Origin of the sequence: Mesorhizobium caraganae (assembly GCF_016836705.1) — a bacterium.
Taxonomy (GTDB): domain Bacteria; phylum Pseudomonadota; class Alphaproteobacteria; order Rhizobiales; family Rhizobiaceae; genus Mesorhizobium; species Mesorhizobium caraganae.
The window spans coordinates 1-115,343 of sequence record NZ_JAFCGY010000017.1; the positions used below are offsets into that span (position 1 = coordinate 1).

104 protein-coding genes and 3 pseudogenes (1 of these 107 running past the window's edge) are annotated in these 115,343 nt (G+C 60.9%); 57 read left to right on the top strand and 50 right to left on the bottom strand.

Annotation, left to right across the window (positions count from 1 at the left end):
* From JQK88_RS36995 to JQK88_RS23720, 3 genes are all read left to right on the top strand, one after another.
* Positions 1–1,406, top strand: a 1,406-nt coding sequence (locus JQK88_RS36995) for a VCBS domain-containing protein (RefSeq protein ID WP_203279602.1), incomplete at its 5' end; no start/stop codon positions are given.
* A gap of 194 nt (positions 1,407–1,600) precedes the next feature.
* Positions 1,601–3,274 carry a type I secretion system permease/ATPase gene (locus JQK88_RS23715; protein WP_312037319.1) on the top strand — a complete coding sequence of 558 codons (1,674 nt, stop codon included), beginning with the start codon at positions 1,601–1,603 and terminating at the stop codon, positions 3,272–3,274.
* 19 nt (positions 3,275–3,293) lie between these two features.
* On the top strand, positions 3,294–4,631 hold the full coding sequence (locus JQK88_RS23720; RefSeq protein ID WP_192247735.1) for an HlyD family type I secretion periplasmic adaptor subunit: 1,338 nt from the start codon (positions 3,294–3,296) through the stop codon (positions 4,629–4,631).
* A gap of 408 nt (positions 4,632–5,039) precedes the next feature.
* Here the strand turns inward: JQK88_RS23720 and JQK88_RS23725 are convergent, their stop codons facing one another.
* Positions 5,040–5,810 (bottom strand): TIGR01458 family HAD-type hydrolase, encoded by a 771-nt coding sequence (locus JQK88_RS23725; protein WP_203279603.1) that lies wholly within the window; start codon positions 5,808–5,810, stop codon positions 5,040–5,042.
* A gap of 1,494 nt (positions 5,811–7,304) precedes the next feature.
* Between JQK88_RS23725 and JQK88_RS23730 the strand changes: the two genes are divergently transcribed.
* The 10 genes and pseudogenes from JQK88_RS23730 to JQK88_RS23780 all read left to right on the top strand — a co-directional run bounded on the left by JQK88_RS23730 (position 7,305) and on the right by JQK88_RS23780 (position 16,641).
* A complete protein-coding gene (locus JQK88_RS23730) occupies positions 7,305–8,054 on the top strand; it encodes a phosphodiesterase (protein ID WP_246750006.1) in 750 nt (249 codons plus the stop codon).
* A 540-nt stretch (positions 8,055–8,594) separates the two neighbouring features.
* On the top strand, positions 8,595–9,269 hold the full coding sequence (locus tag JQK88_RS23735) for a protein-L-isoaspartate(D-aspartate) O-methyltransferase (RefSeq protein WP_203279604.1): 675 nt from the start codon (positions 8,595–8,597) through the stop codon (positions 9,267–9,269).
* A 386-nt stretch (positions 9,270–9,655) separates the two neighbouring features.
* Positions 9,656–10,093: a hypothetical protein gene (locus tag JQK88_RS23740; protein WP_192247724.1), complete on the top strand. Its 438-nt coding sequence runs from the start codon at positions 9,656–9,658 to the stop codon at positions 10,091–10,093.
* Between the two features lie 339 nt (positions 10,094–10,432).
* On the top strand, positions 10,433–10,747 hold the full coding sequence (locus JQK88_RS23745) for a co-chaperone GroES (RefSeq protein ID WP_203279605.1): 315 nt from the start codon (positions 10,433–10,435) through the stop codon (positions 10,745–10,747).
* Between the two features lie 60 nt (positions 10,748–10,807).
* Positions 10,808–12,460, top strand: a complete 1,653-nt coding sequence (gene groL / locus JQK88_RS23750; RefSeq protein WP_192247718.1) for a chaperonin GroEL — start codon at positions 10,808–10,810, stop codon at positions 12,458–12,460.
* Positions 12,461–12,498: 38 nt separating this feature from the next.
* Positions 12,499–12,573, top strand: a pseudogene (locus JQK88_RS23755) (NADH-quinone oxidoreductase subunit D-related protein); the annotation flags it as partial.
* 585 nt (positions 12,574–13,158) lie between these two features.
* Positions 13,159–13,353 (top strand): antibiotic biosynthesis monooxygenase, encoded by a 195-nt coding sequence (locus JQK88_RS37520; protein WP_192247769.1) that lies wholly within the window; start codon positions 13,159–13,161, stop codon positions 13,351–13,353.
* A 66-nt stretch (positions 13,354–13,419) separates the two neighbouring features.
* Entirely contained in the window at positions 13,420–14,340 is a 921-nt protein-coding gene (locus JQK88_RS23770; RefSeq protein ID WP_203279606.1) for a complex I NDUFA9 subunit family protein, read from the top strand.
* 63 nt (positions 14,341–14,403) lie between these two features.
* Entirely contained in the window at positions 14,404–14,721 is a 318-nt protein-coding gene (locus JQK88_RS23775) for a hypothetical protein (protein WP_203279607.1), read from the top strand.
* An 831-nt stretch (positions 14,722–15,552) separates the two neighbouring features.
* Positions 15,553–16,641, top strand: coding sequence for an NAD(P)H-dependent flavin oxidoreductase (locus tag JQK88_RS23780; protein WP_203279660.1), 1,089 nt, complete (start codon positions 15,553–15,555; stop codon positions 16,639–16,641).
* 578 nt (positions 16,642–17,219) lie between these two features.
* Here the strand turns inward: JQK88_RS23780 and JQK88_RS23785 are convergent.
* Positions 17,220–18,689 (bottom strand): FAD-binding oxidoreductase, encoded by a 1,470-nt coding sequence (locus JQK88_RS23785; RefSeq protein ID WP_203279608.1) that lies wholly within the window; start codon positions 18,687–18,689, stop codon positions 17,220–17,222.
* A gap of 123 nt (positions 18,690–18,812) precedes the next feature.
* Between JQK88_RS23785 and JQK88_RS23790 the strand changes: the two genes are divergently transcribed.
* Positions 18,813–19,511: a winged helix-turn-helix transcriptional regulator gene (locus JQK88_RS23790; protein ID WP_192247706.1), complete on the top strand. Its 699-nt coding sequence runs from the start codon at positions 18,813–18,815 to the stop codon at positions 19,509–19,511.
* 934 nt (positions 19,512–20,445) lie between these two features.
* Positions 20,446–21,660 (top strand): NAD-dependent formate dehydrogenase, encoded by a 1,215-nt coding sequence (locus JQK88_RS23795; RefSeq protein WP_203279609.1) that lies wholly within the window; start codon positions 20,446–20,448, stop codon positions 21,658–21,660.
* Between the two features lie 724 nt (positions 21,661–22,384).
* Here JQK88_RS23795 and JQK88_RS23800 read toward each other — a convergent pair.
* From JQK88_RS23800 to JQK88_RS23815, 4 genes are all read right to left on the bottom strand, one after another.
* Complete coding sequence (locus JQK88_RS23800) at positions 22,385–22,891, bottom strand: GNAT family N-acetyltransferase (RefSeq protein ID WP_203279610.1); 507 nt, start codon at positions 22,889–22,891, stop codon at positions 22,385–22,387.
* A gap of 241 nt (positions 22,892–23,132) precedes the next feature.
* Entirely contained in the window at positions 23,133–23,645 is a 513-nt protein-coding gene (locus JQK88_RS37815) for a sulfotransferase family protein (RefSeq protein WP_446669882.1), read from the bottom strand.
* A 462-nt stretch (positions 23,646–24,107) separates the two neighbouring features.
* The gene (locus JQK88_RS23810) at positions 24,108–24,293 is read right to left on the bottom strand and encodes a hypothetical protein (RefSeq protein WP_203279611.1); all 186 of its coding nucleotides are present in this window, start codon (positions 24,291–24,293) and stop codon (positions 24,108–24,110) included.
* Between the two features lie 792 nt (positions 24,294–25,085).
* Positions 25,086–25,496, bottom strand: coding sequence for a hypothetical protein (locus tag JQK88_RS23815; RefSeq protein ID WP_192247697.1), 411 nt, complete (start codon positions 25,494–25,496; stop codon positions 25,086–25,088).
* A gap of 90 nt (positions 25,497–25,586) precedes the next feature.
* On the opposite strand from JQK88_RS23815, the gene JQK88_RS36400 reads away from it, so the two are divergent.
* A complete protein-coding gene (locus JQK88_RS36400; RefSeq protein ID WP_246749997.1) occupies positions 25,587–25,940 on the top strand; it encodes an aminotransferase class V-fold PLP-dependent enzyme in 354 nt (117 codons plus the stop codon).
* Positions 25,941–26,613: 673 nt separating this feature from the next.
* On the opposite strand, the gene JQK88_RS23825 is transcribed toward JQK88_RS36400, so the two are convergent.
* The gene (locus JQK88_RS23825) at positions 26,614–27,225 is read right to left on the bottom strand and encodes a TetR/AcrR family transcriptional regulator (RefSeq protein WP_192247695.1); all 612 of its coding nucleotides are present in this window, start codon (positions 27,223–27,225) and stop codon (positions 26,614–26,616) included.
* Positions 27,226–27,439: 214 nt separating this feature from the next.
* On the opposite strand from JQK88_RS23825, the gene JQK88_RS37525 reads away from it, so the two are divergent.
* From JQK88_RS37525 to JQK88_RS23855, 6 genes are all read left to right on the top strand, one after another.
* Entirely contained in the window at positions 27,440–28,102 is a 663-nt protein-coding gene (locus JQK88_RS37525) for an alpha/beta hydrolase (protein WP_376740449.1), read from the top strand.
* Entirely contained in the window at positions 28,096–28,317 is a 222-nt protein-coding gene (locus JQK88_RS23835) for an alpha/beta hydrolase family protein (RefSeq protein WP_210388377.1), read from the top strand. Before JQK88_RS37525 ends, JQK88_RS23835 begins: the two co-directional genes overlap by 7 nt.
* 36 nt (positions 28,318–28,353) lie before the next feature.
* On the top strand, positions 28,354–28,788 hold the full coding sequence (locus JQK88_RS23840; protein WP_192247692.1) for a YybH family protein: 435 nt from the start codon (positions 28,354–28,356) through the stop codon (positions 28,786–28,788).
* Positions 28,789–28,823: 35 nt separating this feature from the next.
* Positions 28,824–29,612 (top strand): enoyl-CoA hydratase/isomerase family protein, encoded by a 789-nt coding sequence (locus JQK88_RS23845; RefSeq protein WP_192247690.1) that lies wholly within the window; start codon positions 28,824–28,826, stop codon positions 29,610–29,612.
* Between the two features lie 81 nt (positions 29,613–29,693).
* Positions 29,694–30,227: a hypothetical protein gene (locus JQK88_RS23850; RefSeq protein ID WP_192247688.1), complete on the top strand. Its 534-nt coding sequence runs from the start codon at positions 29,694–29,696 to the stop codon at positions 30,225–30,227.
* A 6-nt stretch (positions 30,228–30,233) separates the two neighbouring features.
* Positions 30,234–31,010, top strand: a complete 777-nt coding sequence (locus JQK88_RS23855) for an alpha/beta fold hydrolase (RefSeq protein WP_192247686.1) — start codon at positions 30,234–30,236, stop codon at positions 31,008–31,010.
* 438 nt (positions 31,011–31,448) lie between these two features.
* Here the strand turns inward: JQK88_RS23855 and JQK88_RS23860 are convergent, their stop codons facing one another.
* Positions 31,449–31,748: a putative quinol monooxygenase gene (locus JQK88_RS23860; protein WP_192247685.1), complete on the bottom strand. Its 300-nt coding sequence runs from the start codon at positions 31,746–31,748 to the stop codon at positions 31,449–31,451.
* Between the two features lie 31 nt (positions 31,749–31,779).
* Positions 31,780–32,856, bottom strand: coding sequence for a class I SAM-dependent methyltransferase (locus JQK88_RS23865; protein ID WP_192247682.1), 1,077 nt, complete (start codon positions 32,854–32,856; stop codon positions 31,780–31,782).
* A 172-nt stretch (positions 32,857–33,028) separates the two neighbouring features.
* On the opposite strand from JQK88_RS23865, the gene JQK88_RS23870 reads away from it, so the two are divergent.
* Positions 33,029–33,934 (top strand): LysR family transcriptional regulator, encoded by a 906-nt coding sequence (locus tag JQK88_RS23870; RefSeq protein WP_203279614.1) that lies wholly within the window; start codon positions 33,029–33,031, stop codon positions 33,932–33,934.
* Positions 33,935–34,069: 135 nt separating this feature from the next.
* Positions 34,070–34,369: a hypothetical protein gene (locus tag JQK88_RS23875; RefSeq protein ID WP_192247678.1), complete on the top strand. Its 300-nt coding sequence runs from the start codon at positions 34,070–34,072 to the stop codon at positions 34,367–34,369.
* Between the two features lie 85 nt (positions 34,370–34,454).
* Here the strand turns inward: JQK88_RS23875 and JQK88_RS23880 are convergent, their stop codons facing one another.
* From JQK88_RS23880 to JQK88_RS23905, 6 genes are all read right to left on the bottom strand, one after another.
* Entirely contained in the window at positions 34,455–34,775 is a 321-nt protein-coding gene (locus JQK88_RS23880) for a DoxX family protein (RefSeq protein WP_203279615.1), read from the bottom strand.
* A 322-nt stretch (positions 34,776–35,097) separates the two neighbouring features.
* On the bottom strand, positions 35,098–35,574 hold the full coding sequence (locus JQK88_RS23885) for a DoxX family protein (RefSeq protein WP_203279616.1): 477 nt from the start codon (positions 35,572–35,574) through the stop codon (positions 35,098–35,100).
* Positions 35,575–35,585: 11 nt separating this feature from the next.
* Positions 35,586–36,371 (bottom strand): HvfC/BufC N-terminal domain-containing protein, encoded by a 786-nt coding sequence (locus tag JQK88_RS23890; protein WP_192247669.1) that lies wholly within the window; start codon positions 36,369–36,371, stop codon positions 35,586–35,588.
* Entirely contained in the window at positions 36,358–37,386 is a 1,029-nt protein-coding gene (gene bufB / locus JQK88_RS23895; protein ID WP_192247666.1) for an MNIO family bufferin maturase, read from the bottom strand. The genes JQK88_RS23890 and bufB overlap by 14 nt, the downstream gene beginning before the upstream one ends.
* Positions 37,387–37,431: 45 nt before the next feature.
* The gene (locus tag JQK88_RS23900) at positions 37,432–37,701 is read right to left on the bottom strand and encodes a BufA1 family periplasmic bufferin-type metallophore (protein ID WP_192247663.1); all 270 of its coding nucleotides are present in this window, start codon (positions 37,699–37,701) and stop codon (positions 37,432–37,434) included.
* A gap of 231 nt (positions 37,702–37,932) precedes the next feature.
* Positions 37,933–38,781 carry a patatin-like phospholipase family protein gene (locus JQK88_RS23905; protein ID WP_246501430.1) on the bottom strand — a complete coding sequence of 283 codons (849 nt, stop codon included), beginning with the start codon at positions 38,779–38,781 and terminating at the stop codon, positions 37,933–37,935.
* A gap of 438 nt (positions 38,782–39,219) precedes the next feature.
* On the opposite strand from JQK88_RS23905, the gene JQK88_RS23910 reads away from it, so the two are divergent.
* From JQK88_RS23910 to JQK88_RS23925, 4 genes are all read left to right on the top strand, one after another.
* Positions 39,220–40,134: a LysR family transcriptional regulator gene (locus JQK88_RS23910; protein WP_095775296.1), complete on the top strand. Its 915-nt coding sequence runs from the start codon at positions 39,220–39,222 to the stop codon at positions 40,132–40,134.
* 194 nt (positions 40,135–40,328) lie between these two features.
* Entirely contained in the window at positions 40,329–40,811 is a 483-nt protein-coding gene (locus JQK88_RS23915) for a cupin domain-containing protein (protein WP_203279617.1), read from the top strand.
* A 92-nt stretch (positions 40,812–40,903) separates the two neighbouring features.
* On the top strand, positions 40,904–42,106 hold the full coding sequence (locus JQK88_RS23920; RefSeq protein WP_203279618.1) for an MFS transporter: 1,203 nt from the start codon (positions 40,904–40,906) through the stop codon (positions 42,104–42,106).
* A gap of 42 nt (positions 42,107–42,148) precedes the next feature.
* Positions 42,149–42,613, top strand: a complete 465-nt coding sequence (locus tag JQK88_RS23925; RefSeq protein WP_203279619.1) for a DUF302 domain-containing protein — start codon at positions 42,149–42,151, stop codon at positions 42,611–42,613.
* A 63-nt stretch (positions 42,614–42,676) separates the two neighbouring features.
* Here the strand turns inward: JQK88_RS23925 and JQK88_RS23930 are convergent, their stop codons facing one another.
* Complete coding sequence (locus JQK88_RS23930; RefSeq protein WP_246749999.1) at positions 42,677–43,732, bottom strand: LysR family transcriptional regulator; 1,056 nt, start codon at positions 43,730–43,732, stop codon at positions 42,677–42,679.
* 133 nt (positions 43,733–43,865) lie between these two features.
* Here JQK88_RS23930 and JQK88_RS23935 point away from each other — a divergent pair, with 133 nt between their 5' ends.
* The 4 genes and pseudogenes from JQK88_RS23935 to JQK88_RS23950 all read left to right on the top strand — a co-directional run bounded on the left by JQK88_RS23935 (position 43,866) and on the right by JQK88_RS23950 (position 48,257).
* On the top strand, positions 43,866–44,648 hold the full coding sequence (locus JQK88_RS23935; RefSeq protein ID WP_281434895.1) for a 3-hydroxybutyrate dehydrogenase: 783 nt from the start codon (positions 43,866–43,868) through the stop codon (positions 44,646–44,648).
* A 26-nt stretch (positions 44,649–44,674) separates the two neighbouring features.
* Entirely contained in the window at positions 44,675–45,832 is a 1,158-nt protein-coding gene (locus JQK88_RS23940; protein WP_203279621.1) for a patatin-like phospholipase family protein, read from the top strand.
* Positions 45,833–45,895: 63 nt separating this feature from the next.
* Positions 45,896–47,268, top strand: a pseudogene (locus JQK88_RS23945) (NAD(P)/FAD-dependent oxidoreductase).
* A gap of 284 nt (positions 47,269–47,552) precedes the next feature.
* The gene (locus tag JQK88_RS23950; protein ID WP_192247644.1) at positions 47,553–48,257 is read left to right on the top strand and encodes a peroxiredoxin-like family protein; all 705 of its coding nucleotides are present in this window, start codon (positions 47,553–47,555) and stop codon (positions 48,255–48,257) included.
* Here JQK88_RS23950 and JQK88_RS23955 read toward each other — a convergent pair.
* The 5 genes from JQK88_RS23955 to JQK88_RS23975 form a co-directional block, all read right to left on the bottom strand.
* Positions 48,241–49,146: a LysR family transcriptional regulator gene (locus JQK88_RS23955; RefSeq protein WP_192247642.1), complete on the bottom strand. Its 906-nt coding sequence runs from the start codon at positions 49,144–49,146 to the stop codon at positions 48,241–48,243. The genes JQK88_RS23950 and JQK88_RS23955 overlap by 17 nt on opposite strands.
* Before the next feature lie 121 nt (positions 49,147–49,267).
* Entirely contained in the window at positions 49,268–49,414 is a 147-nt protein-coding gene (locus tag JQK88_RS23960) for a hypothetical protein (RefSeq protein ID WP_192247640.1), read from the bottom strand.
* A gap of 51 nt (positions 49,415–49,465) precedes the next feature.
* The gene (locus tag JQK88_RS23965) at positions 49,466–50,290 is read right to left on the bottom strand and encodes an alpha/beta hydrolase (protein WP_312037320.1); all 825 of its coding nucleotides are present in this window, start codon (positions 50,288–50,290) and stop codon (positions 49,466–49,468) included.
* 41 nt (positions 50,291–50,331) lie between these two features.
* Entirely contained in the window at positions 50,332–51,780 is a 1,449-nt protein-coding gene (locus tag JQK88_RS23970) for an NAD-dependent succinate-semialdehyde dehydrogenase (RefSeq protein WP_246750011.1), read from the bottom strand.
* Between the two features lie 58 nt (positions 51,781–51,838).
* Positions 51,839–53,068 carry an iron-containing alcohol dehydrogenase gene (locus JQK88_RS23975; protein ID WP_203279624.1) on the bottom strand — a complete coding sequence of 410 codons (1,230 nt, stop codon included), beginning with the start codon at positions 53,066–53,068 and terminating at the stop codon, positions 51,839–51,841.
* 172 nt (positions 53,069–53,240) lie between these two features.
* Between JQK88_RS23975 and JQK88_RS23980 the strand changes: the two genes are divergently transcribed.
* Together JQK88_RS23980 and JQK88_RS23985 are read left to right on the top strand one after the other, a co-directional pair.
* Positions 53,241–53,939, top strand: coding sequence for a GntR family transcriptional regulator (locus JQK88_RS23980; RefSeq protein WP_192247634.1), 699 nt, complete (start codon positions 53,241–53,243; stop codon positions 53,937–53,939).
* A gap of 163 nt (positions 53,940–54,102) precedes the next feature.
* A complete protein-coding gene (locus JQK88_RS23985) occupies positions 54,103–54,696 on the top strand; it encodes a DJ-1/PfpI family protein (protein WP_192247632.1) in 594 nt (197 codons plus the stop codon).
* Positions 54,697–54,764: 68 nt separating this feature from the next.
* On the opposite strand, the gene JQK88_RS23990 is transcribed toward JQK88_RS23985, so the two are convergent.
* On the bottom strand, positions 54,765–55,655 hold the full coding sequence (locus tag JQK88_RS23990) for a GntR family transcriptional regulator (RefSeq protein WP_192247630.1): 891 nt from the start codon (positions 55,653–55,655) through the stop codon (positions 54,765–54,767).
* Positions 55,656–55,923: 268 nt separating this feature from the next.
* Between JQK88_RS23990 and JQK88_RS23995 the strand changes: the two genes are divergently transcribed.
* From JQK88_RS23995 to JQK88_RS24010, 4 genes are all read left to right on the top strand, one after another.
* On the top strand, positions 55,924–56,874 hold the full coding sequence (locus JQK88_RS23995) for an ABC transporter permease (RefSeq protein WP_192247750.1): 951 nt from the start codon (positions 55,924–55,926) through the stop codon (positions 56,872–56,874).
* A 17-nt stretch (positions 56,875–56,891) separates the two neighbouring features.
* The gene (locus JQK88_RS24000; RefSeq protein ID WP_203279662.1) at positions 56,892–57,656 is read left to right on the top strand and encodes an ATP-binding cassette domain-containing protein; all 765 of its coding nucleotides are present in this window, start codon (positions 56,892–56,894) and stop codon (positions 57,654–57,656) included.
* Positions 57,657–57,798: 142 nt separating this feature from the next.
* A complete protein-coding gene (locus tag JQK88_RS24005) occupies positions 57,799–58,665 on the top strand; it encodes a sugar ABC transporter substrate-binding protein (protein WP_376740450.1) in 867 nt (288 codons plus the stop codon).
* Positions 58,666–58,772: 107 nt separating this feature from the next.
* Positions 58,773–59,795, top strand: coding sequence for a zinc-binding alcohol dehydrogenase family protein (locus JQK88_RS24010; protein WP_203279663.1), 1,023 nt, complete (start codon positions 58,773–58,775; stop codon positions 59,793–59,795).
* A 430-nt stretch (positions 59,796–60,225) separates the two neighbouring features.
* Here the strand turns inward: JQK88_RS24010 and JQK88_RS24015 are convergent, their stop codons facing one another.
* From JQK88_RS24015 to JQK88_RS24035, 5 genes are all read right to left on the bottom strand, one after another.
* A complete protein-coding gene (locus JQK88_RS24015) occupies positions 60,226–61,959 on the bottom strand; it encodes an SEL1-like repeat protein (RefSeq protein ID WP_203279626.1) in 1,734 nt (577 codons plus the stop codon).
* 28 nt (positions 61,960–61,987) lie between these two features.
* The gene (locus tag JQK88_RS24020; RefSeq protein ID WP_203279627.1) at positions 61,988–63,394 is read right to left on the bottom strand and encodes an HlyD family type I secretion periplasmic adaptor subunit; all 1,407 of its coding nucleotides are present in this window, start codon (positions 63,392–63,394) and stop codon (positions 61,988–61,990) included.
* A 28-nt stretch (positions 63,395–63,422) separates the two neighbouring features.
* Entirely contained in the window at positions 63,423–65,726 is a 2,304-nt protein-coding gene (locus tag JQK88_RS24025; protein ID WP_203279628.1) for a peptidase domain-containing ABC transporter, read from the bottom strand.
* Between the two features lie 357 nt (positions 65,727–66,083).
* Entirely contained in the window at positions 66,084–68,456 is a 2,373-nt protein-coding gene (locus JQK88_RS24030; protein ID WP_203279629.1) for a DUF4347 domain-containing protein, read from the bottom strand.
* Between the two features lie 92 nt (positions 68,457–68,548).
* Positions 68,549–68,863: a hypothetical protein gene (locus tag JQK88_RS24035; protein ID WP_162712396.1), complete on the bottom strand. Its 315-nt coding sequence runs from the start codon at positions 68,861–68,863 to the stop codon at positions 68,549–68,551.
* A 1,131-nt stretch (positions 68,864–69,994) separates the two neighbouring features.
* Here JQK88_RS24035 and JQK88_RS24040 point away from each other — a divergent pair.
* Genes JQK88_RS24040 through JQK88_RS24050 form a run of 3 tightly spaced genes read left to right on the top strand, consistent with a single transcriptional unit; the run spans position 69,995 to position 77,144 of the window.
* Positions 69,995–73,780 (top strand): glycosyltransferase, encoded by a 3,786-nt coding sequence (locus JQK88_RS24040; protein ID WP_203279630.1) that lies wholly within the window; start codon positions 69,995–69,997, stop codon positions 73,778–73,780.
* The gene (locus tag JQK88_RS24045) at positions 73,777–74,859 is read left to right on the top strand and encodes a tetratricopeptide repeat-containing glycosyltransferase (protein WP_203279631.1); all 1,083 of its coding nucleotides are present in this window, start codon (positions 73,777–73,779) and stop codon (positions 74,857–74,859) included. The genes JQK88_RS24040 and JQK88_RS24045 overlap by 4 nt, the downstream gene beginning before the upstream one ends.
* Positions 74,856–77,144 (top strand): glycosyltransferase family 25 protein, encoded by a 2,289-nt coding sequence (locus tag JQK88_RS24050; RefSeq protein ID WP_203279632.1) that lies wholly within the window; start codon positions 74,856–74,858, stop codon positions 77,142–77,144. The genes JQK88_RS24045 and JQK88_RS24050 overlap by 4 nt, the downstream gene beginning before the upstream one ends.
* Positions 77,145–77,190: 46 nt before the next feature.
* On the opposite strand, the gene JQK88_RS37220 is transcribed toward JQK88_RS24050, so the two are convergent.
* Positions 77,191–78,378, bottom strand: coding sequence for an FkbM family methyltransferase (locus tag JQK88_RS37220; protein ID WP_203279633.1), 1,188 nt, complete (start codon positions 78,376–78,378; stop codon positions 77,191–77,193).
* 157 nt (positions 78,379–78,535) lie between these two features.
* Between JQK88_RS37220 and JQK88_RS24060 the strand changes: the two genes are divergently transcribed.
* A complete protein-coding gene (locus JQK88_RS24060) occupies positions 78,536–79,375 on the top strand; it encodes a hypothetical protein (protein WP_203279634.1) in 840 nt (279 codons plus the stop codon).
* Between the two features lie 109 nt (positions 79,376–79,484).
* Here JQK88_RS24060 and JQK88_RS24065 read toward each other — a convergent pair whose 3' ends face one another.
* The 7 genes from JQK88_RS24065 to JQK88_RS36410 all read right to left on the bottom strand — a co-directional run bounded on the left by JQK88_RS24065 (position 79,485) and on the right by JQK88_RS36410 (position 86,877).
* Positions 79,485–80,465, bottom strand: a complete 981-nt coding sequence (locus JQK88_RS24065) for a 2-dehydropantoate 2-reductase (RefSeq protein WP_192250684.1) — start codon at positions 80,463–80,465, stop codon at positions 79,485–79,487.
* 2 nt (positions 80,466–80,467) lie between these two features.
* Positions 80,468–81,994 carry an acyl--CoA ligase gene (locus JQK88_RS24070; protein ID WP_203279635.1) on the bottom strand — a complete coding sequence of 509 codons (1,527 nt, stop codon included), beginning with the start codon at positions 81,992–81,994 and terminating at the stop codon, positions 80,468–80,470.
* 78 nt (positions 81,995–82,072) lie between these two features.
* On the bottom strand, positions 82,073–83,659 hold the full coding sequence (gene ggt / locus JQK88_RS24075) for a gamma-glutamyltransferase (protein WP_203279636.1): 1,587 nt from the start codon (positions 83,657–83,659) through the stop codon (positions 82,073–82,075).
* Between the two features lie 130 nt (positions 83,660–83,789).
* Positions 83,790–84,482 carry an ABC transporter permease gene (locus JQK88_RS24080; RefSeq protein ID WP_203279637.1) on the bottom strand — a complete coding sequence of 231 codons (693 nt, stop codon included), beginning with the start codon at positions 84,480–84,482 and terminating at the stop codon, positions 83,790–83,792.
* On the bottom strand, positions 84,479–85,192 hold the full coding sequence (locus JQK88_RS24085; protein WP_203279664.1) for an ABC transporter permease: 714 nt from the start codon (positions 85,190–85,192) through the stop codon (positions 84,479–84,481). The genes JQK88_RS24080 and JQK88_RS24085 overlap by 4 nt, the downstream gene beginning before the upstream one ends.
* Positions 85,193–85,263: 71 nt before the next feature.
* The gene (locus JQK88_RS24090; RefSeq protein WP_203279638.1) at positions 85,264–86,115 is read right to left on the bottom strand and encodes a transporter substrate-binding domain-containing protein; all 852 of its coding nucleotides are present in this window, start codon (positions 86,113–86,115) and stop codon (positions 85,264–85,266) included.
* Between the two features lie 90 nt (positions 86,116–86,205).
* On the bottom strand, positions 86,206–86,877 hold the full coding sequence (locus JQK88_RS36410; RefSeq protein WP_203279639.1) for a GntR family transcriptional regulator: 672 nt from the start codon (positions 86,875–86,877) through the stop codon (positions 86,206–86,208).
* 138 nt (positions 86,878–87,015) lie between these two features.
* Between JQK88_RS36410 and JQK88_RS24100 the strand changes: the two genes are divergently transcribed.
* The 5 genes from JQK88_RS24100 to JQK88_RS24115 all read left to right on the top strand — a co-directional run bounded on the left by JQK88_RS24100 (position 87,016) and on the right by JQK88_RS24115 (position 92,906).
* On the top strand, positions 87,016–88,029 hold the full coding sequence (locus JQK88_RS24100; RefSeq protein WP_192250705.1) for a LysR family transcriptional regulator: 1,014 nt from the start codon (positions 87,016–87,018) through the stop codon (positions 88,027–88,029).
* A gap of 175 nt (positions 88,030–88,204) precedes the next feature.
* The gene (locus JQK88_RS24105) at positions 88,205–90,580 is read left to right on the top strand and encodes an aminotransferase class III-fold pyridoxal phosphate-dependent enzyme (protein WP_203279640.1); all 2,376 of its coding nucleotides are present in this window, start codon (positions 88,205–88,207) and stop codon (positions 90,578–90,580) included.
* A 143-nt stretch (positions 90,581–90,723) separates the two neighbouring features.
* Positions 90,724–91,821 (top strand): polyamine ABC transporter substrate-binding protein, encoded by a 1,098-nt coding sequence (locus tag JQK88_RS24110; RefSeq protein WP_203279641.1) that lies wholly within the window; start codon positions 90,724–90,726, stop codon positions 91,819–91,821.
* Between the two features lie 216 nt (positions 91,822–92,037).
* Positions 92,038–92,205 (top strand): hypothetical protein, encoded by a 168-nt coding sequence (locus tag JQK88_RS36420; protein ID WP_246750001.1) that lies wholly within the window; start codon positions 92,038–92,040, stop codon positions 92,203–92,205.
* Between the two features lie 20 nt (positions 92,206–92,225).
* The gene (locus JQK88_RS24115; protein ID WP_246750002.1) at positions 92,226–92,906 is read left to right on the top strand and encodes an acetylxylan esterase; all 681 of its coding nucleotides are present in this window, start codon (positions 92,226–92,228) and stop codon (positions 92,904–92,906) included.
* A gap of 123 nt (positions 92,907–93,029) precedes the next feature.
* Here the strand turns inward: JQK88_RS24115 and JQK88_RS36425 are convergent.
* From JQK88_RS36425 to JQK88_RS24140, 6 genes and pseudogenes are all read right to left on the bottom strand, one after another.
* Positions 93,030–93,156 (bottom strand): annotated as a pseudogene (locus JQK88_RS36425) (NADP oxidoreductase coenzyme); the annotation flags it as partial.
* Positions 93,157–93,328: 172 nt separating this feature from the next.
* Positions 93,329–93,961 carry a class I SAM-dependent methyltransferase gene (locus JQK88_RS24120; RefSeq protein WP_203279642.1) on the bottom strand — a complete coding sequence of 211 codons (633 nt, stop codon included), beginning with the start codon at positions 93,959–93,961 and terminating at the stop codon, positions 93,329–93,331.
* Positions 93,962–94,066: 105 nt separating this feature from the next.
* Positions 94,067–94,480 carry a nuclear transport factor 2 family protein gene (locus JQK88_RS24125; RefSeq protein WP_203279643.1) on the bottom strand — a complete coding sequence of 138 codons (414 nt, stop codon included), beginning with the start codon at positions 94,478–94,480 and terminating at the stop codon, positions 94,067–94,069.
* An 84-nt stretch (positions 94,481–94,564) separates the two neighbouring features.
* The gene (locus JQK88_RS24130; protein ID WP_203279644.1) at positions 94,565–95,164 is read right to left on the bottom strand and encodes an NADPH-dependent F420 reductase; all 600 of its coding nucleotides are present in this window, start codon (positions 95,162–95,164) and stop codon (positions 94,565–94,567) included.
* A 92-nt stretch (positions 95,165–95,256) separates the two neighbouring features.
* Positions 95,257–96,009 (bottom strand): SDR family NAD(P)-dependent oxidoreductase, encoded by a 753-nt coding sequence (locus JQK88_RS24135; RefSeq protein WP_203279645.1) that lies wholly within the window; start codon positions 96,007–96,009, stop codon positions 95,257–95,259.
* A gap of 66 nt (positions 96,010–96,075) precedes the next feature.
* Positions 96,076–96,810 carry an SDR family NAD(P)-dependent oxidoreductase gene (locus JQK88_RS24140; protein WP_203279646.1) on the bottom strand — a complete coding sequence of 245 codons (735 nt, stop codon included), beginning with the start codon at positions 96,808–96,810 and terminating at the stop codon, positions 96,076–96,078.
* A gap of 228 nt (positions 96,811–97,038) precedes the next feature.
* On the opposite strand from JQK88_RS24140, the gene JQK88_RS24145 reads away from it, so the two are divergent.
* Entirely contained in the window at positions 97,039–97,935 is an 897-nt protein-coding gene (locus tag JQK88_RS24145; protein ID WP_203279647.1) for a LysR family transcriptional regulator, read from the top strand.
* A 140-nt stretch (positions 97,936–98,075) separates the two neighbouring features.
* Here the strand turns inward: JQK88_RS24145 and JQK88_RS24150 are convergent, their stop codons facing one another.
* From JQK88_RS24150 to JQK88_RS24165, 4 genes are read right to left on the bottom strand one after another with little or no spacing between them, the layout of a single operon-like run.
* Positions 98,076–98,249 carry a hypothetical protein gene (locus JQK88_RS24150; RefSeq protein WP_167434275.1) on the bottom strand — a complete coding sequence of 58 codons (174 nt, stop codon included), beginning with the start codon at positions 98,247–98,249 and terminating at the stop codon, positions 98,076–98,078.
* 33 nt (positions 98,250–98,282) lie between these two features.
* Entirely contained in the window at positions 98,283–99,407 is a 1,125-nt protein-coding gene (locus tag JQK88_RS24155; protein WP_203279648.1) for a WD40 repeat domain-containing protein, read from the bottom strand.
* Positions 99,408–99,420: 13 nt separating this feature from the next.
* Positions 99,421–99,744 (bottom strand): hypothetical protein, encoded by a 324-nt coding sequence (locus tag JQK88_RS24160; protein WP_203279649.1) that lies wholly within the window; start codon positions 99,742–99,744, stop codon positions 99,421–99,423.
* Positions 99,741–100,214, bottom strand: a complete 474-nt coding sequence (locus JQK88_RS24165; RefSeq protein ID WP_203279650.1) for a hypothetical protein — start codon at positions 100,212–100,214, stop codon at positions 99,741–99,743. The genes JQK88_RS24160 and JQK88_RS24165 overlap by 4 nt, the downstream gene beginning before the upstream one ends.
* 556 nt (positions 100,215–100,770) lie before the next feature.
* On the opposite strand from JQK88_RS24165, the gene JQK88_RS24170 reads away from it, so the two are divergent.
* From JQK88_RS24170 to JQK88_RS24205, 8 genes are all read left to right on the top strand, one after another.
* Complete coding sequence (locus JQK88_RS24170; RefSeq protein ID WP_203279651.1) at positions 100,771–102,444, top strand: aromatic/alkene/methane monooxygenase hydroxylase/oxygenase subunit alpha; 1,674 nt, start codon at positions 100,771–100,773, stop codon at positions 102,442–102,444.
* A gap of 52 nt (positions 102,445–102,496) precedes the next feature.
* Complete coding sequence (locus JQK88_RS24175) at positions 102,497–103,558, top strand: NADH:ubiquinone reductase (Na(+)-transporting) subunit F (RefSeq protein ID WP_203279652.1); 1,062 nt, start codon at positions 102,497–102,499, stop codon at positions 103,556–103,558.
* 47 nt (positions 103,559–103,605) lie between these two features.
* Positions 103,606–104,664: an aromatic/alkene monooxygenase hydroxylase subunit beta gene (locus JQK88_RS24180; RefSeq protein ID WP_203279653.1), complete on the top strand. Its 1,059-nt coding sequence runs from the start codon at positions 103,606–103,608 to the stop codon at positions 104,662–104,664.
* 17 nt (positions 104,665–104,681) lie between these two features.
* Positions 104,682–105,053, top strand: coding sequence for an MmoB/DmpM family protein (locus JQK88_RS24185; RefSeq protein WP_192259854.1), 372 nt, complete (start codon positions 104,682–104,684; stop codon positions 105,051–105,053).
* 71 nt (positions 105,054–105,124) lie between these two features.
* Entirely contained in the window at positions 105,125–106,147 is a 1,023-nt protein-coding gene (locus JQK88_RS24190) for an amidohydrolase family protein (protein ID WP_192259852.1), read from the top strand.
* 5 nt (positions 106,148–106,152) lie between these two features.
* Complete coding sequence (locus JQK88_RS24195) at positions 106,153–106,950, top strand: iron-sulfur cluster assembly protein (RefSeq protein ID WP_203279654.1); 798 nt, start codon at positions 106,153–106,155, stop codon at positions 106,948–106,950.
* A gap of 77 nt (positions 106,951–107,027) precedes the next feature.
* A complete protein-coding gene (locus JQK88_RS24200; RefSeq protein ID WP_192259841.1) occupies positions 107,028–108,659 on the top strand; it encodes a molecular chaperone GroEL in 1,632 nt (543 codons plus the stop codon).
* A gap of 38 nt (positions 108,660–108,697) precedes the next feature.
* A complete protein-coding gene (locus tag JQK88_RS24205) occupies positions 108,698–109,741 on the top strand; it encodes an NAD(P)-dependent alcohol dehydrogenase (protein WP_112566229.1) in 1,044 nt (347 codons plus the stop codon).
* 109 nt (positions 109,742–109,850) lie between these two features.
* Here JQK88_RS24205 and JQK88_RS24210 read toward each other — a convergent pair whose 3' ends face one another.
* Both JQK88_RS24210 and JQK88_RS24215 read right to left on the bottom strand, forming a co-directional pair.
* Positions 109,851–111,929, bottom strand: coding sequence for a sigma-54-dependent Fis family transcriptional regulator (locus tag JQK88_RS24210; protein ID WP_203279655.1), 2,079 nt, complete (start codon positions 111,927–111,929; stop codon positions 109,851–109,853).
* An 85-nt stretch (positions 111,930–112,014) separates the two neighbouring features.
* Positions 112,015–112,488, bottom strand: coding sequence for a hypothetical protein (locus JQK88_RS24215; protein ID WP_203279656.1), 474 nt, complete (start codon positions 112,486–112,488; stop codon positions 112,015–112,017).
* Positions 112,489–112,655: 167 nt separating this feature from the next.
* On the opposite strand from JQK88_RS24215, the gene JQK88_RS24220 reads away from it, so the two are divergent.
* The gene (locus tag JQK88_RS24220) at positions 112,656–112,829 is read left to right on the top strand and encodes a hypothetical protein (RefSeq protein ID WP_203279657.1); all 174 of its coding nucleotides are present in this window, start codon (positions 112,656–112,658) and stop codon (positions 112,827–112,829) included.
* A 14-nt stretch (positions 112,830–112,843) separates the two neighbouring features.
* Here JQK88_RS24220 and JQK88_RS24225 read toward each other — a convergent pair whose 3' ends face one another.
* The 3 genes from JQK88_RS24225 to JQK88_RS24235 form a co-directional block, all read right to left on the bottom strand.
* Positions 112,844–113,596: a GGDEF domain-containing protein gene (locus tag JQK88_RS24225; protein ID WP_203279658.1), complete on the bottom strand. Its 753-nt coding sequence runs from the start codon at positions 113,594–113,596 to the stop codon at positions 112,844–112,846.
* Positions 113,597–113,758: 162 nt separating this feature from the next.
* Positions 113,759–114,463: a thermonuclease family protein gene (locus JQK88_RS24230; RefSeq protein ID WP_203279665.1), complete on the bottom strand. Its 705-nt coding sequence runs from the start codon at positions 114,461–114,463 to the stop codon at positions 113,759–113,761.
* Positions 114,464–114,495: 32 nt separating this feature from the next.
* A protein-coding gene (locus JQK88_RS24235; RefSeq protein WP_192250735.1) for a type 1 periplasmic-binding domain-containing protein crosses the window boundary here: on the bottom strand, positions 114,496–115,343 show its 3' portion. The gene runs 352 nt beyond the window's last position; the window shows 848 of its 1,200 coding nt (coding positions 353–1,200); its start codon lies beyond the right edge, outside the window; the stop codon is at positions 114,496–114,498.

Genomic DNA, 115,343 nt, shown 5'->3' on the forward strand with positions numbered 1-115,343 from the left:
TCGCCAACGGCACGCCAGGCGACGCCTCAGCCTTCGGCGATCTCAATGCGACCGATGTCGACAATGCGGCGACCTTTAACGTGCAGGCCGCCGTCGCCAAGACCTATGGCACCTTCTCGATCGATGCCAACGGCACCTGGAGCTATACGCTCGACGACACCAACGCGGTCGTTCAGGCGCTCAACAGCACCGGAGCGAACACCACGCTGCATGAACTGGTGACGGTCACCACCGCCGACGGCACCCAGAAGGTGATCGACATCACCATCAATGGCGCCAACGACGCCGCGGTGCTGTCGTCTGCCTCGGTCAACCTCACCGAGACCAACTCGGCCACCGACATCTCGAGCTCCGGCACACTGACCATCTCCGACGTCGACAGCCCGGCAACCTTCGTTGCCCAGGCCGGGACCGTGGGCAGCTATGGCACCTTCGCCATCAATGCGGCCGGCGCCTGGACCTACACGGCATCCTCGGCGCATGACGAGTTCGTCGCAGGCCAGCACTATACCGAGAACTTCGATGTGGTCAGTGCCGATGGCACACACACCTCGGTCGCTATCGACATCCTCGGCACCGCCGACGCTCCGCCGCGGTTTGCGCCGACGGATATCCAGCTCACGCCCAGCACCACTACCGCGGATGTAAACTTCAACGCGTTCCAATTCACGGGAACGCTGAGCGCGACCGATCCGGATCCCGGCAGCTTTGTCTACAGCATCACCTCGCAATCGGACGTGGGACTGTTTTCGATCGCCGGCAGCACGTTGAGCTCAGGAGATCTCTCGCCGAGCAAGACATTCTCCGTGACCGTGCAGGCGACGCAGGTCGGCGACCCCGTCGGGCCCGCCTACCAGTACAGCGAGACGTTCCAGGTCATCACCGGCACCAACGGCAACACGGTCGATGGCAGTGGAGCCAATGGCGGCGACGACGTTCTTTACGGCAATGGCGGGGCGGACTCGATCTTCGGCCTGGCCGGCAATGACACGTTGTTCGGCCAAAGCGGCAACGACACGCTGAATGGCGGCGACGGCAACGACAGGCTCGTCGGCGGCGTCGATGCCGACACGCTTACCGGCGGGGCGGGATCCGACACGTTCTACTATGGACCAACCGTTTCGGATTCGGCGCCGGGTTCCAGCAGTTTCGACACCATCACCGACTTCGTGCACGGGGTCGACAAGATCGACCTGTCCTCGATCGATGCCAGCGGAGCCGCCGGCGATCAGGCTTTCCTGTTCGGCGGGCAGAATGCGCTCACCGTCGCCAACAGCATCACCTGGTCGGAAGTCGGCGGCAACACGATCGTCCGCGCCGACGTGACCGGCAACGCAACAGCTGACTTCCAGATCACGCTGACTGGCATCGGGCTAGGCCTGACGGCGAGCGATTTCGTGCTTTGAGACCATGAGGTGAGCCGCGTTGCGGCTCACCTCCCTTAGCGTTTCCTGATGCAGCTTACGCGTTAAGGTTTACGACAGGAATATCGACAGGCCGCATGGCCGATCGAAGGACCAGGAGTAGTATCGGTTCCGGGCGTTGGACAGGGGGGCGGTTTTCCGCTGGGTATTTGAGTCTCGACAACAAATCCAAGATCGTGAAGGACGCGCTTCGGGCGTGCCGCTACTATTTCCTGGTCGCGGCGGCGTTCAGCCTGGCGATCAATCTGCTCTACCTGGCCTCCCCACTTTACATGCTGCAGATCTACGACCGGGTGGTCACCAGCGGCAGCGAAACCACGCTGGTGATGCTGACCCTGGTGTTGCTGGCGGCGTTCCTTTCGCTGGCCGGCCTCGATCTGGTACGCGCCTCCGTGCTGACGCGTGCCAGCGCGCGGCTCGACCGGCTGCTTTCGGCAAGGATCCTCGCCGCGTCGGTCGAAACCCCATCGGCCGGCTCCTCGCCGAGCCAGCCTGTCCGCGATTTCGACACGTTCAGGCAGGTGATCACCGGCAGCGGCATCCATGCCCTGTTCGACCTGCCATGGTCACCCATCTACATTGGCATCATCTTCCTGCTGCATCCGTGGCTCGGCTTCTTCGCACTGGGCTGCTCATTGCTCCTGGTCGCCATGGCGGTGCTCAACGAGTATCTCGTGCGCTCGCCGCTGAAGCAGGCCAACGACCTGGCGACGACCAACTATAACTTTACCGAAATGAGCCTCAGAAATTCGGAAGTCGTTCGCGCCATGGGGATGATCGACGGTCTCATCCGCCGCTGGGGGCGCGACCGCAACCTGGCGCTGCGGCGCCAGGCGGAGGCAAGCGATCGCGCCGCCCTTATGTCAGGTCTAATCCGTTTCCTGCGGCTAACCATGCAGTCGCTGATCCTCGGCCTCGGCGCCTATCTGGTGATCGAGCGGCAGATCACCGGCGGCACCATGTTTGCGGCGAGCCTCTTGCTAGGCCGGGGGCTACAGCCGGTCGAACAGATCGTCGGCCTTTGGCGCAGCCTGATCCTGGCGCGGGCGGCGTTGGCAAGGGTCGAGAAGCTGGTCGACGGGGGAGCGCAGAACGAAAGATCGTTCAACCTGCCGAAGCCCACCGGTAAGATTTCGGTCGAGCAGGTCAGCTTTGCAATTGCCAGCCAGCAGAAAGTGCTTCTCCGGGACGTATCGTTCCGGTTGGACGCAGGCGAGGCGCTGGGAATCGTCGGCCCTTCCGGCGCCGGCAAGTCGACGCTGGCGCGTCATCTCGCGGGCGTCATGCAACCCAGCCGCGGCACCGTCAGGCTGGATGGCGCTGACCTGTCGCAATGGGGGCACGATGCGCTTGGCGACCACATCGGCTACCTGCCGCAGGATATCGAACTCTTCTCCGATACGGTCGCCGCCAACATCGGCCGTTTCAAGACCAATGTCGACCAGGAGGTGATAGAGGCCGCGCGGCTCGCTGGCGTGCACGAGATGATCATCCGCCTGCCGCAGGGTTACGAGACCCAGATCGGCGAAGGCGGCGCAGTGCTGTCAGGAGGATATCGGCAACGGATTGCCCTTGCCCGGGCGGTGTTCGGCACACCGAATTTGATCATTCTCGACGAGCCGAGTTCCAATCTCGACGCCGATGGCGATCGCGCGCTGAGCGACTGCGCGCTTGAGCTGAAACGCCGCGGCAGCACGGTGATCATAGTCTCGCATCGGCCCTCGACGTTGGCCAATGTCGACAAGATCCTTCTGTTGCGCGATGGCGCGGTCGAGGCATTCGGGATGAGAAACGAGATCGTGGCGCTGCTCAACCAGCGCGCGGCGCCAATGGCGGTGGCGACCCAATGAGCTGTGGCCGGAGAGATCGATGAGCGACGGCGCCCTCACTTACCGAAGCCTGCCCGGCGAGGCTGGCATCCTGGCCCCGGACACGATCCGGGTGCCGGCCTATATCGGCCTGCTGATCATAGTGGCCTTTTTCGGCATTTTCGGCGGCTGGGCAGCCTTTGCCCCGCTGAACGGCGCCGTGCTCGCCGACGCCATCGTCAAGGTGGAAGGCAATCGAAAGAGCGTACAGCATTTCGACGGCGGTACGGTGAAGGAGATCCGCGTCAAGGATGGCGACGTCGTCAGGAAGGGCGACATAATGCTGAAGCTGGACGACACAAGAATCCGGTCCGAGTTCAATCTCTATGCCCAGCAATATGCGCTCTTGCGCGCAACCGATGCCAGGATCCGGGCCGAACTGGATGGCAGCGTGGCTGTTGCCTTTCCCAAGGACATCCTCAAGGAGCATGAGGACTACCTTAGGGATGCGATGGCAAACCAGATCGCCGATCTGGAAAGCCAGCGCGCCTCGATGGCCGGCGCCAAGCAGATCCTCGGGCGCCGCATTGCCGAGCTCGAGGAACAGATAAAGGGCAAGCAGTCTCGGGTCGAATCCTACCAGGCCCAGCTGCAATCGACGATTGACGAGAAGGCCAGCCTGTCGAAGCTGCTCAAGGCCGGATTGACGACCCGCCCTCGCATCCTGGAACTGGAACGGTCCGCCTCGGATCTGCAGGGTCTGATCGACGAGAACCTCGGCGCAATTGGCGGCAGCCAACAGAGCAAAGCCGAACTCGAGAGCCAGATCGCGCAATTGACCAACGAGCGCCGAGCCAAGCTATCGGCCATGCTGATCGATACGCAATCGAACCTTGCTGACCTTGTGCCCAAGATGTTTGCCGCCCAGGCTGCCATGGATCGGGCCGAAGTGCGCGCGCCTTATGACGGCCAGGTGATGGATCTCAGCGTATTCTCGATCGGTGCGATCGTAGCGCCAGGCCAGACAATCCTCGACATCGTGCCGACCGAGAATTCGCTGATCGTCCAGGCGCAGGTTCGTGTCGAGGACATATCGAACCTGAGACCCGACATGGCCGCCGAGGTTCGTTTCACGTCCTACAAGCAGCGTTCGATACCCATAATTCATGGACGCGTCACCCGCATTTCGGCGGATCGCATCACCGACACCAAGACCGGGTTTCCCTACTACCTCGCCGACGTGGCTGTCGATCCGGTAGAATTGGCCGCAGCCCCACACATAGCGCTTTACCCAGGCATGCCGGCATCAGTCATGATCGTTACCGAGGAACGCACCGCACTCGACTACATTCTGGGTCCGCTGGTTGTGTCGTTCCACTCCGCGTTTCGCCAGAAGTAACGGAGTGGCCAATCAATTGACGATGCCCGGTTTCGACGTCAGGCCCGAGCCGGACCAGATCAATCCCGACCTGGCTTCCATGTCGACTTGGGTCAGAACCGGTTGTGAGCGAACGTCCGCTTCTGACCGAGGTCGTGTAAAAACGCGATTGCTGAATGCGTATGACGTCCGCTGTTTAGAGCGCGGCAGCGATGAGGCCGCTGGCAGGCGGGCGTGATCAGGCCGCGATTGCCTTCATCAGCGGCTTGACGTCGAAGATGTTGATCATACGCTTCATGTCGTAGGGGCGCTGATCGTGAAGTCGCAATGTCTTCTCGGCCTGGGCGGCCCAATCAGGTTCGGCTTTTTCGCAATTAGGTAGTCGGCCCTATTCGTTCGATAATCTTCCTTCTGGTTCAGCCTGCGCAATCAGTCTCGGCGCGCAATGATCCAGTCGGTTGCCGCCGCGAGATCGGCGACGGTTGCGGTCGGGCGCGGATCAAACCGTTTCTCATCGCCCTGCCGGTATTTGCCTGTCCGCACCAGCAATGCGCCCGAAAGTCCGGCGCGCAGGGCGCCAGCGATATCGGCCTCGGCGTCGTCACCGACCATGATCGCCTGTTCTGGCGGACAGTCCATGCTTGCCAGCGCCGACAGAAAAAATGCAGACGACGGCTTGCCGAGAACGGTTGCGCGTTTCAGGGAGGCAAATTCCAATGCCGCGACGAATGGCCCTGCATCGAGGCTGAGGCCGCCCTCGGCATCCCGAAACGTCCGGTTGGTGGCAAGGGCCAGCAATTCGGCCCCCGCGCTCAGCTCGCGAAACGCGTCATTCAACACCGCATAGGTGAAGGCCTCTCCGGCATCGCCGATGATGACGGCGCGCTTGTTGCTATCCGGCAGTTCGTAAAAATCCGGCTCAAGGCCGGGGTGAACCAACAGGTATGGTGCACGGCCATTCCGAAGAAGCCATTCGCGTGCGGCGTGTGCCGGCGTGAAAACATCTGCCTCGGTAACGGTGAGTCCCATTGCTTCCAGGCGTTCGAGAACCCTCTGTTTCGACGAGCGCGTGGTATTGCTCACAAAGCGTACGGCCAAACCGGCATGGCGTAAACGCGCAACGGCGTCGACCCCGCCTGGTATGGCGGTCTCGCCATCATAGATGACGCCTGCGAGGTCCAGCAGCACGCCCCTTGTCATCGGTCCAGCATGGCCAGGAGTCTGCCATGCGTCAAATCCGGAGCAAGGCTATGGTTCCAGTATAGAGCTATTCAAGCACTTTCACCGGCGTGATGTTGTTAATGGTCTGCAAGCCCGTGGGTTCATGGCGTCATACTGCCGGCGCTCGTTGGGACCGCCATTCAACCGGAATGGGGCTTCGGGTTGTTTGCTGCGGCGGCGGTTGCTGCCTATCACCCCGACGCTAACACGAAAACAATTCTCCCGTATTCTGGGACGAAAGCACCTCGTTGGTCCGCTCACATCGTTCAGGCTCGCCAGAAAGGCTCCCAGTGCGGCCATCTCCTCCAAATTGAATTCCCATTCGAATACCTGCTGCAGCATCGAAGACACCTGGGTGCGGTTGCGTGTCATGTAGATGTGCCAGGGCAGGCGAGGGGCGAAAGTTCTGATGGTGAGTTGGCGTTGGCTCGACCAAGCGCTCGGCAGCGCCACCGAAGCAATCGAGCGGATGCCGGAGCGCAAACTCCTGACCGGGCACGTCCCATCGTGGTCAGCGCCTACGAGCACGAATGGTGGCGCCGGTTCCCGGATGGTCGCGATGAATGACCGGAGCGCGAAGCTACATATTGCTACACGGCCGGATCGGCGGTTGTGGCTTATACGGAAGTGTTTGGCACCTAAGAGGAACGTCGGCGAGCGACCTTCGGATCGGCTTGACAGCAGCAGTGGATTGAGCGGCGGCAGCACGTCTGGTGAGCAGCGCCGCCGACATCTTGGCTAGCTTCGATTTTATACCCAAGGATTCCTCCCGAGAGACCTACTCCAGCAGTTCGTTTTTACCACAGCCGCCGCCGCGCTCGCATTTAAATTTGCTAATTCAGGAACGATGGCAGGGGCGAGGCGAAGGTAATCCCGCTCGAAAGGTCCGCCGCGTGACGCCGGCGTACCGCTCTGCATCATGTGGATCGCGCAAGCCCTGGCCTGCCTCGCCGATGCAGTCGAGCGGATGCCCGACGCTGCATTCCTGGCCGAGCACCAGGCAGCGCATGACGCGCCTCGATCGGCATCCGTCGACCTGGTCGCAGAACCCGGGGATGAGCCTTATGGCCAGAGACTGCGGCTTATGCGCCTGGCGGGCCAACAAAGAGTATCCCTTAGTTGTGGCCCTCGGCTGCTACAGATGTGGCCAAATGGTGAAAGCCGTGCCTCGGGGCTGTTGCCTTGGACATGTAAATCGTGAGACCGGTAATTTTGCTGGGGTAGTGTCTACAGGGATTGGCAGCAAGGTCCGATCCAACACGGTCGTTTTTCGTCATGGGACGCGACGATCGAATGGATTACCTCGATCAAGGGGCGGAATTTACCCCGGCAAAATTACCGGTCTCCCCCCGAGGATGGGCCGAACGCCTTGCCAGGAAACTCAGGCTCCGATGAGATAGCAGGGCTCCACTTGGATTTCTTTCGATGCTCGTTGCGCAGATTAGCGACTTCCATGTCCATCCCGTTGGCCAAATGGTATATGCTGGCATCGACACCAATGCCATGACGCGGCGCGCCATTGCCACGATCGCTGCCCTGGACCCTGTTCCCGATTGCGTCCTCGTTACGGGCGATCTTGCCGATGGCGGGGGCTTGGACGAGTACGCTCTCGTGGTTGATATCTTGTCCCGCCTGGAAATGCCGGTATTCGTCATTCCGGGCAATCACGACCGGCGCGAGACGATGCGCGACGGCCTCGCCGCGGCCTATCCCTATCTGCGCCAAGCTGAGGATTTTCTGCATTACGTTGTCGAGGATTTTCCAGTTCGGCTCATCGGCCTCGACACGGTGGTGCCGGGAAAGGTCGGCGGTGCTATCTGCGCCGCACGAGCGGCTTGGTTTGCCGATCGTCTCGCTGAAGGCGACGGTCGCCCGACGCTGGTCTTCATGCATCACCCGCCCTTCGTTACCGGTGTCAGCGGGATGGACGCGACGATGTGCCGAACCGACAGCGCATTCGCGGGGCTTGTCGAAAGCCATCCTGAAATTGAATGCGTGGTCGCCGGCCATCACCATCGCCCCATCACCCGTCGCTGGGCCGGCACGGTCGGCTTCGTTGTGCCCGGAGTGGCGCATCAGCTGGCGCTTGATCTTCGCCCGGGCCAGCCCATCCGATTTATCCTCGAGCCTCCGGGCTTTGCGCTCCACGCCTGGTCGCCCGAGACCGGCTTGGTCTCGCATGTCGCGCCAATCGGCGACTACGGACCGAGTCGCGATTTTTAGCTTTATTCCGGTTTGTCCGTGGAAGCTCGAGAAAAGAGCCGCTGCTGCTGGCCTCGGCGGAAGCGGAGGCCGGAACGCGCATCCAAACAGCGCCGTAGTGACGGTCCGGAGGCGGCGTAAATGCAACGGAAGCGCCGCGCCGGCTGTGTCGGCGTTCGCCCTCGCCTCGCCTGCAGCGCGAATAGCGCTGCTGGCTCGCCCAGGTTCGGTCATCGTCAATCACCAGATCACGCACGATCAGCACGGGAAGGAGCCGGTGAGCGACAGCGCAGGGTTCGGCGTCGTTTTGGCCTTCAGCCTATTGGTGCTCAACTGGCTGGCGACTATATCGATGCTGTCGCCTGGTTGGCGAGCTTCTGATGCGCACGCCGTTCCACCCCCGGTGCGAAGAACGGGAGAGCACCAAGGACGGCGACGAAATAGCAGGGCGGTACAACCCGCCCCAACCGAAGCCGCGTTCTCGACGACATGGTTACTGTGACAAGACGAACAGGGTATAAAGCTGTCTGGCAACAGACTGGTTGAGGAACGCTCACCGTCATGAAGCCGATGAACGAAGAGCACCTCGCGGTTCTACGCAGGCACATGGTCGAGGTGATTGCAATCCATGCCGACCTTGCAAGCGAAGAACTCGGCAAGGCGACGCTTGATGAGCGGGTGATGGCAGCGATGCTGCGGGTGCCGCGGCATCGCTTCGTGCCAGCCCCGTTTGCGCTTTATGCCTACGAGGACATGCCGCTGCCGATCGGCTTCGATAAAACTGTCTCGCAGCCCTTCATCGTCGCTCTCATGGCCGATCTCCTTGCTCCCCAACCGCACGAGGCAGTGCTGGAGATCGGCACCGGCCTGGGCTACCAAACTGCAATCCTCGCGGAACTCGCCTCGCAGGTTTGGAGCGTCGAAATCATCGAGGAATTCGCAAGCCATGCCGAGGCTCTCCTGGAGGGCCTCGGCTTCTCCAATGTCGGCATTCATGTCGGAGACGGGTCTCGCGGCTGGCCTGAGCACGCCCCATTCGACAAGATCCTGGTCACGGTGGCGGCTGAGGCGACGCCGCCGGCTTTGCTTGAGCAGCTCAAGCCAGCGGGGCGCATGGTTCTGCCTGTGGGATCTGAAAAAGTACAGTTGCTGACTGTCATCGACAAGGATGCGGCAGGGCAACTCAAGACTCGGAAACTCATCCCAGTTCGGTTCAGTCGGCTCGAAACGGTCTAATGAAGGGTGCGGCTGCGCGGAGCCGTCTGGAGCCACAAGGACCCCAACGACCGGGCGGAGAACTCGCATCGGCCCGGCCTTCGGCGGTTTCGAAGCTAAACTGCCACTCCCTTGATCCTTCTGCCCCGGCCAGCAATGGAGCCGGGGCACTCCAGTACAGACTCTGCCCATCGATCGGCACGGACTCCAGACCGACATCGTCGAACAGCCGCGCATTTGACCGCGTTCGCCAAACATGGCCGGATCTTTGCGAAGCCTCCACATCTGCGTGAACGAAGCCCTCCAGGCATCATCGTGATTGGACTTCACGATCCGTTGGAGTCACGCTGGCTGCAGGCATAAGAAGGATATGGGTGGACCAACTATCGTCCGAATAGGAGGCCAACATGAAGCACCAAACGATCGAGCAACTGCAGATTGTCGCCGAGATCGATCAGGCCTACCCGCGCCAGACCATGTCGCGCAGCGAACGTCTTGAACGCTGGGCGGAGCTCCTCGAACGGAACCCTGACCGGCGCCTCTCGACGCTGCCTCAGACTGAGTACCAGCCGGCTAATGCGCGCGCGATCATGCGCGGCCACGACACGCCGATTTCGATCGCTTTCGAGGATCCTGTCCTGCGCGCCGCCGGGTTGGAAAACGACAACTACGGCGAAGCGAAGCGGTTCTTCGAACTGACCGACAGGCAATTGCATGAGATCATCTGCTATTGCCATTTCGGCGCGACGGTGAACGCCGCAACGGCCGCCCGTCACATCCGTGCGGCGATTGCAGGGAGACAGCCCGGCATGTTCGCTCGGATGCTTGAGGCGTTCGTCGGATAAAGCCGGCGACGCTTCGCCGCATCATTTTTTGAGCGGCTCGCATGGAAAGCCGCCGCCGCAGCGCAGGCAAGCGCTCCCCGCGCGGGAAGGCTGCGTTGCATGAGGGATGGTGCGGTCATGATTATCCAAGGTCCTTCTCGAGAGCGGCGGCAAGGTCTGCTGGGCTGAGCTGCACCATCTGTTGCGCCGAACTCTGCAGGGCGATTGCCGGCAGGTGAATGAACGCGCCGACGTGTCGCCAGGCAAGCCTGGAAATTTGGCACTCCTATCATTCGAGTGCCAAAGGGGCTATGTTAAGTGTTGCAGTCGCTCTATATGCGGCGGCAGAAAGAACCCCCAATGAAATTCCGACCACTCCACGACCGCGTTGTCATTCGGCGCGCTGAAGGCGACACCAAATCCAAGGGCGGCATCATCATTCCCGACACCGCCAAGGAAAAGCCTCAGGAAGGCGAAGTGATCGCCGTCGGCCCGGGCTCGCGTGATGAGAGCGGCAAGCTGATCCCGCTCGATGTCAAGGCAGGCGATCTCATCCTGTTCGGCAAATGGTCCGGAACCGAGGTCGAGATCGACGGCGAGGATCTCCTGATCATGAAGGAAGCCGACATCATGGGCGTTATCGAAAAGGCCGTCGAAGCCAAGAAGGCCGCCTGACTGAAGCGCCGCGCATCTGCGCGGTGACGGTCCACTCCAAATGCGAACTGGATGAAAAAAATGTCTGCCAAGGAAATCAAATTCGCTACCGATGCCCGTGACCGTATGCTGCGCGGTGTCGAGATCCTCAACAATGCGGTGAAGGTCACGCTTGGCCCCAAGGGCCGCAACGTCATCATCGACAAGGCCTATGGCGCGCCACGCATCACCAAGGACGGGGTCGCCGTCGCCAAGGAAATCGAGCTTGCCGACAAGTTCGAGAACATGGGCGCGCAGATGGTGCGCGAAGTGGCTTCGAAGACCAACGACCTCGCCGGTGACGGCACCACCACCGCCACGGTACTGGCCGCTTCCATCCTGCGCGAAGGCGCCAAGCTGGTCGCCGCCGGCATGAACCCGATGGACTTGAAGCGCGGCATCGATCTTGCTGTGGCTGCCGTGGTGAAGGACGTTCAAGCCCGAGCCAAGAAGGTCAAGTCTTCGGCCGAGATCGCCCAGGTTGGCACCATCGCCGCCAATGGCGACGCGTCGGTCGGCGCAATGATCGCCAAGGCGATGAACAAGGTCGGCAATGACGGCGTCATCACCGTCGAGGAGGCCAAGACCGCCGAGACCGAACTCGATGTCGTCGAAGGCATGCAATTCGACCGCGGCTATCTCAGCCCCTATTTCGTCACCAATGCCGACAAGATGCGCGCGGAGCTGGAGGATCCCTACATCCTCATTCACGAGAAGAAACTCGGAAATCTGCAGGCGATGCTGCCGATCCTCGAAGCGGTGGTGCAGAGCGGCAAGCCGCTGCTGATCATCTCCGAGGACGTCGAAGGCGAAGCGCTGGCGACCCTTGTGGTCAACAAGCTGCGCGGCGGCCTGAAGGTCGCGGCCGTCAAGGCGCCGGGCTTCGGCGACCGCCGCAAGGCAATGCTGGAAGACATTGCGGTGCTCACCGCCGGCCAGATGATTTCCGAAGACCTCGGCATCAAGCTGGAGAACGTCACCATCGAGATGCTCGGCCGCGCCAAGCGCGTGCTGATCGAAAAGGACACGACCACGATCATCGACGGCGCTGGTGAAAAAGCCACCATCCAGGCGCGTGTCCAGCAGATCAAGTTGCAGATCGAGGAAACGACCTCGGATTACGACAAGGAGAAACTCCAGGAGCGGCTGGCGAAGCTGGTCGGCGGCGTTGCCGTCATTCGCGTCGGCGGCGCGACCGAGACGGAAGTCAAAGAAAAGAAGGACCGCATCGACGACGCGCTGAACGCCACGCGTGCGGCGGTGGAAGAAGGCATCGTTCCCGGAGGCGGTGTGGCGCTGCTGCGGGCCAGGTCGGCGCTTAACGGGCTGACGGGAGCCAATGCCGATGTGACGGCCGGCATTTCGATCGTGCTCAGGGCGCTCGAGGCGCCGATCCGCCAGATCGCCGAGAATTCCGGCGTCGAAGGGTCGATCGTTGTCGGCAAGCTCTCCGACAGCAAGGATCACAATCAAGGTTTCGATGCTCAGACCGAACTCTACGTCGACATGATCAAGGCCGGTATCGTCGACCCCGCCAAGGTCGTTCGCACGGCCCTGCAGGATGCCGGTTCCATCGCGGCCCTGCTGATCACCGCCGAAGCGATGATCGCGGACATTCCGCAGAAGGATGCGCCCCCTAGGGGTGGCGCAGGAGGTATGGGCGGTATGGGCGGTATGGGCGGAATGGACTACTGAGCGGCGCCTGAAACCATAGCCAGGACGAAAGGCCAGCACGCGGGCACATGCGAGCCGATATCTTGGCGATCATCGCCTCGCTCGACATCGTGTTCGGGGAGATCGATCGATAGGCGCTCGTCGCTGTCGTTTTTGCTGCTAAAAATAGTCTTGGAGACAAGAACATGACCGATACTCTTGCCGAGAAAACATGTACGCCTTGTCGCGGCGGCGTCCCGCCGCTCACGCGTGATGAAGCCCAACGCTTTCAGGCACAGGCTCCGGATTGGGAGCTGGGTGACGATGCCCACCGCATCCAGCGGAGCTTTCGATGCCGCAATTTCCGGGACGCGCTCACCCTTGTTCAGGAGATCGGTGAGCTTGCCGAAACCGAGGGCCATCACCCCGACATCAGCTTCGGCTGGGGTTATGTGACGGTTTCCCTGAGCACCAAGAAGATCAAAGGACTGCACGAGAACGATTTCATCATGGCGAGCAAGATCGATCGGGTGCTCGATCGCTCGGGCCGGCCCGTCGACCGCCAGCAGTGACACGGCAAATCCATCGCCAATCAAGTGAGGTCGTTTATGCCACACATCCGAACCGACAATCAGCGCGTCACCCAAATCACCTTCGTCGATTCTGAACCGGACAAGCAGGCCGAGGCATTGTCCGTCATGACCAAGCGAGCGCGCTTTATGGCGCGCTAGCCGGGCTTCATCTCAATCAGCCTGCATCGCAGCCTCGACGGGCGGCGCATCGTCAACTACGTCCAATGGCAGAACCGCGATCTGCTGCGATCGGCTCATCAGTCGCCGGAATTCCGCAAGGAGTGGGGTCATTTCGATCAGTTGACGGACGAGATCGATCCCAATCTGTACGAAGTAGCCCAAGTGATAGATAGTGGTCAGTAGGCGTGCCGCCACATGACCTGAACCGCCGGGTCGAGACGGCCGACATGAGCTGACAAAGTCTAAGCCATGGCTGCCATGAACCATCGCGTCGTCACCGTGTTCGGTGGAACCGGGTTTCTCGGCCGCCGCGTTGTTCGGCATCTACGCGCTGGTGAGTTTATCGTTCGGATTGCATCAAGACATTCGGAACGGGCCAAGAAGCTGTTTGGTTCTGATGATCCGCAACTTCAATCGGTCGAAGCCAATATCCGCGATGAGCGGGCGATCGCCGATGCACTTGCCGGTGCTTACGGTGTTGTAAACGCGGTCAGTCTTTATGTCGAACAAGGACAGGAGACCTTTCATTCCGTGCATGTCGAGTCGGCCCGGCGGGTTGCAGTTCAAGCACACCGAGCTGGCGTCGAACGGCTCGCTCACATTTCAGGAATCGGCTCCGATGTTGGCTCGCAGTCGCTCTACATCTGCAAGCGTGGCGAAGGCGAACTGGTGGTGCGTGCGGCGTTTGCTGACGCCACCATCATCCGCCCGGCGGTGATGTTCGGACCGGATGACGCGTTTCTCACCATTATCCTCAAACTTCTCCGCCGGCTTCCAATCTATCCGATGTTCGGTCGCGGCCTGACGAGATTGCAGCCGGCCTATGTGGGCGATGTGGCAGAGGCGACCGCAAGAGCGCTGCAGGGGACGGAGACGCATGCGATCACGTACGAGTGCGGCGGTCCTCGCGTCTACTCTTACAAGGAATTTCTCAGAGCCGTTGCGCACGAAGCCGGTCTTAAGCCCAAACTGATTCCAATCCCATTTGCCGCTTGGCACGCGCTGGCTTGGTTCGCCGAAATGCTCCCGAGCCCGCCCGTCACTCGGAATCAGGTGGAACTGATGCAGGTCGACAACGTGTCATCGCCGGAGATGCCGGGATTTGGAGAACTTGGAATTTCGCCGTACTCGGTCGAGGAAATGCTCCAGGAGATATTGTGGGATCACTGATTAAAAAGCTTCTTCGGCTAGTACGCTCCCGCCAAGGGGAACGACAAGGGCAAGGTCGGGGGCATGGTGAAGTATTCCCGCTCGAACTTCATGACGCCGATACCGCCGGCGGCCGGGATAGTAGTGGGCGATCCGGCCAGGGAACGTCTTGGCCGTCAAATCATCGAGTTGTTCCAAAGCGGCATGGATCAGCCAGACGAGTTGTTGTTGGCCCTAAACCATCACTACGACGAGTGGCTTGGTGAGGTTGGCCTGCCGTCGTCTTGTGCCGACCAAGCTGCATCGCTGATCTCTGGCGCTGCTCCCTCTCCTGCGGATCACCCGTCGATGTCGCCGCAACGCTTCCCCCAACGAAAAACCCCGCAGGGGCGGGGCTTCTAGTATTTTTCGGCGCGGGCTTGCGCTCCACTGAAAACAGTGACGGAGCAGATAGGCGACAGGGCCAGCCTCTGCCGTTACGGCGAGTCAGGATATCGTTGCATCGCCGTTCCGAGCCGCGTCGAACGCGACCGGTCAATTGATGACATTGCTGGCGGTAGAACCAGCGAGTGTGCGCGTCACGGATGCCGGAAAGCAGCGGTCGTTCAATTGCGGAATTCGGATGGACTCCGACTATCCTTGCACACCCTGCAAAGCTGCGCCGATGGCGCTTGCAAGGACGACAGGAAAACACCATGTGTAGACTGATAGCGAACAAGCTGGAAACGTCGGTTCAAGTCCGACGGCCCCGACCAAATCGGGGTTTCGTCTAGAGTAGGACACCACACTTGGTAAACGCCGCTCCCTTCCGGTCGAGCGGCGTTTTCGTATCTTCTGTAAAAAGGCAACAAACGGCCCGCATTGTGGAAAGGCTAGTCTTGTAGCGCTGGCTAGTGGTCAAAATCTGACACTTGGTACCCGATGCGGAATACCTCTTCCGTCCCCGATGCGGACGTTCACTCGCCCTTGGCCGAACTCACGCCCATGACCCAAATGCGACCTTCCGAAGCTATATTCTCTCCTCTAAAGCCGACATTGGCCGCGACCAGCACGCTCTAAATCCGTACGATGAACGTCCGGGGCGGTGATGGATAGCAGGCGTTCGCGCTGACCGAGCGCCTCTACAATCCCTGGCGCTGGCACTTGGCCATCTCAACGCATGGAAAATGGGCAACGGGTATGGTAGCCTGATCTTGAGTCCGAACCGTCATGCTGGTGGACAGGGACAGTGCCATGTGGCCGGACCGACGCATCCTTGATCTTTTCGGCGTTGAGCTGCCGATCCTGCAGGCGCCCATGGCGGGTTCGTCCGGGCCTGAACTGGCGATCGCGGTCTGCGAAGCGGGCGGGCTCGGCTCGCTGCCATGCGCCATGCTGGACGACGACAAGATTCGCGCTGACTTCGGTAGCGTCCGGCAACGCACCAGCCGGCCGCTGAACCTCAATTTCATGTGCCACGTGCAGCCGGTTGCCGATGCGGATCGCGAAGCGGCCTGGCGCCAGCGCCTCGCGCCCTATTACAGCGAGTTCGGCATCGACGCCGATGCGATTCCCTCCGGTCCAACCCCCATTACCTTCAACGAATCGGGATGCGCCATCGTCGAGGAGCTTTCACCGGAGGTGGTCAGTTTCCACTTCGGCCTGCCGGAGCCAGACCTTGTGGAGCGGGTGAAGGCCACCGGCGCGAAAGTGATCGCCTCGGCGACGACGGTCGAAGAGGCGCGCTGGCTCGAGGCGCGTGGCTGCGACGCAATCATCGCGCAAGGCGCGGAGGCCGGCGGTCATCGCGGGGTCTTTCTGGGCTCGGATGTTTTGAGCCAGCCCGGCACATTCGCGCTGGTGCCGCAGGTCGCCGATGCAGTCGCAGTGCCGGTGATCGCGGCAGGTGGCATTGCTGACGGCCGCGGCATCGCCGCCGCCTTCATGCTCGGCGCGTCGGCAGTGCAGATCGGTACCGCCTACCTGCGCTGTCCGGAATCCCTGGCCAGCGCCGTCCACAGAAGCGCGCTGGCACATGCGCGCGATGACGGGACAACACTTACCAACGTGTTCACCGGGCGTCCGGCACGGGCTATCGTCAACCGCTTCATGCGCGAAATGGGACCGGTGGGCGCCAGCGTCCCGGACTTCCCGCTCGCCACCCCCGCCGTCATGCCCCTCAAGGCCAAGGCCGAGGCATCGGGCTCAGGGGATTTTTCGCCGCTGTTGGCCGGACAGACGGCCGCGCTGGGCCAACCGTTGCCCGCGAAAGAACTGACGCAGAAATGGGCCTCGCACGCAACACAACTGGTGGGGCTGCAGGTGGCCGATCCAATCGGCTGACCGGGCACTCTAGTTTGGAGTTCAGACTGAATGAGCTCCGGGGGCGCAGTTGGTCAGTCGTGCGCTGGCTCGCGGCTGTTAGTCTAGTAGCTCCTGGCGCACTCGTCAGCGCTTGCAACCTCCACACACCTGATGGAAACACTTACCGTCATGTATGCGTTGCCTCTCAATTTGAATCGCCTCGGCGGCGATTTCATGAGGCGGATGGGAGCGTCAAGCTCGATGCCCATCCGGCCTCAATTTCTCTGTTAGCCAACAGCAAGGCGAAAGAGGCTCACATGATCATTACCGAAATTGCCCGGCGGTTTCCCCCGGCAAGCGAGCGCCCGACTTCGTGCTGCCTGAAGTGATTGGGAGCGGGTGGTGGGTCTTTCGCGCCGGATTGCAGAGCCGCTCAGCATATCCAGAGCGGCATTAAAGGACCGGGTCGGGTGGAAAGCGGAAGGTCGGTCCGAACGCGCCGGCGTTCGCTTTCGCCGATACCGGTCATTCACGGCCGCGCAGCCCTAGCGCCCGGTTATGCACTCGCCCAGGCGCCTCCGGCAGCGTCGCACCCATCCAACACCATCCCAAATTTATCAAATATCGCCCGCGCCGTCGGAACCGCTCACACCGGCACTCAGCCCCGGGCGAATGTTTTGGTTATGGTGGAAGACGTTGTCGGGGTCGTACGAGGACTTCACGTCAGCCAGCCGGTCAAAGACGGAGTCGCCGTACGCCTCGCGGACCCGGCCCGGGTCTTCGTCGCCGCCGAGGAAATTGACGTAGACGCCTTCGCGGAAGGGGCCAAGGGCGGCGAGGAACCCCCTCGTCCAAGCTGTCTCTCGGTCGCCGAAGTCCTCGCCGGGCCGCCACGCAGCGTGGACGATGATCGCGTGCGACGCTTGCCGGTTCCCGAACGCCGTCGCGCCCTCGGCCACTCGGCTCACCGCCCCCTTCAGATGGAACATTGCCACATACGACCGCGGCGACGAGCAGGAGAACGCGTGCCCGGCAATCATGTCGATGAGGTTGTCACGGAGCGCGGGTAGGTGGGTGGCCTTCCAGTAGTAGTTCCAACCGTGGAGGACGGTCGAGTCGAGCGCGCTCTGGAATACCACGTATGGCTTGGGCCCGGCCAGATCGAGGAGGGGAGTCCGAAATGCGCGGAGCGGGCGGAGCGACTTCTCACCGTCCTCGATCGGCCCGGCGTAGCACGCGCCCACCATCACCACCGGGCGCCAGTGCAGTTCCTTGGGGATGACCGATAGAGGCGGCACGGTGCAGAATTTTACGATCGTGCCGAGCTCGTCGGGAGCGTCGCGGATGAAGTCGCGGTAGAAACGGAGGACCTCCCCGGCGTCGCTCGCGTCCCAGAGGATGGGTCCAGCCAGAACGGTGGGGCCGACGGGATGGAGGCGGAACTCGAACGAGGTGACCACCCCGAAGTTGCCGCCGCCGCCGCGCAACGCCCAGAACAGGTCGGGGTGCTCGTCCTCGGACGCCCGCAGCCGCTCGCCGTCGGCCTTCACGACGTCGGCAGCGAGGAGGTTGTCGACCGCGAGGCCATGCTTGCGCATCAGCCAGCCGATGCCACCGCCGAGGGTGAGCCCGGCGACTCCGGTATGGCTCACGATTCCGCCGGTGGTGGCCAGGCCGTGCGCCTGTGTTTCGCGGTCGACGTCGCCCCACAGCGCGCCACCCTGCACCCACGCCCTGCGGCCGGCGGGATCGACCCGCACGCCCCGCATCGCCGAGAGGTCGATGACGATCCCGTCGTCGCAAACGGCGGTGCCCGCCACGCCGTGGCCTCCGCCCCGTATGGCGATTTCCAGATCGTGGTCGCGAGCGAAACGCACGGCCGCGACTACGTCGGCGGTCCCGATGCATCGGGCGATCAGATGCGGGCGCCGGTCAATGGCGCCGTTCCAGATTGCACGGGTGACATCGTAGTCGGCGTGGCTGGCATTGATCAGCCGGCCTCGGAACCCGTCGATTTCCACGACGGTTGGCTGCATGCTCCCGTGGTCGGCTTCTGCGTACGTTGTTGTCGTCATAGGTGTCGTCATCGTGTCCTCCTCTCGTCGAGAGAGGCCACATCGGACCACGGCGGGCCGCTGCCGTATAGTCAACAATCTGGACTCCACAATCGGAGGCGGATGCGCAACACTGCTGTTGTGAGGACGTCTGTCATGAGGACATACGGCCAGTATTGCCCCATCGCTCGTGGCGCCGAGATCTTCGCCGAGCGCTGGACACCGCTGATCATCCGCAACCTGCACCTTGGCTGCGGAAACTTCGGCGAGATCCTCGAGGGCGCGCCCGGACTCTCCCGTACGCTGCTCTCAGAGCGGCTCAAGCAGCTCGAACGGCTCGGTGTCGTCGAGTCGGCACCCAAGCCGGACGGGCGCGGGCGCCACTACGAGCTCACTTCGGCGGGCCACGAGCTCTTCACGGTCTGCCAGTCGCTCGGCGAGTGGGGTGCGCATTGGCTCGAGATCGCCCCCCAGCACCTAGACCCCTTTGTGGCCCTGTGGTCCATGAGCAACGCGCTTCGCCGGGACCGGCTCCCGGATCGACGTGTTGTCATCCGCTTCGACTTCACCGGCCGCCCACACCGGGAGCGCTATTGGCTACTCATCGAGCTCGGAGACACCGAGATCTGCAAGACTTACCCTGGCTTCGACGAGGACCTCTACATCACGGCGGAAGCCGAAGCTTTCGTCAAATGGCACGCCGGCCAGCTCAGTTGGTCCCAAGCCACCCGCGAGGACCGCATCCAGCTCGACGGCGACCTGTCGCTCGCAAGAGCCTTCCCGACCTGGAACGCCCGCAGCATGTTCGCCCACATCATGCCGGTCTCCCGCACCGCCACGCGTCATGCAGGTTGACATTCCGGATGCGGCATCCCGATGCGGCACCGCACCGCCGGCGTGTGACGTGAACAACTCCCATATCTCACATGCTATCCGGAATGGAAAACCGCCGGATTGCCGATCGAATCACTCGCCTGAAATTCACATAGTTCGACGCACTGATGCCGGGAGCGGGCGTATTACCAAGGTCCAAGACATCCAGTGTTTTGCCATTGGCTCGACGATTGCGAATGACAGCATCGGGTTCCATTCAAGCCGCTGCGTGAAGGGCAGCTTTTGAGAAGCACCATGAATGTCGCGAAATGGCGCAACTTGCCGGTTCCTATCGACGACAGGGAACGGCGGAGTTCCACCCTGAGCGGGCTTACGACCCCGGTACCAAGCGTCAGATTTTGACCACTAGTGCGTCCGCAACTCGAACTTGATCAGGACTTGCATAAGCTGCCTGTCTGTCTCGTCACTTTCGCCATTTCCAGGTGACATCGGTGAGCGTTGCAAACTGGCTTAGCAATACCGTCTGAGCGGCAAGCGATGCGAGATTCCTCTGCTTGATAAGCGCTGACTAACAGGTTGTTTGCAATCTTTGAGGGGATGCAGAAGCCCTTGAGGCCTGCGAAGTCGGAGCCTGCCAGTGATCATGATGCACGGTGCCCAACCTCGGCAATTCTGAAGTGTCCGCATCAAGCATTTGTTGTCCGCAGACCGTGGCGCGCCGTCTGAAATAAAGGACTCGAACGCTGCACCAGTGCCGCCCGCAGCACTTGAAACCATGCCCGGGTCTTCCATGTAATACGCAATAGCGCACAACTTTCCGAATGAGGAGGCGCCGGCAGATGAGTCTGCTCCCCACCAGCAATTCAACAGAGCATCTCCGTGCCGACCATCGTTGGCCGGCAGCTTTAACAACAGGGCGTTTTCCTCTTCGTTGTCAGACGAAGGGAGATACACAATGGCAAAGGTCGTTTGCGTCCTCTATGACGATCCGGTCGACGGTTATCCGACAAAATATGCGCGGGACGGCCTACCAAAGCTCGATCGCTATCCCGGCGGCCAGACACTTCCCACGCCGAAGGCCATCGACTTTGAACCGGGGATCCTGCTCGGCAGCGTGTCCGGCGAACTGGGTCTCCGGAAATTTCTCGAAAGCGCGGGCCACAGCCTGGTGGTGACCTCAGACAAAGACGGCCCCGCCAGCATTTTTGAACGCGAACTCGTTGACGCCGAAATCGTGATCTCGCAGCCGTTCTGGCCGGCATATCTGACCGAAGAACGAATAGCCAAGGCAAGCAGACTGAAGCTTGCGATCACCGCCGGCATCGGATCCGACCATGTCGATCTTCAGGCCGCCATGGACCGCGGCATCACGGTCGCCGAGGTGACTTACTGCAATTCGATCAGCGTGTCCGAGCATGTGGTCATGATGATCCTGGGGCTCGTGCGCAACTACATCCCGTCCTACCAGTGGGTCGTGAAAGGCGGCTGGAATATCGCCGACTGCGTCGCACGCGCCTACGATGTCGAGGGAATGCAGATCGGAACCGTCGGTGCCGGCCGGATCGGCAGCGCGGTGTTGCGCCGGCTGAAGCCGTTCGACGTCAAGTTGCACTATACCGATCGCCACCGCCTGCCTGAGGCGGTCGAGAAAGAACTTGGCGTCACCTTCCACCAGGACCCCGCATCCATGGTCGGCGTCTGCGACGTGGTGACGATCAATGCGCCTCTACATCCGGAGACGGAAAACCTCTTTGACGAGACGATGATCGCCAGGATGAAACGCGGCGCCTATCTGGTGAACACGGCGCGCGGCAAGATCTGCAATCGTGACGCCATCGCCCGCGCGCTGGAGAGTGGCCAACTCGCTGGCTATGCCGGCGACGTCTGGTTCCCGCAGCCGGCTCCCAAGGATCATCCGTGGCGATCGATGCCGCATCACGGCATGACGCCGCACATTTCAGGATCGTCGCTCTCCGCCCAGGCGCGCTATGCCGCGGGCACCCGCGAAATTCTCGAATGCTGGTTCGAAGGCCGGCCGATCCGTGAGGAATATCTGATCGTCGATGGCGGCAAGCTCGCCGGCGCTGGCGCGCATTCCTACAGCGCCGGCGACGCCACCCGCGGTTCGGAAGAGGCTGCACGCTTCAAGGCCAGGAGTGATCCGAGCTAGATCGATTTCCGCTACGCTCGACTCGGACGGGAAGAAGACAAGGGTGACGTGGGGGGCAGATCAACATGGGTCCTGCTGCCAAGGTTGATGAAAAGACCAAGGCCGAACTCAAGAAAAATTGGGCGATGATGCTGGCCGGTTCGACAAAGTCCGCTAAAGAAGATTGATGTGTCCGTGCCTCTGATTAGCGTTAACACGCTAGGGCGGAGCGGTTGGACAGGACTCACCCCAACCGGAACAAGTCAGCTTCCGCGCATGCATTCTCAAATTTCGTTGGCTGACAAGTCTTCCCGATGTGTCGCGATCTGCCATCTATTCCCCCACGCATCCTGCATCATCGCTCGTCGGTCGCCATAAGGCGTGTCCTTAGGTTCCTCAATCGACTCTCCGCCGCACCGATTGCACGCCGGTATGTTTCGTCAGTGTCTTCTATATACACATAGAGGAAAGCCGGCACTGCTTCGCGTTCGCCATCGCCGCTGACCATCACGATAGGGTCGCGAATCTTCATCTCTGCCGGCGCCCCAGTCCGGTACTCGCCGGTCGCGTCAGTTGCATGAGGGGCGAGGGGTTAGCCATGCTGCGCCTCGTAGGCTCTGCACGTTACCGGCGGATCGGCCCGGTTGGCGCTGCAGTCGTTCCTCGAGGGATCCTAAGCTTTCTGCCGCAAGTCGAACAAGACCGCGTGCTCGGGCTATAGGGCCAAGTTCGGTCCTCAGGGCGCTTACCCACGAAGGAACAGATGAATCTCCTGACCGGGATGTTCGGTGGACGGGTAGGGAGACCCGTTGGCCGTGAAACCGCGAGCCGGCAAGATTCGCCGCATGGCGGCATTATTGCTGTGTGTTGTAGCGAACACGGCTGATCCGCTTGCGAATGACAGCGCCGCGTCGACGAGACGCCAGCCCAATTTATGACGGCGATGGCTTTCTGCGACGACCACATACCCTAGTTCGACTGGGTAGGCGGCGGCGTCCGCATTTGATTTCGACTTGGCAAAGACGGCGGTTCGATAGTCCGGCTCTGGATTTTTAATCGCCGCAGTTCCGACCAGCTTCTTACCGTCATAGAGCATGACTAGGCCCCGCGCACCCTTGATGCGTTCAAGCAGTCCATAGTGGGAAACTTCGCCCTCCAACTCGACAAAGGCATCGAGTTCTTTGTCGGAATATCCATGCGGGGGCCTGGCGGTCAACGAACTGAGATGTTGCATTGCTTGAGCATAGGTCACTCAGATTGAGGTCGCAAATTCATCGACACGGGCGGGCCGAGAGCGAGGCAATTTTCAGGCGTGAATTGCGCGCCGGCGCTCGCGGTCTCGCTCGGCGAGGCTCTCCGCGCCGCCGGGCTGCCCTAGTAACGGTGCAATTTACGATGCTTGCACAACCGGACAGCAGCGAACGTCTCCATGTGGGCGCATCACGGTCACCGGTCCTTTGATCCGAAGGTCTGCTTCCATCCATTGCAGATGGTCAGACTAGTTCTGTGCAAGAGCCGACTGAAAGTCTTTGGTGTTGTTGCGATTGGGATAGGACTGGTCCGGTACTGGCACGCCAAGATGCAGGCAGAGCGGCTCCCACCCGTCGCCCAGATTGTGGATCAGCAGCTGACCCCGGCGGCGCTGTCGCAATGACCGCCCTTACATTGGCTTCGTAGACAGCTATGGCATTGGCGCGATCGTGCGGCCGGCCGCCGAAGACCTGCCTGGAGATCAAGGCAAGACACAACGCCTCCTGATCCGTGCTGTGGCTGATGCCTGCCAGGATCGTTTTCTCGAAGCTTTTCCACCAGCTTTCCGGCGATCGGTACGTCAGGATGACCCGCGCGTCCGGATAGAATTCAATCAGGTCACGCCAATAGTACGCCGAGGGCCAATCGATGCAGGACGCGTAGCCCGCAAACAGCTGGCTCCAGTCCGATGTCGCGCCCTGCGCCAGTGCACGCCAAAGCCGCTTCTGGTCTTCATTGGCCATGACTTCGGACATGTGGTGACAGGGGCCGAAGCCAAGGATCCTTCGGAATTGATCCGCAGGACGGCTGGCCCTAGATGTTCCACTCTCAGATGATCTGCGACCTAGCGACCGTCGTCGACATCGGTGAGTCGTGATCGCGAGCGTAAGCACATATTGAGGCCGACCGCTGGCTCTCCGCCCCAATGCCGCATCGTGGAGGTGGTGCGTCGCTACCGCGTAGGGTGGTCGTGGCATGAGTGCCGATGTCCGCTTGGGTCAAAGTCGACATTCAGCCGGCAGGCAAATCAAGCTAACAGAGTAGCCGAGAATTTCGTCAGTTCAGATCGCCACCGTGCACTGGTGGCTCTGAATCAGGTGCTTCTGCAAACGGTGAAGGAAGTCCCCAGGCCGCCCCTTGGATCTTGTAGGGCTCTACAGGGCCGGTGAAGCCGCCCTACGGTTGGGTAGCGACTGCGCGAGACCGAATGGCCATCGCTAGCTCTCCGCATGGCTAAAGACCACAGCGCCGTTGTCGTTACGAACTTCAACGGCGACGATTCCATCGTCACCATTTCGGGTCTGGAACATCGAGATTGCATGGTCTTTCGCAGTCTTCTCGGCGTCGAACGTCTCCTTGTCGACGATGCCCTGTCTTCCGTACCAGATGACAGTGAAGGCCATTTTTGGTCGTTCCTTTGCGCCAAGCATACAGGAATTCAGGGCGGTAGGGGATGAAAGCACGGTGCCACATTCAAGCATTGGCGCTCCACAGGGCCGGATCTGGACTCCAAACGGTAAGAGGTCGCATTCTGCCCTGGGGGAAAGAGGGGCGTGGACAAGCACCCCTTCGACAATCGCTCTGGACAGTGGCGCAAGGGTACCGCCGGCAAACGCCGTCGTCGTTCTGGCAACCCGTCGTGGTTGGGTGTCCATCTTTGCGGGCGGCGCATTCTTGGCCGGCTTGCTGACCCTTGAAATCGGCCCACCTCTCGTAGGCTGCAACATCAAGTGGAATATCAGCTACAACACAGGCGAGCGCATCTACCATGTTCCCCGGACAGGAATACTACTGGCAGACACGTAAAAGCCTTTGGAAGGGGGAGCGGTGGTTTTGCTCTGAAGCGGCCGCCCGCAAAGCTGGCTGGCGGAAATCGAGACTGTAGTGGCATAATTGGCCGGGCTTAACAGTCCGGCCTTTTTATTGAGCCTATGAGCCCAGTACGAAGACGCCCTGTGGCGCGCTCGCCCAGTGTTACGACGCTGAGCTGAAGATCCACATGCAACGCCAGTTGCGAAGCGTCTCTTCGCTCAGCTGTCCGCGGTAGTGAGCGATGACGTCTTAAAGAGTGAGGTAGTTCGAGTCAGACACGGGGCGCTATTGCGTTGATGGAGTTCTTGATCGGCGCCCGCCCTTGGCTACCAAGCGCAACGAACGCCGGCGGAAGAAAGAGGCGGCTTAAGGAAGTGACTTGGCTAGATCAACCGATGCCGCTCCTTAGATTCGTTTGCCCGTCGCCTCGTGCCATTGGTGTCAGTGGTTTTAGCTCGATGCGCCGCGTCGCTTTGAGCCCGATCTGTGTTCTTCTTCCTTCCTCCGCCAGCACCGCCTTCATTCTCCCATCGCTCGATCGCCCTCCGTTCGAGCGCCTTACGCGTCTTAAGCACGTCGAACTCAATGCCGACGCCAGCCGATAGAGCTTCGCTTGCGATGGCGTCGGCAAGATCGGCGTCGGAGATTTCCAGTTCAGGAAAGATCTGTCTTATTGCTGCTAGGGCTTCCGAGAGAGCAAATGATTTCGGGTCTCTTTGGACCTCGTTGAGGAAGGCGCTAATTGCGGCGCGCACTTCAGGCTGAATTCGGTGGGTCGGGTCCGCGCTATTCATGGCGATTCTCCCTGGCAATCGTCTTAACGGTGCATACACGTTGAGGGTTCCCTCACGCGCGCGGGCAGCAGTATCCGCGGGTATGAGTGGTTGGCCGCATTCACCGTGGCATTTATTCGCCTAGTTCTCCGGCCATTCGCGCAGGACGAGCTGATGTCGATGTGGAAGATTGGGCGCGATGTCGGCAATATGTACCATTGGAACGGCCGGCTTCTGCCGGTCGAGGATCTGTGCGCCCTGGCACGCGAACATGACATCATCCCCGTGGTCGACGGAGCGCAGACCTTCGCCCAGATGCCGCTCAGCTTCCGAAAGCTCGACTGCGACATCTTCGTGACGAGCTTGCATAAATGGCTCGGCGCGCCGGTGGGCAACGGCATGTTGGGAAGGAAGAAAAAGGAATTGACCTGCGGGCTGTCGCGCGTGTTCTGTAAATTGGGTTGATCAGCGTCCATCCGCACAGTTTCGAAAGGAGCCAACGATGCCCACCGCTGAAAGTGACATCCAGGCCGGAATCATAGCACTCCGGCGAAAGCGTAGTTCTCAGTTTCATCAACGCTGGGGCGCAAGTTTCACTAGACAAATCAAATACTTGTATGTTTTGATCCCAGCGGATCCACGTCGTTCTTTTCACGCGGAAGCAGTCCGCGAAGGGGCATATGGGTCGCTGAATTCGACTGTTTGGCCGTCGCGGAACTATACGGAACCATACGGAAAGATTTCTGATTTGGGCCCACGAAAAAGTCAATGAAATCAACGTGCCTGGCACATCCTCCGGGCCTGCCAAAACCAATGATTTTGCAATGAAAAAGTGCCCTTGTTGGAGCGATGACGGTACTTTTCGAGACTGCTTGGGCGCGTGGCCCAACGTCCCAATGTGAAAGAAATTGCCCGATTGGTCCTGATAGTTGGTGAAACCTCAAAATATTTTTTGCGGCGATTTTCCCTTTAAAATCAAAAGCGTAACTTTCTGACGGTCATACGCGATCTTATTCTAGCGACAATGGTCGATAGTTCTTGTCTTGCTTTGTCGTCTCTAAACAGTTCGACTTGCGCTGACCGCGACGATCACCGTAGCGGCTTTCGAAGCTCGATAATTAGACTAGGACCATAAGGTTTATACAAGTATCTTCCCGAATACGACTTCTTTAAAATCCAACAGAGGGCCGTCGCTCTTTTCGGCGCGCATCCGCAATAGAGTTCCCTCCCAACTATTTAATATAAAGTGCGCCAGTGACGCTGCGGTAAATCGACGGTCAATCGCCCCTTGGTCCTGCGCTTCCGATATGCAATTCTCAATTACGCCGGTCCAGGCCCCGAAATGCTTGGCCAAGCGCTCGCGTATCAGCGAGCTGTGATCTGCGGCCTCGGCGCTGAAATTACCCATCAAGCAGCCACGGGAATAGTTCGACGCCCTGAAACTCTCGATCCTGTCGTCAAAAAAGGCCTCCAACCGGGCGAGTGGCGCGATCTTCGGATTACATAGGAACTCGCGCAGCTTGATCTGGCCGCGCTCAGAATATCCATCGATCACCTCGGCCCCAAACGCCTCCTTACTGGCAAAGTAGGTGTAGAACGACCCTTTGGGCGTGCCGGCTCCCTCGACGATGCTCTGTATGCCAGTAGCGGCATATCCTTCGGCGTGAATCATCCGGATGCCCGCCGCGACGAGATTGTGCCGGGTGTCAGGCTTCGGCTTCGGGCCTCGTCGGGCTGGATGAGACTTCATGAAAAACCCTCTTGACTAATTGAAGACGACCGGTCATCTGGTATTTATCGCCGTTCAAACGACGCATGTCAACAGGGACGTTCATGCCGTCCGTCAAGGCATGCGGCGAGGTTGAGAAGCGAGTATTGCGCCGATGACGAAAGCGCCGTTAGGAGACCGGACGTGGTTCGCAAAATTGACGTGACGGTGCCTGCGGAAGGTGGAATCGACCTCGGTGCTTGGCTGTTCGTGCCAGAAGGCGCTGGCGCTCGGGCGGCCATTACGATGGCCCACGGCTTGGCCGGGAACCAGGGAGCACGGCATTGAACGGTTCGCCCAAGCCTTTGCCGCGGCAGGGTTTGTCGTTCTGGTCCATGACCATCGCAATTTCGGGACGAGTGGGGGAGATCTTCGAGGGGATATCGATCCGTGGCGGCAAGTCGCGGACTGGCGTCGCGCAATCTCCTATCTCGAGGCGCGACAGGAAGTTGATCCAACTCGCATCGGCTTGTGGGGCACGAGCTACGCTGGCGGACACGCTCTTGTGTTGGGTGCCACAGATCGACGTCTGCGCTGCATCGTTGCGCAAGTTCCGACGATCAGCGGCTATGAGCAGGGATTGCGACGAATCTCGCCCGACGCTCTGCCAACATTGGAGTGTGCCTTCAACGAGGATGAGAGAGTACAGTTGCGAGGAGAGGCGCCTCGCCGGCAGGCCGTTGTGAGCGCCGACCTTCGGTACCGGCCGCTTACCGGTCTCAGGACGCCATTGATTTTTATCTTCAGTCTCTTCCCGCAGGCCTTTGGGAAAACGAAGTCACTCTTCGCTCGACGCGGGCAGCGCGCATCTACGAGCCCGGCAATTGGATTGCCCGCGTTTCGCCGACGCCGTTGCTGATGATTGTCGCGCGCGACGACCGCATGACTGCGACCGATCTGGCGCTTGCTGCTTATGAGCGCGCGCAGGAACCCAAACGCCTCGCCTTGATCGCGGGTGGCCATTTCGACCCTTATCTGGACCAGTTTTCGCTCGCCGAAGGCGCTGCAACAGAGTGGTTTTGCGAGCATCTCGGTGACCCGCTTCTACGCTCCAGCGTCGTTCACCGGTCGTAGCAATTCACGTCAATCCAAAATGAGGCGAGTGAGATCATGATCAATGTCCAGCATTCCACCGCGGTCAACGCGGCAGACGTCGAGGAAATTCGTGCTCTGTTCTTGCGCCAAGCCGCTGGCGAAACCGCGCATGATATTGACGTGATCGACGCTGTGCTTGCGCGCGCACTGCCGGGACAGCCGGATCCCGTGAACTTCGTAGCCCGCGCCTATCGCTTCTGGGGGCGCGAGGCGGTCATCGATCACTTCCGTACTGTCTTCACCGGGACCTGGCGCTTCGAGCCAGACGAGGAAGCGATCCGGGTCATGCCCCTCGGCTCTGACGTGGCGCATATCTACGCGCCGACGCGCATCACCGCAGGTCCGGCTGACCAGGAAGCGGCGACCTACACCTTTCTGGTCAACGAATTCGCGATCCGCACCCCCGAAGGCTGGCGCATCTCGGCCATCGTTCCCGTCCCGGCGCAGTGATCGGCATCACCGACAGCAAGCATGAGGCACTCGCCATGACCCATCTGACCTGCACAATCGACCATCGTGTCGCAATCATCACACTCGACAACGCTCCGCAGAACCGCATCGGAGACCAGATGGTCGAAGAGCTCGCTGCCGCCATGGCGCGTATTGCAGGCAGCGAGGCCAGGGCTGTATTGCTGTGCGCCGCCGGGCCCGACTTCAGCTTTGGCGGCGACATCTTGCCCTGGACGGAGCGCAGCCGCTCGGAGCTCCGGGCGACCTTCGAGCGCTACATGGAGGTGTTCAACCACTTCGAGCGTCTGCCGTTGCCCGTCGTGGCGGCTGTGCAGGGACTCTGCTTCGGAGGCGGGCTTGAGCTCGCCTTGCGCGCCGACATGATATTCGCGTCGAGCTCGGCCCGGTTCGGCCATCCTGAGCAGACGCTGGGCATCGTGACTTTGCTCGGCGGTATCTACCGCGTTGCCGAACGGGCGGGTCGTGCGCGCGCATCGGAATGGGCACTGACGTCCGAGCAGGTCTCGGCCGCAGCAATGGAGCACGCCGGTGTCGTCAACAAGGTCTTCCCGGACGCCGACCTGCTCGCGGAGTCGCGCGCCTTCGTGGAAAAACTCGCGACGGGTCCAACCCGCGCCTACGCCGCGCACAAGGTGTTGCTGCGCGCCTGGGCGAATGGCGGGGTCACGGCGGCCGACGAAATCATGCTCGACATAGCAATGCCGGTTTTCGACTCGCGGGACGCGACGGGTGGCATCGCCTCGGCCGTGGATGCGATCAAAGCTGGGAGGCCGCGGCCAACCTTTCCTTTCGAAGGTGCGTAGAGCCGCCTGCAGTAGGCGACGATCGGCGTGGGGATGCTCCCATCAGCGAAATGAACGTGAGATACATAAGGGATTACTGAAATGCGCAGGACGCTCTTTGCCGCCGCTATCGGCCTAATAGCCCTCTCCAATGAATCTGTCTCCGCCGCACCGGCCGACCATAAAGATCCTCTGGACCCGTCGACCCTGACGATCATCAGGTCGCAGTTCACCAAGGTCATGGAGCTGGCTAATCAGCATGATGTCAACGCTCTGCACGAGATGTTCTGGCAATCGCCGTCAGCCCTTATTGTCGCAAAGAGCGCGAATCCGTCATCAGAAGGGAACTGGGCAGGCTTTTGGGGCAACGAGGCAATCGATCAAAAACTCCGCGCCATCGCTGCATCCGGGCCGGTCGTGCTTCAGCCGGACTTTTCAAGACTCAAAGTTGTTGGCCTCACGCATGACGTCGCGGAATCATATGCGCCGATAACCATTACCGTTTCATATGCGGGTCAGGACGGCACGCCGAAGCCATTTCTGATGATCATGAACTGGATAATGGTCGCGAAAGACTGGAAGATCGCCTCCGAAGTTATCCTGCCGGTTCCACCGGCGCCTGCCGTGAAGGAGTGACCGGCGATGATGAACAGACGAACCTTTTCTGCCACCCTGGCTGCCGGCGCAGCCGCTTCGCTGGTTGCCACCCGCGGCATGGCCGCAATCCCCGTCTCGACGAACGCACGCAACGTCGTCCTCGTGCATGGGCTATTCGCCGACGGCTCATGCTGGTCTGAGGTGATCGCGCGCTTGCAAGCGGCAGGGCTTAACGCCACTTCCGTGCAAAATCCCCTGACGACGCTACCCGAAGCAGTCGCGTCAGCGCAGCGCGTGCTGGATCGGCAGGACGGCCCGACCGTGCTTGTTGGGCATTCCTTCTCCGGAATGATCGTCACGGAAGCCGGCGTTCATCCGAACGTCTCGGCTCTTGTCTATGTGGCGGCGCGGGCGCCGGATGCGGGTGAGGACTACACGGCCTTGGCGAAGACGTTTCCGACGCCCCCGGCCTCCGCCGGAATCGTCTTCGACGGTGATGAGGGGCGTCTCAGCGAAACGGCGTTCCTGCGTGACTTCGCGGGCGATCTGCCGGAAGCGAAGGCCAAGGTCCTCTATGCTGTCCAGCAGCCGTTCCAAAAGGCCCTGCTGACGGGAAAGACCATGCACGCGGCCTGGCGGTCGAAGCCGAGTTTCTATGCCGTTTCGACGGAAGATCGGACGATCAATCCCGATCTCGAACGCTTCATGGCCAAGCGCATGGGCGCCAAGACCATCGAAGTGAAAGCAAGCCACCTTTCACTGATCTCTCATCCGGGCGAGATCGCCCAGCTCATTCTGGAAGCCGCAGGACAACCCGGATAACCGGGCGGTACGAGAGACATCTCCGACCCAGGCGATGATCGCGGGGGGGGGGCCCTGCCAGTTCGGTGATCTCACAGTGACGTTAATTGCCGAGGGCTTCGATCGCGCTATTGAGCGCGCCATCAGCCAGGCAGTCGGCTGAAGCGAGGCTAGGGCGACACCGAGGCAGTTCTAGGCGTCGCATAGCGTGCTGTGCTATGGAGGTCTTGACGGTACTTTCTTGGTTCGCAGCGAGACCATCCAAGTCGCCGAGATTGGGTCTGGAGAGGCGATCGACCTCGATAGATACCGAAACCGCACCTATAGCGTAGAACGGCGTGCGTAAAGGCGAGTATTCTTTGCGCTGCATGTCGGTCATTCCGGCCGACTTGACCACCAACCTTTTTTGACTCGCCGCCCCGGTCGAGCAGTGTGCACACAAAGCCGCAGCTGGGCCCTTCAGGTCCCGATGTCGGCGACGACCATTCCCGAGACGGGATCGGTCACGCCGAGGTCGCCGCCGAGATCCTCCAGCATGTCGCGCATGGTGTCCAACAGACCGATCATCTGCGGCCGCGCCGAGGCGAGACTGTCCATGTCGTTCCATTCACCGACAATGCAGAAGGTTCGGTCACCGGTCTGGATGAGCGCGGCTTTACGGAAGCCGTTGACGTCGAGGCTCGCCTTCTGGTGGGCTTCGATGAAGGCCTGTTCCTTGCCGGGTTTGGTGCGGAACCGGACGACGTTGTATGCAGCCATGTCTTCCTCCAAGATAGCGATTTAGCCGGGCTTATGGGCGCGCTTCGAGCACCATGTTGAACGGCGTCTCGGTGGCGCGGCGGAATCGCTTGAACCCACCGCCCGTCACCACCTTGCGCAGCCTTGCCTCGCCCGCCTGAGCGCCGAGGCCGAGCCCAACCTCCTGCGACAGCGAGGCAGGCGTGCAGATGAAGGTCGAGGCGGCGTAGTAGATGCGGCCGACCGGATTGAGGTTCGCTGAAAGCTTGTCATGGGCGAAGGGTTCGACGATCATCCAAGTGCCGTCCGGCTTCAGCGCCTTGTGCACATGCCTGGCAGCACCTTCAGGATCGCCCATGTCGTGCAGGCAGTCGAAGAAGGCGACGAGATCGTAGGTGCCTGGAAAGTCCTTGGCCGCCGCCACTTCGAAGCGCGTGTTGCCGGCGACGCCGGCCTCCTTGGCGGCGGCGCGCGCCCGTTCGATCGACGGGGCATGATAGTCGAAGCCGGTGAAGCGCGAATTCGGAAATGCCTTGGCCATGAGCACGGTCGATGCGCCGTGACCGCAGCCGACGTCGGCGACGTCCATGCCGCGCTCCAGCTTCTCGGACACACCATCGAGCGCCGGCAGCCAGGAGCCGATCAGATTGGCGTTGTAGCCGGGCCGGAAGAACCGTTCCGTGCCGCGAAACAGGCAGGCGCTGTGATCATGCCAGCCCAGGCCCTTGCCGGAGCGAAAGGCCTGCCGCACCTTTTCTTCGTCAAGCCATAGCGTCGAGACGACCTCGAAGGCGCCGGCCATGAAGGCGGGGCTGTCCTCGTCGACGAAGACCTGTTCCTGCTCGGGGCTGAGGTAGAAGCTGTCGCCGGCCTCGTCATATTCGACATAGCCGGCGGCCGCCTGTGCCGAAAGCCATTCGCGGACCAGCCGCTCCTGCGTGCCGGTTCTTGCGGCAAGCTGCCCGGCGGTCATCTTGCCGCCCTCGCTCATTGCCGCGAACAGCCCGAGCCTGTCGCCCAGCAACACCGCCGCCCCAGTGGTGATGGCACCGAGATCGCCGACCATCTTTCCAAGCAGCGCCTCCAGCTTTTCCTGGTCGGGCTGTGTCTCCTTGTTGCGCTCCAACATCGGCTCTCTCCTCCGGCTCGGTCCCAAACACTCGGCATGGCGGAACACCCGATTCGGCCACTGAGATGGTCTCGCCATGGACAGGGGAGAAAGTTTACCTAAGGATAGAACCCGCCGATAATGCCGAGTTCTGATTGCGGCGATGCATGCCGGGCATCAGCGGGGATGTGTCATGGAAATGCACGAAATTCGTTATTTTCTGGCCGCCTGCCAGACGCTCAACTTTCGTCAGGCGGCGGACCTCGTGCATATCACTCAGCCTGCGCTCACCCGCGCCATACAGAAGCTGGAAGCTGAACTCGGTGGCCTGCTCTTCCATCGTGACAAGAGCCATGTCCAGCTAAGCGATTTCGGCCGGCTGATGCGAAGCCACCTCGATGAGATAGCGCAGCGTTCGGAGCATGCCAAACGCACTGCCAGAAGCTTCCTGTCGCTTGAGACCGCGCCGGTGACGCTGGGCGTGATGTGCACCATCGGCCCGCTGCGCTTTATCGGCTTCCTCAACGCCTTTCGCGAACGCTTCCCGGGCATCGAGGTCACCGTGATAGAGGGTGCCGCCGACTACCTCACCGACCTGCTGCTCAAAGGCAAACTCGACATTGCGCTGCTGGCGCGGCCCGAGCCGTTCGACCACCGGCTGAAAGCCGAGCCGGTCTACATGGAACGCTTCGGGCTCGCCTTCTCGACCGGGCATCGTTTCGAGACGCGCAACACGCTGCAGCTCGCTGACGTGCGGAGCGAGCCCTATCTCGAGCGCATCAACTGCGAATACGGGAGCCATATCGACGAGCTCTGCCAAAACCTCGGCTTCGAGATAAAGAGTGCCTACCGCAGCGAACGCGAGGACTGGATCCTGGCCATGGTCGCGGCCGGCATGGGGGTGTGCTTCATCGCCGAATTTTCGGCCAGCCAGCCGGGCGTCTGCCACCGGCTGGTTGTCGATCCCGAGATCGTGCGCGAAGTATCGCTGGTCTCAGTCGCCGACCGTCTACCCTCGCCCGCCATCTCCGCCTTCGCCAAGGCGGTGATGGAGTATGACTGGCACATATCGATGACGGCGGAATCAACTGGTCTTTAGGTCCGCCGTTCCGCCTTCGGCGCCAGTCAAACGGGAACCATACGATCACATCTTCGTGTCGATGTAACTGAGGGCAATGTTCGGCGAAGCCACGAATGGGGCAACTGTGCCCCCCAAAAAATGGGAGTATTCAGAATGCATTCGTTCAAGATCTTTGTTGTCGCCAGCATCGCCGCCCTTTGCGCCTCGCTGGCATTCGCCGAGGATACGATGGGCACGATGTCCATGATGAAGGGCGGGCAAGTCACAGCAATCATGCCGGACGGGCACATGGGCACCATGATGCCAGATCCCAAAATGACCGCCGAAATGATGAAAATGGCCAAGCCGATCAAGCATTGCATGATGATGATGACCGACGCCAAGGGCAAAACCTACATGATCGATACGTCGACCAAGAAGGCCCAGGCTGAGTGCGAAAAAATGGCGATGTGAGCAGCCCTCGCGCACAATCAACGCTTCCATCCCGCCGGCACACGCGCCGGCGGGGTGCCACCTATCCTCAGCCATCGAGAGCATGTCACTGCCTTGGTTTATCTCGCCTGTTCATCGCCGAGGCGATCGCCATCGGGACACTGACGATCGGAATGAATGCACCAGCCAGCACAGCACCGCCGCCGACAAGCTCAACCAGCGTTGTCAACCATGCTAGCGCTTGAGGCTCTGGGACTCCCAGTGTCTGAAGCACGACGCCAAAGCTTCCCGGCCCTCTGCCGAGCTTGGCATAGCCATGGGCAAGGAAGCCAAAGCCCACGATCAACCTTATCGGCAACGGCGCCCATGCGCTGGCAAAAACTTGAAGGGTAGAGTGACGTTTTTGAGAGAAGTCGACTGAAGACATGCTGGCGAACTTTCTTGTGGATCCGGTGCGCGAGAGCTCAACTTCGTCCGAAGAGGCGAGACGACTTGCATTAATCCGTATTCGCCCGCGCCGAGTTCCCGTTACCGCCTTACAGCAACGTGACCGCTGTCGGAATTCTTGGCGACGCAAGACCGAAGATCGCTGTGTCAACCCTTGAGCTGCACCTAGCCCACGCGAGAGGTGTCAGTTCAGGAACGGCGGCCCGCAACGCTGTGTCCAGTGGGTTGGACAACGCTCCTTCATTCGGCAATCAAAGCACGGGTGAAGATGCACATCGGGTCAGCCTCCTCGGCTGAAATGTTCAGGTTTTGGAGGCCGAAGCGATTCGATCGGCTACACAGTCGAGTGAGAAAACCCCTGCACCACGCGTAAGCACCAGCAGCAACAACGAGGCCCACAGCAAATGCTCGGCCCAGTTCTCCGGGAAAACGAAGATCTGGATCACTGAAACAACGCCGAGCAGCATCAGTGCACCGAGGCGCGAGAACAGCCCCAGGAAAAGCAGCATCGCCCCGGTGATCTCTGCCGCTGTCGCCAGCGGCGCCGCGATCGACGGATCGATAAGCGGCAGATTGTATTCGCTGGCGAACAGCTGCAGCGTCACCGGCCAGGACGCAAGCTTCGATTGTGCAGACTGCCAGAAGACATGCGCAATCGCGACTCGAGCCGCGAGTTGGACCAGCGAAAACGGGATCCGCTCCGGCAACTTGATCACTCGTCGGCAAAGACCAACAAGGCCGGCAGGGCGAGGCGTGGAATATTCTGGTATCGCAGTCATGATCGTCTCCTTCAGTTTGAGAGAGGGTGCACCGGGACGCGCACCTCGGTGACGAGCCTGTCGCGAAACAGACGCACAAGCGCTGAAACCAGGTCGAACGCCGGGTCGAGCGCCAAGGCGCGGCCAGTGGCATGCTCAAGGCCGAAGCCGTGCTTCAGCGAATGCCAGAAGGCGAAGCTCGCGCGGTCGAGCAGAAAAAGCCGCACATAGTTCCCCGATCGCCACAGCGCCACCCGTTCGGGGCGCCTTGTCCAGGTGATTTTTTCATCGGCCGCCGTCTCCCGTTGATGCTCCATCCATACCGATAGGATCGACCAGTGGGAGATGATCAGTCGCAGTGAAGGCTGGAGCAGGATATCGGGCGACAGCCCAAGGTCGGTGCTGTCGTATTCTGCGAGACTGCGGGCCGGCAGCGAAGCTGTATCGAGCGCTTCGGCAATGGCCCATTCGAGCCGCGCCGTCTCGGCGACGATCGGCATGTCGGACAGGGTGTCGATGGTCTTCAGGAAGCGAGGGAAGCCCGCGCCATAACGCGCCAGGCGTGACTCCGCCGGCGGATGCCGTCGAATGAACTCGTTCGCCACAAAGCGGAAGAAACGTTCATCGACCAAGCGAGCCGTAACGGGGAAGACAGCCATCAGAACGGCAGTCAACGAACTGCGCGTATTGTTCTGGTAGATGCGCAGGCGAGCCATTGGGTCGGCCTTGCCGGCGGTCAGCATTTTTGCGTCGATCAGTGGCTCCATGGCCAGCACCGAGCGCGCCACGATAGTCTGCAGATGTTCAAGCGGCAGCATGATATCCTCCCTCGATTGTCGGCAAGGCCATGTGCATGGCCGGTTTGGCTCTGGCAGCGGCAAATGCCGCAAGCACAGGCATGCTGGTTCGGGTGTTTTCGAAAGTCGGCAGGCTGGATACCGGCAGGACCATAGTCGGGGCGGTCTGCCTTGCGGCCTGCTTGCGGCTGAACATGATCGAAGCGGAGAGCATGTCGGCCCACATAGCCTCGCCGAGCAACACGTCGAGAACTGGAACATCGGTATCCCATTCGATCAGCGTAGGGCGCGGCCCGAGATGGCTGATGGCATGGTGATAGAGCCCCCAGACAACTGGCGGCACACGAGACCCGTGGTCGTCGATCAGGACGGTGTCGCCCCCGACCTGGTTGGTCGCGTGACCGGCAAGGTGGATCTCCCCGATGGCATCGGCGGGCAAAGCGTCGATAAAGGTCTTTGCGTCGTATTGGAGATTGTGCGCCGAAACCTGAACGTTGTTGACGTCCAGAAGCAGGCCGCAGCCAGTTTGCGCCACCAGCTCGGCCAGAAATTCAGCTTCATTCATGGAGGAATCCGCAAACGCGACATAGGCGGACAGGTTCTCGATCAGCACACGTCGCTTCAACGCATCCTGGACGGTCGCTACGTTGCGCGCCACGATCGCCAGCGCCGCTTCGTCATAGCGAAGCGGCAGCAGGTCGTTGAGATAGGCGCCGTCGGCAACGCTCCAGGCAAGATGCTCCGAAACAAGATCAGGCTGGAACCGCTCGCAGACCTTGCGCAGCCTTTCCAGATGATTGCGGTCCACGCCTTGTGCGCTGCCCAGAGACAGGCCGACGCCGTGCACCGACAGCGGATATATCTGGCGCAGCCGTTCAAGCGCCTCGACGGCGGCGCCGTCGCCCATATAGTTCTCGGCATGCACCTCGAGCCAGCCGGCGGAGGGTCTGCGGGTCAGCATCTCGCTGATGTGAGGAGAGCGCAGACCGATGCCAGCGGATGCCGGGATCGTGAGGGGCTGAAATGCACGGGACATCGGTCTGCTCCCTTCCAAAGGGTGTTGGCTTGAAGTCTGGGTCGGTCAGGCTTTCGGCTTGTCGCTGCCGCCGGTGATCTTGGCGCAGCTGCCGGCCGGCACGTAGAGCCAGGAATCCGGCTGGTTGTCGGCGGTCGAGGTGCCGGCGCATGAGTGCGTCGCAGTCTGGCAGTCGTTCTGGCCGGCCTTGACGACGCCATAGCACTTCTCGAACGAGAAGCTGGGCTTGGCGGCCGGGCCGCTATAGGCTGCAGTTGCAGCAAGCGAGGTGGCTGCCGCGAGGGCCGATCCGATGAGGGTCTTGGTGTTGATCACGGTCGTTTCTCCTGGTTGCGTTTCGAGGGAAGACTGACCTGGCGGCCTGTCTGCAAGCAGTGTCGTCGAACGCGCGGTGAAACTGAAATGCTGTCTCGGCATGGATTTGATACGCCGTCACTATGTTGAGGCGGATAACGAGCAAAAGCCCTCCGGCGGGGAACCGGAGGGCTTTGGCGCCTACACGTCGTGAGCGGAGCGAAGCAGGCGCGGCCAGGCGGAGGGAGGCGCCTAGACGTATCGATTTTTGCTGTCGACGACCGAGCTTTCGTTTGAGGGTGGGTGGTCGGCGAGAAGCCAATCCTCGGCTCGCTGCCGTCCGCGGTCACGCATATCGGTCAATTCGCCCCAGTCGGTCCAAGGCCTTGTAAACAGCGCAGCACTTGTTCTGTGATGGCTGTCGAAGATGGTATGGACAGATGCCCAGTTCATGGCATTTGTGGCAAGGTGGTGAGCCGCACAAGGCGTCATGCACCCGGAGGGTTTGCCCGTGACGATCAGCCAATGCCCACCCTCGATCGGCTGCACCGGCGGTAAGGCCGAAAATTCGCCTTCGCCCCAATACGGATCGCCATCGATTTCCACGGCCGGGAACAGAAATGGAACTGTCGCCCCGGCCAGGATCGCGTCAATCGACAATTGATCGCCGGTGAAGATCGTCACGCTGTCGGTGCGGGCATTCGAAGCCAGGATGTTGAGCTTCAACCGGCAGCTATTTTTGCGCAACTCGGCAATGTCGATCGACTGTTCCAGGATCGATCTCAGCGGATTGCCCGTAGCGACTGCAGACATCGATGCGTGGCTGACGCGCCGCCAGAAATTGGTGAGCGCCGTCCTTGCGCCACGCCGGCCGCCCAGAGCCAGTCCGTAGGCAAGAACCGCTGCCTCCATGCCTCCGAAACCCGACGCCGTGATTGTGCGGAAGGAAAGGCAAGGTTCATCCAGCAAGCGATCGAGCACGCCCCAGACAAATGCGCCGTGAGCGTCGCTTGCCAGGGTAATGTCGATCAGCTGGCGGTCTTCAATCACCAGTTTTGCACCGGCAATAGAGGCCTGGTCGGTTGCGGCCTGGATTTCCATCTTTTGGGTCTCCTCCCGAACAACGCCAGTCAAGGCGTTTGATGGAGACACTGCCGCATGATCCGCCATTGGCGAAATGCCAAGGTGGCATGAACTCCATAGGCAGATTGCATTGGCTGCAATCCCTTGCGCGGCGCCATGGTTTGCCAGGCGAGAATCCCACGATCTCGCTTTGGAACTGGCGCTACCACGGTCGCCGGCAGGCCTGCACCGACCGTTCCGGGCAACACAGGGATGACGTCACGATGGCGAGCGGTCTGCTCGCCACCTCTTTTGGTGGCCAGCTGCTGCGCAAAACAAGCTGTCCGCAGCGCCAGCCATCAAGGGCATCATGACGGACCGCTATCGACTTTATAGCCGCAGTGCATTGGCGCCAAAGCGAGCCTTGCGGCAGTCTCCGAAGCGCGAGCAACCTCGTGCAATTGGGGATAAATCGGCATGGACATTCACCACATCCGCTACTTCCTGGCCGTGTGCGAGACACGAAACTTCACGCGCGCAGGCGAAAAGTGCAACGTCACTCAGCCAGCTCTGTCTCGCGCCATCCAGCAACTCGAGGAAGAGGTCGGAGGGTTGCTGTTTCGCCGCGAACGAAGCTTGACCCACCTGACCGATCTGGGTGTGCTGCTCCGCCCCCGTTTTCAGCAGATCCTCGACGAACTGACTGGAGTGCGGCAGGAGGCATCGAGGTTCCTGTGCCTGGAAAACGCCAACCTGAAAGTCGGCGTCATGTGCACGATCGGGCCCCGTCGCTTCACCGGCCTGCTGACCGATTTTAACCGGCGTCAGCAGGGGATCCAGCTGCAACTGGTTGAGGGGGTTCCGGCATCGCTCTCCCAACTTCTGGAATCCGGCGAGATCGACGTCGCGATCATGGCGTCAAGCGACAGCTTTCCGGACCGCTTCGACGTCACACCGCTTTATCGCGAGCGCTTTGTCCTCGCCTTTCCAAACGGCCATCGGCTGGCCCGCAATGACAACGTGGCCATCTCCGAACTCGATGGTGAAAATTATCTCAGACGTCTCAATTGCGAGTATCGCGATCACCTCGCCGGCCTGTGCACGGATCGGGGCGTGAAGCTCAGGATCTCCTACGCCAGCGAACGCGAGGACTGGATCCAGAATATGGTCTCCGGAGGGCTAGGCATCTGCTTCATCCCGGAATTCAGTGCGGTGATCCCGGGGTTGCAGGTCCGTCCCGTGATTGATCCTGAGGTCTGGCGGGAAGTATCCCTGGTTGTCGTTGCGGGGCGCAGGTTCTCGCCTGCGGCATCGGCTTTCGTAAACAGCGTCAAGGCGCATGGCTGGCCTGAGAGCGCAATCGTCCAGGCGATCCAGAAGACCGCTGCCTGAAGCAAAATTGAAGAATTAGGGGATCACACGGGGCGGTTGCCGCGTGTGGTCCTGATGCAGTTGCCGTGCTCTACCATAGTTTTCAGGTATCGATTTGAGAGCCAGTCAGCATTTCTCTTTTCGGATCGCTCCGGTCACTCTCCCCGTCATGCCCCGCCTCCCGCGTTTGGGCACCGACAAAGGAGAAATACAAGATGGCTATCAAGAAACTCACCCTTGCATTTGCGGCAGGTCTGCTTTCGGCAACCGCTGCATTGTCCTCTGCTCCAGCCTTCGCCGGCGACTGCCCTGCCGGCCAGGCCGCAACGACCGATATCCAGGAACATCCCAGCAAACCGGTTGGCGTCGTCGACACGGTTCTCTCGGCGATCGATTTGAGCAGCAAGGGCGAGGCCTGGAAAGGCAATATGCTGCGTCTTCGCAAGCTCGTCGTTCAGCCAGGCGGCGTCGTGCCGTGGCATGAGCACAATCTGCGCCCGGCCAACATCCTCATCGTCGAAGGCTCGATCACCGAATACAGCAGCACCTGTAAGGTGGGCATCGAGCACCCGGCTGGTGATGTGACCGCCGAGTTCGGCCAGCTCGCCCATTGGTGGAAGAACAACGGCAAGGTGCCCGCGGTGCTCTATTCCGCCGACGTCTTGCCGCCCGCGATGCCCGACGACCACATGATGTAATCTGAACGTTTCGGCGGACAGTTCCCACACTCAGCAACCGAATGCGCGTCCTCAGGTAATCGCCTGGGGACGTCCGGCCGAGGAGCCTCGTCATGACAACCAGTGAACAGACAGAAATGACGCCGCTGCACAACGTGGCCGCAGATAGTTGGCGCTTTGGCCTTGTTGCGCTGATCGCATTTCTTACGCTTGTCGATCTGTTCGCCACCCAGGCAATACTGCCGTCACTGGTGATAAAATTCGGCGTCAGCCGTGCAACCATGGGCTTCGCCGTCAACGCCAGCACGTTCGGCATGGCGGTTGCAGGTATCGCTGTTGCCCTCTTCGGGCGCGGCATTGATCGCCGCAACGGCATCTGGATCAGCTTGGCCATATTGGCGATCCCGACAACACTGCTTTCGCAGACCGACAGCATAGTCGTCTTTGCCCTCCTGCGCGTTGCGCAAGGCCTGTGCATGTCGACCGCGTTCACGCTGACGATGGCCTACCTGGCCGAACATTTCTCCGCACGGCAGACGACCAGTGCGCTCGCCGCCTATGTAACGGGCAATGTCGCCAGTAATTTCTTCGGGCGACTGATGTCGGCCGCCGTCGCCGACACATTCGGCATCTCCACCAACTTTCTGACCTTCGCGGCTCTCAATTTGTCTGGCGCAGCGCTTGTCTGGTTCACGCTACAAAAGGCTTCGGCAGCGATGCGCGTCGATACGGTCGATCAATCTGCCCGCGCATCCTGGAAAGGCCCGCTGGAGAATGCCGAACTACGTGCTTGTTTCGCGATCGGCTTCCTGATCCTTTTCGTCTTCATAGGCACCTTCACCTATGTAAATTTCCAGCTTGTCGTCCCGCCGCTGTCGCTGTCACCGATGGCACTGGGACTGATCTATTTCGTCTTCCTGCCATCGATGCTGACCACGCCACTCGCCGGACGTGTCACGGCCGGCCTTGGCCCACGGATCGGCATCGGCGCAACGCTTGCGATGGCAATCGTTGGGTTGTTGCTGTTGCTCACAACCAGCCTGCCGATCGTCCTTGCAGGGATGGCGCTGGTCGCCATGGGAACCTTCCTGGCGCAAGCGATAGCAACGGGACACGTCGGCCGGACCGCCTCGCGCGATCGCACCGCTGCGAGCGGCATCTACTTGGCCTCCTACTATGGGGGTGGGCTCGCTGGCAGCTTCGTCATCGGACAGATTTACGACCGGATCGGGTGGACGGCATGCGTGGCCGTGCTCGTCGCCTTCCTTGCCGGCGCCATCGCGGTGGCGCGCGTGCTGCAACCTCCAAAGACGTGACACCCAAGACCGAAAAATGACCATTCAACAAAGGAGACTGACATGAGCAACTACCTCAAGACCATGATTGCCGGAGCCGCCACGCTGATAGCTGGTGTCATCCCAGCCGCCGCTTCTGACGGCGTCGTCACAGTGAAGAGCGACTATTCCATCACTGAAACCGTCGCCCGCATCAAGAAGGATGTCCTCAAGAAAGGCATTAAGTTCTTCGGCGTCATCGACCAGGCAAAGCTGGGCAACAATGCCGGAAACGATGTCAGGCCGTCGCGACTGGTGATGTTCGGCAACCCGGCCCTCGGGACAACCTTCATCACATCCAATCCCGAAGCCGGTCTCGACTGGCCGGTGCGCGTGCTGGTCTATCAGACTGCGGATGGCGCGGTTTACGCCGCCTATAGCGACTTCGACTGGATCGCCAAGCGTCATGGCATCACCGACCGCGCCCCGCAGTTCAAGATGGCAACCGAGGTCATCCAGTCGGTGACCTCGACAATCAGGAAGAATTGAGCGTGGACATGTGCCGGAGATCCATCACTCTGGCATGGGAAAGAACGTGTTTGCGCGCAGAGGCTATTCAGCGGCGGACAACGCCTTTGCACGCTCGCCGAACCACTTCTTCTGCGTGGCCTCGCGCACGAGTGCGCCAACCGCCGGCGAATGCCTGCGGCCGCGCACCGTGACGAGATTGACCTCGCGCCAGAATTCCGGATCGGTGATCGGCAACGGCACCACTCCGGGATGCTTGGCGGTATGCTCGGGCATGAATCCGAAACCAAGCCCGGCGGCGATCATCGCGAGTGTCCAATCGTCGCGATCGCTCCAGTAAACGGGACTGACGGTGACGCCCTGCTCGGAAAGAATGGCGTCAGCATAACCGGCAAACTCGCAATTATTTCGGTGGATGTAGGTCTCATTGCTCATATCCGTCACCCGCACGCTGCGCTGGTTGGCCAGCCGATGGTTCAGATGAACGGCCATCACCATCTGCTCCTGAAACAGCGGCAAGGAGTGAACCTCCGCATCGGGCACATTTGACGGCAACGCGTAAATTGCTGCCTCGAGATCTCCTCCGAGCAGTCGTTTGCGCAAGCTCACTGCATCGGCATCGCAAAGATGAAGCTCCACGCCCGGATGGTGTGTGCGCACGGACGAGATGAGTTCGATGATTTCGTCCGGAGCAATCGTGCTCATTATGCCGACCCGGAGAGGCGTCTTCTTCAGGTGCACATATTGCTCGGCGATCTGCTTTGCCTGCCTGGAGTTCTCGAAAACGCCTTCGAGATAGGTCTCGACCATGCGACCGAGTTCCGTCAGGTGAGTGAAGCGCCGTTCACGGTAAAAAAGCGCGCCGCCGAACTCGTCTTCGAGCAGCTTGATCGCGCGCGACAGTGCCGGCTGCGTAACGTTGCACTGCTCGGCCGCCCTAGTGAAATTCAGTTCCTTGGCGACGGCCAAGAAATACCTGACCTGGCTGATCTCCACTGCACGCTCCCTCAACAGACGTGCATACGGCACGGCCCGTTGCCGGTTGATCTTACTAGTTGCCCCAACGTCAAACAACCCGATCCGGCGATTGATATCCCCAGCCGACCGATTGACGATCTGACCGTGGGCTATCGAATCCATGTCTCAACGGCATTTCCGCTGCCTCCAGCCGCGCGCCATACTTGGCCCAGAAGTCGAAACTGGGCGCCAAGGCCCCCCGCTCGCAGCCGTTTACAGGCCATTTCGGCCCCGGCCTCAACCGAAGGAAACAATGATGTTCAGAGGAAAGACGGCACTGATCACAGGCTCGACCAGTGGCATCGGCCAAGGCATTGCCGAAGCCTTCGCCGCGAAGGGCTGCAACATTGTGCTGAACGGCTTCGGCGATCTCGGTGAGATCGAGTTGCTGAGGGCCAAGCTTGCCGCGGACCATGGTGTGACCGTTCGCTACGACGGCGCGGACATGAGCAAGGGCAGCGCGATCACCGCCATGATGGACAAGGCAATCGCCGAGTTCGGCGCGGTAGACATCCTCGTCAACAATGCCGGCATCCAGCATGTCGCACCGATTGACGACTTTCCGATCGAAAAATTCGAGGCGGTCGTGGCGATCGATTTGATGTCGTCGTTTTACACGATCCGGCGCGCGCTGCAGGCCATGAAAGAACGCAAATGGGGTCGCATCATCAATGTTGCATCTGCCCACGCGCTCGTCGCTTCGCCGTATAAATCCGCTTATGTCGCTGCCAAGCACGGGGTCGCCGGTCTGACCAAAACGGTCGCGCTTGAAGTCGCTGAGCAAGGCATTACCGTCAATGCGGTCTGCCCAGGATACGTCCTCACCCCATTGGTCGAAAAGCAGATACCCGACACAGCCAAGGCGCGCGGGATCACGGAAGAACAGGTGATCAAGGACGTGCTCCTGGCAGCCCAGCCAACCAAACAGTTCGTGACTGTAGCTGAGGTTGCGGCGCTCTGCCTGTTCCTAGCCTCAGAGGACGCGGCTTCGATCACCGGCGCGATCGTGCCGATCGAAGGCGGCTGGACCGCCCATTGAATCCGGCAACGAGGAGCTGAACAACCATGAACAAGATCACCAGAAATCCTTCGGCGTCGGAACCTGTGCAAGCGGCCGCGAGTGTGGCCGGTGGTTCGGTCCAGCGACAGACCGTGCTGGTCCTGCAGGGCGGCGGCGCGCTGGGAGCGTATCAGGCCGGCGTCTACCAGGCGATGGTCGAAGGCGGGATCGAGCCGGACTGGGTGATTGGCACCTCGATCGGCGCAATTAACGCCGCGCTCATTGCCGGAAACGAACCACAAGACCGCCTGCCAAGACTGCGCGAATTCTGGGATGGCGTCGGTCGCAGCAGTCCGCTCGACGAGTTCTTCCGGATGATGGTTCCAAGCAACATTTTTGCCAATATGGGCACGGTGATACGTGGCATACCGGGATTCTTCGAGCCCAACCCAAGCGCCATGTTCGGGGTCAATCGCGAAGTGGGTGTGGAGAATGCATCCTACTACACCACCGATCCGCTCAAGCGGACGCTAAACAACCTTATAGACTTCGATTGCCTCAACCGCCGTTACACGCGGCTGACAGTCGGCGCTGTCAACGTCAACACCAGCGAACTCAAATACTTCGATAGCAGCCTGATGCCGTTGTCGGTGGCCCATATCATGGCGTCGGGCGCCTTGCCGCCAGCCTTCCCGGCGGTCTGCATCGACGGCGAGCCCTACTGGGATGGCGGCATCTATTCGAACACGCCCATCGAGGTCGTGCTGGACGAGCGTCCTCGGCGCGACGCGCTGATCTTTGCCGTCAACATGTGGCAACCGCGCGCCACTGAACCGAAATCGATCTGGCAGGTCATGGGCCGGCAGAAGGATCTTCAATACGCCAGCCGCGGACGTAGCCACGTCGCCCGTCAGGAGCAACTGCATCGCTTGCGCCACGTCGTGCGCGAAATGGGAAAGTTGGTCCCTGAAGAGCAGCGCGAGCATCCAATGTTCAAGGAGCTTGCGTCCTATGGCTGTCCGTCCGTCATGCATCTTGTGCGGCTGCTGTCACCGCGCCTCGACGGAGAGGACCACACCAAGGACATCGACTTTACCCGCGCAGGCATCCGCACCCGCTGGGAGGCCGGATACGAGCACGGGCAACGCGTCCTCTCGGAGAAGCCGTGGGAATGCGAAGTCGACATGCTCCAGGGCATCGTTATTCACGAATCGCAAGAGTGAGTTGTTCCGGCGGCGAGCCCGAGCAAAAGACGGAGACTACCGATGCAGATCATCACTCCTGGGATGCGGCTGGTTCCGGAAGCCGTGCTCGCCAACGACGCCGCGCTTTTCCGCACGATACCGGAGACGCCATCTCATGCCGACAGTTCACGGCATCGCGTAGTCATCGTCGGCGGAGGTGCCGGTGGGTTGGAACTAGCAACGCGCCTCGGGCGCAAGTTCGGCAAGCGGCGGCTTTCAGTTACGCTAGTCGACCGCAATCGCACACATGTCTGGAAGCCACTTCTGCACGAAGTGGCGTCCGGGGCGTTGAATCCGTCGAACGAAGCAGTGGAATACATCGCACATGCCAGCCGTCACCACTATCGCTACCGGATCGGCGAAGTCGTCGGCATCGATCGCGCCAAGCGCCAAATCTTTGTTGCGCCGAGCTTCGACGATGACGGCCGGCAAATCATCCCCCCACGTGTGTTGGGCTACGACACGCTGGTGCTGGCCGTGGCAGCGTCAGCAACGATTTCGGCACGCCTGGGGCGGCACGTCACGCCATTGCGCTCGACACGACCGGTCAGGCCTCCCGTTTCAACAAGCGCATGATCGACGCCTGCCTGCGTGCGAACGCGCAATACGAGAAGCTTTCACCAGGCCAACTCCATTGCATCATCGTTGGCGCCGGGGCGACCGGCGTTGAACTGGCCGCCGAGTTGCACAAGTCGATGCGAGAAATCGCCTCGCACAATCTCGACAACATCGATTTCGAAAGGCTGATCCGCATCACCATCGTCGAGGCAGGACCGCGCATCCTGCCGGCTTTGCCGGAACACCTTGCGCGCTCTTCCGCGCGCCGGCTTGTTGATCTCGGCATCCAGATCCGATGCGGCATAAAGGTAACCGAAGTGACTGAAGACGGTATCAGGCTTGGCGAGAAGCTGTTCGTGCCAGCTGAACTCGTCGTATGGTCCGCGGGGATAAAGGCGCCGGATTTTCTGAAGCAACTCGATGGCCTCGATACGGATCGCATCAATCGCCTGGTCGTGGATGCGACGCTACGGGCAAAGGGAGATGAAAGCGTGTTTGCGATCGGCGACTGCGCGAATTGTGTGTTGCCCGGCAGCGAAGATCCCTTGCCGCCGCGCGCCCAGACGGCCCATCAGCAGGCCGACCATATGGTCAAGGTGATTGCGGCACGCCTCGAAGGGCAGGCGGCGCCCGCGTTCCGTTACCGCGACTACGGTTCTCTCGTTTCACTGGCAGACTACGGCACCTTCGGCAGCCTGATCGGCGGACTGAAGGTCGAGGGTTTGCTTGCCCGGTTGATGTATCGCTCGCTCTACAAGATGCACCTCAACGCGGTGCACGGGACCTTCAAGACCATGCGGGATATAATCGTGGGAATCCTGTCGCACCGCACCAAACCGCGGGTCAAATTGCATTGAATCTCGGTAGGCCGGGACGGTGGAAAAATATGATGTCGCGATCCTCGGTGGCGGTGGTGCAGGGATGGCTGTGACAGTAGCCACACGCGATGCCTGGCTGCCGCTTTCAGACTTCCGTTTCGGAAGTCAGGAAATCTGATGTAACGATTCGAGCTGCAATACCGAACAGAAGATGAATCCGCATTGCTTCGATGCACGCAAGGCATCGACTCCATGCAGGAAAAGCATGGCCGTGTTCACAGGGCTTCAATGATAGGCTGTTTGGAAATTGCGAAGGTGCAGACATGGCCGCCGACGAACAGCCAATGACATTTGAACAGTCTGTTCAGGCTGCCATAGAACTCGATGCACCTCTCAACGAGCGGCTGGCGGTGATCGCGAGCGCAGTGCGCCGACTGAACTCGGATTTCGCCGACGCGGTTGACCGGCTGGTAGCGCGCCTCAGGGAGCAGGGAGCTGGCGCAAGTGCTCCCGCCCCCGGCGATGTCATGCCCGCATTTCTGCTGCCTGATGACGAAGGCAGGCTCGTGAGCCTATCTGAAATCCTTAGCCACGGGCCGGCCGTCATTACCTTTCAACGCGGACATTGGTGTCCCTATTGCCGCTTGAATGCGATCGGCATCGTCGAAGCCCAACAGGAGATTACGACGCTGCGCGGCCAGGTCGTGGTCATCATGCCCGAGCGACGCAAATTCGCAAAGGCAATGAAGGCCTCGGTTGGTGCTCAGTTTCCTTTCCTGACGGACATGGACAATGGCTACGCTTTGTCCCTCAACCTGGCGATCTGGGTGGGAGCCGAGATGGAGCGGTTGATGGGCCTCGGCCTCGATCTGCCGAACTATCAGGGCAACAGCAGCTGGTTCCTGCCGATCCCTGCTACTTTCGTCGTTGGAACTGATGGCATCATCACAGATCGGTTCGTCGATCCCGACTATCGTCGGCGGATGGACATCGACGACCTGATCGCGGCGCTCAGGCGGGCTCGCTGACGCCAAATGTCGACCAGTCGGTTGATCGCAGGAGGTTGAGGAGCGTCATGGCCACTTGCGAGCGATGTCGGCCGGCGACTGCGTAGACGGCGACGATCCGAGAAACATCCAGATCACGCAGCTTGAGTCTGCGGACGTTGGGCGAGCGGGGTGCAGTCATCGAGACAAAGCCAACGCCTGCATTGGCTTCCAGCAGCGCCAGCAGATCCTGGTCGGTTTCAACCTCATGTGTGGTGCGAGGCGTAATTCCTTTGGCCGAGAGACCGCGCGACAGATCTTCGCTCGTTTCCCAGTCGATCCGACTGAGCACGGGTTCTAGGGCTAACTGGCTCAGCGCTACATCCGCTTCGTTTCGGCGGGCAAGAGGGTGATCGGAGTTCACGACGAGCTCGATCCCCTCCTGGAAAAGCGGCCACGTGTCGAGCCGATCCCAAGCCTGTCCCAGCGGACCGGCAACCGCCAGTTCGACCTCGCCGTTCTTCAGGGCGTCGATGACAGCGGTCGGGGAACCGCGACTGATCTTGAGATGCACCCCAGGGTAGGCTCGGAAAAGCTCGGTGAAGGGGGAGACCAGCAGCGCTATGTTGACGCTGTTGGAAATGGTTACGTTGAGTGGGGCGACGTCACTGCTTTGCACGGCCTTTGCGAGAGATTTTGCGGAGGTCGCAGCATCGTAACATTGTTGCAGCAGGGGCAGCATGCGCCGGCCAAGCTCGGTCAGATGGGAATGCTGGCGCTCGCGGCGAAGCAACTCACCGCCCAACTCGTCTTCGAGGGTCTTGATTGCGCGAGTCAGGGCCGGCTGCGTGACATTGCACTCTTCCGCTGCCCTAGTGAAATTAAGCGTGTTGGACAGGGCCAGAAAATAGCGGACCTGCTGCATCTCCATGACTTTTCGCCCCCTCAGCGAAATGATCTATCAGCGACTGCGCATGTTTGCAGGCTAACGCATTGCAGCCGTTTCGGCAAAGCGTGGCAACGTCAATGGGGCCGAACGCTATGTTGCATGGCTAGTCAATGTCTGCTTTGGTCCAAATCAAGTCGATGATCGCGATGGGTTGAAGAAGCGCTCCCGGCATGATGTCATGCGTGGGCGCACGAACGATTTCGTTTTCGACATCATGCGTCGTCAGCGTCTTCGTGAACTCCGCGAGCATCAGATACGCCCTTCAGCCTGCGGATTTCGGCCTGCTCATCGCTCCCCGTTTTTATGGCACTGACCTGGTCGCTGCATTGTGTGCAGGAGTTCCATCGCGCTGGATAAGCTTGGCCAGACAATCCGCAGCGCGGGTTCCACCCATACCGAGGTCGCGAACGCTGCTCATGTGATCGGCGCCGGCGACGATGGTTTGAGAGACATGTAGCCCCTGTTTTCTCAGATGCCTGGCGAATGCCTCGGCCTGGCCAAGAAACGGCGGCGTTTCCTCGCCGCCGACCGCGATAGCAACCTCTACTGACGGATCGAAGTCATGTGTCAGAGGCGACAAATTGGTGGCCTCCTCATCCGTTATAGCGATCTCGGTGGCAAGGAACGAGGTCTGCAGAGGCTTCAACTCATACAACCCACCAAGGAGCAGCGCGCCTCTGATGTCTGACGATAGGCTCGGATCATTGAACAGCATGGTGGCGAGATGGGCACCGGCGGAGTGGCCGCTGACAGTCAGTCGGCCGGGATCGCCCCCATGGTCGGCGATGTGCTCGAGTACCCATCGCTTGGCACGGCGCACCTGATCGACGATCGCGGCCATCCGCACCGCAGGCATCAGCGCGTAATCGACAATGACCGCGGTCGCACCTGCGCGCGTCACCGTGTCGGCGACGTAGGAATAATCCCGTTTGGAGAACATGCGCCAGTAGCCGCCATGGATGAACATGTGCACCGGCAGCCGGTCTCGTCTGCCTTCCGGAAAGAACAGATCCATGGTTTCGGTTGCGTCAGCTCCGTAGGCGACATCGGCGACCATTGAAACGTTCGCCCTGGTGTCCTCGCTTCTGCGAACGATCTCGGCGACGATGTCGTCGAACTCGACCACATGATCGCGAATGCGAAACGGATCCTTGGCGTGATGTCTGGTCACAGGGTCACGGCGATGTACTTCGCCTCCATGAACTCGGCAACGCCGTGCTTCTGACCACCTTCGCGGCCCAGCCCGCTCTGCTTGACCCCGCCGAAAGGCGCCGCCGGATCCGACATCAGGCCGCGGTTCAGGGCGATCATGCCCGACTCGATCTTCGATGCCACACGCATCCCTCGGGCCAGGTCACGCGTGTAGATGTAGGCCGCGAGACCGTATTCGGTGTCATTGGCCTTTGCGATGGCATCCGCCTCGCTGCCGAAGCGCATGATCGGCGCCACCGGACCGAATATCTCCTCATGTACCATTGCCGCGTCAGCCGACACGTCGCGAAGCACCGTCGGTGGGTAAAAGTAACCTTTGCCTTCGGCGATCGCTCCACCGCACAGAACCTTGGCGCCACGGGCAACCGCGTCCTGGACGAGCCGGTCGATCTTGTCCACGGACTTCCTGGTGATCATCGGACCACACTCGGTTTCCGAGTGTGTGCCAGGGCCTATTGTGAGCGCGGCCATGCGTTTGCTCAACCCATCGGTGAAGGAATCATGGATGCCGGCCTGCACGTAAAAGCGGTTGGCGGCCGTGCAGGCTTCGCCGGCGTTGCGCATCTTGGCAACCATCGCCCCGTCGAGCGCCGCTTCCAGGTCGGCATCGTCGAAGACGATGAACGGTGCGTTGCCGCCAAGCTCCATGGAACAGGAGATGACGTGCCTTGCGGCCTCGGCAAGGAGCAGGCGGCCGACGCCAGTCGAGCCGGTGAATGACAGCTTTCGCACGCGTGGATCGGCCAGCATGGCCGCCGTCACCGGCCCTGGGGTCGAGGTCGTCAGGACGTTGACGACGCCAGGCGGCACGCCGGCTTCCGCGTAGAGCGCTGCTAGCGCATAGGCGGTCAGCGGCGTCTCGCTGGCGGGCTTCAGGATAACCGTGCAGCCGGCCGCCAGCGCCGGCGCGATTTTGCGTGTCGCCATGGCGGCCGGAAAATTCCATGGCGTGATGAGCACGCAAATGCCGATGGGCTGGTAGTCGACAATGATCCGGTTCGCGCCCGAGGGCGCAATGCCGAACTCGCCGCTGATGCGGACCGCCTCCTCGGCGTTCCAGCGAAAAAATTCCGCCGCGTAAGCGACTTCACCGCGCGCATCGCGCAGCGCCTTGCCGTTCTCCAGCGAGATCAGCGCAGCCAACGTCTCCGCCCGCTCGGTCATCAGTTCGAAGCAACGCCGCAGGATTTCCGAACGTCTGCGCGGCGGGGTCTCGCGCCAGCCGGCCGCTGCCTTCGCGGCCGCGTCGACGGCGAACGCTGCGTCGGCGAGGGTGGCATCGGGAACCGCCGCGATCACGGCTTCCGTCGATGGATCGACCACCTCGATCACGCGACCCTCCGACGAGGGCTGCCAGCGTCCGCCAATGTAGAGACCGTGCGAGACCGTGGCGTAGTCGAACATATCTTGATCCTCGTCGGATATGCCTGCGGCGATATTCATTGGGTGAACTCCTGGTCGATCACATCATGGTGGCGGACATGTCGCCGTCATAAGCAGCCCTGACCAGCCGTCGCATCGCGGCGAGGTCGAAGGGACGGGGATTGTTCTTGATCAACCGGTCGATGCCGAGCGCCTGCTCAGCCGTCCAGTCGATCTTGTCCTCGGCAAGGCCAAGTTTGGCCAGGGTCGGTGGGATGCCGATGGCGCCAAACAGCCGGCTCACCTCCCGGATGGTGGCGTGCGCCCATGCATCGGCACCGTCGCCGCTCTTAGGGGGAAGGCCGAGGGCAGCGCCGACTTCGGCAATCTCTGCGGCCGCGGCGGCAAGGTTGTAGTTCATCACATAAGGCAGCATCGTGGCGACACCCAGACCATGCGCAGTATGGGTAAGCGCGCCGACAGGATATTGCACCGCATGGGCAGCTGCCGTTCCCGCCGTGCCGAAGGCGCAACCGGCGGCCAGCGCTCCCATCATGACATCGGCGCGCGCATCCTCGTCCGATCCGTCGCGATATGCCTTTTCGAGACTGCGGCCAAGCAGCCTGATGGCCAGAAGTGCGAAATGATCGGTCAGAGCGCTCTTGCCGACGAAGACATGCTGCTGCGGCAAATGTGGATCAGCGCCGCGTTTGACGGCGGTGAAAGCCTCGATTGCGTGCGTCAGCGCGTCGGCGCCGGCGATCGCCGTCAGTGAGGGTGGGCATGTCGCCGTCAGGTCCGGGTCGCAAAGCGCCACAGCGGCGATGAGGTGGGGACTCGAGATACCTACTTTCAGCGTCCGATCCGGATCGGAGATCACCGCGACGGGGGTCACCTCTGAGCCGGTCCCGGCCGTGGTCGGCACGGCGATCACGGGAAGGGTAGGACCTGGTACTTTGAACTCGCCATAGTAATCCTCGAGCCTGCCGCCATGGCTGAGCAGAAGTGCTGCGCACTTGGCCATGTCGAGGCAACTTCCGCCGCCGATTCCGATCACCATGTCCGGCTCGAAATCCTTCGCTTCCGCAATGCAGGCTGCGACGCTGTCGCGGGGCACATCCGGCAGCGTTCGGTCGTAGACCAGCGTGTCTATCGCCGCGTTGTGCAAGCCAGCAAGAATTTCGGCGAACTGCGATGTCGCCGCGAAGCGCTCATCGGTACAGACGAACGCGCGCCGCCCATATTTGGCGGCAACGGCAGGCAGCACATGGCGCTGACTTTTGCCGAACAGAATCTCGCGCGGCAGGCGCACCGCTGCAAACAAGGTCATGCACAGGATCCTTCGAAGGCGGATTGGGAGCCAAGAGAATTGGCTTCGTTCCGGAGACCGGCCGCGACGCTCCGGGTGATTCTCATGCGTATCCTCTATAAAATCGTATAGGATATAGGATTGAATTGGGCGGAGCATCGTGTTAGTGGGTGCTTCTGTCAAGAGGCAAACGATGCAGAACACCGACCTGACGGTTGACGATGAAGCCCGCGCGAGCGGCCGCATCCAGCGCGCCAACAGCCTTGCCGGCGACGTTTACGAGGCAATCTTCGCGCAACTGATGTCTTTGAGAATTGCTCCGGGATCGCGCATCACCGTCGACAACCTCGTCAAGGAGTTCAACGTCTCGCATACTCCCATTCGGGAAGCGCTTGGCCGGTTGGAGGGTGAGGGCCTGGTGTTGAAGACCCACCTGATCGGCTATCGCGCCGCTCCGCAAATCACCCGCAGGCGCTTTGACGAGCTCTACGAGCTGCGCCTTCTGCTTGAACCTGCCGCGGCGGCCAAAGCCACTGCCACAATGGACGATGAGCGCCTGACCGTGCTGCGGGAGGCGGCTGGCGTCATGGCCCGGCGAGTGGGCAAGGACGAACGCCTGCGTTATTCGAACTTCGCCCGTCAGGACGCGATCTTCCACGACAAGATCGTCGAGTTCGCCCAGAACGAGCTCATTCGCGAGACGCTGAATCACCAGCACACCCACTTCCATATCTTCCGCCTGATGTATCACTCGCGGGTGACCGAAGAGGCGCTCGACGAGCACGAGGCCATTCTCGCCGCCTTCTCCGCCGGCGATCCGGGCGCCGCCGAAAGCGCCATGCGTACGCACATCGAGAATTCGCGGGACCGGCTCCTGCCTGCGTTCGAGTAGCCATCGCGATGTCGCTTGTCCGAAGCATCGTCAACGAGCCGCCGATCACCCACGACCACGCCAAGGAATATCGTTCCCCAGTCCGCGATTTGACCCGATCTTGATCCCGTAGAAGGCGGGCGCGAAGTGCGCCTCGCCTTGAAACAAGCCGAGAGGAAGCGCCATGCCAGGCAAGAAGATACTGATGCTGACCGGTGAATTCACCGAAGAATATGAAATCTTTGTCTATCAGCAGGCGATGGAAGCGGTGGGACACACTGTCCACGTCGTGTGCCCCGACAAAAATGCCGGCGATCTGATCAAGACATCGCTGCACGACTTCGAAGGCGACCAGACCTACACCGAAAAACCCGGCCACAATGCGCTGATCAACAAGACCTTTTCCGACGCCGAGAAGCAGCTGAGCCAATACGATGCTGTCTACTGCGCCGGCGGTCGTGGCCCCGAATACATTCGCACCGACAAGCGCATCCAGGCGATGGTGCGCCATTTTCACGAGGCCAAAAAGCCGATCTTCACCATCTGCCATGGCGTCCAGATTCTGATTGCGGTCGACGGCGTCGTCCGCGGCAAGAAGGTGGCGGCGCTCGCGGCTTGCGAGCCGGAGGTGACGCTTGCTGGCGGCACCTACATCGATCTGTCTCCCACCGACGCCTATGTGGATGGGACGATGGTTTCGGCAAAGGGTTGGACGGCGCTTGCGGCGTTCATCCGCGAATGCCTGAAGGTGCTGGGGACCGAAATCCGCCACGCCTGAGCCTTTCGCTCGACGCATTCCTGAGGGGATGTGTCGGCTCACCAACGCGCGGCTATGTGCGTCATTCATCAAGCCCAGATCAGCGACCGCATCAGCGTTGCCCTTGCCGAAGCGAGATGCGCCTTGCACGCCCGTTCGATGCGCTCGGGATCGCGACTTTCGAGTGCATCGATATAAGCAACATGCTCGATGATCGCTGCCTGGTTGCGCTGCTTTTCGTCCTGCTTGTTCCATTGATAGTGGTAGTGAAAAATGAAGGTGATGATGTCGTAGAAATCATCGATGAAGCGGTTCGGTGACGCCTCGTTTATGAGCCTGTGGAAGCGGTTGTCGAGGCCGGAGAAGTCGTGAAAGCGGCTTTCAATCTGCTCCAGCAAATCGGCATGCGCCATCTTCAGCGCTGCGAGTTTTGACCAAAGGGGAGAACTGTCTGGCTGCCGCGAAAACAGTTGCGCGGAACGCAGTTCAAACATCACCCGAATCTCGAACAGCTCAAGTGCGAAATCCTCCGTGAAGCCCTTGAAAAGCCAGCCTGTATTAGGTCTTTTCTCGATCAGCCCAAAGCGGCTGAAGCGTATCAGGAACTCGCGAATTCCGTTGGTCGCTACACCGAACTGCCGTGCGAGCTCCAGCTCGTTGATACTTGTTCCGGGCCTGGTGTCACCCCGCAGCATCCACTCCATGAATTGTTGTTCGACATGCTTGGCGCGTGGCGTTGTTTCGGCGTCGGGATAGCAGTCGTTCCCATCGACCTCTCGTCCCACTGTCCTGATGCCGTTGCGTACGGTGACAAGCTCGCGGCGAACAAGTTCTTGCAGAACCTTTCGGACGGTGGTGCGGCTGACGCCGATGAGCCGCCTCAGCTCATTTTCGGAGGGAAGCCCCCCGACCAGTTGTCCATCGCGCAGCATAGTTGCAGTTCGATTGAAGGCCTTCTTGTAGACGGTGTCGGTTCGCATCGCACCTTCCTCCAAACAATACCTTGTCCTTTTTAGCATGAACTTTATCCATAAAAAACAACTTGACCCAATCAAGTCAGTTGTTTTTTATCGATAAGAAGAGGACGTAAGCACGATTTGAGTTTTTGACGACGCGGCTCGCACGAGCTTCGGCGGGGAGGGAATTTTGCCTGAAACGGGAAACACCGGCACCACTGCCGGCGAGGCCGCGTTGCCAGCTTCCAGGAAGCAGGAAGCTGTTCCCGGCCTTGCGCTTGGCCTGGCCCTGCTGAGCGCTGGTCCCGTCGTCATCCTGGTGCTGCTGATCGTCGTTCTCAGCTTTCTGTCACCCTATTTCCTCACAGGGCGCAACCTCAGCAACATCCTCGCCCAGACCGCCGTCATCTCGGTGGTGGCGATGGGCCAGCATCTGGTCATCCTGACACGCGGGATCGATCTCTCCGTCGGCTCGAACGTTGCACTGGCTTCCGTCGTCGGCGCGCTCAGCTTTCATGCCGGCGCTCCTGCCATCGTGGTGATCGCGGTGATGGTTGGATGCGGTGCGGCGGTGGGCGCCATCAACGGGCTCTTCTACGTCTTCGGCCGGCTGCCGCATCCTTTTATCATCACGCTGGCGACATTGAGCATCGCCAAGGGGTTGGCGCTGCAACTGGCCGACGGGCGCGCCATCCCTGGCATGCCGGGTTCGATCGACGCACTCGGCCGCGAGGCGGTCTGGGGTCTGCCGGGATCGGTCTTCGTCGTTGCCGGCGTTGCCGCGGTTCTTTTCGTCATGGCCAAGACGATGGTCTGGGGGCGCTGGATCTATGCCGTCGGCGGTCGGCCCGATGCTGCCGTGCGCATGGGCATCCCCGTCTCCTGGGTTCTGGTTTCGGTCTATGTGATCTCAGGACTGTGTGCCGGCATCGGCGCCGTCATCCTTGCCGGCCGCACCGATGCCGGTTCGCCCTTGTTCGGCAATCTGCTGGAACTGGATACGATCGCGGCGGTGATCATCGGCGGCGCCAGTTTTCTCGGCGGCCGCGGCCATCTCGGCCATGCCTTGATCGGCGCCATCATGATCGGCGTCATCCGCAACGCGCTCAACCTGCTCAACGTCAACGTCTTCTTCCAGCTCATCGTCATCGGCGTGGTCATCGTCATAGCGGTCGAGTCCGACGTGCTGCGCAACTATCTCGAAGGGCGCATGCGTGTCATGCAGGCCGGGAGGCAGTCATGAGCGCCGTTGCGACCAGCATCGATCATGCAGCCACAACGGATGATCCCGTGCTGGCAGTGCGCGGTGCTACCAAGCGTTTCGGCTCGGTTGTGGCGCTGGACGATGTCAGCATCGAGGTCCGGCGCGGTGAGATCCTCGGGCTTCTCGGCGACAATGGCGCGGGCAAATCGACACTGACCAAATGCATCAGCGGCGTGCACCAACTCGATGCCGGCGCAATCCTTCTGGACGGTGCGTCAACGCAGATACGCTCCCCTGCGGATGCGCGCTTTGCCGGCATCGAGACCGTCTATCAAGACCTGGCGCTGTTCGACAATCTGACGCCGGGACAAAACTTCTTTGCCGGTCGCGAACTGGCCTGGCCGCAATGGCTTCCACGCGGCCTGCGATTTCTTCAACAGCGCAAGATGGACGCCGAGACCCGCGTTTTGCTGGCAAACCTCAAGGTTACGCTGCCGCGGCTGGACGCCGTCGTTGCCATGATGTCGGGTGGGCAAAGGCAAGCCATTGCGGTGGCCCGGTCGACCGTATTTGCCCGCAAGGTCGTGATCCTGGATGAGCCAACCGCAGCACTTGGCCTGCGTGAATCACGCCAGGTACTCAACCTGGTCGCTGCGCTGCGCGATCAGGGCAACGCCGTCATCCTGATAACTCACAATATGGAACATGTCGTCGAGCTGGCCGATCGCGCCGTGGTGCTTCGCCAGGGTCGCAAGGTTGGTGAACTCATGCCGACCAAGGACAACAAACAGGAGCTGGTTTCCATGATCGTTGGAGCCTGACCCGTTCGAGATTTGGGGACCGTTCCGGTCCGCAAATGCCTGAAGCGACTTCCGCCGGAAGACGCCTCAATTCCAAGGGAGGAATGGAATGCCAATGAACCGAAAACTGTCCGCTGGGCTGGCGATCGCCGTTGCGTTCGCGATGCCGGCTTCGGCCGCCGACAAGATCAAGGTCGGCCTGATTACGAAATTCCCGGTGCCGTTCTACTCGACCATGGAGGACGCCGCCAAGAAATACGCGGCATCTCATCCAGAGATCGAGCTGGTCACCGGTCAGGGCCAGGCGGCCACCGACATCGAGGGTCAGATCGCGCTGATCGAATCCATGATCACCCAAGGCGTCAAGGGTCTGGCGATCACTCCGGTCGATCCGACCGTAGCGCCGGCGCTCGACAAGGCGGTCGCTGCCGGCATCAAGGTGGTTCTCGTCGACAACAGCATACCTGACTGGAAAGGCCAGACGGCACTGGTTTCGACCAACAATCTCAATGGCGGCAAGATCGCCGGAGAGTACCTGAAGACCGTGCTCAAGAGCGGCGACAAGATCGGCATCCTGCAAGGGGTGCCCGGGGTGCCGGCGCTAGACGACCGGGTCACTGGCATGATGGAGGGTCTCGGCGACGTCAAGGTCGAGGTCGTCGGCAAAGGTGCAACCAATTGCACGCTCGAACTTGGCACGTCAGTGACTGAAGACATCCTGACCGCCAATCCCGATCTCAAGGCGATCTACGCCGCCTGCGGCCCGCCAATCCCGGGTGCTGTCAAATCGATCAGCAATGCGGGCATTGCCAACGACAAGATCATCCTGGTCGGCTTCGACGCCTGCTGCGGCGAGATCGAAGCGATCAAGTCGGGCGCGGAAGACGCCAGCGTTGCACAATTTCCGGCAAAAATGGGCGAGCTTGGCATCGACACCGTCGTCAAGGCGATCCGGGGGGAAACCGTCGAGGCCAATGTCGATACCGGCGCCGGCCTGGTCACGCTGCAGAACGTCAAGGACTTCGAGTGATCCAGCAATGGTCCGGCGGATTGCTCCGCCGGACCACTTCCTGTTGTCGACACTGGGATGAAGAGCGCGGCTAGCGAAGGGATGAAATTACGCTCATGGACCCTGCCATCAAGATCGTCCGATGCGTCGAACCCGGCAGACTGGTGTTCGAGGAGCGGCCTGCGCCGGGCAGTCCGCCGGAGGGCTGGGCACTGGTCGACGTCGCCCATGTCGGCATCTGTGGAACCGACTACCACATCTTCGAGGGCAAGCATCCGTATCTCGCCTATCCGCGCGTCATGGGCCATGAGGTTTCGGGAACGATCGCGGCAATCAACGCGCCAGGGGACATCGCGGTCGGAGAGCAAGTTCTCGTCAATCCCTATCTTGCCTGCGGCAAGTGTGCGGCCTGCCGGCAGGGCAAGCCGAACTGCTGCGTGGCAATCGAGGTGCTGGGCGTGCATCGTGACGGTGCCATGAGTGAGCAGCTTCTCGTGCCGGCACAGAACTTGATTCCAGCGACCGGCCTGTCATTGGTCGAGGCGGCCACGGTCGAGTTTCTGGCCATCGGTGCGCACGCGGTGCGCAGATCGATGGCTGGGCCAGGCAATCGCAACCTGGTCATCGGCGCCGGGCCGATCGGCCTCGGCACGGCGCTTTTTGCCCGCATCGCGCAACAAAGCGTGACCATCATGGACGTCGACGCCGGGCGGTTGGCCTTTGCCGCGCAATTGGGTTTCCTGGTGATCGACGGATCGAAGGGATCGATCATTGAGACGATAGCGGAGCGAACCGTCAAAGCAGGCTTCGATGTCGTCTTCGACGCCACGGGTAACAGCCGTTCGATGCAGTCGGCCTTTACCTATGTCGCCCATGGCGGCGTCATGGTGATGGTCAGCGTCGTGCAGGACGACATAACCTTCTCCGATCCAGAGTTCCACAAGCGGGAAATGATGCTGATCGGCAGTCGCAATGCGACGCACAGTGATTTCCAGCACGTCATTGCCTCGATCCGCGCTGGCAAAATACCAATTGACCAACTCGTCACCCACCGCACGACCCTGCGCAACAGCCCCCGCGACATCGCGATCTGGGCGCGGCAGAAGTCCGGTCTGATCAAGGCCGTCATCGATGTGGCAGGATCCGCGTGAGTTCAGCAGACACGATGGTCACATTTCGCAGCAGGCGGATCACACTTGGGCTGGCGGCCGAATGCGCAGCACCTCACCCTTTCGAAGCTAATTGAGAACGAAAACGATTGATGGTGAAGGAAAAGGCAAGCCGGGCTGAGATTGCCCTGCAGGCATCCTGCTATCGCGCTTGTTGACGACCTTGAGCCCATTGAGAGGCTGAAGCTACACATCCTGAACCTTGGCCACACAATGTTTGCACAATGCTGGATGGCCGATCGTCTGAGAACCCGACCTGACGGTGCGTGAAATCTTGGAACTCGATGGGTATCGAAACTTGCTGGCAGAGATCTATGGTTGGGCGGCCAATGGCTTCCGCACCAAACCTAGAATTCTTCGGGATCCTCGTTCGTGGCAGACATGCGTTTGGCGTGCTGGCACTATGCGGGCCTCAACCCGAGGCGAGTTCGGCAAGTTCGTCGGCCGCTTCACTGATACCGTAGGCTGCCGCGCGCTCGAGCCACAGGCGACCGGCTACCGGGTCGCGCTCACCAGCGATACCCCTTGAGAAATAACGTCCGAGCATAAGTTGGGCTTGGCCATGCCCACGTCCAGCAGCGGCTGCGTACCATTTCTGCGCTGCCGTTTGGCTGACTGGCACCCCCTGGCCAGCACCATACAGCGCGCCAAGTGCAAACATCGCTCCGGCGTGACCGTCGAGAGCGGCGCGCTCGAACAGCTGCATGGCAACCTTTGGCTCACGTGTGCCCCCGCGCCCGTTGAGCAGCATCTCGGCAAGCGCCACCTGCGCGTCGAGCATGCCGGCATTGGCTGCCCGAGCAAACCAGAGGCGGGCCTGCGATGGGTCGGGCGCCACGCCGCGTCCATCTTGCAGGAGGCGGGCGTACATATATTGCGCCTCGGCGACACCTTCAGCTGCACGCCTTAGCCATTGCGCCGCTTGCCCCTCGTCCTGGCGGACGCCGACTCCGTTGGCGAAGCAGAGCCCAAGATTGAATGCCGCTATCAGGTCCCCCGATGATGCGGCCGCTTCGAACCATCCGGCAACGCTTGCATGATCATCGGGCTCGCCGGCTCCTTCGAGAACAAGATTGGCGAGATCGACCTGTGCTTCCTGATTGCCGCCATTTGCAGCGGCGCGCAGCCAGCGTGCCCCCTCTTCGAGATCCTGAGCCACGCCGTTCCCCGTCAAATAGAGCGAGGCCAACGCGCGGGCGGCGGCCTGATGGCCCGCTTCGGCCGCCCGCCGGTACCAGTTTGCGGATTCTGCAAAATCCGGCCGCTGCGTCTTCACATAGCGCTCGCCGAGGAGATAGGCGGCCTCGATATTGCCTGCCAACGCAGCACGCCGCATCCACGCCTCTCCAGCAGCAATATCCTGGTCGACAAATGCACCATCAATCAGGGCCAATCCCAACCGGAACTGGGCGGAGGGAAGGCCTTTCTCCGCAGCAGCCTGATATAGTTGAACCGCTGCAGCCATTTCGCGTGCGACGCCCAGCCCGTGCTCGGTAAGAACCGCGAGAAGGTAGATTGCGGTCGGCAGACCGGCGTCGGCGGCACGTCTTACCTCTTTTGCAACCCTCACCCTGTTTTCCCGTTTGCCATTGCGGGCCAGCGACAGGGCAAAGCCGAGACACCCCTCGGCGCAGCCGGCAGAAGCCGACTTTTCGTACCACCGGTGCGCCGCATCTGCGTTGCGCATTGGTTTGGGGCCGCTGGTAAGTATATAGCCGAGGATCGCCTGTCCCACGGCCGAGCCCGCCTCGGCCGCCTTGGTGGCAAAGTCGAACGCGGCCGTGAAGTCTGGTTTGCCCGAGGTATCTGGTTCAAACAGCTGGTTGGATTCGGCGCAGTTGCCGTCAGCTTCCTTAGCCACCAGCCCAGTCAAATAGAGAGCGGCGAGGAGCGCTTGCGCATCGGCGCTCCCGTGATTGGCTGCCCGCATCAGCCATCGCGCGCCTTCCACACGGCTCGGCGGCACACCCGAGCCTTCGAGATAGCAACGCGCGACCCGGTACTCGGCGTCGACGATCCCCGCCCGCGCCGCGCTCGCCATCAGCGGAAAGGCTTCTGCGGGCTTGCCGCTGTCAGCGAGCTGGATCGCCCGGCGCAACGCTGCCGCCGGGGAAGCAAGAACAGTCAGCCGATCCAGGATTGTCATCGATCCGAGTCTCCGATACCCCCGTGGGCTACGGCTCCCGCATTGCCTCCTGGCCGACCGGGAGCATCACACCGAGAATGTATTTGAGCACTGTGCGACGGCCGACCTTTACGTCGGCGGTCACCGGCATGCCGGGGCTCACGATGAAACCGGCAGGCACGCCGTGGAGGGCGACCTGGTCGATGGAAATGCGCGTGCGATAGAACGGCTCGGCGTCGGGCGGCAGCATAGCCAGGGAGCTGTTCGGATCGCGTGCTTGCTCCTGCGCAGAGAAGGAATCGGGGCTAAGTGCCCGCACGGTGCCATGAGCAAGGCCGTATTGCGAATAGGGGAAGGTGTCGAACTTAATGACCACTGGGTCGCCGACATGCACAAAGCCGCTGCTGCGGCCGACGATGTTTGTCTCGATCTCAAGCGGCGCGTTGGCTGGCACCAGCGTGATCAATCGCTCGCCGGACTGCAGGACCGACCCGACCGAGACCTTGGCCACCGACTGAACGATGGCGTCTGCTTCGCTCTTCAGCTCGACCAATTGCTTACGCAACTTTGCCTTGTTGAGAAGTTCGCGGGCGTCGGACATGCGCGAACTGGCCTCGGACAGGCTCTGTGAAACATCCGCTCGCCAACCCTGAATATAGCCGTCGCGCTCGGCGGCCACCGCTGCCTGCTGGAGCTTTGCGGCTTGCGCGGTCTGCTCGGCATTGCCGAGCGCCCGGGACATCTCAGCGCGATTGTCCTCGGCAAGCAGCGTATTGAGGCGGCTGCCTACCTGCCTTGCCTCGAGTTGCTTGCGCATCTGCTCAATCGAGCCGGCGACCGCGAGCCGCTGGCGGTAGCCATCTGCATCCGATAGCGAGCGCGAGATTACGGAACTGAGTTCGTCGCGCTGGCGGTCGAAATTCTCAACCTTGGCGTCATAGACCGCCTTGCGGCGCTCAAAAATCGATGCTTGCAGGGTCCAGCTTGGATCGAGACCGTCATAATCGAAAGCCCGGCCATCCGCTTCCGCCTTCAACCGCGCGACTTCAGCTTCAAGCGTCGAAACCTGCATGGCGAGCGTCGCCAGATCGGCAGAAGCAAAAGTCGCATCGAGGCGAGCAAGCACTTGACCGGCCTGCACGTGCTGTCCTTCACGCACGTCGATCGAGCGCACGATCGCCGTCTCCAGCGGCTGCACGACCATATTAGGCGATTTTGACACCACGAGCCCTCTGGCCGTTACAACCTGATCGACCGGTATCAGTCCGGCCACAGCGATCAGCGCGATGACCAGGCTCGCGATGATCCAGACGATGCCGCGCGCCGCCTGCGGGATAGGAGCATTGGCGACAGCCGTCGACGGCCACTGGAACTCGAGTATGGCCGGCGTTGTCGGATCCCTCGTTTCCATCCGATGCCGCCGAGCCGGAAGGGTGATGAGAGAGGTGCTACTCATGGGTTACCGGACCTGAATTGTGGCATCGTCAAACCAACCGCGGTGGGATGGCGACCGGGCGGCCATGACGGCCGTCGAGGTGCCGGTTTTGCTGCGACCACAGCTGGCGATAAAGCGCGCATCGCTCGAGCAGTGTCGCATGCGGCGCGACGTCAAGGACCTTACCCTGATCCATAACCAGGATGTTGTCGCATTCTGTCAGTGAGGACAGCCGGTGCGAAACGATGATCATCGTGCGCCCGCTGGCGATGCGCATGAGATTGGCGCTCACCACCGCCTCGCTCTCCGGGTCGAGCGCGCTGGTCGCTTCGTCGAGGATCAGTATGGTCGGGTCGTGGATGAGGGCGCGTGCGATCGCCAGCCGCTGCTTTTGACCACCTGACAAATTGGGCGAACCTTCCTCGATATAGGTGTCATAGCCATTGGGCATGCGCTCGATGAATTCCTGGGCGCCGGCGAGGTGTGCTGCACGCATGGCATCGGAAAGCGTCAGGCCTGGCCGCCCGGCGATGATGTTATCGCGGATCGACCCGCGAAAGAGAAAGTTGTCCTGCAGGACCACGCCGAGTCCTTGGCGAAGATGGCGTAGGTTGATCTCCTTGAGGTCGACGCCATCGAGCTTGAGGAAACCGCTGTAGTCGCGGTTGATTCCCTGCAGGAGGCGCGCGATCGTTGATTTTCCCGACCCGCTGCGCCCAACAATGCCAAACATGCTGCCGGCGGGAATGTGGAAGCTGACCCTGTCAAGCGCCGGTGTCTTCGTAGCGATGTAGCTGAAGGTCAGGTCGCTGAAAGTGACCTCGCCCACGAGCCTGGGTCTCAGGCCGGTGGAATTCGAACTGCTCTCCAGCGGCCGGTTGAGAACCGAGGCCGCCTCGCCGATGGCTGCACCGACCTCCTCGTAGTCTTCAACCAGTCGCGCCAGGCCGACCAGCGGCTGCGCTACGCGCTGGGAGATCATCATGAAGGCGAACAGGCTGCCAACCAGGTAGCCCGAGCGGTCGTTCAACGCGAGATAGGCGCCGACCAGCATGGTGCCGAGCACCATGACGCGTTCGATCGGCGTGACCAGCGTCTGCGGCCAGCTTGCAAGCTGGCCGAAGGCGAGGCGAGCCTTTCCGGCTTCCGCCACCCGCTCGTCCCAGAGCGCCTTGCGCTGCGGCTCGAGGCCGAGCGCCTTCACTGTCTTGATGCCGACGACAGTCTCGCCAAGCGCTGCCGACTTCCAGGTCTCGGCTTCGACCACTCGCTGGTATCCGCGGCGCAGCGGTTTGAGAAAGGCAAGGATGATCAGCATGATCACGGCCGCACAAGCCATTACGACCCAGGCGAGCGTGGAGTTGATGTAGAACATGACCGGTACCAGCACGCACAGTGTGATTAGATCCAGGAACGTGCTGAGGAGTTTTCCGGTCAGGAACTCTCGAATACGATAGACTTGGGCCAGATGATACATCGTCTCGCCGGCCGGATGACGCTCGAAATAATCGAGCGGCAGGCGCAAGAGCCGGCTAAAGACGTGCAACTGCAGCTTGGTGTCCAGGCGGGCGCCGACGACGTTGATGATCAGTCGCCGCGCATGGCCAAGAAGTGTCTCATAGGCGAAGACCACGGCAATCACCGCAGACAAGAGCAGCAAAGTCGAGATGCTGTTGAACTGCAGCACCTTGTTGACCAACGTCATCACGATGAGTGGCGGCAGGATGGTCAGGATGCTCAGCGTGAACGAGGCAATGGCTATGTCGCGCAGGGGCTGGCTTTCTAGCCGCACCAGCTGGGTGAGCCAGTGAAGGGTGAAAGGCGCATCCGCCGCCACGTGCGACCGTGTCGCGCGCAGCAGCACCGCCTCGCCCGTCCACACCCGCGACAGCCGAAGCTCATCGATGGCGGTGGCCTCACCGTCGTCTGGCGCGTCGGCACTTTTGAGGAAGACGACATTGCGCTCCGCACTCGCTCCGGTCAGGAGGGCCGCGCCGCCATCGCTGAACAAGAGCACGACTGGTCCGGTGTCCTGGAAGCGCAAGAGGTGCGACCACCGGATGCGCAGGGCACGCGCCCACATGCCGGCGTTCTGCGCCCATTCGGAGAGATCGGCAGCGGCCAGAACCGAACTCGCTGTCCTGAATTCGTTGGGGTCGAGTTCGACGCCATGATAACGGGCGGCCTGCAGTACTGCCTTGAGGCGTGGCGCGATCTGGTTGCGCTCGGCGGGACCGCCGGGAGGCCGCTGGGCAGCGTTGTGCACGCCGGCCTGGCGCGCTGCATCGTCGACTTCGGAGCTTGCACGGATCGAGACCGGCTGGTTTTCGGCGTTTACGGGCACGTTTACCATGGACTTCTCATCCGGTACGCAGGGCGAGGATTCGAAAACGCCCGGGCCGAGGCGTTTCCGCCGAGGTTTCCGGTAACGCAGCACTGTACTCCGAACCGATCCGCCGCGCGACTCTCATGCCGATCCGTGTCTGGAGGTGGTGAACGTGAGAATTCCGCTCTCCCGCGAAGTCCGCGCGTACGTTTCATCGATGGTCTCTGGTCATGGTGGCTGACCATGGTTCGCAAGCCAGGCGCTGCGGGATGATGCTTTGCGAGCCAACAATCCAGAATAATCAGCGCGCGGGCCCCGCTTTCCAGCGAAGCCCGCGCGCCTGTTCTCAATCTGGACCAGTCCCTGTCCAGCTCCATTGCCTACTCACTCATGCGGCTTCAAGAGATCCTTCAGGGACGTCTTGACCGTGTGGTCGTTGCTGGCGTAGCCGGCGCCAGGCTTGGTCTGGTCCGAGGTGAGATCCGTGCTCGCCCCGGACGGCTTGTTCTGGTTGTTGCCGAATCCGCTGATCGTCTTGAGGACATTCAGCAGGTCCGTCGTCACCGAAGTCGCCGCCAGGCTGATCAGGTGGCCGAACGAGGTATTGCCGCCGGAACCGCCGTTGCCGTCAGTCGAGCCGGACTGCAGGAATTGCGTAGAGTCCTTCAGCCCGAGCGAGTCGGATGTGACCTTGGCGTGGTTGTGACCAGGGCCGTTTTCGGCATTGTTATTGTTCCCGGAATTACCAGGTGCATCCTGATCTCCATTGCCAAAGCCGTTATTGCCATGGTGGTGATCACCAGTCTCACCGCCCGGGCCGGTCGCTCCGGTCGCACCTGTCGCACCAGCCGAGCCCGTGGCGCCGGTGGCACCTGTCGAACCAGTAGCGCCGGTCGAACCTGTCGCTCCGGTAGAGCCTGTCGCTCCGGTATCGCCCGTGGCTCCGGTGGCTCCGGTATCGCCCGTGGCTCCGGTCGCTCCGGTATCGCCTGTCGCACCAGTCGCTCCGGTATCACCCGTGGCTCCGGTTGCTCCGGTATCACCCGTGGCTCCGGTTGCCCCGGTATCACCCGTGGCTCCAGTTGCCCCGGTATCACCCGTGGCTCCGGTTGCTCCGGTATCACCCGTGGCTCCAGTTGCACCGGTATCGCCGGTCGCACCTGTGGCTCCGGTATCACCAGTAGCGCCCGTTGCTCCGGTATCACCAGTCGCGCCCGTCGCCCCGGTATCACCAGTTGCTCCGGTGTCGCCAGTTGCACCAGTCGCGCCGGTATCGCCGGTCGCACCTGTGGCTCCGGTATCACCAGTAGCGCCCGTTGCTCCGGTATCGCCAGTAGCGCCCGTCGCACCGGTATCGCCAGTAGCGCCCGTCGCACCGGTATCGCCAGTAGCGCCCGTTGCTCCGGTATCGCCGGTCGCGCCCGTGGCGCCGGTATCGCCGGTCGCACCTGTGGCTCCGGTATCACCAGTTGCTCCAGTGGCCCCGGTATCGCCAGTAGCGCCCGTCGCACCGGTATCGCCAGTAGCGCCCGTTGCTCCGGTATCGCCGGTCGCGCCCGTTGCACCGGTATCGCCAGTAGCGCCCGTTGCTCCGGTATCGCCGGTTGCACCAGTGGCACCGGTTGCACCCGTGGCTCCGGTATCGCCGGTTGCACCAGTGGCACCGGTTGCACCCGTGGCTCCGGTATCGCCGGTCGAACCTGTGGCGCCGGTCGCTCCGGTCCCGCCTGAAGCACCCGTTGCGCCGGTCGCACCGGTCCCACCTGAAGCACCCGTAGCGCCTGTAGCACCGGTCGCACCAGCACCGGTGGCGCCCGTCGCACCCGTCGCGCCGGTCGCACCTGCTCCGGTCGCACCTGTGGCGCCGGTCGCACCCGTGGCTCCAGTCGCACCCGTGGGGCCTGTCGGGCCTACCTGACTCGTGACGTTGAAACTGCCCCCATTGAAGTTGTTGTTGTTGGTGGGATTGGCAGCACCGCCCGTGAAAACATAAGTATTACCGGCTCCAGGCACAAGTGTACCCATTACGCCGAAGTTGGCGTTGTAAATGGTATAATTGTGGGTAGTGTCCGGTATTGTTATAGTTGCAGCAAACGCGAAGACCAGTCCGTTGGTTGCAGATGGAAGCTGGAAGCTACCAACTACTGTATCAGGATTGAGTGTTGTATCCACCAGATAATACGTGTTGACATTGCTACTATTGCCAGGGCCGGTGATCGTGCCAGTGAGTGTCAGATCGCCTGCTACAAGTACTCCGGTGTAACTTGCCACGCCATCTGAGGTCAGCGGTGGCCGGGGCGTCGTCACGCTCCCGCCAACGGACAGTTCCCAGGCGCCGCCCAGGGCGGCTGCGCCAACCAGCGACCTCGATGCGCGGACGTCCGCGCCGATGGCCTCTTCCAGCGCTACAATGAAGGCCTCGCCGACATTCCCCGATGCCGTCTCGCAGCTCCACAGCCGCAGTTCGCCGTCCGCGGCGAGCGCCCTGCCGATGGCGGCGAAGTCCTCAGCGCCTCCCTTCAGTGTGGCCGCCGACCATTCCCCTGCAGTGAAGCTAACCCGGCCAGGCGCGCCGTGCGTGATGACGTGCACTGCGTCGAGCCCTTCGTGCCCTGACAATGCGGCAGCGATCTGCTGCGCTGCCGGTCGGCGGCCATCCAGCACGACAGCCCGGACTTCGGACCTCAGGTTACCGAGAACGGTCTCGAGGTCGGAGACTGAAGGATCGACAAAGAGAATTTCAGAGGCACGGGCCATGACTGGCTCCTGTTGGCTTCGAATTCAATTCAAGGGGAAACCGCCCACCGGCTTTCCCGGCGAGCGGTTGGGACAAGGGGACTTGGGAGAAGTCATCGTCCGGACGGCCCGACGGCGCCGTCGGGACGTTCGAAAGCGGGGCTCTCTACGCGCAGGAAGCTGCAGGCCTGGAAATTCCCGCCATCGTCAAACGTGCCAATCGCAAATGAGCCGGCTGCGGCCGGAACCTTGACAGTGACAGCGACGGCGAGGCTTCGCTTGGCGGCCTTGGGAAGAATGACCTGACCGACGATGGCGCTCTTGGCCGTGTCCAGGATAAAATAGGGCACATTTTCGGTCGTGTCGCCGATGGGCAAGACGCCTCTAACGGCAACTTCCATGACCGCAAACCCTGCTATGTAGCTCATCATGTCCTCCTTGGTCGCCGGCGGCCGTGCCGCTGTGTGTCTTGTTTCGTGTCTAGGTTTCTATCGCTGCCGAGAGCCCGCGCTCGCTGAGGCCGGTCGCAGCTTCTATCGGCACTCGAGCCGCGCGCATTGAGCAGCCTGCAGCTCCGTGAACCAACCGGCGACGCGCATTTCGACGAGCCGCACGCGCAAGGCTTGACGGCATCTTGGTGCCGCTCGATCGAGCGGCGTCCCACTTGTCTTCACTGAGGGTGTGGAGTTCGCAGGCGTGCGGCGGTCCACAGGGCGCCGAGGAATACCCGTCAATCGCGGGGCAATCCTTGCTGGCGAGAAGGTGCGGATAGTTGAGGGGTTGAGCGAAGCGGAAACCTGCGTCGCGGGCGCATCGTTTCGCACTTGGTATCACACCAACCACAGCCAACTCCCACCACGCGTGTCAACTTGCGAGGGAATCGACTACTTGCTGGGGAACATCAGGTTGGGAAAACGCTGGCCTTGAGTTCAAGGCAGTACGACGTCTTCTTTGCACGCCACCAAACACTCACTGCGCCCTCACGCACGAAGTGACTTGCTCCAGATACTCTCCTGGCTTCGCAGACCGCGCGGACCGACAGGCCTACTGCCCGGTCCGCGGAAACCCTCCCATACATAAGGCATTAGTAAATTATAAAATTAGCAAGTTGTAAATAACCTGTTTACGATTTGTTAATTGCGCAACCAAAACCAACTATTTTTGGCCGATGTCGAAATAGCGCTTTTGGGCCAAAAGCATCGAAAAATCCGAGACTTAAAGGAACCTCCTCGTTCGCATCGAGCCCCTCACGGCGAAGTAAGCGATTGAGCCGACCGGAGCGTTTGTTCGCAAACGCCTGGGTCCAAGGCGTCCGCAGGACCCTTGCGCGGCGGAAAGTGCTGGCTAACAATGGATAGGGCTGAGCTAGCATTTGCAAAGGGACGGGACGACCGATCTTTGCAACAGAGGTCATGCAGATGGCCGAGGCAATGGGTAGCGTGCATGGGGTATGAAGGCCGGCTAAATCCGTATCGAAATGGACCGCTTTCCCAGGCGGCGCCGCGGCGCCCGTACAACGGTCTCAGCACGCGGTCATCCGGGCAGCCGAAAGTCAGCCTATGACAAACGGCAAGCGCCTCTGCCTCAACATGATCGTCAAGAACGAGATGGCGAACCTTCAACGCTGTCTCGGGGCGGTTGTCGACCACATCGACTGCTGGGTCATCGGCGACACCGGCTCGACCGACGGGACCCAGGATTTCGTCAAATCGTTCTTCGCTGCCCGCAACCTGCCGGGCGAGTTGCACGAATTCCCGTTCCATAATTTTGAGCAGGCGCGCAACGCGGCGCTCGATCATGCCTATGCCTCCCCACTCGCTTACGACTATCTGTTGTTTGACGACGCCGACATGGAACTGGTGGTCGAGGATGCTGGCTTCCGCGAGCACCTCGACAGTTCGGGCTACCGGCTGCTGCAGCGGTCGGATTCCGGCCTGGCTTATTGGAACACGCGGCTGGTCAAGCGCGACGCCGGCGCTCGCTACCACGGCGTAACCCACGAATATCTCGACGTGCCCGGTGGCGTGCAGGAACTGAGGGGTGCCTGGTACAAGGACCACGCCAGCGGCTCGAACCGAGTGGACAAGTTCGAGCGCGATGCCAGGCTTTTGCTGGAGGCCCTCGAGAAGGATCCGGAAAATCAGCGCTACTGGTTCTACCTGGCGCAGTCCTACCGCGACGCTGGGCGGACGGCGGAGGCGGCGGTGGCCTACGCCAAGCGCGCCGCGATGGGCGGCTGGGACGAGGAGGCGTGGAACGCCCGATTGCAAGAGGCGCGCTGTCTGCGCAAACTCAGCGACGAGCCTGGCTTCATTCAGCAGGCGCTCGCCGCCTTCAATCAACGGCCGCATCGTGCCGAGCCGCTCTATGACCTGGCCCGGTTCTACCGCGAGAAGGGGATGAACGACGCCAGCGTACTGTTTTCCGAAGCGGGGCTGGCGATCAGGCGACCGGAGCAGGACATTCTGTTCATCGAGGACCACATCTACACGACAGGCCTGCTGGAAGAATTTTCCATTGCGGCAAACTACGCGCACGATCCCGTGCGCAAGGACCGCGGTTTCGCGGCCTGCAACTGGCTAGCGCTGAACCGGACCATCGGCGACGGCCCCAGGGAACTGGCGTGGTCCAACCTGTTCTTCTATGTCCGGCCGGCCAAGACAGTGATGCCGTCCTTCAACGCGCGTCCGGTCGGCTTCACGGCGCCCGATGGCTATCGGCCGTCAAACTCGTCGCTGACCCTGTGGCGCCGCCAGATCGTGTTGTTGCAGCGGACGGTGAACTACACCTTGGCCGAAGACAACCTGCAATACGACACGCCCAGAGCTCCGGTTCACACGCGCAACTTTCTGCTTCGACTGAGCGATGAACTCGCCATCCAGTCCGCAAGCGAGATTTTGCCGCCGGTTGACATGCCGGAGCCCGCTAATGGCCGGGTTCTCGGATTTGAGGACATGCGCCTGTTTGCCTGGCGGGATGCGCTGTGGGGCGTCTCGTGCGTCCGCGGGCTGACACAGGAGGGTTGGTGCGAGCAGGTCGTCGCGCGCATCGACGAGAGTGGCGCCTGCCGGCTGGCTGACTGGCGCGTGCTGCGTCCGGCCGGACCGCGAGGGCACGAAAAGAACTGGATGCCGCAAGTCAAGCTCGGCATGGTGGAAGGAGCGGCAGACACGCTGCAGTTCATCTGCCTATGCGATCCCACCCGGATCGTCGACGAGCGGGGTGCCACTGTCAGCGAGACCGCTCCCGCGATTGCCGCACAACGGTTCAGGGGCGGAACCCAGCTGATCAAATTTGCCGGCGGGTGGCTCGCCCTGATCCATGAAGTACAGTGGCGGACCGCGGAGAAGCGACATTATTACCTGCACCGGTTCGTCTGGTTCGACGAAGCAAACATCTTGCGAAAGGTAAGCCGTCCGTTCTTCTTCGACAAAAAGGGCGTTGAATTCGCCGCCGGGCTGGCGTGGCACCCGGACGAAAATCGTTTGCTGATTTCCTACAGCGTCGCCGGCAGTGAGTCCTGGATCGCAACCGTCGAAGAGGCGGAGGTGAGGTCGCTGCTGGAGGATGTGGAGAGCCTGCCATCGGGTAAGGCAGATACGCCGTCTGGGTTGACGCTAGCCTCCGTGCATGGCTCTCCGCTGATGGAAACAGGGATCAATCCTTACCGCACCGACGACGGAGCCGTGGGTGATGCAAGCCTGGCGCCGTCGGAACGCAAGAACCTCGGCGCCGGCGGCGTGAAGTCGACCGATGAGATCTTTCATGAGCTGGCGCCGTTTCTGCGCGACGTCGATTCTCCGCTGGAACGACGGGAACGATCGCGCCAGTTCGACGCCCGGATTTCTCGCTTCCTTGGCAACGACGACACTGCACTTCCGCAGATCAACTGCTTCTACCAGGTGATGTCGGACAAGGCCGAGCATCGTACCCTCATTGCCGCCACGACCTCGATGCGGGCAGCAGGCCATCCGGTGCGGGTGTGGAGCTACGCACCCGAGAAGCTCACGTTCCTCGTTCCGCACGGGATCGAAGTCCGCAATGCCGACGATGTCATGCCGCGTGCTTTTTTCGAGCGGATCGTAGCGGGCTCAGAGATCAGGTATTTCAGTGACATTTTCCGTTATGCAGTGCTTTACGAGCATGGCGGGCTTTGGATGGATTCCGACGTCATCCTGCTACGGCCCTTCCCCTTTCGCGGCGATCATTTCTTCAATTTGCAATGGCGCGGATCGCACAAGGGCCACTTCATTTGCGGCAACGTCATCTACGCCAAACCCTACAGCGGCCACCTCAGGGCGCTGTACGAGATGTCGATCTCGCGCTTCCATGATGCCAGCGGCAAGGAGTTCGGCGATATCGGCCCCAAGCTGCTGTCCGACTATATTGCCTCCGATCCAGGAGCCGCGCTGCGGGAATGGGTGTTCAGCCCGATGTTCTTCAACACGATCGACTGGACGGAGATCGACCGGTTCGAGAAGCCGATAGCGGAATTGGCTGACTATCTGAACGACGAGCGGGTGTTCGGCATCCACCTGTGGACGGCACGCAATGAGGCCCGTCCGGGCGGCGAGGGCGCGCCGCTAATTTCGCAGCTGATCAATCCGCTCGACAGCTTTCCAAGCCTCACAAGCCTCGCCGACCGCTTTAACACTGACAAGAACAGGCACACCGGTAACCGACACGCCTATGCCAGGGTTTATGATCGGTTGTTGTCGAGCAGAAGGCTGGCCACGCAACTCCTCTTGGAGATCGGCCAGTCCACCAAGCAGGCGCAAGGCATCCGGACCGAGACGCCTTCGGTCGACCTGTGGCAGAGCTATTTTCCGTTCTGCCGGGTGATCGGCGTCGACCGGACTGATTTTTCGCAGCTCAACAACGAAAGATTCAAGTCGTTCGTCTGCGACCAGTCCAAGCTCGACGATCTGCGCGAGGTTGCCGCGAAATTCGAACCTGGGTCGCTTGACGTGATCATCGACGACGGCAGCCATGCCTCGTTCGACGAGCAGTTGACGCTGCGCGAGTTCTTCCCGCTGCTCGCCGAGGGCGGTTGGTATTTCCTCGAAGACCTCGACTGGCAGCCACCAGGTGAGGACCTTGGCAAGATCACGCTGACGAAGACCCTGCTGCGGGAGATCCAGCAGCACGGCAGCGCGCGCTCGGTCGATCCGCTGGGGGTGAGCGCGCTTGCCGATCAGTTCGCCGAGATCCTGTTCTTCGACAGCCATTATGAGTTGAACCGGGCCAAGCTGATGGGTGGCCTGGTCGCTATCCGCAAGGTCGCGCCGGGCATGTCCGCCGGACGCGGTCTTAAGCCAGCGCGCGTAAAGGAAGGTTGGGTTTGAAGGTCGCTGTCTACACCATCGCGCTGAACGAGGCCGCAAACGCGGAGCGCTGGGCTAATTCGGCCGTCGACGCCGACTATCGCATTGTGGTCGATACCGGCAGCACGGATGACACCGTGGAACGGCTGACCGCTGCCGGCGTTACCGTACACAGGATAGCGGTCCGCCCATGGCGTTTCGACGACGCGCGTAATGCTGCCATGGCCTTGATCCCTCCCGACGTCGATGTGTGCTGCACAATGGACATGGACCGGTTTCTCGAACCCGGCTGGCGGCCAAAGCTTGAGGCGGCTTGGCAGCCCGAGACCACAGCCCTCTTTTGTCAGACGGTGTACAGATCAAGTGTCGATGACCCGACGCCGCTGCGAAGCTGGCCGGCGAAGAATTTTCACCACCGCTGGGGATATCGCTTCAGGCGGCCTGTCCATGAGGCCCTGGTCTTCACCGGAGAAAGGGAAGTCACGGCGAACAGCAACGACATCGTCATGTTCGAGGTGCAGGACCTCGCCAAGCCAACAAGGAGCAGCTACCTGCCGCTGATGGAGGTGGCACACAAGGAAGACCCCGAAGACGCTCAAATCTGCTTCTGGCTCGGACGGGACTTGATGTGGGCCAACCAGCAAGAGCGGGCCGTTTCGCTGCTCGAGCGCTACCTTGAATTGCCAACAAGCAAGTGGGCGGAAGAACGCTCCGAGGCGATGCGTTATATCGCGCGCATGCGGCCGGAGCAGAAATTGTCCTGGCTGGACAAGGCCCGGATGGAAGCGCCGCACCGGCGTGAGATCTGGCTCGACCTGGCCGAGGAGTTCCACAGCAAGGCCGACTGGCTGAATCTGTTCTGGGCCTGCACCAATGGGATCGAGAAGACGCACCGCACCGGCAGCTATCTGGACGAAGCGAACTGCTGGGGTTTTCGATTGTATGATCTCGGTGCGATCGCGTCGTGGCGCCTCAATGTCATGGACCAGGCGGTGGAGTGGGGGCAAAGGGCGCTCGAACTGGATACGGGCAATCAGCGGCTAAAGGACAACCTCGATTTTTTCATTAGACACCGAGACGACTTGCGGGCAGGCGCATGAACAGTCCGTCCTTTAAGCCCGCGCGGCTGTTCACAGCGTTCGGCACCGTCATATATGTCGAGCCCTTTACGGGTGAGTTGCGACACGGCCCTGTCGAGAGCAGCCCGGCGAACGCATTTTTTGAGTCGGGCAACCGTTCGGGAGGTGCAAACCGGCAGGGTCGGCTGATCCATGCCGTCAACGGTTCGGCCGAACCGATCTCCTGCTATTCTGGCACCTGTTTTTCCGTCTCACAGTCGCAGCGCGAAAACCAAGCCGTCGATCCCACGATATTCGAATTGATTCCGCTAGAGCGTGGTTTGCTGGCGCTGAAGTCCGGCGGAGTTTTTTTGTCGGCCATACCTGATGGTCAGATGAGGCTCAGCGCTCCTGTTTGCAGCACGTGGGAGCTATTCGTCGCTTCGGAGAACTGGTGCACTGAGATCGCCGGCTTGGGCGGTGAAATATTGCGCGCCGCTGGGCCGGAATTCGACAGGAGCGGGATCCATGGCTACATTATTCATCCGGTCATAAGGGCGAGAACGAATAGGAATTCTAAAGGACCAAGAGTACTGATATATGGCTATACAAAGTGGTCGCACGGTAGGGTTTACTACGACATAATGCGTAAATTACATGAACTCGGGTTCATTGTAGATATACTTGATTGGCAAATAAATAACATCGATCATGTCGAGTACCTTTCTAAATACTACGATGTATGGATGAGTGCGCTTGATGGAGTGTCCACGTTGGTGGATCGATATCAAGTTCCATACGATCGAATAATTGCTATCTCCCACCATGAATTCGATATACGTATGCTTGTAGAACAGAAGGGAAAAGACGTATTCGAGAAGTTTGCAAATTATGGTGTAGTTAGTGAATCGGTGTATTCAGCCTCGATGATGCTAGGCATACCGAGAATGCCGGAGGTCGCATCGCTCGGTATAGACTATCAGAGCTTCTTTAGTCCTTTGCCAGAACGGCTAACGACAGTTGGCTACGCCACATCAATGTCCGTACAGACGTATGGTGTGGAGTGGAAGCGCGGAGACCTTGCCGAAGCGGCAGCGGAGGAGGCCGGGTTGATATTCAAGGTGGCCGGCTCAACTGCAAACCAGATTTCATTCCACGATATGCCGATATTCTATCAGAGCGTCGATGCAGTTGTAACAAGTTCGGTTAACGAGTCTGGCCCGTTATCGGTTATGGAAGGGGCGGCTGCGGGAAGGCTTGTAATCGGCACATCTGTGGGCCACTTTCCTCTCAAGGCTTATCAAGGAGGCGGCATCATTGCGCCGATCGAGCCCAGCAAATTCAAGGCCTTCACCAGTGCCACTCTGCGCTACTATAAGGAGAATCCCGCTGCCTTTGTGGAAAAGTGCTATATGACGAGGGAAGCTGCGCGAAAGTTCGACTGGCAATACTCGATTGATGAGTGGGTCGATCTGATCGAACGACCAGGATCGGCTGCCAAATCTTCTCGCTTAGCCACTCGAACTTATGTCGACCAAGGGTCAATTAGCCTTGCGCCTGTCGCCTCGCAATCAAGTGGCGGAGCTGAATCACCATTGATTCACTTGATAAACCTGGACCGCAGTATTGCTCGACTTTCTAAATATCAAGAGAATAACCCGCATCTTGTCAGAAATACTTTGAGGGTATCAGCAATTGACGGTGCGTCAGTTGATAGAGGTCAACTAATAAAGGAACGATTGATTACTGAGGACTGTACTTACCTTCCAGGTTCTCTTGGATGCGCTTTGTCTCACATCAACCTATGGAAGTTGGCGGTTTCAGAAAATAAGGTAATCACCATTTTTGAAGATGATGTTCGTTCGTCATTTGACTTTCTTACGGAATCCGCCCGCATTCTCTCGAGCGCACCGGCGGACTGGGACATGATAAAGTGGGGTTTCCTCTTTGATCCGTTGTTCCTGTGGTTAGATTTTAGTTTCTCGAAAGCTAAGCTTGAATTTTACGATCGTCGATACAGCAAGCAAGGGCCCTTGTTCCAGTCTGACAAATCCTCTCGGTCTCTTATTAGGATAGCGCACTCTTTTGGTCTGCAAGCCTACTCACTTACGCCAAGGGGGGCGCAGAAACTTCTTGAAAAATGCCTGCCTTTGAAAAAAAGAACTATTCCATTTCCAGGAACTGGAGTAATCCTTGAGGATACAGGTATCGACTGCGCGATGTGTGCGGCGTATAGCTCGATGCAAGCGTTCATCTGCATGCCGCCGCTTGTCATTGCCGATGATGAACAGCTTTCTGAGCGAGAAGCTGCGGACCGAACTCATTGACTTGATGACTCTCAATAAAACTTTCTCTGAGCGTCACCATTAAGAATTAAGAATATGGAGCAAGCCCTAATGCGTCCGAGATCGCGGCAAATTTTCGCTTTACCGGCTCCGATGAGGCCATGATCCTTTCACGCCGCTTGGTAAAAACCGCGTCAAACTCAATCGCATCGCCGTCAAAATGCTTTATTTCGTTAATCTTTCGTAGAGAAAATCCAAAATCATCAAGAAGTGAAACGATATCACAAAGTAATTTTTGACCTATATATATGGGTGTGACGTGTGTTTCCAATTCAATAGCTAGGCAAGACTCCAGAAGGCGACCGAATCCGATAAGTACTTCGTACTCGAAGCCCTGAACATCAATTTTTACCATGTCCGGTGAGGGCGCGCTCTGGGTTCGGAAAAATTCGTCAAATCGAACACATTCGACCTCTTGAGTGCCGATCGTAGTGAAAAGTCGTCCTATGGAATACCGCTGCAACACCTCTATATTTGGCGCTCTCAGTGATGAGCAGTCCGATGAGGCAGCTATGTGTAATTTTTGAGTGCCGGTGGCATGCGCTAGGGCCTTCTCTATAACTTGGGCGCCAGGTATTCGGCCAAGAGTTTCCCTTATGGCGGCTGCCTCCGACGGTATCGGTTCGAAAACCATCGGCGTAATCCGATCGGCTCTTAGCATCCACTGGATCTGCAGGCCCCCTTGGCCGCCGACATCGACAATCGTGATGCGCTCCTCCGCTGGCACGCTAGACAATTCAGCATTTGCGTCAAAGGTCTCAACCAGAACGCTCATGAGGACAAATTGCTCATGTCCGGTACCAGAATAGACGGGCTTGCAGTTGTTGGAGCAGCCAACTGATAGTGTTGGGTGGAGATTTAGAAAATGTACATCGATGTCAAAGACATCCTTAGAGACATGATCAACCGAGAGACTGATACTTATTCCGTTATCTACAATATTTCCATTAGGAGATATTTCGGCGACGTCAATAGAACCGTAGTGGTGGATGTAGAAATTGGTGGTGCAATTCACGCAAAATTTTACGCGACACTTCACTCTAACAATTCTAAAAAGAAAAGCTGGATCATGCAATCGCAAGAGATGCCAGCTGTGCCGTTCGGTATCTGAGACAACAAGAGCTCCGTCCTCAAGGCGAATGGACATCTCATGCGCCACCTGCCATCTCGAAAGACCATCGCCGCTATAGGTTTGCGAAAAAATAACCTCGCCCACTCCCGATACCTTATCGCCTCCCGAGTCTTCGCCATTGATGAATTAGCATGCTATTTTAAATCTGGGCAGTCGGACATCAGGAATCACAGTGCGACGACGAGATTTCGTTACACTCTTGGCGGGCTCAGCGGTCGGAAGCCTGATTCCTGCAGCATTGATGGATCGGGAGGCCCTCGGGCAAAGCGACGCGGCCATGGCACCATCACCTGCTCCGCCCCTGTCCCTCCTCTCGGCCCCCATCGAACTCGCCGGCGATTGGGGCCACATGCTGCCGCGCGCGGCCGATCAGGTCGTCGAGCGCACGCGGCACGCTTGCCTGGACGGCGTCCGCCTCGTCTCTGACCGCCAACCGACACGGCTGCGCGTCGACGAGCACCCTTCGGGGTCGCCGGCCGTCTGGTTGCATGCAGACGGCACCAGCATGGCGTGGATCATTGTCGACATAGGCGAGCGCGACTGGTCGAAGCTTGCCTACCAGTTCGGGCACGAACTCGGCCACGTCGCGGCCAACAGCTGGCAGGCCGACGCCAAGCCTGCGCCGCCCTGCCAATGGCTCGAGGAAGCGATGGTGGAGGCCTTCTCGCTGCGTGGCCTGGGGCGCCTGGCGACAAGCTGGAAGGAGAATCCGCCATTTGCCGGCGACAACGCCTTCGGCGATGCCATTGCCGAGTATCGTGAGACTATCATCAGGGGCTACGCCGCGCTCGCCGACAGCCAGGGGCTGAGCCGCGACGCCGCCGCCTGGTTCGGCGACCATCGAAGCGAGATCGAAATACCCGGTCTCAATCCGTTTGCTCAAGCAATGTCCCGGACCATCCTGACTGAGTACGAGGCGGCGCCCGACTGCGTCGAGGCGCTGGGCGCACTCAACCGTTGGCCCGGCCGCACAGGTGTACCGATCGCAGAGTATCTGAAGCTATGGGAGGCGAGTTGTGCGGAACTGCAAGCCTCGCCGCGACTGCCGGTCCGGCTGCGCGAACTGTTGCGCATCACGTGACGGCTACGGGCCTGTACGGAACAATGCGGGAGCGTTGGCGATTCTGGTCCACTAAAGGGTCAATAAAATAAACGGCCTTGTCCGATCCTTCGGGCTCATCCGCGCCCCCTCATCCGTAACACCCGCGCTCCACCGCCAGCCGCCGCAGCAACGCCAGCACGGCATCTATCGTCGGGGTCGGCTTGTCCGTCAGCCGGCCAAGTTCCTGGACTGCCGTCACCAGCGCATCGATCTCCATCGACCGGCCGCGCTCGAGATCCTGCAGCATCGAGGTCTTGTGCTCGCCGACATCGCCGGCGCCCTTGATGCGCCGGTCAACCGCTATGGGAAAGCGCACGCCGAGGCTTTCGCCGATCGCCTGCGCCTCCAGCATCATGGTGCGGGCAAGCATGCGGGTGCTCTCGTCGGCAACGATCGCGGCCAGCGTGCTGCCGGTCAGCGCCGAGATCGGGTTGAAGGAGAGGTTGCCCCACAGCTTCACCCAGATCTCGCTGCGGATGTCGTCACGGACCGGTACCTGCAAGCCGGCCTTGACCATTTCCTCGGCTAGAAGCGTGACCCGTTCGCTGCGCTCGCCAGAGGGTTCGCCGAGCGAGAAACGCTTGCCGTCGACATGGTGGATGAGGCCTGGCGCATCGACTTCGACCGCAGGATAGACGACCGAGCCGATGACGCGCTGCGGCCCGATCCGCTGCCAGATGGCGCCGCCACGATCGACCGCGTTCAGCCGGGTGCCTTCGAGCGGCCCGCCGACGCCGTGGAAATACCACCACGGCACGCCGTTCTGCATGGTGACGACGGCGGTGTGGTCTCCCAGCAGCGGTGCGATCTGGTCAAGGGCCAGGGTGAGAGAATGGGCCTTCAGCGCCAGCACGACATAATCCTGCACGCCAAGCACCTCGGCCGTGGCGGCGGCCCGGACGGGGACCGAAATGTCCTGGCCATGCTCGATCAGGCGCAGGCCGTTTGCCTTGATCGCTTCCAGATGCGCGCCGCGCGCGACGATCGAAAGATCGATCCGCCCGGCCATGGCAAGCTTGGCCGCGAGATAGCCGCCGATCGCACCGGCGCCGAAGACGGTGACCTTCATCGTCAAAGTCCGAGTTTGGCGGCAAGGCCGATACGCTGCAATTTGCCCGTCGCGCCCTTGGGGATCTCGTCCAGGATCAGGATCTTGCGCGGCACCTTGAAGTCGGCAAGCCGCGTTGCGGCATAGCTGCGAATGTCGCCCTCGGTGGCACTGATACCTTCGCGCAGCACTACTGCCGCCGCCACCTCCTCGCCAAGCTTGTCATGCGGCATGGCGAAAGTGACGACCTGCGCCACCGCCGGATGATCCATCAGCACGTCGTCGACCTCGAGCGGCGAGATCTTTTCGCCGCCGCGGTTGATGATCTCCTTGAGCCGTCCGGTGACGCGCAGATAGAAGTCCTCGTCGAGCACGCCCTGGTCGCCGGTATGGAACCAGCCATGGGCGAAGGCGCTGGCGTTGGCATCCGGGTTCTTCTCGTAGCCATTCGTCACATTGGGGCCGCGAATGACGATCTCGCCGGTTTCGCCGGGTTCGAGCAGCCGCCCGTCGGGCGCCATGACAGCCACTTCCGGCCCAGCCGCAGCGCCGACGCTGCCCGGTTTGCGTTGGCCCGGCGGCAGTCGGTTCGAGGCCATCTGGTGCGCCGCCTCGGTCATCCCATAGGATTCGATCACCGGGCAGCCGAAGGTCGCCTCCAGTTCGGCCATCACCTGCGCCGGCAGCGATGCCGAGGACGAGCGGATGAAGCGCAGACGCGCTGCCGACAGTGCCTCGGTGTTGCGCGGCGCCCTAGGCAGGATCGCCTGATGCATGGTCGGCACTGCGGTGTACCAGCTTGGTTGCGCCTCGCTCAGCCACTGGAAGAAGCGCAGCGCGTTGAAGCCGGGCGTGCAATAGATGCTGCCGCCTGTTGCCAGCGACGACAGCACGGCCGCGATCAGGCCGTGGATGTGGAACAGCGGCATGATGTTGAGGCAGCGGTCATCGGCTGTCAGGCCTAGCGTGGCGCCGATATGGGCGGCCGAGGCCGCGATGTTGGCATGGCTGAGCGGCACCAGTTTTGGACGCGATGTCGTGCCGGAGGTGTGCAGCAAAAGTGCGATGTCGCCGTCTTGCGCCATATCGGGAACGGCCTGCGGTCCGATCGCCTCGCCCTCGATCATAAAACTTCCGGCCGGTGCGTCAGGCTGCGCGACCAGCCGGAGCACGCCAATACCAAGGCGTTCGGCCACCGTCACCGCGGGGCTGGTGTCGCCCTCCGCAATGAGGATCGCCTTGGCGCCGATGTCGGTCAGGTAGAAATCAAGCTCATCAGCCCGGTAGGCTGGATTGAGCGGCGCTGTCGAGGCAGTGGCCGCCACGGCGACAAAAGCGGTGGCCATCTCGGGCCCGTTCGGCAGCACGATCGCGACCCTGTCGCCCCGGCCGATGCCGCGCTCATGCAGCTGTTTTGCCGTGGCGGCGATCAGACCACGCAATCCGCCATGGCTGAGCGTCGCCCTGTCGGGTGCCAGGATCGCCGGAGCGTCATCAGCGCCGGCGGCCAGACGGCGGGAGAGCCCAAGGGAATTTTCGCTACTGGCCATGATCACCGACTATCCTTCCAACCTGTCGAAATCCAGCCGCGACACGCCATTGTGACGTCATGGCAAAACCCGACCCTATCAATATCCAAGCGCCATCCCGTCCTTGCGCGGATCGGAGGCGCCGGTCAGCGTTCCCTTTTCCCAGTCGATCAGCACCACTTGCCCGCCGCCAAGAGGATGACGCGGCTCGGCTATGCGATGGCCACGCTTGCGCAGCCCTTCGATCGCCTCGGTGGGAATGCCGCGTTCGGCCTCCACAGTATCATCATTGTAGAACACCCGCGGCGCATCCAGCGCCTGCTGCGGATCCATGCCGAAATCGATCATGTAGGTGAGCAGATGGACATGACCGAACGGCTGGTAGCCGCCGCCCATGACGCCGAACGGCATCACCACGCGGCCGTTCCTCGTCGCCATGCCCGGCATGATCGTGTGCATCGGCCGCTTGCCGGGCGCGATCGCGTTCGGGTGGGTCGGGTCGAGGCGGAAGCTCGAGCCGCGGTTCTGCAGCACGACACCGCTCTTCGGACCGACGACGCCGCTGCCGAAGGAATAGTAGGTCGAGTTGATGAAGGAGACTGCGTTACGGTCACGGTCGACGATGGAGATGTAGACCGTGTCGCTGCCGGGCAGTTCCAGGCGCGGCAGATGCGTCATGGCGCGGTCGCGGTCGATGCCGGCGCGCAGCCGGTCCGCGTAGGCGCCGGACAGAAGCTGTTTTACCGGCACCGGGACATGGTCCTGGTCGCCGACATAGCGGTCGCGGTCCTGATAGGCCAGGCGCCCGGCCTCGATCTCCAGATGCAGGCGCTCGGCGCCATTGGGGTCGAGGCCGCCAAGCTTGAAGCCGGACAGCACGTTCAGCATCAAAAGCGCTGTCAGCCCCTGATTGTTCGGCGGCATCTGGTGGATGTCGTAGCCGCCATAGGTGGTGCTGACCGGCGCCACGTAGTCGCCCTTGGTCGCGGCGAAATCCTCTTGGCTATGCAGCCCACCCAGTTCATTGAGTCGGCGCACCATGTCGTCGGCGACCGCACCTTCGTAGAAACCGGCGCGGCCGTGCTTGGCGATCACCCGCAAGGTGGCAGCGAGTTCCGGCTGGCGGTGGACATCGCCGGCCTTCGGCGCCGTGCCGCCCGGCAGGAAGATGCGCGCGGCATGCTCGTCGGCCGACAGGTCGGTCTCCGGATCGGCCCAGTCGAAGGCGACGCGGTCATGCACGACATAGCCATTCTCGGCATAGTGGATGGCGGGCGCCAGCACCTCGGCGAGGCTCTTGCGGCCATGATCCTCCAACAGCCGGCTCCAGGCGTCGACGGCGCCCGGCACGGTCACCGCATGCGGTCCTTGTTTCGGAAGCTCGCTGTAGCCCTTGTCCAGGTACCAGTCGACCGTGGCCTTGGCAGGAGCCCGGCCCGAACCGTTGAAGGCCAGCACATTGCCTTGCCCCGCCGGGCTGTAGAGCACGAAACAATCGCCGCCGATGCCGGTCGACTGCGGTTCGACAACGCCCTGCACGGCGGCGGCGCAGACCGCGGCATCCATGGCATTGCCGCCGGAGCGCAGCATCTCGATTGCCGCAAGGGTTGCAAGCGGATGCGACGTCGCCGCAACCGCTTCGGTGGCACGAACCGGCGAGCGGCCGGGGAATTGGAAATCACGCATTCTGTCTTTGTATCCCTTGGTCTGATGGAAGCGACGTTGCCGCCATGGCGTAACACGACACGGCAACGGATCGCTTCGGTTTCTCGACACTGCGCATTTTGCCAATTCTCCTCGTTACGCCAGACGCGTATCAGGCTCGGACCCGATAAGGCGTGAGCCACGTTTCCAGTGCGTTCAGTGCCGAGATGATCGTGAAGTTGATGGTGAGATAGATCGCGCCAGCGGCCACGAAGACCTCGACGGCCCGATAGGTCTGCGAAATGAGGCCCTGCGCGATGCCGGTGACCTCCATCAGCGTGATGATCGATGCAAGCGACGTCCCCTTGATCATGAGGATGATCTCGTTGCTGTAGCTCGGGATGGCTTGGCGTAGCGCCAGGGGCAGAACGACGAGGCGCAATGTCAGGAAGCGTGACATGCCGAGGGCGGAGGCTGCCTCGATCAGGCCGCGCGGCACAGCCTGTATCGCTCCTCGCAGGATCTCGCTGCCATAGGCCGCGGTATTGAGGCTGAGCGCGATGATGGCGCACCAGTACGGCTCGCGGAACAGCCACCAGAGCCCGGCCGCCTGGAGTGACGGACGAAACTGGCCGAGGCCGTAATAGATGAGGAAGATCTGAACGAGCAGCGGCGTGCCGCGAAAGACCGCCACGAAGGAGCGTATGGGCCGGACCAGCATCCAGTGGTTCCCCTGCCGGGCCAGTGCGAGCAGCAGGGCCAAGACGAAGCCGATGGCGATCGACGAGCCGGCAAGCTGCAACGTCAATGGCAAGCCTGAGAGAAGGGTGGGAATGATCTCAACAAAGAAGGCGAAATCGATCATGCGTGGACTATGCCTCGCCACGCCCGAGCCTCGCCGTAGCGGAAGACCGAACCGGTCACGGCAGCGATGAGGAAGTAAAGCGTACCGGCAGCTATATAAAAGACGAAGGGCTCCCGCATCGATCCAGCGCCGATCTGAGCTTGCCGCATCAATTCGACCAAGCCGATCACGGAGATCAAGGCCGAATCCTTGAGCACGAGCTGCCAAACATTGCCGAGTCCCGGCAGGGCGTGCCGCATCAGTTGCGGCACGATGACGAGGCGCAGGGATTGGAAGCGGGACAGGCCGAGCGCCTTGCAAGCCTCAAACTGGCCGAGATCGACGGCGAGATACGCGCCGCGATAGACTTCGGCCTGATAAGCGCCCGAAATGATGCCGATCGCCAAGACGCCCGTCGCAAATGCCGGCAGTCCGATAAAGCCGGCGCCGCCGAAGAATTTACCGAGTTGCGTCAGCGCAATGCTGCCGCCGTAATACAGCAGGTAGATCGTCAGCAGATCGGGTACACCCCGAAACACCGTGCCATAGCCCTTGGCGAGCCATGACGGGAGAGCTCTCGTCGAGAGCCGGCCTCCTGCTGCCACTGCGCCGAAGACGGCGCCGAGCAGGAAGCCGAGGACGGAAAGCGCAAACGTCACGCCCGCCGCCAGCAACAAGGCGCCGCCCCAGCCGCCCTTGCCCAGGGAAAGAATATGCAATGTATCCATCATGTGAACCGAAGCTTCAGCGTGCCGCCCGGCGAGTCGATCAATGCCGATCCGCCGGACGGGTCCGCCAGCGCCTACTTGACCGGCGTCACATCCGTCTTCACCCATTTTTCCGAGATGCGTTTGATGGTGCCGTCAGCGATCGCGGCGCTGATCGCGTCGTTCAGCATCTCCTTGAGCTTGGTGTCTTCCTTGCGCAGTCCCGCACCCGTTCCGGCGCCGAACAGGCCGCCGACAAATCCCGGACCTGCAAGCGTGAAGCCGGAGAATTCAGGTTTTGCCAGCGTCGCGGCAAGTGCTGTCTTCTGAGCGAATATTGCATCGATGCGGCCCGCCGCCAAATCGAGATCATGCTGCTCGGTTGTCTTGTATTCGCGGATTTCCACCGTGTCGCCGAAGTATTTCTTCAGGAATTCGAGCATGGTCGTCGCCGCCTGGACGCCGACCACCTTGCCCTTCAGCAGCGGCTTCAACTTGTCGATCGCGGCCTTGGACGCGGCTTCGTCATCCAGTTTGAATTTTTCAGTCGAAACACCGAGTTTGCCGAGCTCGCTATCCTTGGCGACCGCAAACCCGCCCGGATCGATCGCATAAGGTTGCGTGAAGTCGATGGTCTCGAGGCGCTTCGCCGTGATGAACATGCCGGCCATGATCACATCGAACTTACCGACCTTCAACGATGGAATAAGACCGTCCCAGTCCTGGGCGATGATGGTGCATTTGATCTTCATCCGCGCGCAAAGATCATTGGCGAGTTCGATCTCCAGTCCGTCGAGCTTGCCGTCTGCGTTGGTGAAGTTCCACGGAGCGTAGGCGCCCTCCGTGGCGATGGTTATGGCCTTGGGCGCGTCCTCTGCCAATGCGGTGTGCATGAAGCCGAGCATGCTGAGTGCGGCCGCAACTGCGGCCAAACGACAAACTTTCATGTGGTTCCCCTTTTTTGATAGGCTGATCGATCTGTTCCTACGTCCGGCCGCATTGCCGGTTCGAGGCCATTCTTGTCCGGCCGGCGTTCGTCACCGGCTCGGACTCACGAACTCGGCCAGCATCGGTGCCGTGCCGAGAATATGATCTTGCATCACCTGTTCCGCATGCCGTTCGTCGCCGGAACGCAGGGCCGCGATCACAGCGGCATGCTCCTCGCGCGCAGAATGCGGCTTGTCACACTCGTCGAACCAGATGCGCATGTAGGGCTCTATCACCACATGCAGCGCCGATATCTGGTGGATAAGCTTGGGCCTCCGGCTTAGCGCACAGATGCGGCCATGGAATTCCTGATGGCGGACCACCCAGTCGCTGCTGCCGCTCTGGCCCGCGCGTTCCATGCGATCGAGCAGGCGCTCGAACTCTTCGATTTCCTCCTCATCGATCCGCGGCATCGCCAGCCTGACGGCGAGTCCCTCCAGAACGGAACGTATCTCGAAGATCTCGTACAGCTCATCAACCGTGAGTCCGGCGACGACACATCCCCGATTGGGGCGCAGAACCACAAGCCCGTCCGAAGCCAGGCGCCGAAAGGCTTCCCGCACCGGCATGCGGCTCATGCCGATCTCGGCCGCAATCTCCTCGGGAATAAGCCGGTCGCCCGGTTTGAAGCGACCGAGGCGAAGGGCCCGCTGAACATGCCTGTACGCCTCCTCCTCTGCAGTGGCGGACGTGGGTGGCTCTACGGAAAAGGCTGCTGGCACTCGGCACCCCGGAAAGTATTTTTGTATCCACGTATCATAAAATCCGGATTTGGTGCGGCGTCAATACCCGATAATGACGACGCTCTTAAGCGGAGTCTGGTCGGCAGTGCACCTATCCGGACGCGCCTGGGGGGCTCGTTGGCAGTATTGGGATGCGGTCGATTTGCTGGCGTGCAGTGCCGACCGGATGATGCATCGTTCGCGGACGTCTCCTCTAATTGCCATCCGATGCATTTGGTGCAATCTGCTTTCATGAAGATATCGGGGTCCGATCTCCATCTTTTTCGTGTTTTTGAAAGCGTAGCCCGCAATGGCGGCATGTCTGCGGCGCAGATGGAACTGTCGCTTAGCCAACCTACGGTCTCCAACCATCTCACCGCGCTTGAACAGCGGCTCGGGGTGAAATTGTGTGAACGAGGGCGTCGCGGGTTTTCGCTCACGGAGGAGGGGCGCCGGGTTTACGAAATCAGCACGGAAATCGCCGGGATGCTGGACGCCAACTCGGCCCGGCTTTCGTGCCTCAGAAGCGCTTTGGCGGGAAAGGTCGGCGTCGGTATTGTCGACTGCATGGCGACAGACCAAAATTTACGGATTTCTGACGCAATTGCCGAGCTTTCCGCAACCGCACCAGAAATCGAGTTAAATCTCAAGATCATGCGACCCAACGATATAACAAAGGCGGTGGCCGAAAACGACATAGACATTGGAATTGGTGGTTCTGACATCAAAGTCGCAAGCGTGAAATACCAAATCATCTACCGAGAAGAGCATGCGGTGTTTTGCGGATCGACGCATCCGTTGTTTCACCGAAAAGACGAGACGATTACGAGTGCGGAATGCTACGGCCATCCCTGGGTGCACAGAGGTTATTGGTATGGTATTCGGCGCAACCGCTTCGACAACTCATCCGCAAACCGCGTAACCTTTGACATTGAGGCGCAGCTTTTGATGGTTCTGTCAGGCGCCTACCTCGGGGTCCTGCCGCTACACTTTGCGAGCTTGTTCGAACAGCAGGGGCGTCTGCGCCGACTTCCCATTGCCGATGAGGCCTATTTCGCCGACATCGAGGTCGCCACGCGCGCAGGCGAACAGGCTGCCAACGTCGCCTATGTCCGCGACACGATCGTCAAGGCACACCGGATGCATTTGTAAAAACCAATGTATCGGTTCTCTGAATGATATTCTTCCCACGCCAGCAGAGGTCTAGCGTCTAGCACGGCTGGCGATGCGCAGGGCAAAAATGCCATCTGCGGACTTCCCTGCCAAATGTGCAGCAGCGATTCGGCCGCCGCGTCGAGCGTTTTGATCTTTGGCTTCAGGGTATGGAATGAGCACAGACGCTCTGCTGCTTCGCAACCTTCCCAGTTTTTCGCTGGAAGCGACAAGGCGCGTCGTCGCGACCCGCTACGGGCTCGAGGGGACATACGGGCAACTGGCTTCCGAGCGCGATCTATCCTGGCGGATCGGGCGCACCGATGGTCGCGACGTCGTCGTCAAGATATCGAATGTAAGTGAGCCTGAAGGCGTCGTGGATATGCAGGTCAAAGCCCTGAACCATATCTTCGAGCGCGATCCGGACCTTCCGCTACCTCGTGTTGTTCCCTCCCTCGCGGGCGCCGCCTATGAATGGATCGAGGACGAGCGCGGCTCCCGGCATATGGTGCGTGTGCTTACTTTCCTTCCTGGGAAGGTCATGGAGCAGGTTGAGGAAGCGTTTTCCGCCGGCACCCGGTTCAACATAGGTGCAATGGTAGGACGGCTTGCCTACGCGCTGCGCGATTTTTTTCATCCATACGCGGACAGCAATGTGCACCTCTGGGACATTTCACGTGCCCTGGCTTTGCGCCCACAAACAGCAAAGATCTCCGATGCCGGGCTTCGGCAATTGTGCAACGAAATCTTCGAGCGCGCCGAACGCTTTACCCTTCCCCAATTGTCGAAGACGCGGCGGCAAGTCGTGCATCAGGATTCGCATGGCGGCAACATCCTGGTCGATCCCCGGAATAGTACCTTGCCGGTGGGTATCATCGACTTCGGCGATATGGGCTATAATTCGATTGTCGCAGACATTGTCACTGCCTCCGAGACATTCTCAAAACATGATGATGATCCGATCGCCTACCTTTGCGACGTGACATCAGGCTTCGATTCAACATACCCACTCGAAGAAAATGAGATTGATCTCATCTTCGATGCGATGCTCCTGCGTCTCGCGATGGCCACTGTCATCGTGGAAGCGAGAGAAGCCACGGATGAATCTGGCATCCGCCATATCGAAGACGCCAGCCACTACCCTCGAATGATGGAGTTGCTGAGCCGTCAAGGTCGCGCACAGGCGGTCCGGCGGCTTCGTCAGGCATGCCGGTTTCCGGTGTATGGCGCTACGAGCAACGATCGCGAGCGTCTCGCAGATGACTATGACGCGCTCAGGCGTGAGCGCGAAGCTCACCTGGGACCGATATGGCATTTCTACGACAAGCCATTGCACATCACCCGCGCCCGCGGAGCTTGGATGTATGCCGCCGATGGCACCGCCTATCTGGATGTCTACAACAACGTCCCCCAGATCGGTCATTGTCATCCGCACGTGGCGAAAGCGATCTACCGCCAGGCCAGCGCGCTGAACACCAATACCCGGTATATGTGCGACGTGGCTGCCGAGTACGCGGCGCGCCTGACCGCCGACCTGCCTGATCACCTCGACACCTGCATCTTCGTCAATTCGGGCAGCGAAGCCAACGACCTGGCGATGCAGATAGCCATGTCGCTCAGCAGGCAGGACGGGGGTCTGATAATTGACCAAGCTTACCATGGATGCACGGAACTGACGACGGCCCTCTCCAATGAAAGCTGGCGTCATCTTCCCGCCGACGAGCACCCCAGACGCATTGAGACCCTGACGGCCCCGGATATGTATAAGGGGCCATTTTCCCGCCACCCCCAAGCGGCAGAGAAATATGCCGCCGACGCCGACAGGGCGATAGCCGCCTTGCGCGAAAGAGGCCACAGGCCGGCGGCATTCATGGTCGACACTGCCCTATGTTCGAGCGGGGTGCTGCGGGCGCCTGAAAACTACTTCAATCTTGTCGCGGAAAAGGTTCGATCAGCGGGCGGGTTCGTCATTGCGGATGAGGTGCAGGCCGGTTGCGGCCGCATGGGAACTTTTTGGGGTTTCCGAGCAAACGGGCTCAAGGACGAAAACATCGATTTCATAACAATGGGCAAGCCGGTTGGAAATGGCCACCCTCTTGGCGTCGTCATTCTCAGCTCGGATTTGATGAAGCGGTTCCTCAATGGCACCTACCCGCTGTTGTTCAGCACGTTCGGCGGCAACACCGTCGCATGTGCGGCCGGTATGGCTGTGCTGGACGTGCTGGAGCGGGAAGACCTGATCAAGCGGGCCGCAGTCATCGGGGAATATCTGCGCCAGGAACTTGGGCGTCTAGCCGAACAGCACCCGGCAATCGGCGACGTACGCGGGCTTGGAATGATGACTGGCGTGGAATTGGTGACTGATCGCCTGACGAAGGAACCGGCCATCACACTGACCGAGCGACTCATTGACGACATGCTTGCTCGCAACATTCTCATCGGGAAAGGCACGCCCAACACGCTCAAGCTACGCCCCCCGCTGATTTGGTCGCGCGAAGAAGTCGACATCTTTGTCAGCGCTTTCGATGACAGCTTGGGAAGGCACCAATGAGGTCGCCAATGCATTTGCTGGAGAACGGGTGACCGGCTGGCCTCCAGACAATTGGAGGGGAGGGCAACGCCACTCTCCTTGCCTTCGAGAATGGAACAACGGCCTGCCACCAGAATGGGGGGCGCCACAACAGGAGAACCTGAATGAAGAAGGAGCTACTCGGACTGGCTGTCACGATGACGGCCGTCCTGTTTTCCGCAGGCGTCTCGTTGGCGGAGGACAAGGTCGTCAACGTCTACAACTGGTCCGACTATATCGACAATTCCATCCTTGACGATTTCACCAAGGAGACCGGCATCAAGGTCGTCTACGACACCTTCGATTCGAACGAAATTCTTGAAACCAAGCTGCTTGCCGGCGGCTCCGGCTATGACGTGGTTGTCACGACCGGACCGTTCCTCGCCCGCCAGATTCAGGCCGGCGTGTTCCAGAAGCTCGACAAGTCCAAGCTGCCGAACCTCAACAACATGTGGCCCGACGTGATGGCTCGCCTGGCCAAGTATGACCCGGGCAACGAATATGCCGTCAACTATATGTGGGGCACCACCGGCATCGGCTATAATGTCGACAAGGTGAAGGCAGCGCTCGGCGACGTGCAGATCGACAGCTGGGACGTGCTCTTCAAGCCGGAGAATGCGGCCAAACTAAAGAGCTGCGGCATCAATATTGTCGATGCGCCCGAGGAGACAGTAGCCATTGCCATGAACTATCTCGGCAAGGACGGCGACACCAAGAAGAAAGAGGATCTCGAAGCCGGCGGTGACATCTACACGAAAATCCGGCCCTATGTCCGTACCTTCAACTCCTCTTCCTACATCAACGATCTGGCCAATGGCGACAAATGCATCAGCATCGGCTGGTCGGGTGACGTGCTGCAGGCCAAGAACCGCGCCAAAGAAGCCAACAATGGAGTTAATGTTGAATACTTAATCCCTAAGGAAGGCACCTATATGTGGTTCGATAATCTGGCGATCCCTGCCGACGCCAAGCATGTGGATGAGGCGCACGCCTTCATCAACTATTTGATGCGGCCGGAAGTCATTGCCAAGGCAACCAACTATGTCCAAACAGCCAACGGCAATCTCGCCTCGCAGAAGTTCATCGACGAAGCGGTGTTGAAGAACACGTCGGTTTACCCGACGGAGGAGACGCTCAAGAAGCTTTTCACGATTTCTCCCTACGGGTCCAAGGAGCAGCGCGTACTCAACCGCCTCTGGACCCAGATCAAGACGGGCAGCTAGAGAAACATGGATGGGGCGGCCACCGTCCCATTTTTTTCGAGTGGCGCCTCGGATGAAGGTCTGCCGCCGAGTGCTAGCCATGCGACAGAAAAATGGCAGAGCGGACAAGGCCAAATATCTTGGGCCGGTAAGATAGATTTAAACCCTGCGCGGACCGAATGCAGAGCCATTCATGTTAATCGCCGACTTTGCTCCTATTTCAACTTTGGAGGGACAATGGCGTTCCCGGATCTGATCCAGCCCGAACTGGGCGCGTATGTCAGCAGTGTCACCATGCCGGGGGACTTTAGCCGGTTCTGGATGTCGACCATCGCCGAGGCCCGCCAGGCCGGCGGCGAGGTCGGTATCGTGCAGGGCGGCTGCCCCTCGTGGTGCAGTATATAGGCTATGGCGGCGGCCGCGGCTTGGCGCATGAGCAACTGCATTGGGCGGCGTCAGGTTTTGCCTATTTCCGAATGGATACACGTGGACAGGGAAGCGACTGGAGCGTCGGTGGGACCGCGGATCCGGTCGGCTCGACCTCGTCCATTCCCGGCTTTATGACGCGCGGCGTGCTGGACAAGAGTGACTACTACTACCGGCGCCTGTTCACCGATGGTGTGCGAGCGATAGACGCTCTCATAGGGCTGGACTTCGTCGATCCCGAACGCATCGCGGTTTGCGGCGACAGTCAGGGTGGTGGTATTTCGCTCGCGGTTGGCGGCCTCGACCCTCGCGTCAAGGCCGTAATGCCTGACGTGCCATTTCTATGCGACTTTCCGCGCGCTGTGCAGACTGCCGTGCGCGATCCCTATTTGGAAATCGTTCGTTTTCTGGCGCAGCATCGCGAAAAGAAGGCGAAAGTTTTTGAAACGCTCAGCTATTTCGATTGCGTCAACTTCGCCCGGCAGTCCAAGGCGACAGCGCTGTTTTCGGTGGCCCTGATGGACGAAGTCTGCCCGCCCTCTACAGTCTATGGCGCGTTCAATGCCTGCGGGGGGGAAAAGGTCATCGTAGAATACGAATTCAACAACCATGAAGGCGGGCAAGGCTGCCAGGAGCGCGAACAGATGGCGTGGCTCGGCGCGCTGTTTGGTGTCGACTGAGTGAGCGGCCCAGCACTGGGCGTTTCACCTTCACAGGGCGCCTCTCCTTGTCTGGGAGACCGAGCTCCAACCGGTTATCAGCCGCCATCTTGCTCCACGCACTTCCATCCCTGCAAGCAGCACCCCGGCATGCGATGTTTCGGCAGCCAGGGTGGCCGCACTCAGGTGATTTGAAGCCTTTGCCGAACTTGGCGCCGGCGAACGACTTCGCAACGAAGGCGGAGGACGGGAGGCCTTCCAGCTCCTCAAGGAGAACTCCAAAATAAAGCTTTAGCGGCCTTCGCTGCCACTTGTCGCGGGGGCCACCAGCCGAGCTCATCCAAAGCCGACTTCGTGGCGGCAAGCAGGGTTGCCTCGATGTCTTCGCTGGGCTTGTTTGCACCCATTGGGGAGGTCGACATGAAGTCGGCGCCGGGAACCTGTCAGGGCTTCACGAACCGATAGGCGAAACGATCGGTCTGGCCCTTGATCGAGGGATCGAACACCTTGATCGAGTGCGGGTCGTCCCTGTTCGCGAGTATGATGCTTTTCGCATGCAGTACGAAGCCGGCCGCCTCGACCTCCTCGCGAACAGAGGCAGGGTCGATCCGATGCAGCGCCTGGGTGTCGCTCGTGCCCGACCCAGGGGCGGCGGCGTGGTCGACGATGACGTAGGACCCACTGGGCTTCAGCCGCTCGTAGACGGCTCGATTGAAGTCGGTCGCCGTCGCACCCTTCTTCTGGATTAGGGCGGTGTGAAGATCGTGGTAAAACAGGTGCAGCCACAGCACATCTGCTGGCTGCGTGACCTCCGGCATCGCCACGAGATCCGCCGAGACGGCTTCGACGTTCTCTCGGCCCGGCTCCTTCGCGAGTGTCCGCATGCGGCCAACCGGATCGTTCTTGAAGTCGGCGACTTCGGCCGGCACGAAGCTGTAGACCCGCCCCTCTGGTCCGACGATGTCGGAGAAGAGGCGCGTCCAGTCGCCGTCGCCCGGGTAGACGTCAATGACGGTGGAGCCCGCATCTACACGTGCGAACCGGATCAACTCGGATAGTTTAGATTGGTCGTACATCGGAATCTCCTTTAGGTTGAGCATTCGACTGGCTGCGGCGTGCGAGGGGGCAATCTACGGCTGGTCCACCGTCTACCCCGACTCGATGTCCGCACGTGGCCAGCGCTAAGCCGGCCCGGACGCGTCCATCTGCGAGGCCCGGGCCAGTGCCTGCGTATCGACGTATTCACGGATGTTGGTCAGTCTACCGTCCCGGACTGTGATGGCGAAGATCCAGTCGTCCTCGAACGTCTTGTTCGTGGCTTTGATCTTTCCCCTCGCGAAGCCGAGGACGAGGACCCGGTCTCCTTGCGCCACGATCTCCCGGGGTTCCGTGGATGTTTCTATCGACTTGGATGCCGTTTCAAGCAAATCCGCCAGCCCGGCGTGGCCGTGGCGCGTTCCGGCCAACGGCCAGTCTTTGCCGGGGATGATCCACTCGATGTCTTCGGCGACCAGCGCCAGCATAGCCTCCCTGTCGCCGCGGCCGATCGCGGCGAAGAAGTCCTTCACCGTCTGGATGTTCTTCTCAATACTCATGGGAATTTCTCCATTTCGCACGGATCGCATCGCGCTCGATCCGATCCGTGCATCGCAGCTCTGCTGGTGGGCACGTCGTGTTCATCAGTCGAACTTGACCAAGTCCTTGAAGATCAGTTGACCCCAGCTATTTCCGCGCGCCTGGACCAGCAATCCGCCTTCCGAAAGCCCGCCAAGTTTGATCGGCGCGAAACCGAGCTTTTCCGCAAGCACACCAATCTCCGCCGCGGCGTCGTCATCGTCGCTCGCCAGGAACACAACCCTCCTGCCACCATGCACGGCCGGATCCTGGTCAAGGACGGCAGCGACCAGATGGTTGAAGCCCTTGACCAGTTTTGCACCAGAGAATGCCTGTGCAACGAACTTGGTAGAAGGCTGTTCCCCCAGTTTTTCAGGAGGCACTCCGTAGGCATTGGTCACATCGACGATGGTCTTCCCCTGCCAGGTGGCGAGCGCCTTTGCGACCCCTGGGTGCGCTTCGAAACGGACCGCCAAAAAGATGATGTCCGCCTTGACCGCTTCCGCCAGTGTTTTGGGGATGACCGTGGGTCCGATCGCGGCCGCGTCGGATGCAAAGCTTTCCGGGTCGCGCGTGGTTGCCACGGACACTTCGATGTCCTTGCGTGCAAACGCCTTTGCCAGGGCCTTGCCGATATTGCCGAAGCCGATAATCGCAAAGCTCATAATGTTTCTCCCATTTTGTGTTGGAACTAACGTTTGAGAAGCGGGGTCACTACTGGCGGGGCTGAAGGGCCAGCCACGGGACCGCGCCGGGGTCAGACCTGCGCCATGCCGCCATCAACGGCGAGATCCACACCGGTGATGTAAGAACTATCATCGGAGGCGAGGAACGTGACAGCAGCCGCGATTTCCTCTGGTTTGCCCCTGCGACCCATTGGGATCTGTGAAGCAAACTGGGCGACCGCTTGCTCGGCTTGCTCAGGGGTAAGGCCCGTTGTTGTCTCCAACGCGGGGGTCTCGATTGCTCCGGGGCTCATCGTATTCACTCGGATTTTGCGGTCTTTCAGCTCTAGAGTCCAAGCGCGCGAGAAGTTGCGCACTGCCGCCTTACTCGCGGCGTATGTGCTAAACCCCGGCAACCCCAACACGTTCGAAACCGAAGAATTCAGAATAATCGAACCGCCGTCTTTGAAGAGGGGAAGGGCCTTCTGCACCGTGAAGAACAGCCCCTTCACGTTCACGTCGAAGGTCTGATCGAAGTGGGCCTCAGTAGCTGCTGCGAGCGGTGCGATTGTCCCCGCGCCAGCGTTCGCGAAGAGAACGTCGATGTGACCATGTTTCTCTTTCACGATGGCATAGAGCCGATCCAGATCTTCCAAGCGTGACACGTCGCCCGCGACCGTCGTAATATTACTCTTGATGAAGGCTGCGGCCTCCTTCAGCTCTTTCTCTCGTCGCCCAGTGATTACGACGTGTGCACCTTCTTCTACAAAGCGCTTGGCCGTCGCCAAGCCAATTCCGCTGCTTCCGCCTGTGATGACTGCAACCTTACCTTCGAGTTTTTTCATAATTTTCACCTTTGGTCGTGTGTTTTGGTTTTTCGTAAAGTTTGAGAAGCGTGGTCCCGCATCGGGTCAGAGTTGTGCCAGGCCGCCGTCGACGGCGACTTCGCTGGCGGTCATGAAGCTGCTGTCCGACGATGCGAGAAAGGCGGCCACGGCGCCGATCTCCGCCGGATCGGCCATGCGCTGGAGCGGAGTCATCGCGCCGTAGGCCTTCTGGCCTTCCTCGCCCAGCGCCTCCTTCGCGAGTTCGGTCGCCGTCGCTCCGGGCGACAGCACGTTGACCCGGATGCCGGTGCCCTTCAGGTCTTCCGCCCAGGTCCGCGCGAGGTTGCGCACTGCCGCCTTGCTCGCGCTGTAGGCAGTGAACCCCGGAGCACCCGTGGTGCCGGCGCTCGACCCGGTCAGAATGATCGAGCCGCCCGGGCCCATCAGCGGCAACGCCTTCTGGACCGTGAAGATCGTACCCTTCACATTGGTGTCGAAGGTTTCGTCAATGTGCTCGGCGGTGATCTGGCCGAGCGGCAGCGGGCCTCCGGCCCCGGCATTGGCGAAGACGATGTCGAGGGTTCCGCGCTCGGCCTTCACCGCCGCGTAGAGTCGGTCGAGGTCGGCCAGATCGGAGACCGAGCCCTTCACCGCGCGGGCATTGGGCCCTAGGTCGGCCACAGCGGCGTCAAGCGCTTCCTGCCGGCGGCCAAAGATGAAGACGAAGGCGCCCTCCTCGATGAAGCGCTTTGCCGCGGCGCGGCCGATGCCGGTGGCGCCGCCGGTGATGACGGCGGTCTTGCCATTCAGTCTGTTCATGTCATGCATCCTTCGTTTCGCCGTCTCGTGTCTTTGGCTGTACGCGAAAGTCCCGCGAGAGCCTCGAGATGGGTTCGCCGAAGTCGGGCGGTGAGTGCGCAATCGCGCATATCGGTGGTGCGAAAACGATCCAGCTAGATGATTGAACGCCGCGACGACCGCGCGAACTGCGGCTGAGCGTGTTAGAATGGGCTTTGCAAACCGCACTGCGCGGCGCAGGAATGCACCATGATCGACTGGGATGACGTTCGCTACTTTCTTGCCGCCGCGCGCGGAGGCTCGGTGCGGGCTGCCGCCGCGCACCTTGGGGTGAATCATTCAACCGTGCTGCGACGCATCGCCCAGCTCGAGGAACGTCTTGGGGCGCAGATGTTCGAAAAGCTGCCTTCGGGCTACCGCCTGACCGCTGCGGGCGAGGAGGTCCTCGAACTCGCGAACCAGATGGAGGCGTCGTCGCATCAGCTGGAGACGCGCGTCTTCGGGCGCGACCAGAGCGTGCGCGGGCTTCTGCGGGTGACGCTGGCACCGACCCTTGCGACACACCTGCTCATGCCGGACTTCGCCGATTTCGCGCATCTGCATCGCGACATCGAGATGGAAATCCTGTCGTCCGGCGAGCTGGCAAATCTGACCAACCGAGAGGCCGACGTGGCGATCCGCGTCGTCTACGACCGCAAAACCCTGCCGCTCAATCTTCACGGCCTGAAGGGACCGGAGCTATTCGGCGGCGTCTACATGTCCCGGGATCGACTGGCCGCATGGCGAGCGGGCGCGCCTGATCCCATCCGGTGGATCGTCATAAGCATTCATGGAATTCCGGATTGGGCCAGCGAGGGTGAGGTTCGCACCACGGGGGTTCCGTTCAGGACCACGGACGGCGAGGCGCAGATCGCTGCTGTACGGCAAGGGGTCGGGATGACGACACTGCCGTGCTTCATCGGAGATGCCGACCCCTTGCTGGTGAGGGTGCCGGGTACCGACCTGCACATGTACGGAACGGTTTGGCTTCTCACACAGGGTGAGACGCGCAAGACGAAGCGCGTGCGGCTCTTCACCGAGTTCGTATCCCGCAGGCTCGCCGCGTACGCGCCGCTTCTCACGGGACTGTCCGTGTCGCGTGACTGACTCGCGGCGGGTAGCCGATGGCGCTTGCCGTAATGTGGTCGAAAGCAGAGCCGGCCCCTACCGCTGATGCCGCCATCCAGGCATACGATCCTGCACCACAAGATCGCCGGGTCGCTTGAGGAACGGATCGTCTCGTCGATCTAGTTGGTCTTCAGCTTGCCAACGCGATTTTCAGCGATCCAGCGGGCGGCAAGTACCAGCGCGCCCATGCTGAAATCCTTGCCGTGCTTGGCCACCATCTCTTCCGAAAGCTCGGCGAGCCGTTCGAAAAATTCGTCCTTGCTCTTGTCCTCGGCTGTGAGTTCGGTCTGCATTTCATCCTCCTGTTTCATATCGGACTGCGTCCGTTATTTGAACATCTGCGCGGGAAAGGTGACGATCGCGGCGGTACCGTCGACGGCGCCCACCGCCAGGTGTCGTCCGTCGCCGGACCAGGCAAGCGCGGTGACCGCGCTGCCCAGCGGCCTGACGAGGAGCTCGTCCCGGCCGCCGGTCTGAGCGACTATGATGCGGCCGTTGGCATAGCCCGCCGCAATCAGCTTCTTTTCCGGGTGTGCCGCCACCGCCTCGACAAGAACCAGCCCTGCGCGGCCAGTCTCCAGCGCGCCGGATGTGTCGCCGCCAACCGGCGGGGCGGTCATCGACCAGCCCGCGATCCGGAAGGCGCCCGAGGCAAACAGCGCATTAGCCGGTTGGCTCCAGCACATTGTCCGCACCGGCGATGGAAATCCCACAACGATGTCCGCTCGGCCATCGGCCAGACTGACCAGGGCAAAGCCGCCTGTTTCGAGCCCGCAGGCCACCCATGTGCCGTCGCTGCTCCAGCGGATCGACACCGGGTGCGCTGGAAGGGAGATATCGTGCATCAAGGCTGCATCGCCCTCGACCGCCCAGATCGACAGCCCTTCACCAACGCCGCAGGCCAGGCGCCGCCCGCCCGGCGAGAAGGCGAGGGCCCCTGTCGACGATGGTTCACCGCGTCCCAGTCGCATCGCGCCGCTGTGGCCGCGCGCGAGGAAGACATCATGCCCATTGCTGACGGCTGTCCTGTCCGCCCTTGTGCTGTAGTCGATGGCCACGATCGGTCCATCGATCTTTACCAGAGGGGCCCCGATTTCACCGCCGGCGGTTAGGCCCAGCACGTCGCCGCTGGCCGCTCCGACCAGAAAGCCGGAATGCGTATGGGCGACGATCGGAACATCGCCATCTCCGAATGCCGCGGTGGCGATGAGCGGCACGGGTGGCTTCTCCCTGGGGCGGATCGTCGTCTGGCCGAGATCGTGGCTCACCCTGAGCCGCGATTCCGGCGGCTCGTGATCGGCGACCGCGGCAACAGCGGTTCCGTCCACCGAGGTGAAAGCGACAGCCGAACCGTCGCTGCTGAAGCGCAGATCGGCGATCGCCGACGGTCGCTGCCAGCTGCGGGCCAGGAGGTCGAACAAGGTCAGGCTCTGCATCGTCTGCTGGTTCATGCTCTCTCTCCCGTCAGTTCTTGTTCGCCGGTGCGGCAAGCCGGCGGTCAAGCTCCTCGATGTCACCTTCGGCCGCGACGATGCGATCTTCGCAAGCCGTGCATGCCTGCACGATTGCCGTCGCGCTCTGCTCAGCCTCATGCAAGTCCCGCACCAGTTGCGCATTGGCGCCGCTCCTGCCGATTTCCAGCTCCAGCCGCAGTACGTCCATTTCGATACCGGCGCGTTTCTGGTTGAGCCGCAGTGCTTCCGCCGTGAGGGCGGAGACGCTGGCGACGAGATCGAGCCGGCGAGCAAGCAGCGCGTCACGCCTGGCCGTTTCGGATCCTTTGGTCATTTTTCGCTCCCCGAAGGCCCGGGCGATTTTTCAAAAGCCGACAGCAATTTGGGCAATGTGCCGGCCTGCGACTGGAACTGCTTTTCGGCCGTGTCGATGTGATTCTTGAGCTGGTCCCAGATGTCGACGCGGATCATCGATGTCGTATCGCCGGTCAGCCGCTCGATCTCGTCGACGCGGAACTGACGCGTCAGCGAAACGCCGGAAAACACGAAGTCGCGCAGCAGGATCGCATGGCTTTCGATGAACAGATGGATCATCGGATGCGTCTCCGTGGTGACGCCGCCGGCGGCGAGCTCGGCGCGGATGAACTCCTGGAAATGGCTCTGCAGACGGTGCTGGCTCTCGCCCATGAAGCGCATGACGAACACCAGATCGCGGGGCATCAGCTTGACGAGATCGCCAGCGACGCCATCGGCATGGCTGGACATTGGTCCGGTCGGCTCGCTTGCGTCCTTGTCGTTCGGCATGGTCTTTCTCCAGCGCCAGGTCGGCCCATGGGTCGTCGCTTTTCAAATAGTATGGAAAGACGAAGACTTAAACAGATAATATGAATTTCATTATTTGCTGCGGATGCTAACTAGATATGCTGCACTTGCGAATATATGTTAAATATTACAGGCGTAAGTTACAACTGTAAAAGAACGTTACAGTTGGGTGCCGGATCGCCTGCCGAAAAGGCAACGATCTTGTTTTGAATGCCAGACGTGAGCGCTGTTTTAAAACTGGCACGGCGCTTGCTTTGTTCATTTCCATAAGAAGCCCATCGCGCCGGACGCGGTGCCAAAAGAACGAAGGAACGGAGGAAGCAGAACCGCTTCGATACGCCCATCGCACATGCGGTTGGCGCGCCGCGGATCCCTGCCAGACCCCTCGAAACCTTTGCCCCGATCCACTTGAACGGCCGGACCCCGGGTCGCGCCTCGACGCGCAACGCATTGTCATGCCGCTCGCACTCTCACTGGCGGTGCTTTGCCGCTTCATGCCGGGGTCAAGGGACCTGCGGCTCAAACCTGGTGGAGGCTTATGACCATGACGTCTCTGACGCTCAACAAGATTACCTCGCAACGCGGAATCTCCGTCGGCGAGGCAACCAAGAAGATCGCCGATCTCGGCTGGAATCCTTCCTACGTCCAGGAAGCGATGACATTTCCGACCGACTACAAGATCAACAAGACGCCGCGCGACCCGATGAAGCAGGTTTTGCGGTCCTACTTCCCGATGCAGGAAGAGAAGGACAACCGTGTCTACGGCGCACTCGATGCGGCATTGCGCGGCGACATGTTCCGCAATGTCGAGCCGCGCTGGGTCGAGTGGATGAAGCTGTTCCTGGCCATCATTCCCTTCCCGGAAATCTCGGCTGCCCGCTCGATGGCGATGGTCGCTCGCATCGCACCCGGCGAGGAACTGCGGACCGGCTTCACCATGCAGATGATCGACGAGTTCCGTCACTCGACGATCCAGATGAATTTGAAGAAATGGTACATGGAAAACTACATCGATCCGGCCGGCTTCGACATCACCGAGGAAGCCTTCGGAAAATGCTACGCCACCACCATCGGCCGGCAGTTTGCGGAAGGTTTCATCACCGGCGATACGATGACCGCCGCCTGCATGTACCTGACCGTGGTCGCCGAGACCGCCTTCACCAACACGCTGTTCGTCGCCATGCCTTCGGAAGCCGCCCGTAACGGCGACTACGCGCTGCCGACCGTCTTCCTGTCGGTGCAATCCGACGAAAGCCGGCACATCGGCAACGGCCACTCGCTGCTGATGGCGGCGCTCAAGGAGCCGGAGAACCATCTCTTGCTCGAGCGCGACCTGCGCTACGCCTTCTGGCAGAACCACGCGATCGTCGATGCGGCCATCGGCACCTTCATCGAATACGGCACCACCAACCGCGACAAGAACAAGGAGTCCTACGCGGAAATGTGGCACCGCTGGATCTATGAGGACTACTACCGCACCTACATGCTGCCGCTCGAGAAATACGGCATCAAGGTCCATCACGACGACGTCCAGGCAGCCTGGGAACGCATCACCAAGAAGAATTACGTCCACAAGGTCGGGCAGTTCTTCGCGGTTGGCTGGCCGGTTAATTTCTGGCGCATCGAAGCCCAGACCGACAAGGACTTCGAGTGGTTCGAGCACAAATATCCGGGCTGGTACGCCGAGTTCGGCGAGTTCTGGAAATGGTACGCCAAGCTCAGCCACAAGGGCGAGAAGGTGCTGCTGTTCAACAGCGACGTCGGCTACGTCTATCCGCACCGCTGCTGGTCGTGCCTCGTTCCCTGCCTGATCCGCGAGGACATGGTGGTCGGCGAGATCAACGGCGAACTCTACACCTTCGCCCATGAGCTCGACCGCTGGACCACGATGGTCGCCTTCAACGATGAGTATGAGGGCCGTCCGACGCCTGCCATGGGCCGCTTCAGCGGCAAGCGCGAGTGGGAGACGCTTTATGACGGCTGGGATCTGGCCGATGCCATCAAGGACCTGAACTTCGTCCGTTCCGACGGCAAGACACTGGTTCCGCAGCCGCATCTGCGCTTCGACGACAAGGAGATGTGGACGCTCGACGATGTGCGCGGCAACACGCTCGGATCGCCGCTCAACGCGCTGCGTGCCATGTCGCCCGCGGACCGTGAGAAGCACCTGGCGGAGTACCGGGCCGGCTTCACGATCAATCCCTGCAACTGATCAGGCCAAGGGGGCGGGTTCGTCCCGCCCCTTCCTTTCACTGGAGGTCCGTATGTCGGAAACCCACACGGTCAGGCTCAGTCCGGTCGGCGTCGAATTCGAGGTCGAGAACGGCGAAACGGTGCTCAACGCCGCATTTCGCCAGGGCATCGCCCTGCCGCACGGCTGCAAAGAGGGGCAATGCTCGGCCTGCAAAAGCGTGTTGCTCGAAGGCGAAGTCGACATGCTGAAATACTCGACCTTCGCACTGAACGACATGGAGAAGGAAAGCGGCCACGTCCTGTTGTGCCGTTGCATCGCCTACTCCGACCTGGAAGTCGAGCTCCTCAACTACGACGAGGAGATTCTGGCGAAAGCGATCGCCGTGAAAACCTACAAGGGCCGGATTGCTCGCATCGAGCACCTGACCCACGACATTCGCGGCATCGAGATCGAACTCGGCTCGCCGATGAAGTTTTGGGCGGGGCAATATGTCGACATCACGGTTACCACGCAAAAAGGGGAGACGATTACGCGCTCGTTCTCCATGGCAAATACGCCGGACCAAACCCAGAAACTCTCCTTCATCATCAAAAAATACCCTGAAGGAAAGTTCTCGGGAGAACTCGATTCCGGAGGCATCAGGGCCGGAGCCGAAGTCACAGTCGTCGGACCGTACGGAACCTGTTTCCGCCGCGACGAACGGCAAGGACCCCTGATCCTGGTCGGCGCTGGATCGGGCATGTCGCCGATCTGGTCGATCCTCAACGACCACCTGAAGAGCGGTGAGAAACGTCCGGTGTATTTCTTCTACGGCGCCCGCACCCGCAACGACCTGTTCTACCTCGACAGGATCGCCGAGCTGGTCGGCAATCATTCCGACGTCACCTTCATTCCCGTGCTGTCGCACGCCAATGACGACGCCGAATGGCAAGGCGAACGCGGCTTCGTTCACCAGAGCGTCGACGCCATGCTCAAGCAATTCGCGGTCGACGGGCAGGGCGATGTCCATGCCTGTGGCCCGCCGCCGATGATCGATGCGCTGCAGCCGGTGCTGTTCATGAACGGCTTCGAAACGGAGCGGATCTTCTTCGACAAGTTCACCACATCGGCAGGTGCAACGCCGGCCCATTGAGGGCGGCAACGCGCAAGCCACCACAACTGCAACAAGGGAGAGAGACTATGCCTGCAACCTCGAGTTCAGTCGGATCCGGAGCCGCCGGTGCTGCGACCTTCGCCGACTCCGACAGCCGGAAATACAGGTATTTCGAGCCGAAAGGTCAGCGTGCCACCCACTATGAGGACATGACGGTCGACGTGCAGCCCGATCCGGAACGCTACCTGATCCAGAACTGGATCATCTCCTTCGCCGACGGCAAGGGCGCCTACGTCAAGCAGAACACCGCCGCCCAGAGCTCCAACTGGCATGCCTTCCGCGCCCCCGACCAGGAATGGGAGCGCACGCATTACCAGCGTCAGTCGAAGATCGAGACGATGGTGCAGAGCGTCATCAACAATGCCCGCAAGTCGGGCGCGCCGAAGACCTTCGACAAGGCCTGGGTCAAGATCCTGCAAGCCCAGCTCGGCGCCTGGAAACATGCCGAATTCGGGCTCGGCACCTCGCTGATGCAGGCGCAGCGTTACGGCTACACCCAGATGATCAACAACGCGACGCTGACCAACTCTTCCTACAAGCTCAGGCTTGCCCAGGACATCACGCTTTACCTTGCCGAGATCGGCATGGACCTTCCCGACTGGGACGATGAGCTCGGCAAGAAGGCCTGGCTCGACGACAAGAACTGGCAAGGCACGCGCGAAGCGGTCGAAACCATCATGGGCGCGACCGATTATCTCGAGCAGTATTTCGCCATCAACATCGTCTTCGAGCCGCTGGTGGGCGAGGTGTTCCGCTCAGGCTTCCTGATGCAGATCGCCGCCGCCAACCACGACTTCATCACGCCGGCGGTGATCTCGGCCGCCGAGGCCGACTACGAGCGCAACCTCGCCAACACGATCGACCTCATCCACATGCTCGCCAACGACGAGAAGTACGGCGCGGCGAACAGGAAGCTCTTCCAGGGCTGGGTCAAGAAGCACGGCGCGCTCGCCGACAAGGCAGCCACCGGCCTGCAGCCGATCTGGTCGATGCCACATTCCAAGCCGGTCGCGTTCGTGGATGTCCGCGCCAAATCCGAGGAACGGATTGGCCAGATCCTCGGCGAACTCGGCCTCAAGCGCTGAAACAGGGAGAAATCGTCATGTCACTAGCAGCACGCGACGCAACGCATTCCAACATCTTCAAGGCGATGAAGGACATCACCTTCGAGCAGACGATCTCGCATCAGTGCGGCGTTACCATGAACGACTCGGTCGAGGCTCGCGCCATCGCCGAATTCATGGGCCAGAAGCCCGGTGTCATCGTCACCTACCAGCCGGCGCTGATCCGCATCGACGGTGACGGCAAGCTGATCTTCAAGATGGACGCGATCGGCGAATATCTCGGCCGCGAGATTTCGGCCGAGACCTTCGAGGTCAACACCTCCACGCATTACGGCCGGATGGTCCGCGTCGACGACAACACCGTGATCCTGTTCGGCAACATGGATGAGATGTTCGAATACATCGAATAGCCGCCAAGGAAACTGGCGCGCCGCGGGTGCGGCGCGCCGAACCGATCAATGCGATTGCTGCGGAGGCAACCATGTACAGAACACCGGAAGGCAAGGACATTTTCGTGGTCGACGGCCACACCCATTTCTGGGACGGCAGCCCGGAAAATCAGAAGAACATCCACGGCAAGCAGTTCATCGAATGCTTCTATGCCTATCACACGGGCTTGAGCCCGAAGGAACAGCTGTGGGAGAAAAGCAAGTTCGAGAAATACAGCGCCGACGATCTCTATCGCGACCTGTTCATCGACGGGCCCGACGACGTGGCGATCGTCCAGTCGACCTACCTCAAGGATTTCTACAAGAACGGCTTCAACACGATCGAGCGCAACGCCGAGGTTGCCAAGCGCTATCCCGAGCGTTTCATCGTCAACGGTGCCTTCGACCCGCGCGACGGCGAGAAGGCGCTGGAATACATCCACTTCCTCAAGGAGACCTACAACGTCAAGGGCGTGAAGATGTACACGGCCGAATGGAACGGCGCCTCCAAGGGTTGGAAGCTCACCGATCCCGATGCCTACAAATGCTTCGAACTCTGCGACAAGCTCGGCATCAAGAACATCCACGTTCACAAGGGTCCGACGATCATCCCGCTCAGCAAGGATGCCTTCGACGTTCATGACGTCGACCACGCTGCGACGGATTTCCAAAACCTCAATTGGATTGTCGAGCATTGCGGCCTGCCGCGTCTCGACGATTTCTGCTGGATCGCGACGCAGGAAACCAATGTCTATGGCGGGCTGGCGGTGGCGCTGCCCTTCATCCACGCGCGGCCGCGCTATTTCGGCGAGGTCATCGCAGAGCTTTTGTTCTGGCTCGGGCCGGAGAAGATCCTGTTCGGTTCCGACTATGCGATCTGGACGCCGCGCTGGCTGGTCGAGAAATTCTGGGCCTACCAGATCCCTGAGGACATTGCCGCCGAACGCGGCGTGCAGCTGACCGACGAGATCAAGGAGAAGATTCTCGGCCTCAACGCCGCGCGTCTCTACAACATCGACGTCGAAGCCAAGAAGAAGGCGCTCGCCGGTTCGCCCTTCAGCATCGCGGCGGAGTAGGAGCCATGGCAACCGCCAGCGTTTCCGGCGACGGCCAGAAGGAACTCTGGCGGCGCCTTGGTGAGGTCAACGACCCGGAACTCGACGAACCCATCACCGAGATGGGTTTCGTCGAGCGGGCGCAAGTAACGGGCGATGGCAGCGTGGAGATAGACTTCCGCCTGCCGACCTACTGGTGCTCGCCCAACTTCGCGTTCCTGATGCTGGACGGCGTGCGCAAGGCGCTCGACCAGCTCTCCTGGGCGCCAGTCTATCGCGTCAGGCTGCACGACCACATGTTCGCGGACGAGGTCAATCGCGGCATGGCGGAAGGCAAGACCTTCGGCGCGATCTTTGCCGTGCTTGCCGAGGATCAGGATCTCGGCGCGTTGCGCGAAACCTTCGCGATGAAGGCTTTCAAGCGGCGCCAGGAAGCGCTTCTGCGCGGCCTCAAGGCGCACGGTCTGACCGATCGCGAAATCCTCGGGATGGACCTGCCGGCCTATGACGTCGCGCGGTTCGAACCGGGCGAGGCAGCCAAACAGAAGCCGCGATACCGGGCGGCCCTGCTCGAGCGGTTTCCCGATCGCCGGGTGGATGATCCTGTCTTCGTGACCTGGGAAGGGCAGCGTATCCCGCACGGCGCACTCAGTGCCCACCTCGCCGAACTGCGCGGTGTGCGCATCAACATGGAGTTCAACGGCGCGCTGTGCCGGGGGCTCAAGCAGAGCAGATACAAGGAACTGGATGTGATCGACGGCGAGCCGACGCTGGTCGATTTCATTCTGGATCGCGTGCCGGCGCGAACCGCGCCGACCGCCTGAAGCAGAACTGACAGCAACGGCCTCCCTCGCACGAGGCCCCCAACCAACAACCCGCCCGTAAGGCGGAAGGAGGAATCATGCCCAAGATAATGCTTCACAATTCCGACGCCCGCCGTGCTCTCGCCCGCGGCGTCTTCCGGCTCGCCGCCGCCGTCGAGCCGACGCTTGGCCCCAAAGGCATGAACGCCATGATCGACCGGCCGATCGGCACACCGATGGTGACCCGTGACGGTGTCAGCATCGCCTCCGAGATCGAGCTGCACGACCGTTTCGAAAACATGGGCGCGCAAGTCGTTCGCGAAGTCTCGATGCAGACTAACGAGATCGCCGGCGACGGCACCACGACCGCCATCGTGCTCGCCAACGCTCTGATCCAGGGTGGCGTCGAGGCGAATGAGCGCGGGGTGAAATCCGTCGATCTGTGCAAGGGCATCGACCTTGCCGTGGCGGCGGTGGTGGCTGCGCTCAAGGCTTCGGCGAAGCCCGCCAAGGGCAACGGCATCCTGGCGTCGGTCGCCAACATCGCGGCGACCAACACGAAGCTTGGCGCGCTGGTGGCTGAGGCACATCAGCGGGTAGGCGCCGAAGGTGTCATCACCACCGACTTCAGCGTCACCACCGAGACGACGCTCGATGTCGTCGAAGGTATGTCCTTCGAACGCGGCTATCTCTCGCATCACATGGTGACCGACCAGGAGAAGATGGAGGCTGTGCTCGAACGGCCTTACATCCTGATGACCGATCTCAAGATCAAGGAGCCCGGGCAGCTCGATGCGGTTCGCCGCATCGCCGACGAGGATGGCCGGCCGCTGCTGATCGTGTCCGAGGAGATGTCGCCGGAAGTGGTGGTGACGCTGCTCGGCAAGCAGGGACCTGGAAAATACCTCGTCGTCCATCCGCCGGAATATGGCCATTGGCGCAAGGCGATGATGGAGGATCTGGCCATCATCACCGGCGGCAAGGTGATCGCGCGCGATCTCGGCGGCCGGCTCGAGGATATCACGGCGGATGATCTCGGTACGGCCGACCGGGTGAAGACCAGTTCGTCCTACACCTCGATCATTCGCGGTGGCGGCGACCATGCCGCAATCGCCTCGCGTCGCGCGCAGGTGCAACGGCAGTACGAAGCCTCGCAGCCCAACATCGATCAGGACAAGCTGCGCGAACGCCTGGCCAAGCTCTCCGGCGGCACCGCGATCCTGTATGCCGGCGGCGTCACGCCGGTGGAGCAGAAACGCACCATCCAGCTGATAGAAGATTCGCTGAATGCGGTGCGTGCCGCATCCGAGGAGGGTGTCGTCGCCGGCGGCGGTTCGGCGCTCGCCCAGATCGCACCGCTGCTTGAAAAGGTGGCGGCCGGTGTCGACGGCGATGTCGCCGAAGGCGTGCGCCTGGTGCGCTCGGTGCTGTCGCGGCCGCTCTGGCGCATCGCCGCCAATGCCGGCGCTGATCCGGAAGCGGTGGTAGTCGAGGTCACCCGCATCAATGGCGGCTACGGCTACAACGCGTCGACCGGCGCGTACCAGAACATGTTCGAGGCAGGGATCATCGATCCGGTCCGCGTTACCTACACCGCGCTTGCCAATGCAGCCTCGGTGGCGACGCTGATCCTGACCACCGAAACGCTGATTGGCGATCTTGCCGAGGATGAGGATCCGACGGCCGGGCCGGCGCGTGGCGGCGGCTCTGAAAAACTGGGCCGCGCCTGAAGCAATCCAGACAATCTCGACGTTGAAAGGATACGACGATGAAAGCTGCCAGACTCTACGAATACGATCCGAAGATGAACGTCCGGCTCAAGATCGAGGAGGTCAAGGCGCCGACGATCACCGCGCCCGACGAAGTGATCGTGCGAGTGGGTGCTGCAGGCCTCTGCCGCACCGACCTGCACATTATTGAAGGCGTGTGGAAGCCGACCATGGATCCCGAGGGAACGCTGTTGCCCTACATCATGGGCCACGAGAATGCCGGCTGGGTCGAGGAGGTCGGCAGCGGCGTCAGGTCGGTCAAGCGCGGTGACGCGGTGATCTGCCATCCCTTCCGTTCGTGTGGCATCTGCCTCAACTGCCGCCATGGCGAGGACATGTATTGCGATAACGGCCAGTTTCCCGGTCTTGGCATGAATGGCGGCTTCGCCGAATATTTCATCACCAGCGAGCGTTCGCTGATCAAGCTCAATGCCAACATCACGCCGATCGAGGTGGCGCCGCTGGCCGATGCCGGCATCACCGCCTACCGCGCCGCCAAGCGCGCCGCAAAGCTCCTGCGGCCAGGCAGTTACTGCGTGCTGCTCGGCATAGGCGGGCTCGGCCATATCGCGCTGCAATCGCTGCACGCGATTTCGGGTTGCCGCATCATCGCCGTCGACCGGGAGCCGGCGGCGCGGGTGCTGGCCAAGGATCTGGGCGCCGATTTCATTCTTGACGGCGGGCCGAATGTCATCGAGGAAGTCAGCCAGATCACCGGCGGCGGCGCCCATGTGGTGATCGACTTCGTCGGTGAACTCGGTGTCGAGAACATCTGCTGGAAGATGGTGCGCAAGGGCGGACAATTGTTCGTCGTCGGCTATGGCGGCAACATCAACGTGCCGACCGCGCATCTCGTCATCGAGGAGATCAACATCGGCGGCAGCCTGGTCGGCAATTTCACCGAGCTTGTCGAACTGATGGAGCTCAACGCCGACGGTAAGGTGAAGATGCACTACACCGAGTACAACCTCGCCAGCATCAACACCGCGCTCGACGATTTCAAGAACCGGCGGTTCACGGGACGCGGCGTCATCGTGCCCTGAAACATCCAGGCCGGATTCCGAACGAAGCCCGGTCGCCAGTCCGATTTATCGGCCACAACTTCCCAACCCCATGGCGCAAATGCCATGGGGTTCCTTTTTGTGCTGCGCATCAGATAAAACCGCGCCGGATGCCGTATTGGCCGAGCTTGCGATAGAGTGTCGGCCGCGAAATGCCGAGCCGCAGCGCAACCTTGCTTAGATTGCCGGCCTCCGCGACAAGCGCATTCTTGATCGCCTGGCGTTCCGCATCCTCGAAAGAGTACACCGGTGCTTCGAGCATGGCCGTGGGATGGTCGCTGTGCATGGCCATGCTGTTGCGATTGCCCGCACTGATTTCTCCGGGAAGGTCTTTCAGTTCGATCGTGCCGCCGCGCGCCATTATGTGCAGCCGCTCGACGAGGTTCTTCAGTTCGCGCACATTTCCCGGCCAGCGATAGGCCAGCAGCGCGTCGGAAGCTTCGTTCGAGAACTCCAGCGGATCGTTGCCTCCCAGCTTCGCGATCTGCCGGTTGAAATGCTCGATCAGCAGCAGCACGTCGTCACCGCGTTCTCGCAGGGGCGGGACATGGATCGAGACCGCACCGATGCGGTAGTAGAGATCGCTGCGGAAGCGTCCGGCCGCGACCTCCTGCTTGAGGTCGCGATTGGTCGAGGCGACCAGTCGCACGTCTACCGGCCGACCCCTGGAGTCGCCGATGCGGTGGACCACGCGCTCCTCCAGGACACGCAACAGGAATGGCTGGATTTCGAGCGGCAACTCGCCGATCTCGTCAAGACTGAGCACGCCGCCATTGGCCAGTTCGAAGATGCCCGGCTTGCCGTCACGCGAAGCTCCGGTAAAGGCGCCGCCCACATGGCCGAACAATTCGCTGCCGAACAGCTCTTTGGTGATTGCGCCACAGTTCATGGCGATGAACGGGTCGTTTTCGCTGCGCCGGCTGCCGGCATGGACCAGCCGCGCAAATAGCTCCTTTCCGACGCCGGTTTCGCCCTCTATCAGCAACGAAGTGACCCCGTTCGAGCCGGCCACCCGGGAGGCGACATCGACAGCGGCCAGCAATTTTTCGCTTTCGCCGACGATCATCGCCGCGGCTGCCCGCAGGTGTTTGTTGCCCTCCCGGCCTGTCACCGTGATGCTGGAGACGGCTGGCGTCGAGGGAAACACAAGAGCCGCGCCCCGAAGGTCGCCGTCGAGCTTCAGTGGCGTGACATGGCAGGATCGGAGATGCGGCGGCAGCGCGTTGGCGAGATCGGTGTCGGAGCCCGAGACCGGCAGGTTCATGAGCCAGCGACCACGGCCCGGTTCCATCGGGCCGTCCATCATCTCCGTCGTGTCGCCGTTGGGCACGTTGTTGCAGAAGATCGCGCGGCCACGATGGTCGACGATCACCAGCCCGTCCTTCCGGCGGTAGCTGGGCGCCGAGGAAATGAAGGCTTCGAGCAGACGGGTGCGCTGCTCTTGCTGCTGCTCGGCCAGCGCCTTTTCGATTTGCCTGGCAGTGGCGGCGACGAGGGCCGTGTTGTGCGGCCGGAAGATCGGCGAATAGCCTGACAGATCGACGACGCCGATGATCTTGCCGTCCAGCGGATCGCGAATCGGCGCGCCGGCACAGGTCCAGGATTTGATACCGGCGCAGAAATGTTCGGCGGCGTGGACGAAGATCGGCTCACCGGTCCACAGTGCCGTGCCGATGCCATTGGTTCCGACGGCGTCCTCGTTCCATTTGCCGCCAACGGCCAGATGAATATCCATGCCGTCATGCAGTGTCTTCTTGTCGCCGATGGCATCGATCAGCACGCCGTCGCCGTCGGCAAGCACCAGCATCGCTCCCGTACCGTCCAGCAACCGGCCAAGCGAGGCGAATGACCGCCTCGCCGCCGATAGCAGTTCGGCATTGGCACGGGTCAGATACTCGATCTCGTTTCGGTCGCTGCTCAGCGGCGCTTCGATGCCCTGCGCATTGATGCCGCCAGTAGCGCTGCGATACCAGGAATCGTGAATCAGCGAGCGAACATGAACCGGATCGCGAGCGGATGTCGGCTCGTCGGAAAGAAAACTCTCCCAGGCGCGCATGGTGGCGCGCTCATCATAGTCGATGTTGTCCAGAGCCAGCTGTCCGGTGGCCATCGACGCACGCGTCGGAAGCGCATCGCGTTTCATCCGATTGGTGCCGCTCGCGTGTTTCATTCAGTCATCACAGTACCTTTTGGGGTATGCCATTTCTGTATGCTTCGCGGGTTGGACGTCCACAGCGACGCCCGAATGCCGACGGTCAGTCGATGTCGAGTTTCGCACCGATGTCGGCGGCAAGCTGTTCTTCGGTATAAGTCGCGGTCAGCCGCGATCCGTCCAGGTTGGCAAGCGCCTCGGCGATGGTTTCATCGATCGGAGAGAAAAAGCCGTTCTGCTTTGTTGCCAGGACGAAGATCTGCTCCCCATTCCGGGTGCGGACATCGCCGATATGATGAAGTTGGCGGCCGGTGTTCTGATCCTTGGAGATCACACGGCCGTTCATGGTGACGCGGATGGACGGGCTCGCTTCGGCGGCCGTCGCCGCGCTGCCGCCAACATGGATGATCAGCCCTTCAGCCTTCGGTTGCTGGCGCGGCTGCCTGGAGGCGGAGTAGCCACCGCCGCTGATCTGGTCGGCAAGGCGAACGATGGTCGAGCGGTTCTGCTCGATCAGCCGCTTGACCTGAACATCCTCGCGCCGCGGGCCATCCCGCTTGGAGATGATCTCGACCATGAATCCTCCCAGATTCGTTAGCTTGGCAGTGCCCAGGATACGGGTCATTCTTATTTGCAGCGAACCCTACACTGCCATCGCTGGATCCGCCATCCACAATAGGTAGCGCTGAAATTCATCTCGGTGGTAGCAGGTGGCTGCTACACGGGATTTCCGGCGCTCCATCGTTGGAGCTGGTGACGGTTCTTTCCAACCATACGGCCGATCGCCGTGCAGACGGCGAGAACGGGTTCTTCTCGGACCGGCTCTATCGCGAATTGAACGGCAATACGGATGAGGCAAACGTGCTGGCCAAGGCCCTGGACGGTTGGACCGCGCTGCCGATTGTCGACCGGATATAGGCGGCGCTTCGGCGTTAGTGGCGCAGGTGCGACAATTGAAATCCAGGCTTGTGTTCGACACCGGATAACAGCGATTCCGCCGACCGGAACATCTCTTCGAATTCCAGTTCGTTTTCAAACACCACGCCGCCGACGCTGATGGTCAGGGTATCCTCGGTTCCTTTCGGAGCGAAATAGGCCTGCGCCACGCGCGCCCGGATACGCTCGCCAATTTCCTTGGCATCGTCTTCCGTCGCACCGGGCAGAAAGACCCCGAACATGGAGGTTCCGATGCGGCCCACCAGATCTTCCTTGCGCACCGATGACTGGATGGTCGCGGCTATGAGCCGCAAGGCTTCGTCACCCCAGTCCAGCCCGAAGCGCAGATTGATGGACCTGATGTGTTCGGGATGAACGACCAGGAAGGCGCCGGATCTTGGACCGGCCGATTCCTGCCTGGTTGTTCTCCTGTCGACCATCGACGTGAAGACTGTCCGGTTGAGGCAGCCTGTCAGGCTGTCAAAGGTCGCGGACTTGTTGAGTTCTCTTCGATAATGGCTGAGCTCGATCCGCTGCAAGCCAATGAACAGGAAAAGCGGGCCACCGATGATGACCGGCAACAGGGTCGCTGTGACCATGCTGCGGCCGAACGGCGTCAATGCTTCCGAGAACAGAAGCAGATAGTTGAGGCCAACTGAAAGCAGCAAAATTCCCGCCGATCCCAAGGCGGTAAGCCATGCGACGTCTTTCCATTGCTGGGGCGATCTATTCGCCATCGGTGTCATCATTAGTCAATCTCCCGCCTGATCGACTATCATAGGCCATGGTGCTGCACATTCAGTTTCGAGGAATCATACAATTTGAGTAATGGCGCAATCGCCTACCATCGGCCGAAACCTGGCCTTCAATGCAAGGCTGCGCTGGCAACGGTAGCGACACCGAATTGTCGGCTATTGTGGCGGGCCGAATATGCCCATCTCGGTACCCTTGGCCACTGCCTCCGCCTTGCCGTAAATGCCACTTGCCAAGGCCGTCGCCCAGCCGTTGGAGACAAGCCAGGCACCGACATCCTGTTTGCCCAAATTGCACGGTGCGGCAATGGCGAAACGATCGATCTCCGGCGGCACGACGCATTTAAGCGCCCGACCGCGCAGCCATGAATTGAAAGCCGCCCGAGCACGTTGGCCGCAAGGCCAGGCGACGTCGCGAAACGAACAAGCCTTGTCCAGGTTGATGCCCTGGACCCCGCTGATGGCTACCGTGCGTCCCATGGATTCGAAGGTCGCCGACGAGGTGACAACCGGTTGGTACAGCAGGACCGCTGGCCAATCCTTTGGCATCCGCAGCCCTGCAGGTGCTGCCTGGCCAAGCTCGCTGAGCGGCGGGCGCGGCTCTACCCGTTCGATTTGTGCCGGATCAAGCTGTGGCGGCGCGATAAGGTCCTGAGCAATCTTGCGTGCCCGCCCTCGCCATGGCGTATTGGCGACGGTCGCAGCCGGTCGCGTTGGCTGGCCATCGTCGATGGATTGACGTGGCGCTGGTACCGGTCGATCGATGGAAAGCAGATCGGCGGCTCGGACGATCAACAAGACCCCGGTCAGAAGCAGCAGGCTTCCGAGCAATACCACCAAACGATTGCGCCTCAGCCAGCCCATCAACTCAAGCAGATCCCAGGGAGTCTTGCCCCTCAGTACCCCGACGTCGATTTGGCGACCAGTTTGAGCGCACCTTTTTGAACCTGATAAAAGGGCATGGATCGCTCACTGGAGCCATCCGCCCGAAACCGGAACAAGCCGGTCGATCCGCGAAATCCGCTCCGATTTTCGAGCACCTGCTTGTTGAAGCCGCCGGGGCCGACCGCACTTGCAATCCCCGCTGTCAGGGCGACCATATCATAGGCGTAGGCGACATTGGCGTCGGCTGGATAATTGTAGGTCGTCTTGAAGCGGTCGGCGATTGGCCCGGTTTCGCTAGGATCGAGTGTGGCGATGTAGGATCCTTCAAACAGCGGTTCGATCGGATGTTCCAGCCAGCGGTTGGTTCCAACGACGGCGACTGCTTTTCCAGGAATGCCTTTCGATTTGAGCGCCGCAAGGATCTGCGACGGGTTATCGTCGCCGCTGGCGATGACGATGGCATCGGGAGCATCGACCAGTGAGCTCATGTCGTTGACCGCTTTTGTGCCGCCGTCACCGGCCGAATACGGAAGGGTGACGGCGAGCGTCGCGCCATAGATGCTGAGGCTGTTGGCGACCCGCTTTTCAACCGCGCTGGCATTCGCGCCGGCCGCGACGAGCAGCACGAACTTCTTGCTGCCTTTGGCCGCCAGGCCGGCCGCGCCCGCGGCCGCGCTGTCGGCCTCGCTGAGGCGCACCGCATAGACGCCCGGGCCACCGGCGAAATTGTCGGCCAGCGCCAGCACTGGCGGCCGCTGCGATCCCGACAGCTTGGCTATGTGCTGAGCGGCCCCAAGCTCGACCGGGCCGATGACGATCTTTGTTCCAGTGGTGATAGCCTTCACCGCCAATTCGCTGG

Excerpts from the sequence above, each read along its gene's own strand:
- JQK88_RS24065 (WP_192250684.1), bottom strand. The coding sequence starts at position 80,465 with ATGAAGGTCACCGTCTTCGGCGCCGGTGCGATCGGCGGCTATCTCGCG.
- JQK88_RS23735 (WP_203279604.1), top strand. The coding sequence starts at position 8,595 with ATGAAGCCGATGAACGAAGAGCACCTCGCGGTTCTACGCAGGCACATG.
- JQK88_RS24070 (WP_203279635.1), bottom strand. The coding sequence starts at position 81,994 with ATGGCCAGTAGCGAAAATTCCCTTGGGCTCTCCCGCCGTCTGGCCGCC.
- JQK88_RS23785 (WP_203279608.1), bottom strand. The coding sequence starts at position 18,689 with ATGACGACACCTATGACGACAACAACGTACGCAGAAGCCGACCACGGG.
- JQK88_RS24110 (WP_203279641.1), top strand. The coding sequence starts at position 90,724 with ATGAAGAAGGAGCTACTCGGACTGGCTGTCACGATGACGGCCGTCCTG.
- JQK88_RS23990 (WP_192247630.1), bottom strand. The coding sequence starts at position 55,655 with ATGCGAACCGACACCGTCTACAAGAAGGCCTTCAATCGAACTGCAACT.
- JQK88_RS36420 (WP_246750001.1), top strand. The coding sequence starts at position 92,038 with ATGGCGTTCCCGGATCTGATCCAGCCCGAACTGGGCGCGTATGTCAGC.
- JQK88_RS23870 (WP_203279614.1), top strand. The coding sequence starts at position 33,029 with ATGGAAATGCACGAAATTCGTTATTTTCTGGCCGCCTGCCAGACGCTC.
- JQK88_RS23815 (WP_192247697.1), bottom strand. The coding sequence starts at position 25,496 with ATGAATAGCGCGGACCCGACCCACCGAATTCAGCCTGAAGTGCGCGCC.
- JQK88_RS24190 (WP_192259852.1), top strand. The coding sequence starts at position 105,125 with ATGTACAGAACACCGGAAGGCAAGGACATTTTCGTGGTCGACGGCCAC.
- JQK88_RS24090 (WP_203279638.1), bottom strand. The coding sequence starts at position 86,115 with ATGAAAGTTTGTCGTTTGGCCGCAGTTGCGGCCGCACTCAGCATGCTC.
- JQK88_RS23890 (WP_192247669.1), bottom strand. The coding sequence starts at position 36,371 with ATGCTGCCGCTTGAACATCTGCAGACTATCGTGGCGCGCTCGGTGCTG.
- JQK88_RS24160 (WP_203279649.1), bottom strand. The coding sequence starts at position 99,744 with ATGACCAAAGGATCCGAAACGGCCAGGCGTGACGCGCTGCTTGCTCGC.
- JQK88_RS24140 (WP_203279646.1), bottom strand. The coding sequence starts at position 96,810 with ATGAACAGACTGAATGGCAAGACCGCCGTCATCACCGGCGGCGCCACC.
- JQK88_RS24025 (WP_203279628.1), bottom strand. The coding sequence starts at position 65,726 with ATGGTAAACGTGCCCGTAAACGCCGAAAACCAGCCGGTCTCGATCCGT.
- JQK88_RS23770 (WP_203279606.1), top strand. The coding sequence starts at position 13,420 with ATGGCTGCCATGAACCATCGCGTCGTCACCGTGTTCGGTGGAACCGGG.
- bufB (WP_192247666.1), bottom strand. The coding sequence starts at position 37,386 with ATGTCCCGTGCATTTCAGCCCCTCACGATCCCGGCATCCGCTGGCATC.
- JQK88_RS23725 (WP_203279603.1), bottom strand. The coding sequence starts at position 5,810 with ATGACAAGGGGCGTGCTGCTGGACCTCGCAGGCGTCATCTATGATGGC.
- JQK88_RS23795 (WP_203279609.1), top strand. The coding sequence starts at position 20,446 with ATGGCAAAGGTCGTTTGCGTCCTCTATGACGATCCGGTCGACGGTTAT.
- JQK88_RS23825 (WP_192247695.1), bottom strand. The coding sequence starts at position 27,225 with ATGAAGTCTCATCCAGCCCGACGAGGCCCGAAGCCGAAGCCTGACACC.
- JQK88_RS23920 (WP_203279618.1), top strand. The coding sequence starts at position 40,904 with ATGACAACCAGTGAACAGACAGAAATGACGCCGCTGCACAACGTGGCC.
- JQK88_RS23955 (WP_192247642.1), bottom strand. The coding sequence starts at position 49,146 with ATGGAGATGCAGCAGGTCCGCTATTTTCTGGCCCTGTCCAACACGCTT.
- JQK88_RS23880 (WP_203279615.1), bottom strand. The coding sequence starts at position 34,775 with ATGTCTTCAGTCGACTTCTCTCAAAAACGTCACTCTACCCTTCAAGTT.
- JQK88_RS24125 (WP_203279643.1), bottom strand. The coding sequence starts at position 94,480 with ATGAGTATTGAGAAGAACATCCAGACGGTGAAGGACTTCTTCGCCGCG.
- JQK88_RS23790 (WP_192247706.1), top strand. The coding sequence starts at position 18,813 with ATGAGGACATACGGCCAGTATTGCCCCATCGCTCGTGGCGCCGAGATC.
- JQK88_RS23935 (WP_281434895.1), top strand. The coding sequence starts at position 43,866 with ATGTTCAGAGGAAAGACGGCACTGATCACAGGCTCGACCAGTGGCATC.
- JQK88_RS24230 (WP_203279665.1), bottom strand. The coding sequence starts at position 114,463 with ATGGGCTGGCTGAGGCGCAATCGTTTGGTGGTATTGCTCGGAAGCCTG.
- JQK88_RS23855 (WP_192247686.1), top strand. The coding sequence starts at position 30,234 with ATGATGAACAGACGAACCTTTTCTGCCACCCTGGCTGCCGGCGCAGCC.
- JQK88_RS24145 (WP_203279647.1), top strand. The coding sequence starts at position 97,039 with ATGATCGACTGGGATGACGTTCGCTACTTTCTTGCCGCCGCGCGCGGA.
- JQK88_RS23975 (WP_203279624.1), bottom strand. The coding sequence starts at position 53,068 with ATGACCTTGTTTGCAGCGGTGCGCCTGCCGCGCGAGATTCTGTTCGGC.
- JQK88_RS23720 (WP_192247735.1), top strand. The coding sequence starts at position 3,294 with ATGAGCGACGGCGCCCTCACTTACCGAAGCCTGCCCGGCGAGGCTGGC.
- JQK88_RS23915 (WP_203279617.1), top strand. The coding sequence starts at position 40,329 with ATGGCTATCAAGAAACTCACCCTTGCATTTGCGGCAGGTCTGCTTTCG.
- JQK88_RS23950 (WP_192247644.1), top strand. The coding sequence starts at position 47,553 with ATGGCCGCCGACGAACAGCCAATGACATTTGAACAGTCTGTTCAGGCT.
- JQK88_RS23775 (WP_203279607.1), top strand. The coding sequence starts at position 14,404 with ATGGTGAAGTATTCCCGCTCGAACTTCATGACGCCGATACCGCCGGCG.
- JQK88_RS24215 (WP_203279656.1), bottom strand. The coding sequence starts at position 112,488 with ATGGTCGAGATCATCTCCAAGCGGGATGGCCCGCGGCGCGAGGATGTT.
- JQK88_RS23940 (WP_203279621.1), top strand. The coding sequence starts at position 44,675 with ATGAACAAGATCACCAGAAATCCTTCGGCGTCGGAACCTGTGCAAGCG.
- JQK88_RS24020 (WP_203279627.1), bottom strand. The coding sequence starts at position 63,394 with ATGAGTAGCACCTCTCTCATCACCCTTCCGGCTCGGCGGCATCGGATG.
- JQK88_RS23745 (WP_203279605.1), top strand. The coding sequence starts at position 10,433 with ATGAAATTCCGACCACTCCACGACCGCGTTGTCATTCGGCGCGCTGAA.
- JQK88_RS23930 (WP_246749999.1), bottom strand. The coding sequence starts at position 43,732 with ATGGATTCGATAGCCCACGGTCAGATCGTCAATCGGTCGGCTGGGGAT.
- JQK88_RS24040 (WP_203279630.1), top strand. The coding sequence starts at position 69,995 with ATGACAAACGGCAAGCGCCTCTGCCTCAACATGATCGTCAAGAACGAG.
- JQK88_RS24225 (WP_203279658.1), bottom strand. The coding sequence starts at position 113,596 with ATGATGACACCGATGGCGAATAGATCGCCCCAGCAATGGAAAGACGTC.
- JQK88_RS23740 (WP_192247724.1), top strand. The coding sequence starts at position 9,656 with ATGAAGCACCAAACGATCGAGCAACTGCAGATTGTCGCCGAGATCGAT.
- JQK88_RS24085 (WP_203279664.1), bottom strand. The coding sequence starts at position 85,192 with ATGATGGATACATTGCATATTCTTTCCCTGGGCAAGGGCGGCTGGGGC.
- JQK88_RS24165 (WP_203279650.1), bottom strand. The coding sequence starts at position 100,214 with ATGCCGAACGACAAGGACGCAAGCGAGCCGACCGGACCAATGTCCAGC.
- JQK88_RS24050 (WP_203279632.1), top strand. The coding sequence starts at position 74,856 with ATGAACAGTCCGTCCTTTAAGCCCGCGCGGCTGTTCACAGCGTTCGGC.
- JQK88_RS23985 (WP_192247632.1), top strand. The coding sequence starts at position 54,103 with ATGCCAGGCAAGAAGATACTGATGCTGACCGGTGAATTCACCGAAGAA.
- JQK88_RS24015 (WP_203279626.1), bottom strand. The coding sequence starts at position 61,959 with ATGACAATCCTGGATCGGCTGACTGTTCTTGCTTCCCCGGCGGCAGCG.
- JQK88_RS23840 (WP_192247692.1), top strand. The coding sequence starts at position 28,354 with ATGATCAATGTCCAGCATTCCACCGCGGTCAACGCGGCAGACGTCGAG.
- JQK88_RS23970 (WP_246750011.1), bottom strand. The coding sequence starts at position 51,780 with ATGTTCGACTACGCCACGGTCTCGCACGGTCTCTACATTGGCGGACGC.
- JQK88_RS24170 (WP_203279651.1), top strand. The coding sequence starts at position 100,771 with ATGACCATGACGTCTCTGACGCTCAACAAGATTACCTCGCAACGCGGA.
- ggt (WP_203279636.1), bottom strand. The coding sequence starts at position 83,659 with ATGCGTGATTTCCAATTCCCCGGCCGCTCGCCGGTTCGTGCCACCGAA.
- JQK88_RS23925 (WP_203279619.1), top strand. The coding sequence starts at position 42,149 with ATGAGCAACTACCTCAAGACCATGATTGCCGGAGCCGCCACGCTGATA.
- JQK88_RS24180 (WP_203279653.1), top strand. The coding sequence starts at position 103,606 with ATGCCTGCAACCTCGAGTTCAGTCGGATCCGGAGCCGCCGGTGCTGCG.
- JQK88_RS23980 (WP_192247634.1), top strand. The coding sequence starts at position 53,241 with ATGCAGAACACCGACCTGACGGTTGACGATGAAGCCCGCGCGAGCGGC.
- JQK88_RS24005 (WP_376740450.1), top strand. The coding sequence starts at position 57,799 with ATGCCGGCTTCGGCCGCCGACAAGATCAAGGTCGGCCTGATTACGAAA.
- JQK88_RS23905 (WP_246501430.1), bottom strand. The coding sequence starts at position 38,781 with ATGGAAATCCAGGCCGCAACCGACCAGGCCTCTATTGCCGGTGCAAAA.
- JQK88_RS24195 (WP_203279654.1), top strand. The coding sequence starts at position 106,153 with ATGGCAACCGCCAGCGTTTCCGGCGACGGCCAGAAGGAACTCTGGCGG.
- JQK88_RS24130 (WP_203279644.1), bottom strand. The coding sequence starts at position 95,164 with ATGAGCTTTGCGATTATCGGCTTCGGCAATATCGGCAAGGCCCTGGCA.
- JQK88_RS24205 (WP_112566229.1), top strand. The coding sequence starts at position 108,698 with ATGAAAGCTGCCAGACTCTACGAATACGATCCGAAGATGAACGTCCGG.
- JQK88_RS23875 (WP_192247678.1), top strand. The coding sequence starts at position 34,070 with ATGCATTCGTTCAAGATCTTTGTTGTCGCCAGCATCGCCGCCCTTTGC.
- JQK88_RS24060 (WP_203279634.1), top strand. The coding sequence starts at position 78,536 with ATGGATCGGGAGGCCCTCGGGCAAAGCGACGCGGCCATGGCACCATCA.
- JQK88_RS24135 (WP_203279645.1), bottom strand. The coding sequence starts at position 96,009 with ATGAAAAAACTCGAAGGTAAGGTTGCAGTCATCACAGGCGGAAGCAGC.
- JQK88_RS23810 (WP_203279611.1), bottom strand. The coding sequence starts at position 24,293 with ATGGCCTTCACTGTCATCTGGTACGGAAGACAGGGCATCGTCGACAAG.
- JQK88_RS24105 (WP_203279640.1), top strand. The coding sequence starts at position 88,205 with ATGAGCACAGACGCTCTGCTGCTTCGCAACCTTCCCAGTTTTTCGCTG.
- JQK88_RS24200 (WP_192259841.1), top strand. The coding sequence starts at position 107,028 with ATGCCCAAGATAATGCTTCACAATTCCGACGCCCGCCGTGCTCTCGCC.
- JQK88_RS24210 (WP_203279655.1), bottom strand. The coding sequence starts at position 111,929 with ATGAAACACGCGAGCGGCACCAATCGGATGAAACGCGATGCGCTTCCG.
- JQK88_RS24155 (WP_203279648.1), bottom strand. The coding sequence starts at position 99,407 with ATGAACCAGCAGACGATGCAGAGCCTGACCTTGTTCGACCTCCTGGCC.
- JQK88_RS23730 (WP_246750006.1), top strand. The coding sequence starts at position 7,305 with ATGGTATATGCTGGCATCGACACCAATGCCATGACGCGGCGCGCCATT.
- JQK88_RS23910 (WP_095775296.1), top strand. The coding sequence starts at position 39,220 with ATGGACATTCACCACATCCGCTACTTCCTGGCCGTGTGCGAGACACGA.
- JQK88_RS24120 (WP_203279642.1), bottom strand. The coding sequence starts at position 93,961 with ATGTACGACCAATCTAAACTATCCGAGTTGATCCGGTTCGCACGTGTA.
- JQK88_RS23860 (WP_192247685.1), bottom strand. The coding sequence starts at position 31,748 with ATGGCTGCATACAACGTCGTCCGGTTCCGCACCAAACCCGGCAAGGAA.
- JQK88_RS24175 (WP_203279652.1), top strand. The coding sequence starts at position 102,497 with ATGTCGGAAACCCACACGGTCAGGCTCAGTCCGGTCGGCGTCGAATTC.
- JQK88_RS23845 (WP_192247690.1), top strand. The coding sequence starts at position 28,824 with ATGACCCATCTGACCTGCACAATCGACCATCGTGTCGCAATCATCACA.
- JQK88_RS24150 (WP_167434275.1), bottom strand. The coding sequence starts at position 98,249 with ATGCAGACCGAACTCACAGCCGAGGACAAGAGCAAGGACGAATTTTTC.
- JQK88_RS23865 (WP_192247682.1), bottom strand. The coding sequence starts at position 32,856 with ATGTTGGAGCGCAACAAGGAGACACAGCCCGACCAGGAAAAGCTGGAG.
- JQK88_RS23960 (WP_192247640.1), bottom strand. The coding sequence starts at position 49,414 with ATGCTCGCGGAGTTCACGAAGACGCTGACGACGCATGATGTCGAAAAC.
- JQK88_RS24035 (WP_162712396.1), bottom strand. The coding sequence starts at position 68,863 with ATGAGCTACATAGCAGGGTTTGCGGTCATGGAAGTTGCCGTTAGAGGC.
- JQK88_RS23850 (WP_192247688.1), top strand. The coding sequence starts at position 29,694 with ATGCGCAGGACGCTCTTTGCCGCCGCTATCGGCCTAATAGCCCTCTCC.
- JQK88_RS24185 (WP_192259854.1), top strand. The coding sequence starts at position 104,682 with ATGTCACTAGCAGCACGCGACGCAACGCATTCCAACATCTTCAAGGCG.
- JQK88_RS23780 (WP_203279660.1), top strand. The coding sequence starts at position 15,553 with ATGTGGCCGGACCGACGCATCCTTGATCTTTTCGGCGTTGAGCTGCCG.
- JQK88_RS37815 (WP_446669882.1), bottom strand. The coding sequence starts at position 23,645 with ATGTCCGAAGTCATGGCCAATGAAGACCAGAAGCGGCTTTGGCGTGCA.
- JQK88_RS23885 (WP_203279616.1), bottom strand. The coding sequence starts at position 35,574 with ATGACTGCGATACCAGAATATTCCACGCCTCGCCCTGCCGGCCTTGTT.
- JQK88_RS24030 (WP_203279629.1), bottom strand. The coding sequence starts at position 68,456 with ATGGCCCGTGCCTCTGAAATTCTCTTTGTCGATCCTTCAGTCTCCGAC.
- JQK88_RS24080 (WP_203279637.1), bottom strand. The coding sequence starts at position 84,482 with ATGATCGATTTCGCCTTCTTTGTTGAGATCATTCCCACCCTTCTCTCA.
- groL (WP_192247718.1), top strand. The coding sequence starts at position 10,808 with ATGTCTGCCAAGGAAATCAAATTCGCTACCGATGCCCGTGACCGTATG.